The sequence below is a fragment of the Actinoalloteichus caeruleus genome (assembly GCF_049311605.1).
Classification (GTDB): domain Bacteria; phylum Actinomycetota; class Actinomycetes; order Mycobacteriales; family Pseudonocardiaceae; genus Actinoalloteichus_B; species Actinoalloteichus_B caeruleus.
This window is the reverse complement of record NZ_CP186005.1, coordinates 4,546,672-4,659,795: the sequence shown is the minus strand read 5'-3', so window position 1 is coordinate 4,659,795 and position 113,124 is coordinate 4,546,672. Positions and strand designations below refer to the sequence as shown.

General features: G+C 71.5%; 108 protein-coding genes, 1 tRNA gene and 3 pseudogenes (2 of these 112 cut by a window edge). 57 read left to right on the top strand and 55 right to left on the bottom strand.

Features of this window, described 5'->3' with window-relative positions:
• From fdh to ACOJVX_RS18865, 6 genes are all read right to left on the bottom strand, one after another.
• Positions 1–218, bottom strand: partial view of a formate dehydrogenase gene (gene fdh / locus ACOJVX_RS18890; protein ID WP_422646965.1) — the 5' end (the start) only. Its footprint begins 3,028 nt before the window's first position; 218 of the gene's 3,246 nt are visible here — the first part of the coding sequence; the start codon lies at positions 216–218; its stop codon lies beyond the left edge, outside the window.
• 79 nt (positions 219–297) lie between these two features.
• Positions 298–591 carry a hypothetical protein gene (locus tag ACOJVX_RS18885; RefSeq protein ID WP_026419868.1) on the bottom strand — a complete coding sequence of 98 codons (294 nt, stop codon included), beginning with the start codon at positions 589–591 and terminating at the stop codon, positions 298–300.
• An 803-nt stretch (positions 592–1,394) separates the two neighbouring features.
• Positions 1,395–2,678 carry a WXG100 family type VII secretion target gene (locus ACOJVX_RS18880; RefSeq protein ID WP_026419869.1) on the bottom strand — a complete coding sequence of 428 codons (1,284 nt, stop codon included), beginning with the start codon at positions 2,676–2,678 and terminating at the stop codon, positions 1,395–1,397.
• Positions 2,675–2,983 (bottom strand): hypothetical protein, encoded by a 309-nt coding sequence (locus ACOJVX_RS18875; protein WP_418153697.1) that lies wholly within the window; start codon positions 2,981–2,983, stop codon positions 2,675–2,677. Before ACOJVX_RS18875 ends, ACOJVX_RS18880 begins: the two co-directional genes overlap by 4 nt.
• A gap of 331 nt (positions 2,984–3,314) precedes the next feature.
• The gene (locus ACOJVX_RS18870; protein WP_422646964.1) at positions 3,315–5,816 is read right to left on the bottom strand and encodes an ABC transporter permease; all 2,502 of its coding nucleotides are present in this window, start codon (positions 5,814–5,816) and stop codon (positions 3,315–3,317) included.
• Between the two features lie 3 nt (positions 5,817–5,819).
• The gene (locus tag ACOJVX_RS18865) at positions 5,820–6,566 is read right to left on the bottom strand and encodes an ABC transporter ATP-binding protein (RefSeq protein ID WP_026419872.1); all 747 of its coding nucleotides are present in this window, start codon (positions 6,564–6,566) and stop codon (positions 5,820–5,822) included.
• A 447-nt stretch (positions 6,567–7,013) separates the two neighbouring features.
• Between ACOJVX_RS18865 and ACOJVX_RS18860 the strand changes: the two genes are divergently transcribed.
• The gene (locus ACOJVX_RS18860; RefSeq protein WP_418153699.1) at positions 7,014–8,576 is read left to right on the top strand and encodes a multicopper oxidase family protein; all 1,563 of its coding nucleotides are present in this window, start codon (positions 7,014–7,016) and stop codon (positions 8,574–8,576) included.
• Between the two features lie 188 nt (positions 8,577–8,764).
• On the opposite strand, the pseudogene erm reads toward ACOJVX_RS18860, so the two are convergent.
• The 4 genes and pseudogenes from erm to ACOJVX_RS18840 all read right to left on the bottom strand — a co-directional run.
• Positions 8,765–9,538, bottom strand: a pseudogene (erm, locus tag ACOJVX_RS18855) (23S ribosomal RNA methyltransferase Erm); the annotation flags it as partial.
• A gap of 393 nt (positions 9,539–9,931) precedes the next feature.
• The gene (locus ACOJVX_RS18850) at positions 9,932–12,019 is read right to left on the bottom strand and encodes an AIPR family protein (RefSeq protein ID WP_422646963.1); all 2,088 of its coding nucleotides are present in this window, start codon (positions 12,017–12,019) and stop codon (positions 9,932–9,934) included.
• 336 nt (positions 12,020–12,355) lie between these two features.
• Positions 12,356–13,015: a response regulator transcription factor gene (locus ACOJVX_RS18845; RefSeq protein ID WP_026419873.1), complete on the bottom strand. Its 660-nt coding sequence runs from the start codon at positions 13,013–13,015 to the stop codon at positions 12,356–12,358.
• Complete coding sequence (locus ACOJVX_RS18840; protein ID WP_248783807.1) at positions 13,012–14,316, bottom strand: sensor histidine kinase; 1,305 nt, start codon at positions 14,314–14,316, stop codon at positions 13,012–13,014. The genes ACOJVX_RS18845 and ACOJVX_RS18840 overlap by 4 nt, the downstream gene beginning before the upstream one ends.
• 181 nt (positions 14,317–14,497) lie before the next feature.
• On the opposite strand from ACOJVX_RS18840, the gene ACOJVX_RS18835 reads away from it, so the two are divergent.
• The 3 genes from ACOJVX_RS18835 to ACOJVX_RS18825 all read left to right on the top strand — a co-directional run bounded on the left by ACOJVX_RS18835 (position 14,498) and on the right by ACOJVX_RS18825 (position 17,925).
• A complete protein-coding gene (locus ACOJVX_RS18835) occupies positions 14,498–14,713 on the top strand; it encodes a DUF5957 family protein (RefSeq protein ID WP_103056380.1) in 216 nt (71 codons plus the stop codon).
• 113 nt (positions 14,714–14,826) lie between these two features.
• Positions 14,827–16,239 carry a multicopper oxidase family protein gene (locus ACOJVX_RS18830; RefSeq protein ID WP_245588897.1) on the top strand — a complete coding sequence of 471 codons (1,413 nt, stop codon included), beginning with the start codon at positions 14,827–14,829 and terminating at the stop codon, positions 16,237–16,239.
• A gap of 237 nt (positions 16,240–16,476) precedes the next feature.
• Positions 16,477–17,925: a WGR domain-containing protein gene (locus tag ACOJVX_RS18825; RefSeq protein WP_103056381.1), complete on the top strand. Its 1,449-nt coding sequence runs from the start codon at positions 16,477–16,479 to the stop codon at positions 17,923–17,925.
• 295 nt (positions 17,926–18,220) lie between these two features.
• Here ACOJVX_RS18825 and ACOJVX_RS18820 read toward each other — a convergent pair whose 3' ends face one another.
• The gene (locus ACOJVX_RS18820; RefSeq protein WP_418153703.1) at positions 18,221–19,138 is read right to left on the bottom strand and encodes an NADP-dependent oxidoreductase; all 918 of its coding nucleotides are present in this window, start codon (positions 19,136–19,138) and stop codon (positions 18,221–18,223) included.
• A 128-nt stretch (positions 19,139–19,266) separates the two neighbouring features.
• Between ACOJVX_RS18820 and ACOJVX_RS18815 the strand changes: the two genes are divergently transcribed.
• Positions 19,267–19,710, top strand: a complete 444-nt coding sequence (locus ACOJVX_RS18815) for a winged helix-turn-helix transcriptional regulator (RefSeq protein WP_030104924.1) — start codon at positions 19,267–19,269, stop codon at positions 19,708–19,710.
• A gap of 194 nt (positions 19,711–19,904) precedes the next feature.
• Here the strand turns inward: ACOJVX_RS18815 and ACOJVX_RS18810 are convergent, their stop codons facing one another.
• Both ACOJVX_RS18810 and ACOJVX_RS18805 read right to left on the bottom strand, forming a co-directional pair.
• Complete coding sequence (locus tag ACOJVX_RS18810) at positions 19,905–21,368, bottom strand: alanine/glycine:cation symporter family protein (RefSeq protein WP_030104923.1); 1,464 nt, start codon at positions 21,366–21,368, stop codon at positions 19,905–19,907.
• A gap of 366 nt (positions 21,369–21,734) precedes the next feature.
• Positions 21,735–22,466 carry a class I SAM-dependent methyltransferase gene (locus tag ACOJVX_RS18805; RefSeq protein WP_026419880.1) on the bottom strand — a complete coding sequence of 244 codons (732 nt, stop codon included), beginning with the start codon at positions 22,464–22,466 and terminating at the stop codon, positions 21,735–21,737.
• Positions 22,467–22,678: 212 nt separating this feature from the next.
• Here ACOJVX_RS18805 and ACOJVX_RS18800 point away from each other — a divergent pair, with 212 nt between their 5' ends.
• Together ACOJVX_RS18800 and ACOJVX_RS18795 are read left to right on the top strand one after the other, a co-directional pair.
• A complete protein-coding gene (locus ACOJVX_RS18800) occupies positions 22,679–23,197 on the top strand; it encodes a hypothetical protein (protein ID WP_422646962.1) in 519 nt (172 codons plus the stop codon).
• 89 nt (positions 23,198–23,286) lie between these two features.
• Positions 23,287–23,748, top strand: a complete 462-nt coding sequence (locus ACOJVX_RS18795; RefSeq protein WP_026419882.1) for a DUF6314 family protein — start codon at positions 23,287–23,289, stop codon at positions 23,746–23,748.
• 112 nt (positions 23,749–23,860) lie between these two features.
• Here the strand turns inward: ACOJVX_RS18795 and ACOJVX_RS18790 are convergent, their stop codons facing one another.
• Positions 23,861–24,556 (bottom strand): hypothetical protein, encoded by a 696-nt coding sequence (locus ACOJVX_RS18790; RefSeq protein ID WP_418155261.1) that lies wholly within the window; start codon positions 24,554–24,556, stop codon positions 23,861–23,863.
• A gap of 597 nt (positions 24,557–25,153) precedes the next feature.
• Between ACOJVX_RS18790 and ACOJVX_RS18785 the strand changes: the two genes are divergently transcribed.
• Positions 25,154–26,170, top strand: a complete 1,017-nt coding sequence (locus ACOJVX_RS18785) for an endo-1,4-beta-xylanase (protein WP_051314205.1) — start codon at positions 25,154–25,156, stop codon at positions 26,168–26,170.
• A 162-nt stretch (positions 26,171–26,332) separates the two neighbouring features.
• On the opposite strand, the gene ACOJVX_RS18780 is transcribed toward ACOJVX_RS18785, so the two are convergent.
• Positions 26,333–27,595, bottom strand: coding sequence for an NAD(P)/FAD-dependent oxidoreductase (locus ACOJVX_RS18780; RefSeq protein WP_030104918.1), 1,263 nt, complete (start codon positions 27,593–27,595; stop codon positions 26,333–26,335).
• Between the two features lie 136 nt (positions 27,596–27,731).
• Complete coding sequence (locus ACOJVX_RS18775; protein WP_016698792.1) at positions 27,732–28,154, bottom strand: VOC family protein; 423 nt, start codon at positions 28,152–28,154, stop codon at positions 27,732–27,734.
• Positions 28,155–28,192: 38 nt separating this feature from the next.
• On the opposite strand from ACOJVX_RS18775, the gene ACOJVX_RS18770 reads away from it, so the two are divergent.
• Positions 28,193–28,576 carry a MerR family transcriptional regulator gene (locus tag ACOJVX_RS18770; protein ID WP_418155264.1) on the top strand — a complete coding sequence of 128 codons (384 nt, stop codon included), beginning with the start codon at positions 28,193–28,195 and terminating at the stop codon, positions 28,574–28,576.
• 225 nt (positions 28,577–28,801) lie between these two features.
• Here ACOJVX_RS18770 and ACOJVX_RS18765 read toward each other — a convergent pair whose 3' ends face one another.
• Positions 28,802–29,785, bottom strand: a complete 984-nt coding sequence (locus tag ACOJVX_RS18765; protein ID WP_418155265.1) for a helix-turn-helix transcriptional regulator — start codon at positions 29,783–29,785, stop codon at positions 28,802–28,804.
• A 64-nt stretch (positions 29,786–29,849) separates the two neighbouring features.
• Here ACOJVX_RS18765 and ACOJVX_RS18760 point away from each other — a divergent pair, with 64 nt between their 5' ends.
• Positions 29,850–31,124, top strand: a complete 1,275-nt coding sequence (locus ACOJVX_RS18760) for an epoxide hydrolase family protein (RefSeq protein ID WP_103056386.1) — start codon at positions 29,850–29,852, stop codon at positions 31,122–31,124.
• 683 nt (positions 31,125–31,807) lie between these two features.
• On the opposite strand, the gene ACOJVX_RS18755 is transcribed toward ACOJVX_RS18760, so the two are convergent.
• Positions 31,808–32,704, bottom strand: coding sequence for an FAD-dependent monooxygenase (locus tag ACOJVX_RS18755; RefSeq protein ID WP_418155267.1), 897 nt, complete (start codon positions 32,702–32,704; stop codon positions 31,808–31,810).
• A complete protein-coding gene (locus ACOJVX_RS18750) occupies positions 32,691–33,038 on the bottom strand; it encodes an FAD-dependent oxidoreductase (RefSeq protein WP_418155268.1) in 348 nt (115 codons plus the stop codon). The genes ACOJVX_RS18755 and ACOJVX_RS18750 overlap by 14 nt, the downstream gene beginning before the upstream one ends.
• A 97-nt stretch (positions 33,039–33,135) precedes the next feature.
• Between ACOJVX_RS18750 and ACOJVX_RS18745 the strand changes: the two genes are divergently transcribed.
• Positions 33,136–33,735, top strand: a complete 600-nt coding sequence (locus tag ACOJVX_RS18745; protein ID WP_418155269.1) for a TetR family transcriptional regulator — start codon at positions 33,136–33,138, stop codon at positions 33,733–33,735.
• A gap of 323 nt (positions 33,736–34,058) precedes the next feature.
• The gene (locus ACOJVX_RS18740) at positions 34,059–34,970 is read left to right on the top strand and encodes a hypothetical protein (protein WP_418155270.1); all 912 of its coding nucleotides are present in this window, start codon (positions 34,059–34,061) and stop codon (positions 34,968–34,970) included.
• 117 nt (positions 34,971–35,087) lie between these two features.
• Here ACOJVX_RS18740 and ACOJVX_RS18735 read toward each other — a convergent pair whose 3' ends face one another.
• The 4 genes from ACOJVX_RS18735 to ACOJVX_RS18720 form a co-directional block, all read right to left on the bottom strand.
• Positions 35,088–35,915: an ABC transporter permease gene (locus ACOJVX_RS18735; protein ID WP_422646961.1), complete on the bottom strand. Its 828-nt coding sequence runs from the start codon at positions 35,913–35,915 to the stop codon at positions 35,088–35,090.
• Complete coding sequence (locus tag ACOJVX_RS18730) at positions 35,915–36,871, bottom strand: ATP-binding cassette domain-containing protein (protein ID WP_418155272.1); 957 nt, start codon at positions 36,869–36,871, stop codon at positions 35,915–35,917. The genes ACOJVX_RS18735 and ACOJVX_RS18730 overlap by 1 nt, the downstream gene beginning before the upstream one ends.
• Before the next feature lie 31 nt (positions 36,872–36,902).
• Positions 36,903–37,751, bottom strand: a complete 849-nt coding sequence (locus ACOJVX_RS18725) for a DUF4097 family beta strand repeat-containing protein (protein ID WP_422646960.1) — start codon at positions 37,749–37,751, stop codon at positions 36,903–36,905.
• 67 nt (positions 37,752–37,818) lie between these two features.
• Positions 37,819–38,340, bottom strand: a complete 522-nt coding sequence (locus tag ACOJVX_RS18720; RefSeq protein ID WP_103056389.1) for a ribbon-helix-helix protein, CopG family — start codon at positions 38,338–38,340, stop codon at positions 37,819–37,821.
• A gap of 314 nt (positions 38,341–38,654) precedes the next feature.
• On the opposite strand from ACOJVX_RS18720, the gene ACOJVX_RS18715 reads away from it, so the two are divergent.
• Entirely contained in the window at positions 38,655–39,239 is a 585-nt protein-coding gene (locus tag ACOJVX_RS18715) for a GrpB family protein (protein ID WP_418155275.1), read from the top strand.
• A gap of 386 nt (positions 39,240–39,625) precedes the next feature.
• On the opposite strand, the gene ACOJVX_RS18710 is transcribed toward ACOJVX_RS18715, so the two are convergent.
• The 3 genes from ACOJVX_RS18710 to ACOJVX_RS18700 form a co-directional block, all read right to left on the bottom strand.
• Positions 39,626–40,255, bottom strand: a complete 630-nt coding sequence (locus ACOJVX_RS18710; RefSeq protein WP_103056390.1) for a GyrI-like domain-containing protein — start codon at positions 40,253–40,255, stop codon at positions 39,626–39,628.
• Positions 40,173–40,772, bottom strand: a complete 600-nt coding sequence (locus ACOJVX_RS18705) for a PadR family transcriptional regulator (protein ID WP_051314253.1) — start codon at positions 40,770–40,772, stop codon at positions 40,173–40,175. The genes ACOJVX_RS18710 and ACOJVX_RS18705 overlap by 83 nt, the downstream gene beginning before the upstream one ends.
• Positions 40,773–40,899: 127 nt before the next feature.
• Positions 40,900–41,805, bottom strand: coding sequence for a helix-turn-helix transcriptional regulator (locus tag ACOJVX_RS18700; RefSeq protein ID WP_422646959.1), 906 nt, complete (start codon positions 41,803–41,805; stop codon positions 40,900–40,902).
• A 155-nt stretch (positions 41,806–41,960) separates the two neighbouring features.
• On the opposite strand from ACOJVX_RS18700, the gene ACOJVX_RS18695 reads away from it, so the two are divergent.
• Positions 41,961–42,800, top strand: coding sequence for an SDR family NAD(P)-dependent oxidoreductase (locus ACOJVX_RS18695; protein ID WP_418155278.1), 840 nt, complete (start codon positions 41,961–41,963; stop codon positions 42,798–42,800).
• 311 nt (positions 42,801–43,111) lie between these two features.
• Here the strand turns inward: ACOJVX_RS18695 and ACOJVX_RS18690 are convergent, their stop codons facing one another.
• Positions 43,112–44,017 carry a DUF4231 domain-containing protein gene (locus ACOJVX_RS18690; protein ID WP_418155279.1) on the bottom strand — a complete coding sequence of 302 codons (906 nt, stop codon included), beginning with the start codon at positions 44,015–44,017 and terminating at the stop codon, positions 43,112–43,114.
• A gap of 822 nt (positions 44,018–44,839) precedes the next feature.
• On the opposite strand from ACOJVX_RS18690, the gene ACOJVX_RS18685 reads away from it, so the two are divergent.
• The 4 genes from ACOJVX_RS18685 (at position 44,840) to ACOJVX_RS18670 (ending at position 46,243) form a co-directional block, all read left to right on the top strand.
• Positions 44,840–45,325, top strand: coding sequence for a hypothetical protein (locus ACOJVX_RS18685; protein ID WP_422646958.1), 486 nt, complete (start codon positions 44,840–44,842; stop codon positions 45,323–45,325).
• A gap of 114 nt (positions 45,326–45,439) precedes the next feature.
• On the top strand, positions 45,440–45,754 hold the full coding sequence (locus ACOJVX_RS18680) for a hypothetical protein (protein ID WP_157162977.1): 315 nt from the start codon (positions 45,440–45,442) through the stop codon (positions 45,752–45,754).
• Positions 45,747–45,989 carry a hypothetical protein gene (locus tag ACOJVX_RS18675; protein ID WP_418155282.1) on the top strand — a complete coding sequence of 81 codons (243 nt, stop codon included), beginning with the start codon at positions 45,747–45,749 and terminating at the stop codon, positions 45,987–45,989. The genes ACOJVX_RS18680 and ACOJVX_RS18675 overlap by 8 nt, the downstream gene beginning before the upstream one ends.
• Before the next feature lie 65 nt (positions 45,990–46,054).
• Positions 46,055–46,243, top strand: a complete 189-nt coding sequence (locus ACOJVX_RS18670; RefSeq protein WP_418155283.1) for a hypothetical protein — start codon at positions 46,055–46,057, stop codon at positions 46,241–46,243.
• Between the two features lie 142 nt (positions 46,244–46,385).
• Here the strand turns inward: ACOJVX_RS18670 and ACOJVX_RS18665 are convergent, their stop codons facing one another.
• From ACOJVX_RS18665 to ACOJVX_RS18655, 3 genes are read right to left on the bottom strand one after another with little or no spacing between them, the layout of a single operon-like run.
• Entirely contained in the window at positions 46,386–48,368 is a 1,983-nt protein-coding gene (locus ACOJVX_RS18665; RefSeq protein ID WP_422646957.1) for an FtsK/SpoIIIE domain-containing protein, read from the bottom strand.
• A gap of 26 nt (positions 48,369–48,394) precedes the next feature.
• The gene (locus ACOJVX_RS18660) at positions 48,395–48,727 is read right to left on the bottom strand and encodes a hypothetical protein (protein WP_103056212.1); all 333 of its coding nucleotides are present in this window, start codon (positions 48,725–48,727) and stop codon (positions 48,395–48,397) included.
• Complete coding sequence (locus ACOJVX_RS18655; RefSeq protein WP_418155285.1) at positions 48,717–49,073, bottom strand: WhiB family transcriptional regulator; 357 nt, start codon at positions 49,071–49,073, stop codon at positions 48,717–48,719. The genes ACOJVX_RS18660 and ACOJVX_RS18655 overlap by 11 nt, the downstream gene beginning before the upstream one ends.
• Before the next feature lie 420 nt (positions 49,074–49,493).
• On the opposite strand from ACOJVX_RS18655, the gene ACOJVX_RS18650 reads away from it, so the two are divergent.
• Both ACOJVX_RS18650 and ACOJVX_RS18645 read left to right on the top strand, forming a co-directional pair.
• Positions 49,494–49,889: a helix-turn-helix domain-containing protein gene (locus ACOJVX_RS18650; protein WP_418155286.1), complete on the top strand. Its 396-nt coding sequence runs from the start codon at positions 49,494–49,496 to the stop codon at positions 49,887–49,889.
• Between the two features lie 152 nt (positions 49,890–50,041).
• On the top strand, positions 50,042–51,199 hold the full coding sequence (locus ACOJVX_RS18645) for a tetratricopeptide repeat protein (protein WP_422646956.1): 1,158 nt from the start codon (positions 50,042–50,044) through the stop codon (positions 51,197–51,199).
• Here ACOJVX_RS18645 and ACOJVX_RS18640 read toward each other — a convergent pair.
• The 3 genes from ACOJVX_RS18640 to ACOJVX_RS18630 form a co-directional block, all read right to left on the bottom strand.
• Positions 51,176–51,745 (bottom strand): NUDIX hydrolase, encoded by a 570-nt coding sequence (locus ACOJVX_RS18640; protein ID WP_103056216.1) that lies wholly within the window; start codon positions 51,743–51,745, stop codon positions 51,176–51,178. The two genes, ACOJVX_RS18645 and ACOJVX_RS18640, sit on opposite strands and share 24 nt — an antisense overlap.
• A gap of 928 nt (positions 51,746–52,673) precedes the next feature.
• Positions 52,674–52,750, bottom strand: a tRNA-Ile gene (locus ACOJVX_RS18635).
• Between the two features lie 278 nt (positions 52,751–53,028).
• Entirely contained in the window at positions 53,029–53,529 is a 501-nt protein-coding gene (locus ACOJVX_RS18630; RefSeq protein WP_418155290.1) for a PepSY domain-containing protein, read from the bottom strand.
• A 625-nt stretch (positions 53,530–54,154) separates the two neighbouring features.
• Between ACOJVX_RS18630 and ACOJVX_RS18625 the strand changes: the two genes are divergently transcribed.
• A complete protein-coding gene (locus tag ACOJVX_RS18625) occupies positions 54,155–54,745 on the top strand; it encodes an AAA family ATPase (RefSeq protein WP_026419896.1) in 591 nt (196 codons plus the stop codon).
• A 99-nt stretch (positions 54,746–54,844) separates the two neighbouring features.
• Here the strand turns inward: ACOJVX_RS18625 and ACOJVX_RS18620 are convergent, their stop codons facing one another.
• Complete coding sequence (locus ACOJVX_RS18620; RefSeq protein ID WP_026419897.1) at positions 54,845–56,152, bottom strand: sensor histidine kinase; 1,308 nt, start codon at positions 56,150–56,152, stop codon at positions 54,845–54,847.
• A 2-nt stretch (positions 56,153–56,154) separates the two neighbouring features.
• Entirely contained in the window at positions 56,155–56,841 is a 687-nt protein-coding gene (locus ACOJVX_RS18615) for a response regulator transcription factor (RefSeq protein ID WP_103056394.1), read from the bottom strand.
• 101 nt (positions 56,842–56,942) lie between these two features.
• Between ACOJVX_RS18615 and ACOJVX_RS18610 the strand changes: the two genes are divergently transcribed.
• Entirely contained in the window at positions 56,943–57,458 is a 516-nt protein-coding gene (locus ACOJVX_RS18610) for a hypothetical protein (RefSeq protein WP_155886220.1), read from the top strand.
• A gap of 116 nt (positions 57,459–57,574) precedes the next feature.
• On the opposite strand, the gene ACOJVX_RS18605 is transcribed toward ACOJVX_RS18610, so the two are convergent.
• From ACOJVX_RS18605 to ACOJVX_RS18590, 4 genes are all read right to left on the bottom strand, one after another.
• Positions 57,575–59,077: a tetratricopeptide repeat protein gene (locus tag ACOJVX_RS18605; protein WP_422646955.1), complete on the bottom strand. Its 1,503-nt coding sequence runs from the start codon at positions 59,075–59,077 to the stop codon at positions 57,575–57,577.
• A complete protein-coding gene (locus ACOJVX_RS18600; protein ID WP_418155203.1) occupies positions 59,074–60,486 on the bottom strand; it encodes an ATP-binding protein in 1,413 nt (470 codons plus the stop codon). Before ACOJVX_RS18600 ends, ACOJVX_RS18605 begins: the two co-directional genes overlap by 4 nt.
• Before the next feature lie 268 nt (positions 60,487–60,754).
• A complete protein-coding gene (locus tag ACOJVX_RS18595) occupies positions 60,755–61,519 on the bottom strand; it encodes a rhamnogalacturonan acetylesterase (RefSeq protein WP_422646954.1) in 765 nt (254 codons plus the stop codon).
• A gap of 184 nt (positions 61,520–61,703) precedes the next feature.
• The gene (locus ACOJVX_RS18590) at positions 61,704–62,879 is read right to left on the bottom strand and encodes a hypothetical protein (RefSeq protein WP_103056398.1); all 1,176 of its coding nucleotides are present in this window, start codon (positions 62,877–62,879) and stop codon (positions 61,704–61,706) included.
• A 453-nt stretch (positions 62,880–63,332) separates the two neighbouring features.
• On the opposite strand from ACOJVX_RS18590, the gene ACOJVX_RS18585 reads away from it, so the two are divergent.
• Both ACOJVX_RS18585 and ACOJVX_RS18580 read left to right on the top strand, forming a co-directional pair.
• On the top strand, positions 63,333–63,806 hold the full coding sequence (locus ACOJVX_RS18585; RefSeq protein ID WP_418155205.1) for an NUDIX hydrolase: 474 nt from the start codon (positions 63,333–63,335) through the stop codon (positions 63,804–63,806).
• Positions 63,807–63,972: 166 nt separating this feature from the next.
• Entirely contained in the window at positions 63,973–64,923 is a 951-nt protein-coding gene (locus ACOJVX_RS18580; RefSeq protein WP_422646953.1) for an AAA family ATPase, read from the top strand.
• Between the two features lie 34 nt (positions 64,924–64,957).
• On the opposite strand, the gene ACOJVX_RS18575 is transcribed toward ACOJVX_RS18580, so the two are convergent.
• A complete protein-coding gene (locus ACOJVX_RS18575; RefSeq protein WP_422646952.1) occupies positions 64,958–66,637 on the bottom strand; it encodes a transcriptional regulator in 1,680 nt (559 codons plus the stop codon).
• Positions 66,638–67,109: 472 nt separating this feature from the next.
• On the opposite strand from ACOJVX_RS18575, the gene exaC reads away from it, so the two are divergent.
• The 16 genes from exaC (at position 67,110) to ACOJVX_RS18495 (ending at position 81,748) form a co-directional block, all read left to right on the top strand.
• Positions 67,110–68,633: an acetaldehyde dehydrogenase ExaC gene (gene exaC, locus ACOJVX_RS18570; RefSeq protein WP_026419905.1), complete on the top strand. Its 1,524-nt coding sequence runs from the start codon at positions 67,110–67,112 to the stop codon at positions 68,631–68,633.
• A gap of 86 nt (positions 68,634–68,719) precedes the next feature.
• A complete protein-coding gene (locus ACOJVX_RS18565; RefSeq protein WP_155886237.1) occupies positions 68,720–69,124 on the top strand; it encodes a DUF779 domain-containing protein in 405 nt (134 codons plus the stop codon).
• 105 nt (positions 69,125–69,229) lie between these two features.
• Entirely contained in the window at positions 69,230–70,819 is a 1,590-nt protein-coding gene (gene ffh, locus ACOJVX_RS18560; RefSeq protein ID WP_026419907.1) for a signal recognition particle protein, read from the top strand.
• A 4-nt stretch (positions 70,820–70,823) separates the two neighbouring features.
• Complete coding sequence (locus ACOJVX_RS18555) at positions 70,824–71,915, top strand: amidohydrolase family protein (RefSeq protein ID WP_337661829.1); 1,092 nt, start codon at positions 70,824–70,826, stop codon at positions 71,913–71,915.
• 408 nt (positions 71,916–72,323) lie between these two features.
• On the top strand, positions 72,324–73,103 hold the full coding sequence (locus ACOJVX_RS18550) for a CPBP family intramembrane glutamic endopeptidase (protein WP_051314208.1): 780 nt from the start codon (positions 72,324–72,326) through the stop codon (positions 73,101–73,103).
• A gap of 137 nt (positions 73,104–73,240) precedes the next feature.
• Complete coding sequence (locus ACOJVX_RS18545; protein WP_026419910.1) at positions 73,241–74,149, top strand: CPBP family glutamic-type intramembrane protease; 909 nt, start codon at positions 73,241–73,243, stop codon at positions 74,147–74,149.
• A 246-nt stretch (positions 74,150–74,395) separates the two neighbouring features.
• Complete coding sequence (gene rpsP / locus ACOJVX_RS18540; RefSeq protein WP_026419911.1) at positions 74,396–74,848, top strand: 30S ribosomal protein S16; 453 nt, start codon at positions 74,396–74,398, stop codon at positions 74,846–74,848.
• Positions 74,845–75,084, top strand: coding sequence for an RNA-binding protein (locus tag ACOJVX_RS18535; RefSeq protein WP_016696794.1), 240 nt, complete (start codon positions 74,845–74,847; stop codon positions 75,082–75,084). Before rpsP ends, ACOJVX_RS18535 begins: the two co-directional genes overlap by 4 nt.
• A 13-nt stretch (positions 75,085–75,097) precedes the next feature.
• Entirely contained in the window at positions 75,098–75,646 is a 549-nt protein-coding gene (rimM, locus tag ACOJVX_RS18530; RefSeq protein ID WP_081715607.1) for a ribosome maturation factor RimM, read from the top strand.
• A 174-nt stretch (positions 75,647–75,820) separates the two neighbouring features.
• Positions 75,821–76,639, top strand: coding sequence for a tRNA (guanosine(37)-N1)-methyltransferase TrmD (gene trmD / locus ACOJVX_RS18525; RefSeq protein WP_103057112.1), 819 nt, complete (start codon positions 75,821–75,823; stop codon positions 76,637–76,639).
• Positions 76,640–76,802: 163 nt separating this feature from the next.
• Positions 76,803–77,162 carry a 50S ribosomal protein L19 gene (gene rplS, locus ACOJVX_RS18520; protein WP_016696791.1) on the top strand — a complete coding sequence of 120 codons (360 nt, stop codon included), beginning with the start codon at positions 76,803–76,805 and terminating at the stop codon, positions 77,160–77,162.
• A gap of 46 nt (positions 77,163–77,208) precedes the next feature.
• Positions 77,209–78,177 (top strand): signal peptidase I, encoded by a 969-nt coding sequence (gene lepB / locus ACOJVX_RS18515; protein WP_026419914.1) that lies wholly within the window; start codon positions 77,209–77,211, stop codon positions 78,175–78,177.
• Between the two features lie 14 nt (positions 78,178–78,191).
• Positions 78,192–78,926: a ribonuclease HII gene (locus ACOJVX_RS18510; protein ID WP_051314209.1), complete on the top strand. Its 735-nt coding sequence runs from the start codon at positions 78,192–78,194 to the stop codon at positions 78,924–78,926.
• 86 nt (positions 78,927–79,012) lie between these two features.
• On the top strand, positions 79,013–79,339 hold the full coding sequence (locus ACOJVX_RS18505) for a DUF2469 domain-containing protein (RefSeq protein WP_016696788.1): 327 nt from the start codon (positions 79,013–79,015) through the stop codon (positions 79,337–79,339).
• A 500-nt stretch (positions 79,340–79,839) separates the two neighbouring features.
• Positions 79,840–80,784 carry a tyrosine recombinase XerC gene (locus tag ACOJVX_RS18500; RefSeq protein WP_418155216.1) on the top strand — a complete coding sequence of 315 codons (945 nt, stop codon included), beginning with the start codon at positions 79,840–79,842 and terminating at the stop codon, positions 80,782–80,784.
• The gene (locus ACOJVX_RS18495) at positions 80,759–81,748 is read left to right on the top strand and encodes a FliA/WhiG family RNA polymerase sigma factor (RefSeq protein ID WP_026419916.1); all 990 of its coding nucleotides are present in this window, start codon (positions 80,759–80,761) and stop codon (positions 81,746–81,748) included. Before ACOJVX_RS18500 ends, ACOJVX_RS18495 begins: the two co-directional genes overlap by 26 nt.
• A gap of 114 nt (positions 81,749–81,862) precedes the next feature.
• On the opposite strand, the pseudogene ACOJVX_RS18490 reads toward ACOJVX_RS18495, so the two are convergent.
• Positions 81,863–82,444, bottom strand: a pseudogene (locus ACOJVX_RS18490) (M23 family metallopeptidase); the annotation flags it as partial.
• Between the two features lie 348 nt (positions 82,445–82,792).
• On the opposite strand from ACOJVX_RS18490, the gene rpsB reads away from it, so the two are divergent.
• From rpsB to ACOJVX_RS18460, 6 genes are all read left to right on the top strand, one after another.
• Positions 82,793–83,626: a 30S ribosomal protein S2 gene (gene rpsB, locus ACOJVX_RS18485; protein ID WP_026419917.1), complete on the top strand. Its 834-nt coding sequence runs from the start codon at positions 82,793–82,795 to the stop codon at positions 83,624–83,626.
• A 193-nt stretch (positions 83,627–83,819) separates the two neighbouring features.
• Positions 83,820–84,635: a translation elongation factor Ts gene (tsf, locus tag ACOJVX_RS18480; RefSeq protein ID WP_026419918.1), complete on the top strand. Its 816-nt coding sequence runs from the start codon at positions 83,820–83,822 to the stop codon at positions 84,633–84,635.
• 152 nt (positions 84,636–84,787) lie between these two features.
• The gene (gene pyrH / locus ACOJVX_RS18475; RefSeq protein ID WP_051314254.1) at positions 84,788–85,477 is read left to right on the top strand and encodes a UMP kinase; all 690 of its coding nucleotides are present in this window, start codon (positions 84,788–84,790) and stop codon (positions 85,475–85,477) included.
• Between the two features lie 131 nt (positions 85,478–85,608).
• Entirely contained in the window at positions 85,609–86,166 is a 558-nt protein-coding gene (frr, locus tag ACOJVX_RS18470; protein WP_016696781.1) for a ribosome recycling factor, read from the top strand.
• A gap of 8 nt (positions 86,167–86,174) precedes the next feature.
• A complete protein-coding gene (locus ACOJVX_RS18465; RefSeq protein WP_026419920.1) occupies positions 86,175–87,092 on the top strand; it encodes a phosphatidate cytidylyltransferase in 918 nt (305 codons plus the stop codon).
• A gap of 26 nt (positions 87,093–87,118) precedes the next feature.
• Complete coding sequence (locus ACOJVX_RS18460; protein ID WP_081715647.1) at positions 87,119–87,901, top strand: class I SAM-dependent methyltransferase; 783 nt, start codon at positions 87,119–87,121, stop codon at positions 87,899–87,901.
• A 30-nt stretch (positions 87,902–87,931) separates the two neighbouring features.
• Here ACOJVX_RS18460 and ACOJVX_RS18455 read toward each other — a convergent pair whose 3' ends face one another.
• Together ACOJVX_RS18455 and ACOJVX_RS18450 are read right to left on the bottom strand one after the other, a co-directional pair.
• Complete coding sequence (locus ACOJVX_RS18455; RefSeq protein ID WP_422646951.1) at positions 87,932–89,023, bottom strand: helix-turn-helix domain-containing protein; 1,092 nt, start codon at positions 89,021–89,023, stop codon at positions 87,932–87,934.
• 163 nt (positions 89,024–89,186) lie between these two features.
• Positions 89,187–89,897 (bottom strand): hypothetical protein, encoded by a 711-nt coding sequence (locus ACOJVX_RS18450; protein WP_026419922.1) that lies wholly within the window; start codon positions 89,895–89,897, stop codon positions 89,187–89,189.
• 177 nt (positions 89,898–90,074) lie between these two features.
• Here ACOJVX_RS18450 and rlmN point away from each other — a divergent pair, with 177 nt between their 5' ends.
• A complete protein-coding gene (gene rlmN, locus ACOJVX_RS18445; RefSeq protein ID WP_026419923.1) occupies positions 90,075–91,181 on the top strand; it encodes a 23S rRNA (adenine(2503)-C(2))-methyltransferase RlmN in 1,107 nt (368 codons plus the stop codon).
• A 333-nt stretch (positions 91,182–91,514) separates the two neighbouring features.
• Here rlmN and ACOJVX_RS18440 read toward each other — a convergent pair whose 3' ends face one another.
• Together ACOJVX_RS18440 and ACOJVX_RS18435 are read right to left on the bottom strand one after the other, a co-directional pair.
• Complete coding sequence (locus tag ACOJVX_RS18440; RefSeq protein ID WP_026419924.1) at positions 91,515–92,000, bottom strand: beta-class carbonic anhydrase; 486 nt, start codon at positions 91,998–92,000, stop codon at positions 91,515–91,517.
• Positions 92,001–92,247: 247 nt separating this feature from the next.
• Positions 92,248–92,496 (bottom strand): DUF2631 domain-containing protein, encoded by a 249-nt coding sequence (locus tag ACOJVX_RS18435; RefSeq protein ID WP_026419925.1) that lies wholly within the window; start codon positions 92,494–92,496, stop codon positions 92,248–92,250.
• A gap of 320 nt (positions 92,497–92,816) precedes the next feature.
• Between ACOJVX_RS18435 and ACOJVX_RS18430 the strand changes: the two genes are divergently transcribed.
• The 4 genes from ACOJVX_RS18430 to ACOJVX_RS18415 all read left to right on the top strand — a co-directional run bounded on the left by ACOJVX_RS18430 (position 92,817) and on the right by ACOJVX_RS18415 (position 97,162).
• Positions 92,817–94,130 (top strand): ABC transporter ATP-binding protein, encoded by a 1,314-nt coding sequence (locus ACOJVX_RS18430; RefSeq protein WP_422646950.1) that lies wholly within the window; start codon positions 92,817–92,819, stop codon positions 94,128–94,130.
• Positions 94,131–94,212: 82 nt separating this feature from the next.
• Positions 94,213–95,373, top strand: coding sequence for a polyamine ABC transporter substrate-binding protein (locus ACOJVX_RS18425; RefSeq protein WP_026419927.1), 1,161 nt, complete (start codon positions 94,213–94,215; stop codon positions 95,371–95,373).
• 8 nt (positions 95,374–95,381) lie between these two features.
• The gene (locus ACOJVX_RS18420) at positions 95,382–96,335 is read left to right on the top strand and encodes an ABC transporter permease (protein ID WP_245588902.1); all 954 of its coding nucleotides are present in this window, start codon (positions 95,382–95,384) and stop codon (positions 96,333–96,335) included.
• Positions 96,332–97,162, top strand: coding sequence for an ABC transporter permease (locus tag ACOJVX_RS18415; RefSeq protein ID WP_418154269.1), 831 nt, complete (start codon positions 96,332–96,334; stop codon positions 97,160–97,162). Before ACOJVX_RS18420 ends, ACOJVX_RS18415 begins: the two co-directional genes overlap by 4 nt.
• Before the next feature lie 23 nt (positions 97,163–97,185).
• Here ACOJVX_RS18415 and ACOJVX_RS18410 read toward each other — a convergent pair whose 3' ends face one another.
• Positions 97,186–97,452, bottom strand: coding sequence for a GlsB/YeaQ/YmgE family stress response membrane protein (locus ACOJVX_RS18410; RefSeq protein ID WP_026419929.1), 267 nt, complete (start codon positions 97,450–97,452; stop codon positions 97,186–97,188).
• Between the two features lie 243 nt (positions 97,453–97,695).
• Between ACOJVX_RS18410 and dxr the strand changes: the two genes are divergently transcribed.
• From dxr to ACOJVX_RS18385, 5 genes are all read left to right on the top strand, one after another.
• On the top strand, positions 97,696–98,991 hold the full coding sequence (gene dxr, locus ACOJVX_RS18405) for a 1-deoxy-D-xylulose-5-phosphate reductoisomerase (protein WP_418154268.1): 1,296 nt from the start codon (positions 97,696–97,698) through the stop codon (positions 98,989–98,991).
• A gap of 12 nt (positions 98,992–99,003) precedes the next feature.
• Complete coding sequence (locus tag ACOJVX_RS18400; RefSeq protein WP_081715608.1) at positions 99,004–100,215, top strand: M50 family metallopeptidase; 1,212 nt, start codon at positions 99,004–99,006, stop codon at positions 100,213–100,215.
• 188 nt (positions 100,216–100,403) lie between these two features.
• The gene (ispG, locus tag ACOJVX_RS18395) at positions 100,404–101,561 is read left to right on the top strand and encodes a flavodoxin-dependent (E)-4-hydroxy-3-methylbut-2-enyl-diphosphate synthase (protein ID WP_026419932.1); all 1,158 of its coding nucleotides are present in this window, start codon (positions 100,404–100,406) and stop codon (positions 101,559–101,561) included.
• A 128-nt stretch (positions 101,562–101,689) separates the two neighbouring features.
• Positions 101,690–102,526 carry a GNAT family N-acetyltransferase gene (locus tag ACOJVX_RS18390; protein ID WP_026419933.1) on the top strand — a complete coding sequence of 279 codons (837 nt, stop codon included), beginning with the start codon at positions 101,690–101,692 and terminating at the stop codon, positions 102,524–102,526.
• A 126-nt stretch (positions 102,527–102,652) separates the two neighbouring features.
• Positions 102,653–104,545, top strand: coding sequence for a penicillin-binding transpeptidase domain-containing protein (locus ACOJVX_RS18385; protein WP_245588903.1), 1,893 nt, complete (start codon positions 102,653–102,655; stop codon positions 104,543–104,545).
• A 17-nt stretch (positions 104,546–104,562) separates the two neighbouring features.
• On the opposite strand, the gene ACOJVX_RS18380 is transcribed toward ACOJVX_RS18385, so the two are convergent.
• From ACOJVX_RS18380 to ACOJVX_RS18360, 5 genes and pseudogenes are all read right to left on the bottom strand, one after another.
• Positions 104,563–104,769 carry a hypothetical protein gene (locus ACOJVX_RS18380; RefSeq protein ID WP_155886221.1) on the bottom strand — a complete coding sequence of 69 codons (207 nt, stop codon included), beginning with the start codon at positions 104,767–104,769 and terminating at the stop codon, positions 104,563–104,565.
• 5 nt (positions 104,770–104,774) lie between these two features.
• Entirely contained in the window at positions 104,775–105,044 is a 270-nt protein-coding gene (locus ACOJVX_RS18375; protein WP_030104870.1) for a hypothetical protein, read from the bottom strand.
• Entirely contained in the window at positions 105,037–105,312 is a 276-nt protein-coding gene (locus tag ACOJVX_RS18370) for a DUF3263 domain-containing protein (RefSeq protein ID WP_162147327.1), read from the bottom strand. The genes ACOJVX_RS18375 and ACOJVX_RS18370 overlap by 8 nt, the downstream gene beginning before the upstream one ends.
• Before the next feature lie 586 nt (positions 105,313–105,898).
• Positions 105,899–106,255 (bottom strand): annotated as a pseudogene (locus tag ACOJVX_RS18365) (transposase); the annotation flags it as partial.
• Positions 106,256–106,539: 284 nt separating this feature from the next.
• Positions 106,540–107,556: a phosphotransferase enzyme family protein gene (locus ACOJVX_RS18360; RefSeq protein ID WP_418154266.1), complete on the bottom strand. Its 1,017-nt coding sequence runs from the start codon at positions 107,554–107,556 to the stop codon at positions 106,540–106,542.
• A 741-nt stretch (positions 107,557–108,297) separates the two neighbouring features.
• On the opposite strand from ACOJVX_RS18360, the gene ACOJVX_RS18355 reads away from it, so the two are divergent.
• Complete coding sequence (locus tag ACOJVX_RS18355) at positions 108,298–108,687, top strand: hypothetical protein (RefSeq protein WP_418154265.1); 390 nt, start codon at positions 108,298–108,300, stop codon at positions 108,685–108,687.
• Positions 108,688–108,764: 77 nt separating this feature from the next.
• Here ACOJVX_RS18355 and ACOJVX_RS18350 read toward each other — a convergent pair whose 3' ends face one another.
• The 4 genes in view from ACOJVX_RS18350 to ACOJVX_RS18335 are tightly spaced (each overlapping or abutting the next) and all read right to left on the bottom strand, a layout consistent with a single transcriptional unit that may run on beyond the window.
• Positions 108,765–109,766 carry an alpha/beta fold hydrolase gene (locus tag ACOJVX_RS18350; RefSeq protein WP_418154264.1) on the bottom strand — a complete coding sequence of 334 codons (1,002 nt, stop codon included), beginning with the start codon at positions 109,764–109,766 and terminating at the stop codon, positions 108,765–108,767.
• Positions 109,763–110,779, bottom strand: a complete 1,017-nt coding sequence (locus ACOJVX_RS18345) for a beta-ketoacyl synthase N-terminal-like domain-containing protein (RefSeq protein WP_418154263.1) — start codon at positions 110,777–110,779, stop codon at positions 109,763–109,765. The genes ACOJVX_RS18350 and ACOJVX_RS18345 overlap by 4 nt, the downstream gene beginning before the upstream one ends.
• Positions 110,776–111,909: a beta-ketoacyl synthase N-terminal-like domain-containing protein gene (locus tag ACOJVX_RS18340; RefSeq protein ID WP_418154262.1), complete on the bottom strand. Its 1,134-nt coding sequence runs from the start codon at positions 111,907–111,909 to the stop codon at positions 110,776–110,778. Before ACOJVX_RS18340 ends, ACOJVX_RS18345 begins: the two co-directional genes overlap by 4 nt.
• Positions 111,906–113,124, bottom strand: the 3' portion of a protein-coding gene (locus tag ACOJVX_RS18335; protein ID WP_418154261.1) for an AMP-binding protein. Its footprint extends 569 nt past the window's final position; 1,219 of the gene's 1,788 nt are visible here — the last part of the coding sequence; its start codon lies off the right edge, out of view; it ends in the stop codon at positions 111,906–111,908. The genes ACOJVX_RS18340 and ACOJVX_RS18335 overlap by 4 nt, the downstream gene beginning before the upstream one ends.

Sequence of the window (113,124 nt, the reverse complement as noted above, 5' to 3'; positions counted from 1 at the left end):
CCCTCGATATGGGTGACCCGTCCGTCCTGGACGTAGACGTTCTGGCCGCAGCCGACCGCGCAGTAGGGGCAGATCGACTTGGACACCTTGTCGGCCGTCGCCACCCTGGGTCGTAGGGACTCGGTTTCGCGGGACACGGCGGCCACGCCGCGTCCCAGGCGGTCGGGGCCCGTGAGCTGCCGGAACACCGGCCAGTCGAGCCAGCGGGGAGTCGCCACCGGGACCTCCTCGGATACGGCCCCCCGTGGGGCCGTGGGCCTGTCGTCTCCAGCTTCGGCCCGTGGGCCGTTCCCCGCCCTACGAGGCGTGCCGCCGCTGGTCGGGGTCGGACAGGACGCGGTGGGCCGTCCACCAGCGCACCTCGTCGTGGCTGTCGGGCGTGTGCTCCAGCGCGTTCACCAACCGTTGACTACGCGAACGGGTGAGTCCCAGCCGCACCGCGGTGGGGGGCGGTTCGGTGTGGTCGCCGTCGGCTGGTTCCCCGGTGGCGATCAGGTAGGCGAGCCCGGGCGGAACCCGTAGGGCGCGGCCGGCCCGCTCGTAGTCGTGCCCGGCGGCGAGCAGGGCACGGGTCTGCTGCTGTGTGGGCATCTCGCTCCCAGTTGGCGTCGTCGGGGGAGTGTCACCTTGACACCTGCCCTGCCCGGTGCGAAGCGGCGCTAAACACCGCTCCTCGCCATCGGGTGGCGGGACCGGGCCGTGGCGGGCCCCGGTGGGGGAGCGGGAGGGGGAGCGCGAGGGGCGGCGCCGTCCGGCGCGGCGGAGGGCGGTGACCCGGCCGTGACCGGGTGCTCTCCCACCCGGCACGGCTCGCGCCGGCGACGCGGAACACCAGGGCAGCGGCTGCCGGACCGGCGCGGTGGCGGAACCGGATCCGGGAGGGGACATCACCTGACGGGGGCCAGTGGAATGCCGTGGACCGGTTCCCGGCGGGTTGATTTTTCCCTTTCCGCCGGTCTGGGGACATCGACGATGCCCGCGCCACCCACGGTCGGACGCCGCTCCGCGGAACGGTCCTGGTACGGCTGGATACGTGGTCGCCTGGTGGGACCCGTGTGCTCACGGTGGCCAGTGATCGGCGTCATCGCGTGCCCGTTGGTCGTTGTCGGGCTTGTTCCGCCGATCCCGGGAATCGTCCGCGCGAATCGAGGGCAGGCGGACGACAAGGGGCTCGCGGTGGCCGGCGCCGCCCTCTCCGCCGTTCGACCCGCCCCGTGCGTGAGGTGGGTGGTCGCCGTGGACGACGCCGGGGAGCGGGTTCGCGCCCTCTCCTCGTCCGCCCTGGTGCGGCGATCCAGCCCGGAGAGGTCAGGGGCAGCGGGCGGCTCGGACCCGGGTGGTGCCCGGTGGCCAGCCGCGCGGTGCGGCGGCCACCGGATCCCGGTCGCGGGGGCTCAAGCCCAGGGGTTCAGCCCGGAACGGTCCGGTCGCACCCCGTCGGTGTCGGGGACGAACCCGCCCCGGTCGACCTCGGACTCGTCGTAGTCGTCCAGGGTCGTCGTCCCGCCGTGGCCCACCTGGTCGCTGTAGGCCAACCGGCCGTCCTGGCTGATCACCACCATGTCCCCCTGGTCGACCGACTGGCGGACCTGGCTGGCGATCTGTTCGGGACTGGCGTTCGGGTTGGACGTGCCGATCTCCCGGCCGCGTTCGTTGTTGTACAGGTCCATCGCCTCGGGGTACCGACCGTTCTCGGGTTTCCGTTCGTGCGCCGTGGCGAAGGCCTCGGACCACTCGGCCCCGAACTCCTGGGTCATCCTGGCGTTCCAGTAGGCGTGCCGGAAGGCGTCCACGTGGTTGTGCGTGGTGTTGTCCGGGTCGCCGAACTGCTGTTCGCTCACGACGTAGGCCTCCTGCTGGAGGCGGTACCAGGTGTACATCTCGTCCGGCCGCAGCTGGAGGAAGAGGTCCAGTTCCTCCTGGGTCCACTTGCTGCTGGGCACCGAGAACCCCAGCCTCTCCAGGATGGGGTTGATGACGTCGACCAGCTCGGGTGGTGGGAAGTCCACCAGCTCGTACTCGGACGCGGCGACCTGGTAGCGGTTGAGGATGTCCTCCAACGACTCGCGGCCGTCGGGTGTCAGCGCCACCACGTCGTCGCCGCCGAGGGAAATGCTCCGCAGCTCCGCCGCCGCGGCCCGGTTCTCCTGGGCCAGTGCGGTGAGGAGGGTCGCGGCGGCCGTCGCGACGCGCCTGGTGGCGACGGCGAACTCGTGCAGCGCCTCCTCGTCGTCATCGGGAACGTCGGCGGCGCGGGCGGCGAGGTCGGCCACGTTGTCGAGGATCGCGGTGTGGTCCTCCTTCGCCGAGGCCAGGTTGGTGGACAACGAGGAGAGCACCCCGGCGGCGCGGGTGAACAGCTCCGAGTCCTGGAGCAGCGCGGACCGCTGCTTGGTGATGGCGCCCACCGCCGAGGACGCGGCGGAGCCGGTCCACGCGGCCTCCAGCTCGCTCGCCGCCGAGGACAGCCCGTCGGAGGCCGCCGTCTCGGTGGCCTCCGCCGTTCGCGTGCAGCTGATCCGCAGGTCCTCGATGGCCTCCGCGTCACCACCCAGCTCGCCGATCTTGGCCGGCAGGTCCCCGAGCACCGAACGGACGTTGTTCCCGCTGACCGAGCCGGCGATCGAGCCGAGGCTCGCCGCCCGGTCCTCCAGCTCCTCCACCGCCACCTGGCTCACAGCGACACCCCCTTGCCGTCGAAGGCGCGGGCGCGTTCGTCGTCGATGTCGGTGTAGGTCTCCGAGCTCCGCCGGACACCCTCACCGAGCTCGCCGACCCGCTCGGAGTGCCCGAGCACCGTGCCCGCCAGGTTGCGCGCCAGGTCGTCGAAGGCCTCCGCGCAGTCCGAGGTGGTGAACGCGCCACCCCCGCCGCCGGTGCCGGACTTCCACGAGCGGCACACCGCGTCGAGGTCCTCGGACAGGGTCGACAACGAGTCACCCACGGCGGCCAGTTCCTCCTCGGCCACCTCGAAACCGGACATGGTCACCTCTGTCGAGTTCGGTGTCCCAGCCCCCTGAGCGGTCCCGCCGCACAGCGCCCCCTGACGTGGGATGGACCGCCGCTCTGGCACGGAACGAGTAGTTATCACAAGCAGTATCACTGGCCGTGTGCGGCGGCGAGGCCGCACCCCGGCGAAACCGGTCGTTCGGTGAGCCTCCCCGGGGGGAACCGCTCAGTGATACGACCGAGCCGACGGCCCACGGATCAGCCATTCCCGGGAGGTGCCGGCCGGCCCGGTCCCGGCACGGCGAACGGGTGTCGGCGGGACGAACCCGCCGACACCCGCACCGGAGAGGACCGCCGCCGTGGCGTCAGTCGTCCGCGAGCGCCTGCATCGGGGAACTCCTCGCGGCCTTGCGCGCCGGGATCAGCGCGGCCAGCAGCGCCATCGCGATCATCGCGACCAGCACGGCCCCCAACTGGCCCCACGGGATGGCCATCATGGGCACGTCGGAGAGCGCCGAGGCGACCATCGCCGCGTAGGCACTGCCCAGGGTGATCCCGATGACCGTGGCGTACACGCCCAGCAGGGCGCCCTCCCAGGTGAGCATCGACCGCAGTCGGCCGCCACGCAGCCCCAACGCCCGGAGCAGGCCGTATTCCTGGCCGCGCTCCACCACCGACAGCGACAGCGTGGTCGCCACCCCGACCATCGCGACGATGACCGTGATCCCGACCAGGCCCAACGCCACCAACCGCAGGTTGCCGATGATCTCCTCGAACGCCTCCCGCTCCTCGGCCGGGTAGAACAGGCTGAGGTTCGGGTCGATGGGCACGGTCGCCTCCAGCGCCTGCTGGAGCGCGTCGAGTTCGATCGCCTCGTCCGCCGCGATCAGCAGCCGGAACGGGTCGAGGTCGGGCATGAGGGTGCGCAGGTCGTCCGGGTGGATCGAGACGAACCCGAGCGTGCCCCCCTGCCGGTAGATCGCCTGGACCGTCAGCTCCACGGTCCGCCCCTCGGCGCCCACCGTGACCGTGTCACCGACGGACAGGCCGTGGTCGTCGGCCACCCGCTGGTAGAGCGCCACCGAACCCTGGCCCCACTCCGAGAAGTCCCCGGAGGCGATGTTGCGGGTGAGGTTGGGAATCGCGGGGACGTCCACACTGGACACCCACTCCTCCACGACGTCCGTCCCGTAGTCCACGTCCAGCGGGGTCTCCCAGAGGGGCGTGACGGCGCTGACACCGGGCGCGGCGGCCAGGTCGTCCACCAGCTGCTGGTCGAGCAGCCCGTCAACCTCCTCCTGGTTGGAGAAGTCGCTCACCATCGCGTCAGCGGGCATCGACGCCCGCAGCTGCTCGTCCGCGCCGGCCTGCATGCTGCTCAACCCGACGAGCACGGCGCTGACCAGGGTCACGCCGAGGGCGAACACCGAGGCGGTGGTCGCCGAGCGGCGCGGCGCGCGACCGGTGTTGCGGGCCGCCAACCGACCGGCGATCCCGCCCGCCGCCCCGGCCGGCCTCTCGACCAGGCGCGTCATGATGCGCACCAACAGCGGTCCGGCTGCCAGCACGGCGCCGAACAGCAACACCCCGGAGGCCATGACGGCCAGCACGAACAGTTGGCCCTCGTTGGTGCCCATCATCAGCCCCAGGGCGAGCAGACCCAGCGCCCCCAGCAGGAGCAGGACGCCGAGGGTGGTGCGCAACCTGCCCACCCGGGACTCGCTGTCGGCCAGCGGAGCGGAGCTCATGGCCGCCACCGGGGGGATCCTCGCGCCCTTGATCGCGGGGAAGACCGCGGCGACCACGGAGAGCAGCACCGCGGCGAGGACGCAGAGCAGCAGGCTCGGTACCGACACCGTCAGCGGGGGCATGGTGGCGGTGACGAACAGGTCCGCGATGGCCAGCCCGGCCGTGCCCGCGCCGACGGCGGCGAGGGCACCGCTCACCCCGGCGAGGCCACCGGAGATGACCGCCTCCACCAGCAGCGCGCGCACGATCTGCCCGGGATGCGCGCCGATGCAGCGCAACATGGCGGTGCGCTGGCGGCTGCGCGCCAGCAGGATGCGGTAGGTGGAGGCGACGATGATCGCCGCCGCCAGCATCGCGATCACCACGAAGATCGACAACACCAGGAAGATCGAGTCGGCCTGCCGGGCGGCGGACCGCATGTCCTCGTCCCGGACCTGCTGACCGGAGTTCACCAGCACGGAGGTGCCGAGGTCGTCCTGGATGGCGGACACCAGGTCGCCCTCGTCCTGGCTACCGGCCACCAGCAGCTGGTAAAATCCGTCGGTCTCGGACCAGTCGACGAAGGTGTCCTCGCTGGTCATCACGCTGTAGCTGCCCTGAGGGCTGTCCCGCACCAGACCACTGAGGGTGGCCGTGACCGTCTTCTGGTCCGCCTCGGTGTAGAGGACCACCTCGAACTGGTCGCCGATCGCGAAGTCCAGCTCCTCGGCCAGCGAGCGGCTGAGCAGCACCTCGTCGGTACCCGGAGCCGACCCCTCCTCCACCATGTGCATCGCCAACGGGCCCTCGACGGGGGAGGTGCGCAACACGTAGTTGTTGCGCCCGATGGCGATGGAGACCCCGCTACCGGACGGCGCGACCTGGTCGACGCCCGGCATGGCCGCGACCCGTTGGATCTGCTCGTCGGTGAGCACCCACGGTTCCTCGACGGCGTCGACGACCGCGTCGGTCTCCTCGCTCACCGAGACGGTGCTGCGGATGAACTCGTCGCGGAGGGTGTCGGTGAACAGCATGGTGCCCGCCGCGAAGAACGTGGCGATGGCGATGGCGATACCGGTCAGCAGGATCCGCGAGGGCCGCTGTCGGATCTGCGCGAGTGATGCCTTGCCCAGTCCCATCGTTCACCTGCTCAGTTCGTCGAGGGCGGCGAGCACGTCCTGCCGGGACGGCCGGCGCAGCTCCCCCGCGATCCGACCGTCGGCCAACAGCACGACCCGGTCGGCCGCCGCCGCGGCGGAGGGGTCGTGGGTGACCATCACGATGGTCTGGCCGAAGTCCCCGGTCGACCTGCGCAGGAACTCCAGCACCTCCCGGCCCGACGACGAGTCCAGGTTGCCGGTCGGCTCGTCGGCGAACACCACGTCCGGCCTGGTCGCCAGTGCCCGGGCGATCGCCACCCGCTGCTGCTGACCGCCGGAGAGCTGCGACGGGCGGTGCCCCAGCCGGGGGCGGATGCCGAGGATGTCGATGACGGTCCTCAGCCACTCCTGGTCCGGCGAGCGGCCGGCGATGCTGAACGGCAGCAGGATGTTGTCCTCCGCCGTGAGCTCCGAGAGCAGGTTGAACTTCTGGAAGATGAACCCGATGCGGTCCCGCCGCAGGTCGGTGAGCTGCCGTTCCCGCAGGGAGGTGATCTCGGTGCCGCCGACGGTGATCGACCCGCTGGTGGGCCGGTCCAGACCGGCCATGCAGTGCATCAGCGTGGACTTGCCCGAGCCCGAGGGACCCATGACGGCGGTGAACTCGCTCTCGGCGACGCCGAGGCTGACCCCGCGCAACGCGTGCACCTGGGTGTCGGCGCTGCCGTACACCTTCGACACGTCGGTGGCCGCCACGATCGTCCCGGTGGCGGTGGTGGTGGATGACATGGTGTTCCGTCCTTTCGTCCGTGTTCTCCCTTCGTCGAGTCGCCTCAGCCGGTCGGGCGGCTCCCTCCGCGCGCGCGAGGGGCAGCGGACCTGGGGGACCGCCCCGGTGGGGTGCTGGCTCCGTCCGGACCGCGTCCGTGCGATGACGGGCCGTGCCAGGCCCGTGGACCGGTCGCCTCGGGCATCCGGAACGCGGTGGTTCCGGGAACCGGGCCGGTGGTGGTGGCGGAGCGCATCGTCGTCCTTCTCGATCGGAGGGGTCGGTGTGCGTACAGCCTGGCCGTGAACCCCTGTCCCGCAGATCAGCCGAACGGCCAGGCACGGGAGGACCCCTCGGCCGAAAGTCGTAGCCAGGGTTGTCACCGAGCCACCCCAGGACCGGGACCAGGGGCCTGCTCCGGGGCCTTCCCGACGTCGACCAGGCCCTCCGACCGGTTGGCTGAGGGGGTGAGACGAACTCCCCAGTCCCCGCAGTCCCGGCGCCGGTGGCCGCGCCCGCGCACCGTGGTGACCGCGCTCCTGGCGCTCTCCCTCGTGGGGGTGATCCTGCTCGCGGCGGGCTTCGCGATCGGCTACCAGGTCGTGCGGCGCGACAACCTGGGCCAGCTGGACTTCGCGACACCGCTGGTCGTACCACCCCTCCTCGAACCGGAGACCGACGAGGAAGGCCGCCAGGCCTTCGACCTGCGGCTGAGGACAGGGGCCTCCGAGCTGCTGCCCGGCACGCGGACGGTGACCTGGGGGGTGAACGGGGACCACCTCGGCCCGACCCTGCGGATGCGGCGCGGCGACCACGTCGCCGTGCGGGTCACCAACGAGCTCTCCGAGGCGTCCTCGCTGCACTGGCACGGGATGCGGGTCCCGGCCCGCATGGACGGGGGACCCCACCAGGAGGTCCGGCCCGGTGGGGTGTGGATCCCGGAGTGGACGGTGCGCCAACCCGCGGCCACCCTCTGGTACCACCCGCACCCCCACGGCCGGACGGCCGAGCACGTCTACCGGGGTCTCGCCGGCATGATCATCGTCGAGGACGAGCGGACCGACTCGCTGACGTTGCCCTCGGAGTACGGGGTGGACGACGTTCCCCTCATCGTGCAGGACAAGGACTTCGACGACGCCGGCCAGTTCGACCTCAGCGGCGGCGGCGGGGTGGGCATCCTCGGCGACGAGATCCTGGTCAACGGGACCCACGACCCGCACTTCGAGGTGACCGCCAGCCGCACCCGCCTGCGGGTGCTCAACGGGTCGACCGCCCGCGTCTACGACCTCGGCTTCGTCGACGGCCGGCACTTCCAGGTGGTGGCCACCGACACGGGCCTGCTGCCCGCACCCGTGGAGCGGGACCGGGTGCGGCTCTCACCGGGCGAGCGGGCGGAGATCGTGGTCGAGATGGACCCCGGAGAACGGGCGGTCCTGCGGTCCTTCCCCGGCGGCCTGGACGCCGGCTTCTTCCAGGACAGGTTCTCCGGTGGGGACGACACGTTCGACATCATCCAGCTCCGGGCCGCCGACCGGCTGCGGGAGTCACCACCCGTTCCCCGGGAGTTGGGCAGCGAACCTGTCGTCGAGCCGCCGCCGGGCGCCACCGTCCGCGCCTTCGAACTCTCCGGGACCTCCGAGATCAACGGGCGGCCGATGGACATGGGTCGCGTCGACGAGGTGGTGCCGGCGGGCGCCACGGAGATCTGGGAGGTCAGGGGGAGCGGTTCACCCCACAACTTCCACATCCACGACGTCAGCTTCCGCATCCTCGACGTGGACGGCGCCCCGCCCCCGGCGTGGCTGGCCGGACCCAAGGACACCGTCTACCTGCCCCCCGGGGCCCTGGTGCGGCTCGCGGTCGACTTCGGGACCGAGGTGGACGAGGAGGTGCCCTACATGTACCACTGCCACCTCCTCGCCCACGAGGACGCCGGCATGATGGGGCAGTTCCTCGTCGTGCCACCCGAGCGGGTCGACACCGTGGACCGCACCCTGAACCACCCGAGCGGTGGGCACTCCCACCACTGACAGCCCGCACCGGCCGGGGCGGTCCGGGGTCACCCCCGACGTCGACGCCCCCGCCAGCCCGCCCCACTCCCGTCGGAGCCGCCAGGGCGGTGGCGTGGCACCGCACGTCCCGGCCGGCTCGCGCCGCCGGCCGCCCCGCCGGGCTGGGGGGCGGGCGCCCGGTCGGCGGGGCCGTCCCGGAACATCCGGTACAGCTCGGCCCACTGGCGGGAGGTCAACCGCCGGGGCAGGCCGCCCTCGTCGAGCGACTCGGCGCGGAGCCAGTCCCGCAGGCGGGCGGCGGGAACGCGGCCGTTCGTCACCCGCCGCAGGATCGCGGGCAACCCAGCCCCCCTGCTGGTGAAGACCTCCCGCACGAACGCCTGGTACGGACCTCGGTCGTCCTCCGGCAGCAGCGGACCGGGCCGACGCCGGATCCGCAACACACCGGCGTCCACGCTCGGGACCGGCCGGAACGCCCGGGCCGGAACCCGGTCGACGAGGTCGAAGTCGAACCACGGCCAGTGCGCGGCGGTCATCATGGTCGCCCCGCCCACCCCGGCGCGTTTCCTGGCCACCTCCCACTGGAGCACCAGCACCGCCGTGTGCCAGGTCGCCCCGTCGTCGAGCAGGCGCCGCAGCAGCGGAGTGGTCAGGTGGAACGGCACGTTGGCCACCACGACGTGCTCGACGGTGGGAGCCCGGTGCCGGAGGAGGTCGCCCCGGACGACGCGGGCCGAGTCGCCCAGCCGGGCGGCGAGGCGGCGTGCCCGGGACGGGTCGAGTTCGACGGCGGTCACCGGGCGACCCAGGCCGACCAGGGCCGAGGTGATCGCGCCGTCACCGGCGGCCAGCTCCAGGACGGGACCTGGCGCGGCCGACGCCGCCAGCTCGGCGATCAGCCGGACGACGGCACGGTCGACCAGGAAGTTCTGGCCGAGTTCGTGCCGCCCCCCGACGGGACTGTGGGAACGGGAGGACACTGCTGCTCCTGCGAGGACGTTGGTGGGGACGTCCGGCGGCGACGACGGCACGCGCGGACGGGAGAACGTCGGAACAGACGGCGGCGTGGTCCCACTGCCACGGGCCCGCGGCTCGGACCCGGTGGTGGTCAGGCGGAACTGACCACGGTCCGGGTGGAACGCGGGGGCGCGAGCGGTACGAAGGGCGACACCGCCGTCAGGCGGTGCGCAGCCTCACGAAGAAGGAGGCGGAGAAGCAGGACATGGCGCGAACCGTAGGCTCCGCCCCCCGCCGGAGTCAACGCGATTCCCGTCAGAGGACGGCCGCCTGCCCCCCGCTGGTGAAGCCCTTCGGGGCTTTCGCTCGCGTGATCGCGGCGCGGACCACGCCGCGCCGCGCGACAACGTCGACGGCTATGGTGCCTCGGCCTTCATGACCTCCAGTGCCAGTTCCCAGAGGGACCCTTCACCAGGGACGTGCCATCGACTCGGGCCGGGGATCGACTTCGGTTCGCTTCCGGTCGCCAGGAGGATCATGTGCTTGACCAGCCTGGTCGGGGAGTAGGATTTCCCGTCCGCGGCCCAGATCAAGGGCTTTCCTCGGGTGTTGCTCCAGGTGGCCTGCGCCCGACGAGGGTCAGCGGCGAGCCATGCACTGAGCTGGAGTCGTTCCGGCTTAGTGCCAGCACGGAACTCGAGCGCCGTGCCGTCGGCGAGACGACCAGCATCGATCAACGTCGGAACGGAGTTGGCCCGGCGTTCGTTGCTCTCCTTCGTCAGCGGCCGGTAGTCCTCGGGAAGCTCCGGCATGGAAGTTCCCTTGGTGATGCCCTCGAGGACCCTGCTTGCCAACACCCGACACCGTTCGGGTTTGGTGAAGACGGTGAGGACGTGACTGCTGGAGCCGAACGCGGCGTTGACCTCGTAGCTCATCCGCTCGATGACAGCGTCGGTCAGCTCCGGGATCCGCTCCAGTTCGTCGTCCCACCCCCCGTCCGGCTCGTCCATCGCCCGACTCGACAGGAGCTGGAGGACCACGTGCGTGGTCAGCAGGTTCGCCTGCTGCACAATCTGGGCCGCACGGCCTTCCAATGCGGTCTGTCGGGCACGCAGCCTGGCCGAGACCTCTCGCAGGGCCTGCACGGTCCGCCATACCCTGAACGCGGACGGTTTGCCGCCGAACAGTGCTTGGTAGGCCCCTTGCTCCCCACGCTCCCACAGCAGCGAGCTGTCACGCTTCGCCCGTGCCGCCCAGTCCGGGTTGCGGTGGGCGCAGGCCAACGCCCTGGCCGCCTCGACCACGGAACAGCCCGCATCCGGCGCTGGATCGACCTCTCCCCGTTTGACGACGTAGGTCTTGTGCAATGACAGGGCGAACTCGTCACGCAGCCTGGCCTGGTCGGGGTCCAAGGCGACGAAATCCCTCGCCTCGACCCGGTTCTGCGTGTTCGTCGCCTTCGTCACCGCGCTGGCGAAACCCTCAGGACAGTGCTCCAAGGAGATGAAACGGACCCATACGCGGCCACGAGCCAGCGCCTCCGGTGCCTCACGTGTGGCCTCGCTGATGGACTTCACAGTCTGGGCGCCGTTGACGACACTCGCTCCGCTCAGGTGGAACTCCCCCGTCGCGTAGCGGGCCGTTCGCTGCACCGAGTCGCAGAGCACCGTGATCCCGTTGTTGAAGTACCAGAAGTGCTCGGGTTTCTCGCGCAGAGTCCGGATCAGGTCCCGGTTGACCTCGGTGACCCCCAACGAGCGGCGGATGTTCTTGGCGAAAAGCCGTTCTCCGTGCTCGGAATACCAGCGAGCCACCTCGGCGACCGGCATCGTCCCGTAGTAGGCGCGGTAGGGGTCGGCCAACTGGCCCACGTCCTCGATATGAGCCTCGAGTTCGATGGCCGGATCGGCCAGGCCGTCCCGCACGAACCGGTGGAAGTCCGGAAGCGTTCGCACGACGACGTCCAGCATCGGTTCGTCACCGTCGTTCATCCTCGCCTGGATGGTGTCGAGTTCGGCGGTGATCTCGGGTGCCAGTTCGCTCTGGCCCATCAAAGCGATCACAAGGGTGATGCGCACCCCTGGGGTGCCGAGGGCCTCGTCCACTTCGCCCGCGATCTTCTGGAACCGCGAGTTGAAGTGGTCGTACTCGCCGTTGACCAGTTTGGTGAGCCCGCGCTCCAGCTTGAGCACCGCGCTCAGATCCAGGCCGGCTTTGGCGCGGTCGCTCCACTTCGTCTGGACCAACCACACGTGCGGCGCCCCGCCACTGTTGATCGCCACGCCATCGATGCCGTGATCGTCACGGCCGTCGATGACCCCGGCCGCCGCGTCGGCCGTGGTGCAACCGGTGATGTCCTGGATCGCGAACGCGGTCAGGGCCCGGGACAGGTAGACCTGTTCGCGTTCCGGCGCCGACCTCTTCTCCACGTCGGACATATCGATGTGATCGGAGAACTCCCGTAGGAGGGCGTCACGGATGTGGCGGATCTTCAACGCGAGCATAAGTTCCTTTCGAGGTCGATCCGCGATCGGTGGTGTCCACTGGGGACGTCGCCTTCGCATTCCGCATGGCGAGCGGGAACATCACCGGGGCCTCCGGTGCTCTGTGCTCGCGCGGGTCGGCCCCAGACTAGGGCCTGGAATGCTGGGCACCCAGCGACTTCACGAGTTTTCCGCACGTACCTCGCGGTCCCGGCCGGTCCCGTACCACGCAGCGCGAAGTGGTGGGTGCTTCACCCTTCCCCGGTCGGGTAGGGAAATGGGTTACCGAAAGTGGATTCCGATCCTGTTCCTGGGCAGGTGGCCCATGGCTGGAGCTGGCCCAGCCGGACCCGGTGCTCACCGGCCGCCGGGGCGGACCAGGCCGCTCTCGTAGGCGAGGGTGACCAGCTGCGCGCGGTCCCGGGCGTCCAGCTTCGTGAGCAGCCTGCCCACGTAGGTCCGCGCGGTCGCGGGGCTGATGAACAGCGAGGCGCCGATCTCCTGGTTCGACAGCCCCGCCGCGATCTCGACCAGCACCTCCCGTTCCCGGTCCGTCAACGTCGCCACCAACTCCGGCCTCGTCACGGCCCGGTTCGCCGCGACCTCCGCCATCACCCGGCGCGTCACCGACGGGGACAACAACGCCTCGCCCGCCGCGACCAGGCGGACCGCCCTGCGCAGGTCCTCGGCGCCGGTGTTCTTCAGCAGGAACCCGGCCGCGCCCACCCGGATGGCGTCGAAGATGTGCTCGTCGACGTCGAAGGTGGTCAGCACGATGACGCCGACCCCGCGCAGCTCCTCGTCCGCGACGATCCTGCGGGTGGCCTCGATCCCGTCCATCTCCGGCATCCGCACGTCGACCAACACGACGTCCGGTCGTTCCCGCCGCACGACACGCACCCCACCCGAGCCGTCCTCGGCCTCCCCGACCACGGTGATGTCCTCGCCCCGTTCCAGCAGGGCCCGCAACCCGGCCCTGACCAGGGGCTGGTCGTCCACCACGACCACGCGGATCACGCGACCACCTCCCTGGGCAGCCGGGCCGTCACCAGGAACCCTCCCGAAGGCGCGCGCCCCAGCTCGACCGAACCCCCCAGCAGTCCGACCCGTTCGCACATGCCCCGCAGGCCCTGCCCCGCGCCGTCCCGGTGGCCGCCGCCCGGTCCCCGGCCGTCGTCCCCGACCTCCACCCACACCGCCGTCTCCTCGTGCCGGACCACGACCTCGGCGTGCCGCGCGTCGGCGTGCCGCAGGACGTTGGTCAACGCCTCCTGGACGACGCGGAGCGCCGTCGTCTCCACCACCAGCGGCAGCGGGCGCGGAGTCCCCTCGACCCTGGTCCGGACGGTGAGACCACCGTCGGAGACCGACGTGACCACCCGGCCCAACTGGTCGAGCCCCGGCATCGGCGACCGGCCGTCCCCCTCGGCGGGGTCCCGCAGCAGGCCCAGGGTGGCCCGCAGCTCCCGCGAGGCGTCGTCGCTGGCGGATCTGATCGCCCCGAGAGCCGACCGAGCCGAGGCCGGGTCGTCCGCCAGGGCCTCCGCCGCCACGTCGGCCTGGAGCGAGACGACCGCGATCGTGTGGCCGAGCACGTCGTGCAGGTCCCGCGCGATCCGCAGGCGCTCCGCCGCGACCCGGCTCTCCGCCTCCCGCTCCCGTTCCACGGCCGCCGACAGCGCCCGTCGCCGCGACTCCCACCGCCACCGCCGCCGGGCCCGCACCGCGTCCCCCAGGGCGATCGCCGCCGCCATCACCCCCACCGAGCTGGCGAGTTCGTAGCCAAGCAGGTAGCCGACGTCCTCGCCCTCCCGGAGACGGAAGAACGAGCTCACCGCGAGCAAGACCGTCGATGTCACCACCGCGATCCGGGCCCGGCCCGCTTCCGCGGCGGAGAACAACGCGGCGGCCAGCGGGATCGCCAGACCGATCGGGGGGAAGTCGGCGATGTGGTAGGCGACGACCCCGGTCGCCGTCGCGGCCAGCGCCAGCAGGGGGAAGGGGCGGCGGACCACCATCAGCGCACCCAGGCCGGCGGCGAAGAGGTACGCGGTGACGTCCGGGCCCCTGCTCCCACCCAGGTCCGCCGTGATCGCCACCGCCACCACCGCGGTGACGGCGGCTCCGAGCAGGCAGTCCACCGCCAGCGCGCCCCGGGCCGTCCGGCGGCCCGGGGCAGCGATCCACCCCCCGTCGGTCCCCTCCGCCGCCGGTTCCGGTGGCCAGCCCGTGCCGTGGCGGATCCCCGGGTGCGTGGGTCCGGCGGCCACGGGTTCCCGCCCGGAACCCGGTTCGTCACCCGACGCGGAATCGCTCACCTCGCGGAGTGTAGGCAGTGCGCCCGACCGGGACAGTCGTCCAACGTCGCCCGCCGACGACGGGTCCGGTCGACCTCCGGGTACGTCGAGAAGCGACCAGGGGAGGCGTCCTCAGGCCGACGACGCGCGGCCCGGCCCGACCTAGTGTTCCGCGCCGTGATGCCGAGGGAGAGGACGTCGGGTGCGAACCGTGGGGATCGTGGTGCTGGGCCTGTTCGCCGGGTGGATCGCCGGCTTCCTGGTGGGCGAACTGCTGGCCAGGACGGCGCAGGTGACCGGTTACCAGGGCGGGCCGCTGGTGGTGGTCGGGCTGGCTCCCCAGGTGGGGTCGCTGCTGGGCGTGGTGGTCGCGGTGCTCGTCGACTCGCGCCGCCGTCGGGACGGCTCCGGGAGGTGAGCCGGTTCGCGGGTCGGGGGTTCCCTCGCGGCCCCCGTCCGGTCCTGGTCGCCCTTCTCGTGATCGCCGTCGCCTCCGGGTGTTCCAGCCTCGGTTTCGGAGGAGAGGAACCCGTGGACACCGTCGGACAGGTCGACTTCGCACGGCCACTGGCGGTGCCACCACTGGCGGAGTCCCACCTGGACGGCGATGGCCGGCGGGTGTTCGACCTCGTCGCCCAGGATGGCGAGCGTGAGTTCGTCCCCGGGCTCAGCACTCCGACGCGGGGGTTCAACGGCGATCACCTCGGGCCGACGCTGCGGGCACGGCAGGGCGAACGGGTCGCAGTGCGGGTCCGCAACGACCTCGACGAGGTGACCACCGTGCACTGGCACGGGATGCGCCTGCCCGCCGCGATGGACGGCACCCCGCACCAGGCGATCGAACCGGGGGAGACCTGGGAACCGACGTGGACCGTCGACCAGCCCGCGGCGACGCTCTGGTACCACCCGCACCCGCACGGTGAGACGGAGAAGCAGGTCTACCAGGGCCTCGCGGGGCTGTTCCTCGTCGACGACCCCGAGGAAGCCGCCCTGGACCTCCCCCGGGAGTACGGGGTGGACGACATCCCCCTGGTCGTGCGGGACGTCCGGCTTGACGGCCAGGGACGGCTCGACCGCGAGTCCCGCAACCCGATGGGCGTCCTGGGTGACACCGTGCTCGTCAACGGCACCGCCGGCCCCTACCTGGAGGTCGAGGACGAACGGGTCAGGCTGCGCCTGCTGAACGCCTCCACGGCCCGCGTCTACGACTTCGGGTTCGCGGACGACCGCGGGTTCGCGCTGGTGGGCACCGACGGAGGGCTGCTGGCCGCCCCGCACCGCACGACCCGGGTGCGGCTCTCACCCGGGGAACGAGCCGAGATCGTCGTGGACCTGGTGGCGGGCGAGTCCACCGTTCTGCGTTCCACCCCTCCTGACCTGGGCACCGGCGACGCGATGACCGGCCGGGTCGGCGGCCGGGACACCCTCGACATCCTCGAGATCCGGGCCGCTGGTGACCTGCGCCCCGCTCCGCCGCTGCCGGACACCCTCGCCGACATCCCACCACCCGATCCCGCCGAGTCGGTCACCACCCGCGAGTTCGTGTTGAGCGGCAGGCAGATCAACGGCGGGTCGATGGACATGTCCCGGGTGGACGAGGTGGTGGTCCGCGACACCGCCGAGACCTGGGTGGTGCGCAACGACCACAACCAACCCCACAACTTCCACGTCCACGACGTGCGGTTCCGGGTCCTCGACCTCGACGGGGACCCACCACCTCCGCCGCTGTCCGGGTGGAAGGACACCGTGTACGTGCCGCCGGGCGGGGAGGTGCGCCTGCTGATCCGGTTCGGCCCGCACACCGACCCCGAGGTGCCGTACATGTACCACTGCCACCTGCTGCTGCACGAGGACCTGGGCATGATGGGGCAGTTCCTGGTCGTCGAACCGGGGCAGGAGGACACGGTCGGCACGCTGCTGGACGTCGACCACGACCACGGGTGAGGGGCGGTCCGAGCGGTTTCGGGCGGCATTCCTCGAGGCCCGCCGGGAGCCTGCCGCGACCACCGGAACCGCCCCGGCCCCGACCGACCAGCGCGGTCCGACGGGCGTGCCGCCGCGGGATGGCGACACGCGCCGTGACGATCACGTGTCGGTGGCCGCTCCTATGGTTCGGCCCATCAGCTACGGCGAGCCGAGGCCACCGCCCGGCCCCACCCCACGAACCCCACGGAGCACGCGATGGCCAGCAGCGCCGACCAGACCACGTACCTGGAACTGTCCGAAGAGGGCGGCGGCGCCCACAAGTTCTACGAGGTGCGGATCAGCGGGACCGAGGTGACGATCACCTACGGGCGGATCGGCGAACGCGGCCAGGTGCGTTCCAGCGCCCACGCCACCGAGGAGAAGGCGGCGGCCGCGGCGGCGAGGAAGATCGGCGAGAAGGTCCGCAAGGGGTATGCCCCAGCGGTGCGGGGGGTGCGGCAGCGCCGGGCCATCACCCGACGGGAGATCGTGAGCACCCGGTCCACGGCCCGGCAGGCCCCCGTGCTCTGGCGTTTCGCCTCCGGCGCCCCGGCGTTCGGCATCTTCGTCAACGACGAGCAGGCCTGGGTCGGCAACGAGAAGGGTGACGTCTTCACCCTCGCTCATGACGGCACCGTCACTGGCCGCTACGGGTTACCCGACGGCGTCAAGTGCATCGTCGCCGACGACTTCTGGATCTACGCCGGCTGCGACGACGGCCGGGTCTACGACCTCGGCGGCAAGATCCCGCACGTGGCCTACGAGATCGCCGAGGACGTCGACATCTACTGGCTCGACGTCAACGACGGTGTGCTCGGGGTGTCCGACCGCCAGGGTGGCATCACCACCGTCGACCACGAGGACGAGTTCCAGTGGCGGCGCACCAGCTCCGGGAACTACGCCTGGATGGTGCGGTGCGACGACGACGGCGTCTACCACGGGCACTCGGGCGGCGTCACCCGCTACGGCTCCCGGGACGGCCAGCCGGTGTGGCACACCGACACGCGGGGCAGCGTGCTCTTCGGCTGGCAGGAACGCGACGACGTCTACGCCGGAACCTCCTTCGGGTCGGTGTACCGGATCGACAAGGCCAGCGGTGCCGTGCGCAACCACTACCGGTGCGACGCCGCCGTGTTCTCCTGCGCCACCTCCCCGGACGGGCGGTACGTCTTCGCCGGGGACAACCACTCCTCGGTGTACTGCTTCGCCGCCGACGGCACCCGGCTGTGGAAGCTGGGCACCGGCTGCGGTTCCGCCTACTCGATGCAGTACCACGACGACCGGCTCTACGTCGTCACCACCGACGGCTCGCTGGCCTGCATCGACGCCAGTGAGCAGGCGGTCACCGCCGCGAAGGAGGGGCAGCTGCCCCGAACCGAGGACATCAAGGCCACCGGGTGGGAGCGGGTCACCCCGTCGACCCGCCTGGAGACGGTGCGGCGCTCCGCGAGCACCAGCGGCCTCGCCGGCGTGGAGGTCGAGTGCGTCCAGGAGGGGGGCCGGACCCGGGTCCGAGTCCTGACCCCCGGGTTCGACCCGACCTGGCGAGTGCAGTTCCCCAAGGACATCCGCGAGGTGGGAGCCCGCTACCTCGTCGCCGAGGTCCACGAGTCCGGTCGAGGCGGCTTCTACCGCGCGCGGGGCGAGATCAAGCGCCTCCTCTGACCAGCGCGGCGAAGGCACGCTTCCCGGTGTTCCTGTCCCCGGCCCCGGGTACGGGCGCGGGTGGCCGGACGAGGCTGGCGTGCGCGCCGCCGCCTGGCCGCCACTCGGACGGCACCGCGTGAACAGCTCCGGGGTTCCTGGCCGAGGGTCCCGAGGACCTCACCGCTCGAGACGGGCACGAGGGGCGTGGACCAGGTCCCCCGCATTCCCGCTGCTACCCGGACCGCACGCCGTCGTCGACACGGGCGAGTGGCATGGTGGGCCCACACCAGGACCGTCCCGCCGCCCTGGGGGGTCAGGGGTGGATCACGTACCGGCCGCGCACTCCGCCGCCGGCCACGGCGCGGTGCGCGTCCGGGACCTGGTCCAGTGGCACGGCGGCGTGCACCCGAGCGGGCAGCTCCCCGGCCGCCACGCGGCCGAGCAGGTCGTCCAACCGGGTGCTGTCGGGGCCCGCGACGACGGTGCGGACGGTGATCCCGCGCTCGGTGGCGGGCGCGTTGCCCGGTTGGACACCGACCAGGGTGCCGCCGTCGCGGACCAGGGCCAGCGCCCGCTCCTGGAACACCGCGCAGTCGGCGACGGCGTCCCACCCCGGTTCGGCGTGGGTGACGAACGCGGCGCCCAGACCTCGGACGAACTCCTCGTCGGCCGGCCTCGCCAGCCCGGTGACCCGCCAGCCGCGGTCGGCGGCGAGGACGGCCAGGTAACCGCCGACCGCGCCCGCCGCCCCGGTCACCAGCAGCCGGTCGGCACCGGGGGTCGCGTCGCCGAGCAGGTCGAGGATCCCCGCGGCGGCGAGCCCGTTGACCGGCACGGTCGAGGCTGTCGACAGGTCCAGCCCGTCGGGCACGACGGCGAGTTTGGCGACCGGCACGGTGAGCTGCTCGGCGTAGGAGCCGTGGTCGCGGTCGAAGCCGTCCACCAGTCCGGCGACCCGGGTGCCCACGGCCAGGTCCACATCCGGGCCGGTCGCGACGACGGTGCCGGCGAAGTCCCAGCCCAGACCGGTGTGGTCCGGCTGGTGGATCACCCCCCTGGCGTGGAACAGGCCGGCAGCGACCGCGAGATCGACGGGGTTGACGGCCGCCGCGGCGACCGCGACCCGGACCTCACCCCTGCCGGGCTCGCGGACGGGGACGTCGATGATCTCGATCGAGTCGGGGCCGCCGGGGTCGCGGACGACGGCGGCGCGGAAGGTGGACGTGCTCACAACGTGCTCCTCAGGACGGTTGCTGCCCCATGACTGGGTGCCAGCACCACTGTGGGTGAGATACTCCCCAACGGGAAGAAGGCACCTCGAAGTGCGTAAGGCACCCGGTGCTGGAAGGTGGGTGCGTGATGACGACGAGGACGGCGACCGAGCAGCGGGAGCGGGCGCGAGCGAGCTACGACGCCTTCCTGGCGGGCTGCCCCAGCCGTCAACTGCTCGACCGGATCTCCAACAAGTGGACCGCCCTGATCCTGGCCGCGCTCGGCAGCGGCGGCCCGCATCGGTCCGGCGAGGCCTGCGCCGACGGCCCACGACCGATGCGCTACTCGGAGCTGGCCAGGCGGCTCGCCGGGGTCAGTCAGAAGATGCTCACCCAGACGTTGCGCTCCCTCGAACGCGACGGCCTGCTCAGCCGCACGGTCACACCAACCGTGCCGGTCACGGTCACCTACGAGCTGACCGACCTCGGCCTCTCACTGCACCACCTCATGCGTGGCATCAAGGAGTGGGCCGACACCCACATGGACGTCGTGCTCGCCAACGGCGAGGCCTACGACAGCCGCCAGGGGTGACCTCGGGCGCGCCACGGCAGGCGTGGCGGGAGCCGACCACCTCGGGTGGGTCCGCAGCGCCCGAGGTGGCCCCAGGCGTCGTCGCGGCCGGCTGATCGAGTGATCAGCGCGTCCCCCGAGGTCGGACGCCCAAGCCGCCCGTCCCCATCCCGCCCGCTCGGTGCGGCATCCCCGCCCCGTCCTCGCCGGCCGGGTCAGCTCTCGCTGACAGCCTCACGAGTCCGGTCGCCGTCGGGTTCCGGCTCCCAGCAGGCCACGTTCTGGACGTCCGGCAGGCGGTCGCGGGTGAAGACGGGGTCGAGCCCCTGCCGCCGCTGCGCCTCGTAGTCCCGCAGCAGTCGCATCGCCACCGCCCCCAGCGGGGCGATCGCGACCAGGTTGATCACCGCCATCACGCCCATCGTGACGTCCGCGAGGTTCCACACCAGCTCCAGCGAGCTGATGGCGCCGAGGAACAGGACGCCGACCACGACGATCCGGTACCCCAGCATCACGGCGGGACTGGACGTCAGGAAGCTCAGGTTCGACTCGCCGTAGTAGTAGTTGCCCATGACCGAGGTGAAGGCCAGCAGGAAGATGATCAACGTCAGCAGGTGCACCGACCAGGCGCCCAGGCTGGCCGCCAGCGCCTGCTGGGTGAGCTCCGCGCCCCCGAGGTCGCTGCCGTAGGCGGGGTTGGCGAACAGGATGATGAAGGCGGTGATCGAGCAGACGACGAGCGTGTCGAAGTACACGCCGAAGGTCTGGGCGAGGCCCTGCTTCACCGGGTGGCTCACCGACGCAGTCGCGCCCGCGTTCGGGGCGGAACCCATCCCGGCCTCGTTGGAGAACAGCCCCCGCCGGATGCCCATCATCACCGCGGTCCCCAGGCCGGCGGCGCCGACCTCACGCAGCCCGAACGCCGAGGCGACGATGTCGGAGAACACCGCCGGGACCTGCTCGATGTTCATGCCCACCACGACCGCGCCCATCACCAGGTAGATCAGCGCCATGAACGGAACGGCCAGTTGCGCGACCGCCGCGATCCGGCGGACCCCGCCGAAGATGACCACCCCGGCCAACAGCGCGAGCGCGATGCCGACCGCCGGCGCCAACCAACCAGCCGTCTCCGCCCCACCGGACACCGTGTTCACCGAGTTGGAGATCGCCGCCGCGATGCTGTTCGACTGCACCATGTTGAACACGAAGCCGAAGGTGAAGATGATGACGACGGCGAAGAGGACTCCCATCCACCGCTGCCCCAGCCCGTGCCACATGTAGTAGGCGGGGCCCCCTCGGTAGCCGTCCCGGTCGCGCACCTTGAACAACTGCGCCAGCGTGGACTCCACGAACGAGGCGGAGCCGACGACCAGCCCCATGATCCACATCCACATGACCGCGCCCGGCCCACCGAGGCTGATGGCGATGGCGACGCCGGCGATGTTGCCCGTCCCCACCCGGGCCGCCGCGGAGATAGCGAAAGCCTGGAAGGAGGAGACGGCCGGCTTCCCGTCCCGCGCCCGCTCCGGCTTCCCTCCGAGGTTGCGGACCATCTCCCGGACCAGCCGGAACTGCACGCCTCGGGAGCGCACCGTGAAGTAGATGCTGACCACGGCGAGCAGGGGGATGACCAGGTAGGTCCAGAAGTCGTCGTTCAGCGCGACGATCGCGTCGTTCACTGTTCCCCTACCTCGTTCTCCGTCGAGACGTACCGTTCTCGTCCCCTACGGCGGGTCGCGGCCCCGGGAGGAGACGATTTGGAGCGGCGTGATCGCACGCCGTGACCACGTCGGCCTGCGGCACCGTACACACGTTCACTCCACCGTGCACCCCCGGGCGGGGAGGGGGCGCCGGCGAGTCCCCGGTCCGCGCCGCGTCGTGCGGCGTCCTTCCTGGTGAAGGTCCGGTGAAGGGGCACGATCGAACCCGGTGTGATGTGGATCGCGTCAACGGTGGAGGGCTCGGGGGCGCGCCACCAGGGAGGGTGGCGCCGGCGGGGCCGCTCCCCGTCCAGGTGTCCGGTTGAGGGCAGGGGCCGGTCGGGCTCAGCGCCGGCGGCAGGTGTAGGCGGCGTACACGGAGCCGACGAAAGCGCTGTCGACCACCTCAAACCCCGCCCGGTCCACCATCGGTTCGAGCAACCAGCGGAAGGTGCTGAACTCGGTGCGGACGTGTTCCGCCAGGTCGTGCGCGGTGTACCCCCGCGCCGAGTCGTCCACGGCGTGCTGGAACCACCGGGAGAACACGGTCTCCACCTCCCCCGGGTCGGCGTCGTAGACCAGGTCGCGGAGCCGGAGCACGCCGCCCGGCCGGAGCAGACCGGCGATCCGGCGCAACGCGAGCGCTTTCCAGAAGTCCGGCAGCTGGTGCAGCGCGTTGCGGGTGTGGACGACGTCGGCGGGCGCACCGGTGTGCTCGTAGCTGAGGAAGCCCGCCCGCACGCACTCGACGTTCCGCCAGCCCTCGCTGGTGACCCTGGCCGCCAGCACGTCGAGCATCGCGGGGGAGACGTCCACGGCTACGACCCGCCGGACGTGCGGCGCCACCGCCAGCGTGAAACGCCCGGTGCCGGCGCCCAGATCCACCACGGTGGACTCCGAGGTCATCCCCGCGGCCCGCAGCGCGGCGAGGTCCGCCGCGATCTCCCCGTCCTCGTCGCTGGGAGCACCGTCGTCCCGGCGGAACCCGGCCTTGCGTTCGTAGCCGGCCACGAATTCCGGGTCCAGGTGCTCCGGCCCCGCGAAGGCCATCTCGTCCAGCCACCAGTCAGCGGTCATACCGAGATCGTGGCCCCGGGGCACGGGGCAGCGCCACCGAGATTCGCCCCTGTCCCCTCGGCCGGGTTCGGGAGAACCGTGAGGCGCGGCCACTCCGCGTGCGCCGTTCACCGGACGTCCCGTGCGTCGTTCCTCCGTCAGCCGGTGGAGATCCGGTAGCCGGGCTTCCCGGCACCCGAGTTCCCGCCCGGCGTCGCCGATAGCGTGAGCCGGTGCGCATCCTCTTCGTCTGCACCGGTAACACCTGCCGCTCCCCGATGGCGGCCGCCATCACCGAGGCCGTCGCCGCCCGGCGCTCCGTTCCGGTGCGGGTGTCCTCGGCCGGGCTACGCGCCGAGACGCTGATCAGCCCGGACACGACGGCGATGCTCCAGCGGCGGGGCATCGACCCGGGGCCGCGACCGGCCGTCCAGGGCACACCGCACCTCGTCGACCAGGCGGACCTGGTGCTCGGCGCGACCCGCGCCCACCACGACGCCCTCCGCGCCGAGGTTCCCACCGCCGCCGGCCGGATCCACGTCTGGGCCGACTTCGTGGCACGGGCCGCCGCGCTGCCCCCGCAACCGGACCTCGACGAGTTGTGCGCCCGCCTCGCCGAGGGCGAACCCCTGCCGGACACCGACCTCGTCGACCCCGCCGGGCGGGGGCGGGCCGCCTACGAGACCGCGGCCGCCCAGATCGACGAACTCGCCGAGGGGCTCCTGGACGTGCTCGGCGCGTTCGCCAGGTAGTCCCGTCGCCCCGCGCCCACTGGCCGGCCCCGGGGGCCGACCGCCCCACCGACGGTGCCGCCGCTCCGGCTCCAGGACAATGCTGGGCGATGAACGCCGAGAGCGGCCCGCCGCCAGCGCCCACCGCCGACACCGATCTCCGGGGCTACCTGCTCGGGCGGTGGCGCCTGGACCGGGTGATCAGCACGCCCGAGGGAGGCGAACTCGGCACCTTCACCGGGTCGGCCGAGTTCACGGACGTGCGCCCCGCCCTCCTCCGCTACCGGGAGGAGGGCGAACTGCGGTTCGGCACGCACGTCGGACCCGCCTACCGAACCCTCTGGTACCGCACCACGGGCGCCGCCACCGCCGAGGTCACCTTCGACCACGGCGGGTTCTTCCACACCGTCGACCTCCGCGGGCCCCGGTGGAACGCCGAGCACCTCTGCGTGGCCGACCTCTACCGGGTGGAGTACCTGGTCCGGGACGAGAACACATGGGCGCAGCGGTGGCGGGTCACCGGCCCCGCCAAGAACCACGTCATCGCCACCGACTACCACCGCGGCGGTTGAGGACCCGGTTCCTCCCGGCCCCGTGCGAGCGTGCTCGTCCGAGCCGAGCGCCGCGCAGCCGGGCCCGCGTGGGACGCGGGAACTCCGCACGCAGGGGCGGCCGGAGGCCTGGTCAGGGGCTCGGGAGGTGCGCGGCGATGTCGGCGACGGCGTGCAGCAGGGCCGGGTCCGGGCTTCCGGACAGCGGTTCCGCCTCCGCGATCGTCAGCACCCTGCCGTGGGGCTCCGACCCGTAGTACTCGGCGGTGAAGCTGACTGCCGACAGCTCAGGGAACGGGCTCCACGCCGGGTGGAAGTCACCGGAACCGTGCTCATCGAAGACCTGCCGAAGGTCCCAGACCTCCGCCGCGTCGCGCATCCGGACCCAGGCGATCGACACCGCGACGTCGTTGCCGTGCTCGTCCCGCACCGAGAACAGCTGGCGGCGGAGGGACTGACATGGTGTCGTCTGGAAGAAGGTCCGCACCTGGCCGAACGAGTGCCGCGCGCAGTTGGTGTGCCGGCGGCTCCGCTTCTTGTGCCGTTGGGTGACCCGCAGTTCCTTCCACGCCGTCGTCCGCTGCCCGTTCCTCGCCGCTTTCCTGGCGTTGGGCAGTCGGGTCTGGATGACTCGCGCGACGGCCTGGTTTCCCGCTCCGGTCACGACCTGGCCACCACCGAACAGCGTCCCGCCAGTCGTGCCGACGGACGCCGCTCCCATCAGCGTGACGGTGGCCGCCGCGGCAACCACCGGACCCGCCTTCCGGGAACCACGGCTGTCCTCGATGAAGATCTTTCTCCCGTTCTTGGTAATCCACCTACCGGCCATGCGGCTCCTCTGCTCCGGGGAAATCGGCCCATTCCTAGCGGGGGTGGGGGACAATTCTGCTCGCAGCGGCCCTCCGTTCACCCGGTCAGGGGATGGCGAGTGCGCGCGTGTCGCTGTTCGACGGCGTGTCGATCGGAGGTGCGCCGGGTCGGCGAGGCGGTGGGGTTCGCCGAGGAGCGGGTGGTCGCTCGTGCGTCGTGGATGTGTCGAACGCCGCGAAGCTCTCGTCGAAACGGACGCGGAGAATGGGGCCGAATCCGTTCGAGAACTCGGCCACAATGGTGCCGGTATCGTGTCGAAAATTGCACTGTTCGGGTCAGTGTGCTGGCGGGTGGTCGGGTCGATGATATCTTCGTGCGCATTTCGGCCCGGCGGTCGTGATGTGGTGGTGGGCGAGGTGTCCGCCTTCTCCTGGTTCGCGACGCGTCTCGGGGTGGGCGTTCTCCTTTCCCGTCCGAACGGGAGTGTTGGTCGCTCCCGTGCTGTCGGACTTCCCAACGGGAGGGAATTCTCGGTGATTTCCGGGCGCGGTCACCGGGAGGCCCTTCGCCGGGGGTGTGCGCGCGTGTCCGCAACGTCCAGAGAACAGGACAGACAATGCGACTGACAACGAGGTCAGTGCGACAGGCCGTCGTGGCGATCAGCGCGGCGGTGGCCCTGGGAACCGTGATGGCGCCACCCGTCGTGGCGGAGAGCGCTCAGGACACCCTCGGGGCCGCCGCGTCCCAGACCGGCCGGTACTTCGGTGCGGCCGTCGCGGCCCACAAGCTCTCGGAACCCGCCTACGTCTCGATCCTCGACCGCGAGTTCAACATGGTGACGGCCGAGAACGAGATGAAGATGGACGCGACCGAGCCCAACCAGGGCCAGTTCACCTTCGGTAACGCCGATCGGATCGTCAACCACGCCCTCAGCAGGGGCATGCGGGTGCGTGGCCACACCCTGGCCTGGCACTCGCAGCAGCCCGGCTGGATGCAGGGGATGGAGGGGCCGGGGCTGCGGCAGGCCATGCTCAACCACGTCACCCAGGTGGCGGCCCACTTCCGTGGACGGATCCACTCGTGGGACGTGGTCAACGAGGCCTTCGAGGACGGCGGTTCCGGCGCTCGGCGCAACTCCAACCTGCAACGCACCGGTAACGACTGGATCGAGGCGGCCTTCCGCGCGGCCCGCGCGGCCGACCCCGGCGCCAAGCTCTGCTACAACGACTACAACATCGACGACTGGAGCCACGCCAAGACCCAGGCCGTGTACCGCATGGTGCAGGACTTCCGGTCGCGTGGCGTGCCCATCGACTGCGTCGGTCTCCAGTCCCACTTCTTCGGTGTGAACGTCCCGGCGAACTACCAGACGACCATCTCCAGCTTCGCCGCCTTGGGCGTGGAGGTGCAGATCACCGAGCTCGATGTGGGTGGCTCCGGGTGGCAGCAGGCGGACAACTACCGCCGGGTGACCCAGGCCTGCCTCAACGTTCCGCGTTGCACGGGCATCACGGTCTGGGGAATTCGTGACAGCGACTCGTGGCGGGCGTCGCAGACGCCGCTCCTGTTCGACGGGCAGGGGAACAAGAAGGAGGCCTACTACTCCGTGCTCAACACGCTGAACGGCGGTTGATCCGGACAGCGGTGACCACCCCGGTGCCGGGCCGGCCGTCCTGAGGGCGATATCGACGTCTCCGCCGCGGTCCTCGAGGCGAGGACCGGCCAGCACCGGGGTACCAGGGGACGGGCGCTCAGCAGCGCCCGTCCCCGCCCCCGTTCCACGGTGGGCGGGCCGTCACCGCAGCGGGTCGAGTTCCCGCAGCGGGTCGGGTCGCCGGCCGGTGGTGATGAGTTCCGCCAACAGCCGTCCCGTCACCGGGCCCTGGGTGAGGCCCCACATGCCGTGCCCGCCCGCCACGTACACACCGGGTACTCCGACCTCCCCCACGAGCGCGCGGCCGTCCGGGGTGACCGGGCGGGGGCCCACCCACTCGTCGGTGCGCCGATCCCAGTCGACGCCGGTGAGCAACGGTCGTGCCGAGTCGACGATCGCCTCGATCCGGGCCTGGTCGAGGGCCGCGTCCGGGGGCTGGAACTCCATGGTGCCGGCCACGCGCAGCGACCCCCGGTAGGGAGTGCAGGCGACCCGGGCCTCCGGCAGGTAGATCGGTCCCGTCACGGGGTCCGAGGTCGGCACGGTGAAGGAGTAGCCGCGTCCGGCCCGCACCGGCACCCGCACGCCCCACTGGCGGGACAGGCGGTCCAACCAGGCGCCGGTCGCGAGGACCAGGACGTCGGCGGAGATCGTCTCGGCCGAGGAGGAGCGGACGACGGACTGGTCCGCGCTGCGGTGCGTCTCGATGACCTCGAACCCGTCGAGGACCACCCCGCCCCGGTCGCGCACCGAGTCGGCCAGTGACCGGGTGAAGGCCCCCGGGTCCACGTACCGCTGTCCGTCCAACCTGACGGCGGCGGTGATCTGGCCGGATGCCTGCGGGAGCCGCTCCCGCAGGTCGGGTCCTTCCAGGCCCGTGTAGTCGATGTGCTGGCCGACCTCCCGCATCCGGCGCAGTTCCTGGAGGAGGTGGGTCGCGTCGGAACGGTCGCGGAACAGCGCCGTCACCGGGGCACGGTGCGTCTCGGCCCTGACCCCGCTCGCCGCCAGTTCGTCGAAGGCGTCCAGGGCGGCCTGGTTGAGGGGGAGCCCGGCGTGGGCGGCGCGGCGCCACGAGCCCCACGTGCAGTGCGCGGCGAACCGGAGCAGGAAGCGCCACAGGTCCGGGTCGACCGTCACGGGCACGTGCAGCGGTGCCTTCGGATCAGCCAACGACCGCAGCCCGTAGCGCAGCACGCTGGGCTCGTTCAGGGGGATCGCCAGGCCGGGGGAGAGCCACCCGGCGTTGCCGTGCGAGGCTCCCGCCGCCACGCCGGCGCGGTCCACGACCGTGACCTCGACGCCGCGTTCCTGGAGGAACCACGCGGTCGACAGGCCCACCATCCCCGCTCCCACGATGACGGCCGACCGGGGCCCGCCGCTGCCTCGCGATCCGGTTCCCATGACACCTCCAGGTCTGGACTCGACTGCTCTCCCCGAGCATGGCCCAGAATCCGTGACGTGTGTGTGTCGGGAGTGGACCGATCGCCGGAAGGTGATCCTCGACTCGCCCCGCCGGCCGCGCCGGGAACGGCGGGGGTCATCGGCCGGGGCTGTCCAGTTCCTCGAACAACGTCAGCTGGAGGCCCGCCGGGCCGTTGAGGCGGGAGTTCAGCGACCGCCACGGGGTCTGCCGGGGGGAGGCGACGAGTTCGGCGCCACCGGCCACCAGATCGGTGGTGCGTGCCTCCGCGTCGTCGACCTCGAAGGCGACACGCAGCCGAGCGCTGCGCGTCCCCTCCGCCTCGATGCCGTCGATCATCCGCACCTGCGCGGGGTTGGCGAGTTCCAGCGTGGCCGCGCCGGCGTCGAGGATCGCGACCCTGGCGTCCCCGTCGCCTTCGAAGGCCGCCCGCTGCGGGAGGCCGAGTACGTCCCGGTAGAAGGTGAGCGCCGCTTCGAAGTCCTCGGCCTCGACGACGAGGCGCAGCTGCCGGACCGGTGTGGTCGTGGTGTCGGTCATGCTGGTCACGGTAGGAGCTGACACTGATGTGAGGGCAAGTGCGAATCGGTGAACTGTCGCGGCGCACCGGGGCCAGCGTGCGGTCCCTGCGGTACTACGAGGAACGTGGGCTCATCGCCGCCGAACGAGGTCCCAGCGGTCAACGCCACTACGCCGGCCACGTCGTCGAGCGTGTCCTGTTGGTGCGGCGACTGCTCGAGGCGGGCTTGGGCACGCACGCCATCGCCGATGTGCTGCCATGCCTGGCTGACCCGGAGACCCAGACCACGTCCCTGACCTCCCGGCTGGTCGTCGAACGGGACCGCCTCGCCCGTGAGATCGCCGAACGGCGCAGGATGCGCGACGCCCTGGACAGGTTCATCGACCAGGCCCCGCCCCTCGCCGGCGCCGAGGGTTCCCCGGAGCCGGAGCGCGCCGGCTGAGGTGCCGGGCGTGGACGGTGGGGACGGTCGGCCACCGGGTGCGCCCGGGCGGCTGCGCGCCGGCTCACCGGGGTTGCCCGCCCCGAGGCGCGGACCGGTGAGGACGTCGCCGTGCTGACCTCGTGGGGGTGTCCCTCTGTGGTTGTCACGCCGCAGCCGAAGTGGGGTGTGGTCCTCGCCCGCGCGACGCGCACCGCCCGACGGTGCGCACAGGTTCGGCTGCCGTCAGGCGGGCCCGGGCTGGTCGACGTGGTCAAGGGACCGCAGGCACCGCCTCCCGATGGCGCGCAGCGAGGCGACCAGCTCGTCGGGCCCGTCGACGAGGGTGAAGTCGGCGTCCACCGAGGTGATCATCCACGCCAGGTCGCGGGGGCTGTCGGAACCCACCCGCAGCAGGCAGCTGGTGTGGTCGACCGCCTCGAGGACGCCCATGCCCGGCCAGATCCGGTCCGAGACCGCCTCGGCCGGCTCGTGCAGGGTCACCGTCGCCTGGTAGGGCCAGGCCCGTGCGGACAGCTGGTGTGCGACGTAGCTGGCGGGGTCCTCGCCGCCCGGCAACTCCCGGGGAGTGAAACGGGGGCCGTTCGGGACGCGGGGCCGCAGCCGGTCGACCCGGAAGGTGCGCCAGGCGTCCCGGTCGGTGTCGAAGGCGACCAGGTACCAGTGCCGGCCGAAACTGACCAGGCTGTGGGGCTCGGCCGCTCGCGGGCCCTCGCCGCCGTGAGGGCTGGCGTAGTCGAACCGCAGGCCCTCCCGTCGCCGGCACGCCTCGGCGACCGCCATCAGGACGTCGGGGTCCACTACCGGCCCGGGAGCGGTTCCCGCGCGGACGGTCGCGGTGTGCAGGGTGTTCACCCGGTACCGCAGCCGGGAGGGCAGCACCTGTTCCAGCTTGGACAGGGCGCGCAGCGAGGTCTCCTCGACGCCGGCGACCGAGCCGGCGGTGGCGGTGCGCAGGCCCACCACCACCGCGACGGCCTCGTCGTCGTCCAGCAGCAACGGGGGCAACGCCGCTCCCGCGCCGAGGCGGTACCCCGCGCTGCCCTGGGTGGCGCGCACCGGGTATCCGAGCGAGCGCAGCCGCACCACGTCCCGGCGGACCGTGCGGGTGCTCACGTCCAGTCGGTCCGCGAGAGCAGCGGCGGTCCACTCCCGCTGGACCTGGAGCAGGGACAGCAGCCTCAGCAGCCTGGCCGACGTTTCCACCACACCATCAGAGCCTGGCCGCCGCTTAGGACGCAACCTGTCCCAACCGGTTCCTAGCGTCTCCCGCATGACAGGCACCGCCAACGGCATCCGGCCCTTCCGCATCGACGTTCCCCAGACCCAGCTCGACGACCTCCACGACCGGCTCGCCAACACCCGCTGGCCGGACGAGGTCCCGGGGGTGGGCTGGAGCCGGGGAGTGCCCACGTCCTACCTGCGGGAACTCACCGAGTACTGGCGGGAGCACCACGACTGGCGCGCTCGGGAGGCCGAGCTCAACCGGCATCCCCAGTTCACGACGCGCATCGACGGGCAGAACGTGCACTTCCTGCACGTCCGGTCCACCGAGCCGGGTGCCACGCCGCTGCTCCTGCTGCACGGCTGGCCGGGAACCTTCGCCGACTTCCTCGAGGTCATCGCGCCCCTCACCGATCCCCGCGCGCACGGAGGTGACCCGGCCGACGCCTTCCACCTGGTGATCCCGTCCCTGCCCGGGTTCGGCTTCTCCGTGCCGCTGGCCGGGCCGGGCATGAACGCGGCCAGGATGGCGGGGATCCTCGCCCGGCTGATGGCCGAACTCGGCTACGAGCGGTACGGCGTGCAGGGTTACGACACCGGGAGCTGGATCGCTCCCGAGGTGGCCAGGCAGGCGACCGACCACGTGGTGGGCGTCCACGTCAACGCCATGCTCTCCTTCCCGATCGGCGCGCCGGGGGAGATGGACAACCTCACCGAGAAGGAACAGCGCAGCTGGGACGGGATGCGGGACTACAACGACGGCTACCTCCAGTGCAACGCGAAGCGGCCGCGGACCGTCGCCTACGGGCTGCACGACTCCCCGGTCGGCCAGCTCGCGTGGATCGTGGAGAAGTTCAAGGAGCTGTCCGAGCCCGAGGACGGCCTGCCCGAGGAGAGCCTCGACCGGGACTGGATGCTCACCACCGTCGCCCTGTACTGGTTCACCGGAACGGCGGGCTCGGCTGCCCAGATCTACTACGAGGAGATGTCGGCGAACTCCTGGAGCGACGCCGAGGGGGGAGGCGAGTGGGACGCGTCAGGGGAGGCCGCTGCCTCCGGTTCGTGGGGCGGGGATGACCAGCCCGGAGCCGGTGAGGCGGGTGCGGCCGGGGGAACGGGCGAGACGAGCTGGGCTCCCGAGCGGGGCACGACTCCGACGGCGGTCCTGCTCTCCGCCCTCGACGTCACCGTCCGGCCGTGGGCGGAGCGTGACCACAACGTGGTGCGGTGGACCGAGTTGGAGCGGGGCGGGCACTTCCTGTCCCAGGAGGACCCTGGCGCGTTGGTGGCCGACGTCCGGGCGTTCTTCCGCCAGCTCCGCTGAGCGGGCGGCGGGGATACCGCCCCGGTCTCCGGCCCTCCCGCCGCTCCCGCGCGTGTTCGGGCGGCCCAGGGGGTGGGCGGCCGGCGTGCACGGGTCGCGTCCGCGTGCTCCTCGCCTCCGCAGGTGGAGTGCGAGGAGGTGGTGTCCCGCTCGTGGAGCGGTGGCCAGGTCCGTGGCCGCCACCTCGACGGGCAGCGGCCGCGTCGACCGTACTGGTTGAACGGCTCCTCGGGTGGATCCGGCGATGAGGTCGACCACCGGCTGGATCGCCGTGCCGGCGGGAGTGGCCAGGAGTCCGGCGAGCAGCCGTACGGCCCTCGGTACCCGCCCGCCGTCGCCCTGGTGGCTGGACCGGACGAACCCGGCTCGTGGAGGACGTGGCGCACGTGCTCGTCGCCGATCCGGGTGCTGGACCGGCGACCCCGCCGCCGGTCCCGGACGTTCGCGGTCCCGGCGTCGAGGTCCTGCGCGGTGGGAGGTCGCCTTCAGCGGACCGCCTCCCGAGGCGCCTCCGGCACGGTGGTGGCGGGGACCAGCGGGGTGGCCGCGGTCGACAGCGCTCCGTACGGGCTCGGTCCTCCGACACGTCGTGCGCCACGCCGAGGACGAGGTTGGCACTGGCACGGCCCCCTCGTCCTCGACGGTCCCCACGTCCGCGCCACGCCGGGCTGGCCCCGGCCAGCTCACCGCGGCGCGCGGCGCTCCACACCGGACGGCTGCTGGTTCGCCCGCCGGACGGCTCGCTGGACCATGCCCCGGATACCCGGGAGCTGGATGGCCCGCATCGCGAGGTCCCGTGCCCACACGTGCGCCTTCGTGGGCGGGGCGTACTGGCTCGTCCCCTTCCGCGCCAGTGCCTGCCGCTTCCGGACCTCAGCGCGCAGTGACGACTCCCAGTCGCTCAGCGCGGCCGGCAGGTCATCACCGTGGTCGGCGAGGGCGGCGGCGAGCCGGTCGGCGCCGGACAGCGCCAGGCCCGCGCCCTGGCCGGCGAACAGCGTGACGCACCAGGCCGCGTCGCCGAGCAGCACGACCCGCCCCCGGCTCCAGCGGTCCGCCACGATCTGGCTGACCGAGTCGAAGTAGGCGAGGTCCGGGGAGGCGGCGAGTTGGCGGAGGACCTCGGGTACCGGGCCGCCCAGGTCACCGAACACCGAGGTCAGTGAACCCGTCGCCCCGCGCCCCAGTTCGCCCTCGACATCGGCGCAGCGGTAGGTGAGGAAGGCCGAGGACCGGCCCGGCCCCAGGTTGATGACGGCGGCGGTGCGGCCGGGGCCGATGAAGGTCGCGCTGGTCCGCTCCGGGACCTCCGGCGAGACCCGCTCCAGGGGGAGCGCGCCCACGACGTGCCGCAGGTCCACCCGGAAGTCGGCCTCGGGGCCGAACACGAGCTCACGGACCCCCGAGTGCAGGCCGTCGGCGCCGATGAGCAGGTCGGCGTCGACGATGTCACCGTCGCTCAGGGTGGCCTGGACCTGGTTGGTGTCCTGGTGGACGGCGCGGACGGTGGTACCGAAGCGGAACTCGGCGGCGCCCTCGGCCACGTCGTGGAGCGCTGATTCCAGGTCACCCCGGAACACGGTGACCGCCCGGCCGCCGAGGGCCGCCTTGGGCGAGCGCGGTCGGAACGGTGAACTTGTGGCGTCCGTCGGCTCTGATGAGCACCGAGGTGAGGAATCCGAGGTCGCGTGCCCCGAGGGCGGGCAGGATGCCCAGGCGTTCGGCGGCGTCGTAGCCGGGGCCGGTCAGGTTCACCAGGTAGCCGCTGCTCCGCCGGGTGGGGGAGCGTTCCACCACGAGGACGTCCCAACCGCTGTGGCCGAGCCTGGTCGCGGCGGCCAGTCCCGCGATGCCCGCGCCGACGACGACCGCTCGACGCCGCGTCGTCCCGGGCGTGGTGAAGTCGGGTGCCATGCCTGCTCCCTCCATGTATGAGCACGTGTTCAAACTCAAGTATGAACGCGTGCTCATCTTGGGCTGGGTGCGGGTACCCCCACCTAGACTGGGGCCCGTGCCCAGAGGTGTCGCCATCCCGGACATCCGCCAGGAACTGTTCGCGGCCGTCGAACGCGTCATCGGCCGGGACGGGCCCGGCCGGCTCAGCGGACGAGCCGTCACCACCGAGGCCGGAGTCGCCAGCGGCCTGCTCTACGCCCACTTCGCCGACCTCGACGACTTCCTCGCCGCCTACGCGACCGATCGCGCCTTCCTGATCTCCGCCGGCACCTCGGCCCTCGCCGACCGGGCTGGCACCGGCGAGGTCGCCGGCAACCTGTGCGACGCGGTCACCGCCACACCGCTGACCAGCCTGCGGGCCGCCCTCACCCTCCTCGTCGCCAGGCCGGGACTGGTGGAACGGGTTCACGCCGTGCTCGGCCCCGGCAACAGCGGCCTCGACGCCCTCGAAACCGCCACCGCCCGCTACCTCACCGCCGAGCAACGGCTCGGCCGGATCGCCCCGACCGCGGATCCCGCCGCGCTCGCCCTCGCCGTGGTCGGGTCGTTCCACCACCTCGCGCTCACGGCCAACGCCGAGCAGGACGTCCCCGCCCGCCTCCGCCGCAGCGTCGCCGGCCTGCTGGCCCCCGTCACCTCGCCCGCTCCCGCGTGACCCGGCCGGGAGCAGGCGCGCCCGTTCCGACCTCGCCGGGCGGGCAGCCTGCCACCTGAAGGTCCCGGTCCGGCCCCACCACCCGGAGAACCGGCGCGCGCACGCCGAGGCTCCCCGTCACCACCGAGGGTTCGGGAAGCCGGTCGAACGCCCACGGACGTCCCGTCCCAGGGTTCCGGCGGTACGCCGACCTCGGCGTCCCCCGAACGCTCACGACCGTCGGGCCGGCCCCGGGAGCGGGCGGGCGACAACGGGACGGAGGCGGAACTCCCCGGCGTCGGGCGCGCGGACCACGACAGAAGGGAAAATGGCATCCTGACCGCGTGTCCGAGACCACCTACGCCGGATCCGGTCCCTACTGCTACTCCCACTCGATGGCGATGATGATGGGGGCGGCCGCGCCGGACGTGGCGGTCATCGAGACCCTGACCGGAAGCCCGTACGGCATGCAGCTCACCGAGGAAGCGACACCGTACTTCGACCCGGCCGGCTGGACCCCCGAGATCGGCATCGACCACGCCCTCACCGCCCTCGGCTGGTCAACGCACCGGAGCGGCGGAGGCGACGAACACGGAGCCCACGACCGCCTCCTGGGCGCCCTGGAAACCGGCCCCGTCCTGGTCGGCCCCGTCGAGATGGGACACCTGAGCTACCAACCGGGCAGGACCGGTCCCCTCGGGGCCGACCACTACCTCGTCGCGATCGGCCACGAGGGGGGACACCTGGTCCTGCACGACCCCCAGGGGTACCCGTACGCGCGCCTGCCCTGGGCCCAGTTCCGGGACGCGTGGCGCGCGGACACCGTGGACTACGCCACCCCGTTCACCATGCGCACACGGTTCGTCCGCGAACGAGACGTCGCCCCCGCCGACGCCCTCCGCGCCTCCCCACCCCGCGCCCTCCACTGGCTGCGAGGCGACACCGCCCCGCCCGGCGCCCTCGCCAACCACGACGCCGCCCTCGCGCTCGCCGACCTCCTCAGCACACGGCCCGAGGACGTCCAGGAACACCTCATCCACTTCGCGGTGCGCGTGGGAGCGCGGCGACTCGCCGACGCGGCCCACTGCCTCCGCACCGTCGACCTCCCCGAGGCGTCCCGCGTCCTCACCCGGCAGGCCCGGCTCGTCGGTGCCCTGCAACACCCCCTCGTCACCGGGGACACCGCCACCGCCGCGCGCCTCCTGGTCGACCTCGCCCCCACCTACGAGGAACTGCGCGCGAGCATCCAGCTGTGACGCGCACGGACGTCGTCGTCCTCCCGACCGCACGGTCCACACCGGACCCGGCGGCCGCACGGGGGCCACGGGGACCAGTGGGAGGAGACCGGCCGGCGCGGGAGGACCGCCAGACGGTCAGCTCGGGTGCTCCCGACCGAACAGCCTCCGCGACCAGAGATACCCGCCCAGCGCGATGAGCGCGCACCAGCCGAGCGCGACCCAGCCGTGGTGGCCGACGGGCTGGTCCATCAGCAGGCCGCGCAACGTCTCGATGATCGGGGTGAACGGCTGGTACTCGGCGAACCAGCGCAGCCCGGCGGGCATCGAGTCCGTGGGGACGAATCCGCTGCTGAGGAAGGGCAGCAGGATCAACGGCATCGGCAGGTTGCTCGCGGTCTCCACACTCCTGCTGACCTGACCGAGAGCCACCGAGAGCCACACGAGGGCGAAGGTCACCACGGCGAGGAAACCCGTGGTCGCCAGCCAGCCGCCCAGCCCGGCCCCGGGCCGGAAACCGATGAGCAGTGCCACGCCCATCACGATCGCCAGACTGAGGAACGCCTGGATCACGCTCCCGACGACGTGGCCCGTCAGGACCGAGACCCGGGCGATGTGCATGGTGCGGAACCGGTCGATGATCCCCTCGGTCAGGTCCATGGCGATCGAGATGGCGGTGCCCTGCACCGTCGAGGTGATGGTCATCAGGAGGATGGCCGGTACGACGTAGGTGAGGTACTCGGACCGTCCGCCGGGGCCTTCGCTGATCCCGGCGCCCAACGTCCCGCCGAAGACGTACACGAACAGCAGGAGGAACACGATCGGCATCCCGACGAGCACCAGGGTCGTCGAGGGGTACCGGAGCATGTGCCGGAGGTTGCGGCGCGACATCGTCGCCGAATCCCGCAACGGGTGGAACCGGAGGGCGGCGGGCGCCGGGCCGGGGAGGGAAGGTGCGGTGCCCATCAGGTGCTCACCTTCTCGGCGCCGGGCTGGCCGGTCAGGGCAAGGAAGACGTCGTCGAGGTCGGGGGTGCGCACGGACAGCTCCTCGACCTCGATACTCCGGTCGTCCAGCCTGCTGAGCACTGCCCGCAACGACCGGAGACCGCCGTCGCTGGGCACGCGCAGGGCAAGCGTGCCGTTCTCCCGCGAGGACGTGTCGAGCGCGCGTTCGGCGTCCTCGAGGCTGGTCGGGTCCGCGAACCGCAGGAGCACGTGGCCCCCGGGGACGAGCCGTTTCAGCTCCTCCGCCGTGCCCTCCGCGACCAGCCTCCCGTGGTGGAGGACACCGATCCGATCCGCCAGTTCGTCGGCTTCCTCGAGGTACTGGGTGGTGAGGAAGACGGTCACCCCGGTGGACACCAGCTCGCGGACGATCCGCCACATCGCCCGGCGACTCCGGGGATCCAAGCCGGTGGTCGGTTCGTCGAGGAAGATCACCTGGGGGTCGCCGACCAGGGTCATCGCGAGGTCGAGCCGCCGCCGCATACCTCCCGAGTAGGTGGAGGCCGGTCGTCGAGCGGCATCGACCAGGTCGAACCGCCGCAGCAGCTCAGCGACGCGCCGCCGGCCGTCACGTCGGGGCCAGTGGTGCAGGTCCGCCATCAGGAGTAGGTTCTCCTCACCGGTGAGGAGGGAGTCCACCGCCGAGAACTGGCCGGTGACGCCGATCGCCGCGCGCACCGCGTCGGGTTCGGACGCCAGGTCGTGCCCGCGGACCCGCGCGGCGCCGCCGTCGGGGGCGGCCAGGGTGGACAGGATCCTGACGGTGGTGGACTTGCCAGCGCCGTTCGCGCCGAGCAGGGAGTACACCGTCCCGGCGGGGACGGTGAGGTCGAGCCCGTCGAGCACGACGTGCTCGCCGAAGGACTTGCGCAGCCCGGTGACCGAGATCGCCGTCTCAGGGGGTGCGGTCGCCATGGTTGTCCTTCCGTGTTGGGGTGGGCGACGATCAGGCACGGCTGATCGTGATGTCGCCGTGGGAGGTACGGGCACGGACGTCGACGGTCGACTCGGAGCCCTCCGGGCCCGAGGTCTCGTCCAGCAGGTTGCGCACTCGCCCGAACTTGGTGAATACCTCGAGCCAGGCGGCGGTACCGTCGGCGATGCCGACCTCGATCTCGCCGAGCGCGGACTCGAGCGTGACGGAGTCGCGAGTCGCCTCGTCCAGCCGGATGCTCCCGTTGGCGGTCTTCGCGGTTACCCCGGCCTCCGCCCGCCCGACGGAGATGCCCCCGTTCGACGAGCTCAACCGGGCGTGACCCCCGACCGCGCCGAGGTGGATGTCGCCGTTGGAGTTCCTCACGACCGAGGTGCCCTCGACCCGGCCGAGCCTCACCTGCCCGGATCCGGTGTGGATCTCGATGTCCCCCTCGGTTCGGGTCACGGTGACGTGGCCGTGCCCCGTCTCCAGCCGCAGCGGACCGGTGTGTTCGAGGTGGACGTTCCCCATCGAGGTCCTGAACCGGGTCTCCGCGAGCCGGCCGACGCACGTCAGGTCGCCGAGCTGCACCGAGCCGGTCAGGCGGGAACCGGTGGGCAGCTCGACGACCACGTCGACCGACCGGGTCCTCCGGGAGAAGTCGAATACGGGCGCCCTCGGGCCCTGGACGCGCAGTACACCGTCGGCGTACTCGACGCTGACCCGCTGGGCGGCCCGCACGTCGGAGTCGTCGGACTCGTCGGTCGGGCGCACCTCGACCCACGTGTCGGCTCGGTCGCTCGCGATGATCCGCGTTTCGCTGGTGACGCCGAGTTCGATCAGGACGGCGATGGGTTCGGGCGTGTCGAATCTGGGCATGGTCATCCCCCGTGACGTGGTGGTGGGGCGTTCCCGTGGGTCGGGACGTGTGTCGGAGGTGGCGCGGTCAGCGGACCCAGCCGGTGAAGCCCTGCCTGCCGCGTGTGCCACGGCTGGCGTGCTCGGAGCGCGGGTCGCCCTCGGGCTGGCGCAGGGCGGCGGCGGCGGCGCGGACCAGCCAGGAGTTGACCGAGCGGCCCTCCGCGGCGGCGGCCTCCTCCACCGCTGCCTTCAGCGGTTCGGGCAGCCGGACGTTGATGCGCGTCGTCGGCCCGTCCTCGGGAATCGGCGGAATCTTTTCCGTCGTCGTGGTCCCACCAGCGGCCGAGTCGGCGAGGGGGTCGCTGGGCGGTGGGGTCACGACGAACTCCGGGTCGCGTCCGCGCAGGCGCACTTCCACCGACCCTGGGGCCAGCTCCCGGGTGATCTCGTCCGAGGCGGCGGAAAGGGTGTCCAGCAGGGTCATGCGGATCGCCGACTCGAGCGGGCCGGTCAGGCGCTCGACCAGCGCACGTGACTCCTCACCGCCGGCGTCGGCGAGTGCCGCCAACTCGCGGCCCAACTGGCCCACGTACGTGGTCAAGTCCATGATGCCATCATGGCACCACTTTGGCTCAGTGCCAAGGTTCTTGGCTCAGATCGATCTCGCGAGTGCCTTCGCGCGAACCTTCCCGAGGAACACCCGCTGGTCGCAGGACGGCCGCTCGCCGAGGTGAGGCGCGACGGACGACGAGCTCACGTGATCGCTCGCCCGCCGTGAGGACCGACCCACTCGCCGTCCTGGGAGTGCCGGTCGCAGGCACCGGCGTCCATCTCGCCCCCGCGAACCCCCGCGTTCCAGAAGTCGTTCGCGAGCAACGCGGCGCGGCGAGGATCCTGTCCGTATCCGAGGAGTGGGGGCGCATGTCGAGTGGAGGCGAGGAACGCCTGGCCGAGATGACCGTCGGGGCGGTCCGGCCGCACAACGCGAGCATCGAGATCGTCGACCCCGACCCGCGGTGGGCCCGGCTGTTCCACCAGGAGGCCACCAGGATCCGGGAGGCACTGGGGGACCGGGCGCTGGCGGTCGAGCACGTCGGATCGACCGCCGTCCCCTCACTCGCCGCGAAGCCGATCATCGACATCGTCCTCGCCGTCGCGGACTCCACCGCGGAGTCCCACTACGTGCCCGACCCGGAAGCGGCCGGGTACGTACTGCGCATCCGAGAACCCGACTGGTTCCAACACCGCCTGCTGAAGGGAACGGCCCCCGACGTCAACCTGCACGTCCTCACCGCCGGTTGCTCTGAGATCGACCGCATGACCGCGTTCCGCGACCACCTCCGCGCGAACGCCGACGACAGGCGGAGGTACGAAGCCGTCAAACGTGAGCTCGCGCGACGGACCTGGCGACACGTCCAGGACTACGCCGACGCCAAGGGGGACATCGTCCAGGAGATCCACCGGGCCATCGACAGGGGAGGGAAGCCGAGCGGGCCAGGGGGCTGACCGCCGCCGCTCGGAGCGCCCGATCCTCGGGCGTGGGGGGGGCAAGGAATGGCGCGGTAGGCCTGTCCGTCAACCGGGAACGCCCTGCCGTGACCTGGCCGTTCTCGGCCTGCTCGCGTTCACGCCAGGAGGCCCGAGGAGTTCGGCCTCCCACAGGCCCTCGCGGCGCCAGTCCCGCGCCGGCGCTGTCCGCGTGGGACGCGACCCCGGACCCAGCAGTGCGGAGATCGCTCGACACGAACCGAGCGGCCCACGTCATCACCCGTCCCGCCTGGCCGTCCTTCCGTTCCGGGCGAGGACAGCAGTGCTCCCGCCGGCCGCCCCAAGGCCCGCGTGCGCACGGGTACTCCACGACGCGCCGTGGGGCGACCTGGAACGCTCCCCGCTCAGCCCTCGGCGACGGGTAGGACCGGCTGGCGGAGGATGGTGCGCAGTTTCGCCGGCGCCACCTTCCGGAAGTCACTGAGGTAGATCTCGTGGTGCTTGCCCACCATGCGGAGTTGGTTGTCGGGTACGAACTCGTGGTGCAACCGGTTGAGCACCGCCGTCTCGTCGTCGAAGGACCCGACGTGCAGGGTCTGGACGCACCGGCCCTCGGACAGTGGTTCCAACCGGACTCCGTCGAGGCGAGCCGGCGGCTTCCTCGCCCCGACCTGCCGCACGGCCGTGGTGAACATGTCCTGGTCGATCCAGTCCGGAACCATGATCATCATCGTCCAGTCCCACCGGGACTTGTCCCGTGAGGACGTGAAGGAGTCGAGGTCCTCCGCCCACCACAGGCCTTCCAGCGGCATGACGACGTAGTCCTGCCCGAGGTCCCGCTTGCTCGCCATCTTCAGCTTGTAGGCGACCGGGTAAAGGGCCTCGACCGCCTCCGAGAACGCCGGCGAGGTGTTCGGGTCCCCGTGGCCGTCGACCATCAGGTACCGCAGATCAGGTACGTCGATGATCCGGAACTGGTCCTGCTTCGCCTGGTAGGCGTCGAGGCTCTTCTTGAAGTCGGTCTTGTTCGTCATCGGTCACCCGGACTCGCTCGGCGAGCCACGACCTTTCCGCCTCGAGGAGGCTTAGTGAGTACGAGAAGACCTCCCGCGCCGGGCGCGGGAGGGGGACTGGGGCGCCCTGGGCGGCGCGGATGCCGACGAGGCGCGCCTCCACCTGGGTCAGGCGGCTCCGGAGGGCCCGCGTGTACTCCTCGTCGGAGAGCAGGGGCAGGTTCGCCACTCCGACCAGCAGCGGGTTCGTCGCGGACCGCAGCTCGGTGACCAGGGCGAGCGCGGTATCCCGCGCGGCCTGGTGGCCCTCACTGGTGGCGTGGAAGACCCGTCGGGACTTCGCGGCCGCGGGGGCGTCCGGCACGTGGACGAGCCCGCGTCTCTCCAGCCTGGTGAGCAGGTAGTAGATCGAGGAGAAGCCGATGTCGGTCCACTGGCGGATGCCGCGCTGCTCGATGACCCGTTCCAGGTCGTAGCCGTGCTGGGGCCGTTCGATGACCAGGCCCAGCACCGTCAGTTCCGCCGGCGTCAGCTCCATGAGCGTATTCTAGTACTAGAATACCAGCCAATGTCCAAGAGGTCTCATGGCGAACGTGTGCGCACGACGGGACCCAGCAGGCGGAGTGAGATCAGCGAGACGGTGTGCGCCCTGAGGCAGGCGGTCGTCAGCGGTGGCGCTTGGCGGGCGCCGTCGAGTGTCGTTCGTTCCTCGGGAGATCCGGGGAACCCGTCGGGGCCGTGCCGGCGAGGAGCCGTAGTGCGTGCGCCGAGCTGGACCCGGGCTCCGTGCCGTAGACCAGCAGGGTCTGGTCCGGGTCGTCGCCAGGGGTGAACGCCTGGTAAGTGATCGTGAGGTCTCCGACGACCGGGTGGTGGTACTGCTTCGCGCCGGTGCCTCGCTCGTGCACCCGGTTACGGGCCCAGAGGCTCCTGAACTCCGGGCTGTGAATCGACAGGTGACCGACGAGCTGCCCCAGCTCGGGGTCCTCGGGATACCTCCCGGCATCCATCCGGAGCATGGCCGCCGTGTCGGCGGCAACCCGGGGCCAGTCCACGTAGAGCTCCCGGGCGTGCGGATCGAGGAACACGAAACGTGCCTGGTTCCGCTCGGGAGCGGGCATCTCGGCGAAGTCCGCGACGAGGAGCGCGGCGAGCCGGTTCTGCCCGAGGACGTCCAGTCGACGTCCCAGGACGAAGGCCGGTCGGAGCACCGCCTCCAGGTCGTCCAGTAGTGCCCGCGTCGCGGGGTGCAACCGCTGCCTCCGCGAGGCAGGCCGGCGGCGCGCCGGCCCCGGTCGCGCGATGGTGTGCAGATGCGCGCGCTCGGCCTCGTCGAGGCACAGGGCATCGGCGAGGGCATCGAGCACTTGCGGCGAGGCGCTCCTGCTCCGGCCCTGCTCCAGACGCGTGTAGTAGTCGACGCTGACGCCGGCCAGCATCGCGAGCTCCTCGCGTCGCAGCCCCTCGACCCGCCGCCGGCCCGCACCTCGGATACCGGCCTGTTCCGGTGAGAGCCGAGCGCGCGCCGCGCGCAGGTAGTCGGCTAGGCGCGGCTCGAGGTGATGGGGCACAGCTCGAGTGTCCCAAGCCCGCCGCCGGCCGCAAGGGAGGAAGGGGGCCCAGTCCGTCCCAGGACACGGCGGGCCTTCGCCGAGCTCGCCGCCGCACCGACCATGAACCAGTAGCGGCCGCGCGGCGCGGAACCCCGTCGAAAGGAAGCACTGACATGTCTGTTTGGTTGATCACCGGCGCTGGCCGGGGCCTCGGTCTCGAGATCGCTCGGGTCGCCCTTGCCTCCGACGAGCACGTCGCGCTGGCCGCGCGCCGCCCCGAGTACCTGCCCGAGGATGTCCGCCACCACCCGAACGCGCTGCCGGTACGACTCGACGTGACCGACAGGACGCGGATCAGTGCTGCCGTTGCCGAGGTCATCGAGCGGTTCGGCTCGGTCGACGTGCTCGTCAACAACGCCGGCCGGGGCCTGCTCGGTGCGCTCGAGGAGATCACCGACGCGGAGGCACGCGCGCTGTTCGACGTGAACGTCTTCGGCCTCATCAACACCACCCGTGCCGTCCTGCCGAGCATGCGTGCGGCAGGCAAGGGCAAGCTCGTCCACATCGGGTCCCGGTCCGGCTTCGAGGGCGAGCCGGGCGTCAGCATCTACTCCGCCTCCAAGTTTGCGGTCGCCGGGATCAGCGAAGCCCTCGCGGCCGAGCTTGCGCCCTTCGGTATCCAAAGCATGGTCGTCGAGCCCGGCGTGTTCCGCACCGACTTCCTCGATGCTTCCTCGGTACAGCTGCCCGGAAGCCGCATCGCCGACTACGACGACACCCCGGCCCACGTCACCCTCGACTGGGCGGAGGAGGCGAACCACAAGCAGCTCGGGGACCCGGTCAAGGGTGCCGCTTTCATCTACCGGGTTGCCTCCGGCGACAAGCTCCCCCTGCACCTGCCCGTTGGCCAGGACGCACTGGACCGCCGCTCCGCCATGACCGAACGCATCGAACGCGAGACCGCTCCCTGGCGCGAAGCCTCGGCTGCCACCGCGCACACCGACAACGGCTGACCCCACGTGGGGCCCCCGGCGGAGTCGATGGGAAAGAGGGCGGTCCATGCGAAGGATTTATACATGGGGAAGGTGTTGGAGTCGTGGAGCTTCTCCCGTGTCCGTCGCACGGCAGTGGCGGTGGCTGAGGTGAGAGTCGAGCTTCTTATAAATGAGAATGAGTGTGTAGCAGACCTTCGCTGGGTGCGAGTATCGAGTGACAACAGGGTAGCGTGCGAGTGGCAGCCGGGAGAGTGGAAGCTTGCGCCGTACTGGCCTGACTCCTTCCTTGAACGTCGTGAAGTCGGGAATCTATAGTCTGTTCGCGTAAGTTAGCTGTTGTCGCGCCTGACCTCAACTGGTTGGTCTAGTTGTTGTTGTCGCTTGTTCTGCTCATCGCGGATAGATTCAACGGTGGCAGCAAACAAAGAAAATGCTTCTTCTTCGTTTTGGTTGCGATATTTGCCAACCCGGAGTTGAACGGATTCGTATTCGCGTTCTATTGCGTCAGCCGTCTGCTGTAGGTTGAAGCTTCTTTCGCGGTACTTGAAATAACCGGTGAATCCCGCCGCGAGGCCAACGATGGCGCTCACCGCCACTGCGAACCACCTGACTTGCTCGTACGACACCGACGCGGTAGTAATTGCTGATGTCGTCACGGATCCAATGATGATAACGCTTTGGAACCTGTTGTGTGTCTTCCGATACTTGTTTGCTTCTTCGCGATACTGCGTGATAAGATCGGGAAGGTCCTCGCGGTACTGCTGCTGAAAAGGTAAAGCGCCCGCAGGGGACTTATCGTGATCTGGGTAGTCTTTTTCTGTATTTCTTCTGAGTACTATGTGGAGCTTTCGAAGACGTTTTTTGCTTCGCCGAATTCGCTTGTGTTGACGGTAGGTGAAAATGAGGGACAGTGCCACGGATGCGATCGAAGCGTACAACAGCGTGTTGAAATGTTGGCTGATGGAGGTGACATAACCTGTCGATGCAAGATAAGTCGACGCCATCAGGAGTGAATTTCCCAACAGTGTCCATAATAATATTATCTTGCGCCAGAGATCGCGTAGATGAATTTCCTCCTCCATGTCAATCATCTTACTTTTAAGATGATCTTTATTGTAAATAGAATTCTCTTCTTCCTTTAAAAGGTTCAACACCTCTTTGTCCTTGCGCCTCTCCCTTGTTTTGGCCCGATGGGAATTTATCCAATCGACGAAGTCGGAAATAATGTAGCGCACATTCTGAAATTACTAGAACTCGGCGGTGTTTATCAATCGTCCAACTGGGTGATGTGCGCTTAGAGGTACTTTCTGCTGGTGAGTTCAGGGTCCCGGCGGTGGGAAATTTGAGAACCTCGCATCTTGCAGGCGCCGGCGTTGGCGTGCTGATCCGACCTGTCGAACAAGGGGCTCTGCATCCTTCAGCTGTTGCTCGGCAAGGTCATGGTTTCCTCGGGACCGGTATGACTTCGCGAGGTCGAGCCGCAGTCCGGCGTGGGCTCTGGTGAAAGTTGGACAAAGTGACTTGCCCGCGCTAATGAGGACATTGACTGCGCCCGGGTCGTAAAGCTTCGCGAGTGACGATCCGAGCCAACGAGCTAGGTGCACACGGTCAAAGACGAGGAACGGTGGTTCTGCCTCAGGCGCAGCGTCAGGCAAGGTTTGGTCGGCGTTGTCGAACGCTCTTCTAGCAGCGGCGGAGTCCCCTGTCGCTGCCAAAGCCTCACCGTGGGCTGCTGCCAGCCACGCAGCTAGGAGCGGCGGCGCTTCGGACCGCGCCACCGCTTGCGTGGTGCGAGTAAGCTGTGCCGCATCGGTGGCTGACTCAAGGTCAAGAAGAACCGCTGCCTGGCTAGCACTGGCGTACGCTTCTAGCGCTGGACTGGCCGCCTCTCTGGCCGCCGCACGTGCTCGAGCGTAGTGACTCCACGATTCGTGCAACTGTCCTCGGTCCAAGGATTGCCAACCGGCTAACGTCGAGGCGTCGACAAGTATTGCGGCGAGTTCCGTTCGTATGCGTCCGTCCAGGACATCGACCATGAGAGTCTCGAGCAGGTCAATTTGACTCCGCAACTCCTCCAGCAGTCCCTTCGCCCCAAACTGTCGGTCAAGGCGACGGGTGCAGTCGAGACGTTGTCGCAACAGAGTCAATGTGGTTCTGTCCAGGCTTCGGGCGCGGGCGAGGCGCGCTCGGAGTTCCTCGGCGGCTTCCTCGTGGTTCGCCTCGTGTCGCACCGGCTCGTGCGCTGGGCTGAGGAGTTCGTCCACGGATCGTTCGAAGAGTGCCTCCAGCAGGCGACGGGTGGAGGGGCGGAGCGGTCCCAGGGGGCTTCCGTCGGCCCTGCGTCCACTGGACAGGCGCTGGACGTGGCGGACGCTCAGTGTGGCGTTGATGCCGTGTTCCCGGGCGAAGCGTTCGGCTTCCTCGCTGAACTCCTCCGCGGTCTGCCCGCGCTGGCGGATCAGCTCACCCATGACGGTTCGACCCGTGCCGGTGATTCGGTCCATCGCGCTGCCTGCCTTTCCGGGTCAGGGGATCAGCGCTGAACAGCATAGGTCGTCAGAGGGCGCGAAAGGTCGCAACCAGGTCGTTTCCTGTCGAAGTAGTGTGATCAACGCTGACTTCTGCTGTTGCTCGTACTTGTGACAGGAGGAGTCGGGGTGTCAGGAGACGAGACCGCTGCCCGCAGAGTGGAGCGGTTGTGGACAACATGGGTGACTTGCCTCTCGGACGGTCTGGACCACGCCGTCACCGACCAGGAGTACGCCCAGGGGCGGCAGGCCGGGAGCTACACGGCCGTCTGCGGGGTCACGCTGCTTGCCGCCCCTCTGATCAGCCCACCGCTGCCGTTGTGCGGCCGGTGCCTGAACACCGTCCGAGCCGCCCGGTCTGCGGCTCGACCGCCGAGTCCTCCGCGACGGGGGCCGCTCGGCTGGCTGCGGGGCTGGACGCGGGGCGGCGGTCGCCGTGGCTGACCCGATCCTGCTCATCGTTCGGCTGCTACCAGGTCTGGTGGGGGAAACACGCCGAACCTGTCATCTGATCCCCATCTACCGGCATGTCCCACTACCCCGGGCACTGACCGCCTACTGCGGGCACCGGTTCGACGTGGACACGGTGGAGCCCTTGTGGCGGATCATCGGGATGCCGTGCAACGCCTGCCTGGCCCGCAGCCCTGGACCGAACCTCGAACTGGGTGGCTCGCGGTGATCCGGCGGTGGTTGCGGTGGCTCCGGCGGGCGGGCCGGCATCGGGGTGATCGTAGGTCGGTCAGCGTGCCGGAACTCGTCTCGCGGGCGACCGCGTCCGGGGCGGCGGTCCGGTTGGCGTGGAAGGCCGAGGAGGTGGACAGCGCGGGGTTGGTGCGGCCCTACGCGCAGAACCAGATCGCCACCGCGATCCTGCCCGTGGTGACGGGTGTGACGGACTCCGAACACGGCACTCACCCTTGGCGGAAGGACTGAGAACGCGCGATCAGACAGACGTCCGTTGGACCCGTCACACCCGTCACAGCGTGGGGAGATGCTGGTCAGCGCGGTGGGCGGCCCGTCACACCCTGTCTCGGTGTGACGGGCCGCCCTGTGACGGCGTGACACCTCCCAGGTGTCATCCCGTCCCCTGTCCCGTGGCGGAGGACGGGGTGGTTCGGGCTGTGGCGGCGGCCGCTCGGATGTCGCTGATCCGGTAGCCGCGCACCTGCCGGTTCCCGTGGGCGGTGGCCACCCGGTACCGGGTGGGGCGGCAGCCCGAGTCCCGCAACTGCTGGGCGAAGCGGACGGGGTCGACGCGCAGCGCGTCGACGAGTTCGGCGGTGGCGACGAACTCCCGGTCCTCCGGAGAGTTGTCGAGGTAGGCCAGCACGGCGGACAACGGTTCCGGAGGAGCCGTTGAGCCTGTGTCCCCAGACTGTGCGGGCGTTCCTGCGGGAGCGGTGGTCGGGCGTGCGCCGGTGGCGTGTCCCGTCAAGGTGCCGAGCTTCTCCCGCACGACCCGGCCCCGCCGACAGAGCATCCGCCAGTCCTCGTCAGCGAGGTAGTAGGTTCGCACGGTCGTCGCGACAGCCTCGCCGCTCCCGGTCTCCTCCGCGTCGGGGCGGAGAATGCCCACCCCCTTGTGCCCGGGCAACAGCCGGCTGCTGTCGTAGCCCCGGGAGTGCATCTGGTCTCCCAGCACGATGTTGCTGTCCCGCCAGTCCATGACCCGCAGCGCGAAGCGCGAACCCAACACCGCGCGCAGGCCGGAGGGGATGGTGCGGGTGTCCGGACGCTGGGTCGTCAGCACCAGCACGACGCCGGCCGCCGGCCCCTTCCTCGCCAGCCAGGTCAGCAGCTCGGCCACGTGCTCCCCGGTGGTGGTGGCGCGGTCCCGCACCGCGAGCGGTTCCCGGTGTTCGAGGGGCACGTGCACCTCGTCGATCAGGACGACGCTCACCGGCATCGCCAGTGCAGGGTCTCGGCTCAGTTCCCGGGTCACCTTCGACTCCGGACACCGGTCGTCGGGAAGCTGCCGCATCCGCCGGTAGCGGTCCTGGACATCACGCACGAGTTCCTCAAGCCAGCCGATCAGGTCGTGGACGTCGCTGTGGTCGTCACCGGAGAGGAACCGGTGAGCCAGGGTCGCGGCGGCATCCCAGTCCTTGCCCGCCTTGAAGTCGGCGACGTAGAGGCGGGCGTGCGGATCGAGGATCGCGCCGGACACCGCGACTCGCGCCGCGAAGGTCTTCCCCTGTCGAGGGAGCGCACCGATCAGCAGCGAGGTCCACACCAACGGGAGATCCACCTGCCGCTGGCGCGCGTCCACCCCGAAGGGCACCGGGTGCCACACGTCCCACTGGGCCACCGCGAGAACGGGCGTCCCGGTGGCTGGCCCTGCGTAGGGGTCGCGATCGGCCACCCACAGCGCCACTCGGCCGGCGTGCCCACCCTCGCCCCGAACGCGTTCGACCACGAGTTGGGTCTCGTCCACGGCCAGCGCGGACGCCAACGCCTCCCGGTGGTGCAGCACGTCGGTGGCCTTGCGGGTGGCGGGAAGGTCGATGGTCACCGCCCACCCGGCGCCGCTGCGCCGCATCCGGTGCACCACCTGGAGCATCTCGTCTCGGCCGAGGAGCTTGGCGTCCCGAAACGCCGCCGCCAGCGGCCCGGGGTCCCAGGTCCACGCCAAGCCCCGCCGGCCAGCCAACACCGTCGCGCGCCCCGGCTGTCCCTCGCGACGTCGCCCCCACCACGCCAGGGTCGCCGCGCACCCCACCGCGGCCACCCACGAACCGGTGGCTCCCCACAGCAGGTCCACGACCACGGCGGCGGCGGGGAGCAGTGCCAGGACGGTGAGGGTGATCCGCCAGCGCAGCAGCGACAGTTCCCGGATGTCGCGGTACTTCTCCGCCAACTTGTCCGCCTGTTCGGCCGCACGGCGGTAGTCGCGGACATCAACCCAGGATCGCCAGGCCCGCACTCCGGCCAGCGCTCCCCGCCCCACCGCGCGGAGGAACCGCAGGGGTAGGGACACCAGCACGCCCAGGAGGTCGACGACGACCCGGCCGGCTCTCGGTGGGGTGGGGGTGGCGGGTGGCCGCCGTGTGGCGACCACCCGTGCTCCCCATCGGGATCGGTTCCTCATCGGTGCCGACCGTCCTTCCGGCGGTCGAGGTCGTTGCTGGTGACGGTCAGCGCGCGGGTCAGGGTGTAACCGGCGAACAGCGCCGGGACTCCCAGGACGACCAGCAGCACCGAGGTGTCCACCCGCGCTGCCACCACCGTCCACTGGGTCAGGACGATGAGCGCGGCGCTGACCACGACCCGGCCGGTCAGGGACAGCAGGCGAACCCGCCCGTGCGCGCGTTCGGCGACGGCCTTCCCCCGGCGGGTGCCGGCGCGCCACAGCATCACGGCGGCCAGTCCCACCCCTGCCCCGGCCAGGAGGTGCAGCGTGCTCAGCTCAGCCAGCATCTCCGTTTCCTTCCCGGTTCTCCCGCCAGTGCGGGTACACCTCGCGGCGGTCGTGTTCGGACAGCGCGCCCCACACGCCGGTCGTGGTCCCCCCGGCAGTGCGGAGTTCGACTTCCAGGCACGGAAGGCGCACCGGGCAACCGGCGCAGATCGCGGCCGCCAGGGCGCGGTCGGCGTCCGGCTCGCCGGTGAAGGTCGACCACGCTGGTTCGTCGCCGTGCGGGTCCATGCACGCGCCCTGGTCGGTGACTGCCCGCCACAGCACCTCGTGCGGCACGGTGGCGTAGGCGGTGAGCTGCTCGATGACGTCGTGGAGGGGCTGGGGCTCGTGTGCCGGCTCGTTCACCACGCGGCACCCCCGGCCCGGTGGAAGTCGCGGGCATCGCGTCGGTTGGCGGCCACCTGGGACACGTCGACCACGCCGCCCGAGTCGACAGCGCGCCGTACGAGGTCCTCCACCGCCCGGACCGGCACCACGTAGCGGGTTCGGATGCGGAATGACCGTGGCCATAACCCTCCGTTGCCCACTGGGTGGCGGATGGTGAACACATCGGCTCGCGGCGCCGATACGCTTACAGAGACCGAGTGGCACGGCAGGCAAAGCGTCCCCGAACTGCTACTCGAAGTATTCACGTCACTACTCCTTGCTAATCCGCTGACCTCAGCTGTTATTCCACCTTCTTGGCCGCTGATTGACGTTCGCAATTGCACCCATAGCACCCTGGGTCGCTAACGTCAGCGCTGAAAATCACGCACGGAGGCTGAAGTGGCGGAGGATTGGGTCGCGGTCGCTTACGCGGTGAACGCCCGCGCTCGGGAGCTTTCTCTCAAGCAAAAGGAAATCGCCGACAAATCGGGAGTGTCGTTGGCGATTGTGCGGGAGATTCAGCAGGCTCGTATTGAGCGACGACGGAACCCTAGGACGCTGGAAGCGCTTTCGTTGGCTTTGGATTGGCATCCCCGTCATCTGACGGCGATTCTTCATGGGGAGACGCCTCCCCCTTGCAACCCTTCGGCCAAGCCGGCGCAGGATCCTCTGATTCCCCTGCTGCAAATGGTGATCCGGGAGTTGCGAGGGTTGCGAGCTCAAGTCGGGTTGCTGACTTCCCGGCTGACTGATGTCGAGAAGAAGCGCGATTCCTCGACTGGCAAGGGTGATTAGTCGAGTGCGGCCTGGGCTCGGGTCCGTCGTGCTCTGCATGGCACAAGAAGACCATTCCAAAAGGGGTTCACATCAGTGTCGGAACGTAACCCGACGCGAGTTACGTCGAGTTAACTCCGCAGGTCAGAACGCGTAAACCCACCGGAGGGTTCATGCCGGGACGACACCACGCCCGCCCGCCCAGCAAGCTGCGCGCCGTCCGCCGGGAACAGGGGCGCACCCAGGAGAGCGTCATCCGCCTGCTCACCGGCCGCGCCCACCGGCTCAACATCGTGGTCGCCTCGGAGAGCGCGCTACGGGTGATGCTCTCCCGCTGGGAAAACGGGCACGACCAGGTGACCAACCCGGACTACCAACGGCTTTTCCGTGAGATCTACGGTCGCAGCAACGAGGAACTCGGGTTTCCCGCCGCGCCGGTGAACGAGGCCACCGAGGAGCTCCGCGAACGGCTCAGCCTCGCCCGCAACCTCGACACCTCCACTCTGGAGCTGTTCCAACGCCAGATCAACGACCTTCGCAGCGCGGACCTGAAATTCGGTGCCCTCACCGTCCTGGACCAACTGGATGCCCAGGTGCGGCAGATGGAGAAGCTGCGCGGGTTCAGCGTGAGCAGCGAGCACCGGCGCCGGCTCTCAGCGATCCTCACCGACGCCCGCACCCTCGCGGGGTGGACCGCGCTGGACCGGGGCTCAGCGCTGCGGGCCTGGAGCTACCACGAGGACGCCAAGGTCACCGCCCGCGAAGCCGAAGCACCGCACCTGCTCGCACACGCCGCCGCCCAGCAGGCCGTGATCCTCATCGACCTGGGAGAGATCGGCCAGGCGGTGGAGCTGATGGCCTACGCCCGGGATGTCGCGGCCGGAAACGTCGCGCCACTGTTGTCGAGTTGGCTGGCCGCCGCCCACGGGGAGGGCCTGGCCGCCGCCGGTCGTCGTGACGACGCGCTCCGAGCCTTCGACCAGGCGGCGGAGTTGCTGCCAGCCGACCCCGTGGACCCCCAGTTGCCGTTCCTGCTGCTCAACAGCGGCCACCTCGCCCGGTGGCGGGGCAGTGCCCTGCTGCGCCTTGGGGATCAGGACACGATCAACCACCTGGAAAGCGCGGTACGCGAGCTGGACACCGGCAGCAGGACCGTGCGCGGGCACACCGGGATGCTGGTCGACCTCGCCTACGCCTACGCTGCCGCCGGTGATCGCGAGTCGGCGCTACGCCACGCGCGGGAGGCCAAGCACCTAGCCTCCCAGATCGGGTCGGACCGGCAACGGCAGCGCCTCGCCGCGCTCGAACTACCCAGCGGCGGGCGGGACTGACCCGCCGGGCCGGGAGGCGGCGTAGTAGAGCAACGCCACGATGGCACCCGAGCCCAGCACCTCGCCTCGCCCGACCAGGTCCACCAGTCGGTCCAACGGAATCCACTCGATCCGCGCTGCTTCCTCCGCGTCCGTGGGCTCACCGACCTTCTCCACGCCCCGGATCACGAACACGTCCACCGGGGAGTCGACCATCCCGGGGAGGGGTTGGAAGGAGACCAGGTGCTCCGGCGCCGATGTGGGTCGGTAGCCGGTCTCCTCCTCCACCTCCCGTGCGGCGGTGGTGGCCAGGTCCTCCCCCTGCTCCACCAGGCCGCCGACCACCTCGTAGCCCCACTGGTCCACGGCGAAGCGGTAGCGCCACAGGGTCAACACCTCGTCGCGCTCGTTCACCACCAGGGCAACCACGACGTGGTTCAGCCGCACCACGTGGTGCTCGAAGCGCCGTCCGTCCGGCGGCTCGACCTCGACTAGATCCAGCTTCACCCACCGGTTGTCGTAGACCGTGCGCTGTCCGTGAGTCTTCCAGTCCAGGCGCCTCGTCATGCTCGGCAGCTTACGGGTCCGCAAGCACGGCGGGGAGCTGGCGGAAAGAAGGGAAAGGCGGCGGTTCTCACACGCTTACCGGGTGGAAGAACAAGCGGTGCCACCTGCCGAACTCCCCGGCGGCGTGGTTGCTGCGTGTACCCGCACGTCGGCCCTGCTATTCGGACGAGGGCAATGACGTGCGTTTGGGCAGGCGGCTGCCCAGAATCTCGGCTGCCTTGCGGTCGGCTCCGGCAACCCAGGCGGCGTAGACGCGGAGTGTGTTCGCTCCACCACCTCCATGCCCCAGGCGTCCGGCGACAGTGCGCAGATCCACTCCCGCTGAGAGCAGCTCGGTTGCGGAGTAGTAGCGAAGGGCATGTATGGGGGTTGGGTTGGCCAGTGCTGAGCCGTTCGTTCGTCGCGGTGTGCAATCGCGGCGGGGGAGTAGGGGTGAGACGAGGCTGCGTCGCGTAATTATTGCTGAACTCGTTGCCAGGTTTCTCGCAGCGTCGCACAGCCCGATTCCGGGTGTCCCAGGAGCGATACGGTTACTGAATCGAGTGCCAGTCGGCGGTCTAGTGGGCCTTGGCGGTCTTCTCCCTGGCCGCTCTTTCGCTCGTCCCGAAGCTGGTGCGGACTTCCAGCATTCCGTGTCCGTTTTGATCGGGAGCAGCAGTCGGGTGAGTATCCGGTCCGCCCCCGCGTTGTGCTGTTCGGCCAGCACCCCGCACGGGCCGGGGAGGGGAACAGCGGTCTCTGCCCGTCACCGGATCCGCTCCGGGGAAGGACGCACCGGCGAGGAGCCGTCGCGCTGTTGGATGCTGCCGCGTGCTCGTCCTGTCCTGGTCGTCGCCAGGTGACGACGGTAGGCAGGAGTTCCGGGCGAAGGTCATGGACGCCGACGACCCATATGATCTTGACCTGGATCGTTCTCCCTGGTCACGGGTGGTGGGGCAGGTGGGGCTCGAACCCACGGCCAAGGGATTATGAGTCCCCTGCTCTGACCAACTGAGCTACTGCCCCCAGTCTCCCGTGATCGCTCCTCGGCCGCCGGGACGGGCGGGAGCGAACGCGGCCCGATCCTAGCGGAGCGCGTACGGGCATTCACAAGCCCGCCGACCATGGTGATCCCGGCTCGGTGGTCCACAGTGGGACGTCCACCCGCTGGCCGGCCAGGGCTTCACCTGCTGCTCAGCCACGCACACGTGCGGAAGGCCGGTGCCCAGCGGCACCGGCCTTCCTCGGTGAGCGACTCGAAGCGGCCTGTTCGGGCCTGGCTGCCGGATCTACCCGGCTGCTGCTCAGTCGTCGTAGTCGTCGTCGTCCCGGTCCTCCTCGTAGCCGATGATGTCGCCGCTGGCGGCGTCGATGTCGATGTCGTACTCCATCCGGTCCTTGCGGAGTTCGATCTCCCACTCCCACCGGCCGTCGTCCTCGTCGAGTTCGACCTCGGTCACCCGGGCGCCGGGGACGCGCTCCAGGGCGATCCGCTCGGCCTCCTCGCGGCTGATCTTCGGTCCGCCCTCCCGTGCCTCGGCGCTGGTGGCCTCCACGGTCTCCACGGACCTCGGGTCCCAGTCGTCCCGGTCGTCGTGGCGGTCGTCCCGGTCATCGCGGTCGTCCCAGTCGTCGTCCCGCTCGACGTTGTTCACGGCGGCGTTGCCGGGGTTCTCCCAGTGCTGCGCGCTCGCCGCCGGCTTGGTCTCGTTGTTCCCGCCGTCGTTGAGCGCCACGGCCGTGCCACCGATGGCGAGCAGGCCCACAGCTCCGACAACCGCGGCGACCATCTTCGGGTTCTTCATGGTGGTTCCCTTCCTTCTCCTGGTGGGTCCCGAGTCGCTGTCCGGCTCTCCCGGCCTGGTCTCGGGGGTGTTCCCCTCGGTGTGGGACCAAGATTGCCGTTCCCGGTGATAGGGCCGCGCTGTCTGACTCCTAAGGGGAGGTAAAGATCGGCGGAGGCGGTCGTGCGACCGGTGCGTGAACCACGCTCCAGTGCTGTGACCTGCTGGTTTGCCTGGTCCGCCCGGTGTGGTGGCGACATTGGCTCGCGGGCTCGTGGCGTCCTCGCGGGCTTGGCGGAACAGGACGCGGCCTTCGGGGTGCACGGCCCGAGGAGGAGCGGGGCGTGCGTCGCGGAGCCCGCGAAGCCGATGGGCTCGCTCGGCCGTCCGAGGCCGTGCTCGGCAGCCCGGCAGTCCGGCAGCCCGGCGGCCCGGCGGCCCGGCGGCCCGGCGGCCCGGCGGCCCGGCGGCCCCGCGGCCCGGCGGCCCGGTGGCTCGCGTCGCCTGTGGTGCCGCGTCGGACCGGATGTCGGGGTGGCGCGGGCGTTCGAGGGCGAATGGCGGCGGCGCGGAGGAGAAGCGCGCTGCGGGTGATGGCGCTGGGTGTTCGTCCGATCGCACCACGTGGGCGGTAGTCTGCGCGTTCATGCTGATCTGGATCAACGGGCCGTTCGGCGTCGGGAAGACGCAGGTGGCCCACGAACTGGAGCACCGCCTGCCCGGGAGTTTCGTCTGCGATCCCGAGCAGCTCGGTTTCGCGTTGCGGCGAATGACTCCTCCCACCCGGCGGGGTGACTTCCAGGACCTGCCGCTGTGGCGGCGTGGCGTCCGGGAGTTCCTCTCCGGCCTGGTCGAGGACCACGACGGGCACGTGATCGTGCCCATGACGCTGATCAACCCGGACTACCACGACGAGATCGTCGGCGGGCTCCGGCGGAACCACCCGAACCTGCGGCACGTCACGCTGCTCACCTCGGAGCAGTCGCTGCTGCGCCGCATCCGGTATCGGGGTGAGGGGAGGGCGAGTTTCGCGGCGGGGCAGGCCCGGCGCTGCCTGGACGTGCTGAGCACCCCCCAGTTCGACGTCCACGTCGACACCGAGCACCAGACGATCGCCGAGGTGGCCGAGGACATCGCGGAGCACTGCGGTCTGCGGTTGTCCGACAGCGCCGAGCACCCGGTGCGGCGGGCCGTGCGCAGGGTGGGGGTCCAGCTGCGGCACGTGCGTTTCGACTAGGCGTGGCCCGCCGTCCTCAACCCCCGCCGTCCCCGACGTGGGCCGGTCCTGCCGGTTGGCTGTCCGGGGCGGCGTCGGCGGGGTGCGGGTGGGGCGGGGTCAGTCGGGGTCGGGTGGGCCGAGCCGGACGGTGATCTGGGCTCCACCCCAGCCGGAGGCGCCCAGGGACATCCCGCCGCCGGAGGCCTCCGCGGTCCTGCGGGCGATGTCGAGGCCCAGCCCGGTCGACCCGCCTTTGCTGTTGCCCCGGTCCAGCACGTGCCGCCCGGTGTTGACGCCACCGAACCCGGTGCCGGCGTCGGCGACGACGAGGACGGCTCCGCCTTCAGGCGCGGGGCGGAGCCGGACCGCGAAGGAGGTGCCCTCCTCGGTGTGCGCGAAGACGTTGCCGAGCAGGGAGTCGACGGCGGCGACCAGGTCGCCGGGGGAGACGCGGACGAGCAGTGGCCCCGGGGCGAGGTCGAGTTCGACGTGGCGTTCGGTGTCCTCGGCGAGCACCGACCAGAAGCGCACCCGCTCGGACACGACCTGTGCGGCGTCGCAGGCCACTCGGGCCGCGGTCTGCCCGTCGCCGCCGCTGCGCCCCCTGGCGTCCTGGATGACCTCGCTGACGGCGCGTTCCAGTTCCTCGACCAGCCCCTCCACCCGGCGGGCCTCCTCCGGCGACCGCAGGCCCTCCGCCTCCAGTTTGAGGGCGGTCAGCGGGGTGCGGAGCCGGTGCGAGATGTCGGCGACCGTTTCCCGTTCCTGTTGGAGCAGGGTTTCGATCTGACCCGCCAGGTGGTTGAGGGCCAGTCCGACGTCCCGCAGTTCCTTGGGGCCGGCCGGGTCAGCCCTGGCCTGGAGCTCTCCCCGGGCCAGCCGGTGGGAGACGGCGGCCAGCTGGGTGGTGGGTCGCACCAGGGAGGTGGCCAGCCGGTCCGCGACGAGCGCGCTGACCGCGAGCAGCACCACGGCCAGCAGGACGAGGATCAGCACGGCCCGGTCCACGCCCCGGTGCAGGACCTCGGCGGGCACGTGGGCGCGCACCGCCGCCTGCTCCCCGGTGGAGTCCTGGGCGTTGACCAGCAGCTCCATCCCACCGTCGACGTCAGCGGTGAAGGTGTGGCCGCGGAGGGCGAGGTCCACCGACTCGGTGCGCTCGGCCGGCTCGCCGACCGTGGTCCCGTCGGGGAGGAAGATCGTCAACTGGTGGTCGTCGGACAGGTTGACCCGCTCGACGGCGAGGCGGATGACCTCGGGGTCGGCGGTGGCCAGCAGGGAGCTGAAGGACTGCGCGTCGACGTTGGCCGCGTGCAGCGCGCGGTCCTCGGCGACGGTGCGGACCAACAGGGCCAGCGGCACGAGGAACGCGACCAGGATGAGGGAGGTGGTGGCGGCGACGAGCAGGGCAAGGCGTCCTCGCATGGTCACGCCCCGCCCGGTGCGGCCAGTTTGACGCCGACGCCTCGGATGGTGTGCAGGTATCGGGCCTGTTGGGCGGTCTCGCCCAGTTTGCGGCGGAGCCAGGACAGGTGGACGTCGACGGTCTTGTCCGCCCCGCCGTAGGGCACCTGCCACACCTCGATGAGCAGTTCCCGTTTGCTGACCACGGCGCCGGCACGGGCGGCCAGGTAGTGCAGCAGGTCGAACTCGCGGGGGGTGAGGTCGAGTGGCCGCCCGTCGAGGCTGGCTTCCCTGGAGCGGGCGTCCACCCGCAAGCCGCCCACGGTCAGCGCCTGGGCGGGGGCTTCCTCCCCGCCTCGGCGGAGCACGGCGCGGATGCGGGCGTCGAGCTGGCCGGCGCTGAAGGGCTTGGTGACGTAGTCGTCGGCTCCGGCGTCGAGGACCGAGATGATCTCGGTCTCCTCGTCGCGGGCCGTGGCGACGATGACGGGGACGGTGCTCACCGCCCGCAGCATCCGCAGCAGTTCCCGGCCGTCCATGTCGGGGAGCCCGAGGTCGAGCACGACCAGGTCGGGTCCTTCGGACACGGCCAGCCGCAGGCCGTCCATCGCGGTGTGCGCGGAGGCGACGGCGTGGCCTCGTTCCCCGAGTGCCCTGGTCAGTGCGGTACGGATCGTCGGGTCGTCCTCGACGAGCAGAAGGTGCGCCACCCCCGCACGCTATCGGAGGGCCGAGGCGGCCGGTACGCCTCTCACCGAGGGCTAGGATCGTCTTATCCCGGCGTTAACCCGGCCCGCGCGAGAGTGTGATGGTGAGAAAAGGCCTTTCGAATCGGACCAGGTTCGCCCTGGGTGCCGCTGGCTGGGCCGCCGGCGCCACCGCCGCGACGGCGGTGGGCATCGCCGCGGTCGGCGCGATCGGCGCCGGGATCGTCGACGACGCTCCCCGCGTGTTGGACCAGCAGGCGATCAGCTCCCGGTTGACCTCGCAGACGGCGAACCAGCCCGCGCCCTCCACCGCGCCGGCCGTGCCCAGCACCTCGGCGGAATCGGGGCCGGGGGAGGATTCCGAGCCCGTGGACACCGGGCCGCCTCCACAGCGGAAGGTGATCGGGACCCCCGGCGGTTCGCTGGCGGTGGAGTGCGTCGGTGACCAGGCCCGGTTGGTCAGTTGGACCCCGGACCAGGGTTTCCACGTGGACGCCGACGACGTGGAGCGAGGCCCGGCCAGGGAGGTGTCCCTGGAGTTCGAGTCGGAGGACGTCGACATCGAGGTGGACGTGGTGTGCCAGGGCGGGGTACCGGCCGCCTACTTCGAGGAGGACTGACCCTGACCCGGGGTCCTGGCTGTCCGCGCCCGGCCCCCGGGTGTCCGGGTGTCGTGACCTGCCGGAAGTCCTGCCGTCCCGGTCTCCCGTCCCCGGGTCGTGGGCCGCGCGGCGCCTCAGCGCTGGCGGCGGCCGGACAGGCGCTGGAGGGTGACGATGACCCCGGCGAGGAACAGCCGTAGGACCCGGCAGTAGGTGACGACGATGAGCAGGCCCAGGCCCACGAACATCAGCGCCGGGTCCAGCGCCGGGTAGGCGAGGGACGCCAGCACCCAGAGCGGTCCGGTCAGCGCCCCGCACAGCAGGGTGACGGCCACCAGCACGTGGCCCAGGTAGGAGCGCCGGTCGGCTCCGGCCCGGGCGGCCAGGTGGGCCCGGACCACGCGGGGGTGGCGAGCGCGGACCACGGCCAGCAGCGGCACCACCGACAGCGCGACGCCCAGCGGCGGGTACCACCATGTTTCGGACTGTTCGCCCAGCGCGGTCAGCAACACCAGCGGGGGGAGCGCGAGCAGCGTCGTCAGCCACGACTGGCGCCACAACCGGACGGGTTGGGCGTCGTAGATCCGTTCGTCGCGTTGCCGGCGGATGGCCAGGACCGCCACGGCGGTCGATCCGAGGGCGATCGCCAGGATGACCCGGAGCAGGGGGGTGACGTCCCCGCCCTGGATCAGCGAGCCGATCCACCACCCCGTGAGCAGCAGCGTGTTCAGGCAGGTCACTCCGACGAGACCGGCCAGCACCCGGCGGGTGCGCAGCAGGATGCGCAGGTATCCGCCGAGGCCCCGCTGGTAGCGCTGGTGCTCGCTCCACAGGTGCAGGCCGAGCAGGGCTGGTAGCGGGGTGGCGCCCAACGCCACCCACCGGCCGGCGTGGTCGGGGAGCAGCAGCGCGAGGACGAGCAGCAGGAGGGTCGCGGCGGCGGTCACCATCGGCGCCAGCCGGGCGGTGAGCCAGCCCAGCCGCGCCAGTTCGGCCTCCGTGGCCCGCTGCCCCGGCGCCACGGTCAGCAGCGCCCGGAAGGTGGCCATCGCCTGGCCGACCCGCGCCCGGTCGGACTGCACCTGGCCGAGCAGGAACAGGGCCTGGTCGTTGTGCGGGTCGATCGCCAGCGCCGCCCGCAGCGCCTCCTCGGCCTGGTCACGTCGGCGGTTGAGGAGGGCGAGCCGGGCGAGCAGCAGGTGCGGTCCGGCCTCGGTGGGGCCGAGCCGGACGCACTCCTCGGCGGCGGCCACGGCCTCGGGGAGCCGTTTCCGCTGCAGGGCCAGCACCTCGGCGAGCCGCGAGTGGGTCTGCCAGACGTGGGGGTTGTGGCGGACGGCCTCCCGGGCGGCGACCTCGGCGTCGGCGAGCCGGCCGAGGCCGACGAGGGCCCCGCTGCGGAGCCGGTGCCCCCAGTCGTCCTCGGGGGCGCCGCGGACGGCGTTGTCCGCGGCGACGAGGGCGCGCTGGAACTCGCCGTTGCCGACCAGCGCCTTCGCCAACTGCCCCCAGAGGACACCGTCGGAGGGCCATGCGGCGAGCCCGGCCTCCAGCACGGTGATCGCCTCGGAGGTGCGGCCCAGGTCCAGCAGCGCCTCGGAGTGGGTGAACAGCGTGGTGGGGTCGGCGGCCGTCATGCCATCTTTCTCTGCTTGAGGTAGGCCAGCAGGTCGTCGTACTCGCCGTTGGCGTTGGCGAACAGCGCGACGTTGCGGGCCGACTCCAGCCAGGGGCCGATGGACGGCTTGACCTGGCGCAGCGCCACCTTCATGTCCTTCATCGTGATGGGCCGCGCCCGGCCGAGGCGCATCGAGTCGGCCAGGGCGAGTTCGGCGGCGGACTCGACCAGGTGGCCGAGGTCGGCGCCGGAGAAGTCCTCGGTGCGCTTGACCAGCAGGTCGAGGTCGAGGCCGTCGACGGGACGGTCCCGCAGCTTGCCCTGGAGGATCGCGGCCCTGGCCGGGCCGTCCGGCGGCAGCACGAGGACGGTGCGGTCCAACCGGCCGGGGCGGCGCAACGCGGGGTCCACGTCCCACGGGTGGTTGGTCGCGGCGAGGATGAACACGCCCGTGTTGTCCTCGGTCGCGGAGTCCATCTCGGTGAGGATCTGGTTGACGGCTGATCGCAGTCCGCTCCAGCCGGAACCGATGCCGGACCGGCGGTGGCCGATGGCGTCGACCTCGTCGAAGAACAGCAGGCAGGGGCTGTTGCGGCGGGCCGCCCTGAAGATCTGTTCGATGTTGCGTTCGGTCTCGCCGAGGCGGGATCCGAGGATGTCGGCGAGGCTGACGGTGCTGAAGCTGGCGCCGAGTTCACCGGCGACCGCCCGGGCGATGAAGGTCTTGCCGCAGCCGGGGGGCCCGTAGAGCATCAGGCCGCCGCGCAGGCTCTTGCCGAAGGCCCTGGCCAGTTCGGGGTTGCGCATCGGCCCGAGGAAGGCCATGTCCAAGCGTGCCTTGACCTGCTCCAGGCCTCCGACGTCGGCCAGGGTGATCTGGCTGGTCTCCAGGTCGAGCGCCGGTTCCGGGGGTTCCTCGTCGTCGCCGACGACGTGGAGGCGGGGCGGGCTGGTGGGTGCGGGCCGTTCGGTCGCCGAGTCGAACCTGGTCGTCGTGGGGCGCAGGGGTACGACGGGCCGCTCGCCGGACGGCTCGGCTCCGCCGGGGCCGCCCCGCGTGGCGTCCTGACCGCTGGCCGGCGAGGTGGGGGTCGCCCCGGGCGGGGGAGGGGGCGCGGTCGGTGGCGGGGCGACGGCTGGTGTCGCGTCGGGCGGTGGCGTCACGGGCGGGGCGGCCGGCGGGGTGGCCGGGGGCGGCGGTGTCGGGGCGGCCGCGGCGCCGGTGAGCGCGGCGGACGCTCGTCCCAACAGGCTGAGCGCCTGCGCGTTGCCGGGATCGGTCTGCAGCACCACGGTGCAGTGGCTGAGCGCGCCCGTGGCGTCGTTCCTGTCCAGCAGGAGCTCGGCCACGTGCAGCCGCAGCGGGACGTCCTGGGGGGCGGCGGAGACCGCGGCGAGAAGACTCGTCAACAGCGGGTCATCGGACACTCGCGAGATCGTACGCCGAACGGGTGTGATGGCTGTGGTGTGTTGACGAATACTCACCCTTCGTCATGGGATCAGGTGTGGATGGCTCGATGTGGGCACGCGCGCGACCAGCCGGTCTCCTGGCCGGCGCTCGGGGCCCGAGGACGTGGGGCTCCCACGGCTCCGGCCGCTGAACCCGCGCGGGGTCGCGCCGCCGTCCGGCCGTGCCGCCCAACCCCAGCACCGTTCCGCCGACACCAGGACGGTCGAGATGCGACACCGGGGACCGTCAGCCCGCCCCGAGCGCGGCCGCCGGTCGCACCTCGGGCCACCCGACTTCCCCGGCCTCCACCTCCCGGTCCAGGCCCCGGACGTCCTCCTCGGACAGCACCCCCAGCCGGCGCAGGGCGGAGACCAGCATCCGCGCGACGACCACCGCCCCCGCCCCGGTGAAGTGCGTGTCGTCACGGACGCCCTCCGGGTGGTTCGGGCTCTCGCCGGGCGCCAACCAGAGGAACACCTCCCGCGCGGTGCGCTCGGGGCCCAGCCGGTCCCAGCGGGCCCGGCTGATCCGGGCCAGGTCCACCGCGCTGGCCCCCGTGGCGGCCGCGACCTCCATCATCGCCGCCGGGTAGGGCCCGTGCGAGGTCCCGGCCCGGCCCCGCTCGTCGAACACCCGCCGCTCCACGGAGGTCACCAGCACGGGCCGGGCTCCCCGCCGCTGGGCGCCGTCGACCAACAGGCGCAGGTTGTGCCGGTAATCGGTGTCCGCCGGGGCGTACCTCGCCGGGTCGAACGCCTTGTGGTCGTTGTGACCGAAGGAGACCAGCAGCAGGTCCGAGGGGCGGAGCAGGTCCAGGGCTGCCGCGCCGCGTCCACTGTCGAGGAAGCTCTTGGTGCTGGCCCCGGGCCAGGCGGTGTTGCGCACCGTCAGGTGCGGTCGGAGGAAGGCGGGCAGGGCCTGCCCCCAACCCGCCTGCGGGGCCTCGTCGGCGGCGTAGGTGGCGGCCGTCGAGTCCCCGACGACGACGAGGGACCGTGGCTGTCCGGTCATGCGACCTCCCGAGGACGCGGCGGCGGCGAGGGGTGCCGATCATCCTCTTTGTACTGACACCCCCTGACCGCCGGCGCCGGTTCGTGGGACTCGTGGCCCGTGACGGCCACCCGCCGGACCGCGCGCACCGCCGGCCCTGCCCACCGCTGGGCCCCTTCGTGGCCCGCCCTCGGGGTCGGCGGTCTCAGTCGGCCAGCAGCGGCCACACCGCGCCGCTGAGCCGGGAGGCGCGGCCGCACAGCTCGTCGAACCCGGACCCGCCGTAGACGCCCAGGGTCAGGGCCTCGCGGTGCGGGCCGGGGACGGTGGCGTGCGCGGGGTGGAACTCGCCGCCCTCCGCGCCGAGGACACATCCTCGGTAGCCGGGGCGGATCGTGACCCGCTGCTCCCGGGTGGGGCGCCCGTGCAGGGTCCTGGTGGCTCCTCGCAGGGCGTGGTTGCTGGTCAGGGACAGGGCGACGGCGGGTTCGCCGGCGGTGAGGTCGTCGGCTCCCCACACGCAGCCCCGGCCCATCGGGTCGACGTCGTGCCACTCACCCGAGGTGCGGGCGACGGCGCGGACCCGGTCGACCGGCAGCAGGCCGCACATCCGGCGGGCGATCAGGCTGTCCGACCCCACCGGCAGGTGTCGTGCCGTGCCGTCGGCCACCCGGTCGACCGCGGCGTTGAGCAGGACGTGGGTGAGGCGGCAGGTGTCGTCGCGGTCGGAGGACACGGGAACACCGTCCGAGGGCAGGGTCGTCACCCGGACGACGAGCCCGTCGGGGAACACCCCCTCCCGCAGGCACATGCCGGTCGCCGCGCTCCAGTACTCGACCACCGAGGCCGAGCCGCGGGCCCCGACCGCGAGCAGTGCCGCACCGGTCGGGTCGGCGTCGTGGTCGACCTGGACCTGGGCGGTCACCTCCTCGTCCGCTGGCAGGGTCACCGTCAGCAGGCAGTGCGTCAGCCGGGGTTCGACGGTCACCAGCTCGGGCTGCTGGAAGTCGAGGTCCTCGACGGCGACCAGACCGCACGGGTCCAGGGTGGACAAGCTGCCCAGCCCCCGCGTGGTGGCGTCCCGGGGCACGGGGACCTCGTCGGCGTGGGGGCCGGCGTCGTCCTCGGTGCGGGTGGTGGAGGAGTCGGAGGAGGTGGTGGGCGCGGCGGAGGGAGCCGGCGACTCCTCGGGATCCGTCAGGGGTTCGGCGGAGGGAGTGGTCGCCGGAGGTGTCGCGGACGGGGTCGGAGCGGCCTCGCCGACACCCGCGTCCGAAGCCGGGGGGCCGGCGGTGGAACATCCCGTGAGGACGACCGCGACCACCGCCAGGCCCGCCGCCGCGCGCCGGTGCCGGTCGAGGAGCGTGAACCAGCGGGACATCGGTTTTCCCCTGTCCGGTCGGGGCACCGGCCTGGTCGGCGGGGCACGCGAAGACGGTACGACACCATTCGAGCCAGCGGGCGGGTGTCGGGGTACCGCCGCCCGCCCGCTCGGACGTCAGCCGTTCGGCGGCTGCCGCTGCGGCGGCCGGCGGTGTCTACTGGACTGGGGTGGTGCGCGTGCACCCGGATCCCGGGGTGCCGTGCGCCGGCCGCCGGGCATCCCGTCGTGGCCCGAGCGCGCCAAGAACGGCCCGGAGCGTGTCCGAAGCGGACCCCCCGGGCCGTCCCCGTCCCCATCCCCGGAGTGCGTGTCTGTGAGCACTTCTTCGGGCTCCACCGCGCGGAACTGAAGTGGCCCCAGGCGTGAGAATTTGCTCCAGCTCCACCCTGCGCTCATGGCGTCTCATCGATCTTGGACGTCGGGATAGGGTCCGGTGGGAGGTGCGGGGGAATGAGTTTCCGGCTGGCGGCGTACGCCGTGTGCATCGAGGGCGGGCGGGTGCTGCTCGCCCGTCACGTGCCGCCGAAGGGCGAGAGCAACTGGACCCTTCCGGGTGGCAGGGTTGAGCACGCGGAGGATCCGTTCGACGCGGTGATCCGGGAGGTCGCAGAGGAGACCGGCTGCGATGCGGTGGTCGAACGGCTGCTGGGCGTGGACTCCCGGGTGATCCCCGCGGCCGAACGTGCCATCCCCGGTGGACCGGAGCATCACAACGTCGGCGTCTTTTACCAGGTCCGTATCACCGGCGGCGAGCTGCGGCCGGAGCCGAACGGCGAAATCGCTGAGTGGGTCTGGACTCCGATCCCCGATGTCACTCGCCTGCGCCGGTCATCGCTGGTCGATGTCGGCCTCGCCCTGGCTCAGACGCTTCCGGCGACTGGCCACGTCGCTGCCGTCCCGGTCGGCGGCCTGATCCAGCACTGAGGCGCGATCAACATCCGAACTGGCTGCTCCGCGGGCGGTGCCATCGCCAGTGGATCGGCAGGCAGGTCCGCGACGTGCCCTCTTCGGACTGAATGCACTGGTCCGTCCACCCGACCGCTGCCGAGGAGGCTCTCCCCCCACCGCCGAGCGGTCTACCGTGGCTCCGGTGCGCCGTGGCCAGACAGGAGGGTTCGACGAGGTGACCGCGCTGATCGCCACCCGTGGCCTCCCCGGGTCGGGAAAGACCACCTGGGCGAAGCGGTACGTCGCGAAGTCCGGTGATCGAGCCGTGCGAGTCAACCGGGACGACCTGCGCGTGATGCTGCACGGCGCCGCGTCGCACCGGGGTGCGACCGAGCGGCAGGTGACCGCCGCGCAGCACGCGCTGATCCGCGCCCAGCTCGACCTCGGGGTGACCGTCGTCGTCGACGACACCAACCTCCGCGCCCGCTACCTGCGGGAACTGCGGGACCTCGCCCGGCGGTCGGGCGCCGACTTCGAGGTGCGGGACTTCACCTCGGTGCCCTTGGAGGACTGCGTGGCGCGGGACGCCGCCCGGGAGGAACCGGTCGGGGAAGGGGTGATCCGCGATCTGTGGCGGCGCTACCTCGCTGGCCGCGAGCTGCCGTTGCCGGTGCCCCCGGCGTCCGAACCGGAGCGCGGGCAGGAGACGACAGGCAGGCCCTACCACCCCCGCCGCGACCGGCCCGCCGCCGTGATGTGCGACCTCGACGGCACGGTGGCCCTGGTGGGCGACCGTTCCCCCTACGACGAGTCACGGGTGGAGTCCGACCAGCCCAACCCGGCCGTCATCGCCGCCCTGCGGGGCATGCACGCCACCGGGCACCGCGTCCTGTTCTGCTCCGGGCGGACCAGCGGGAGCCGGGGGGCCACCGAACGGTGGCTGGCCCGGCACGTGGACGTCCCCCACGACCTGCTGCTGATGCGGGAACCCGGTGACCGGCGGAAGGACGCCGTGGTGAAGCTGGAGATGTTCGACCGGGAGATCAGGGACCACTACCGGGTCGTCTTCGTGCTCGACGACCGCGACCAGGTGGTGCGGCTGTGGCGCGGCCTCGGCCTGACCGTCATGCAGGTGGCCGAGGGCGACTTCTGAGGGGCATCCGCCGGCCCCGCCCCCATCTCGGCGGTCACCCGGTGCGCAGCGTGGCCTCGGCCAGCGCGCGCCGTGGGTCCTGGGCGGGCAGCACCTCCACGAGGCGTTCCAGCACGGTCGAGTCGGGCACGGCGCACCGTCGGTGGAACCGCAGCAGCACCGCCGGGTCGCCGTCCCGCAGCACCCCCGCCCGCACCGAGGCGTGCAGCACCTCCCGCTCCGCCCGCACCAGGGGTGCCTCCGAGGCGACCAGCAGTTCACCGGTGTAGGCGGCGACGGCGTCGCCGGTCCGGCCGTCGTCGAGCGCGGACCGCACCGCCTCGACGTCCGAGCGGACCGCCGGGGACAACCGGTAGGGACGGGCGGTGAGCACCTGCGGGGTCAGCCGCCGTCGAAGCCGGTGCAGTTCGGCCCGGACCGTCACCGGGCTGCCGTGCTCGCCATGCACGTGCAGCGCCAGTTCGCTGGCGGTCAGGCCGCCCCGGTGCAGGATGAGGGCGAGCAGCAGCTCGCAGTGCCGGACCGAGAGCCGGACCTCCCGGCCGTCGACCACCGCCGAGGGTGTCGTGCCGAGCAGCCGCAGCAGGGAGACCCCGCGCGGTGGGGAGGCGGACCCGCCAGGGCCGGGGGGACCCGGCGGCAGCGGGCTGGTGGCCGGCACCGCGGGTTCCTCCTCCGCCCCGCCGCCGACGGCCAGGCTCCGGTCGCGGCCGGCGGGACGGGCCGGCCGTGCGCCCCGGGCCGGCCTCGCGGAGCGACCGCGCTGGTGGGGGCGCGTGCTCAGCCGGAGCAGGTGGCAGCCGTCGTCCAGCGGTTCCCACGACGCCGCCCCCGGCCCGAGGCCCGGCACGGTGCCGTCGTCGATCCGCCAGCCACACCGCCGCCCGGCGCCGTCCACCACCGGGACCACCCTGGCCGGTACCCAGCCCGGCAGCCCGTCACCCACCACCCGGCCGGTCGGGGTGACCACCGCCCGCAACTCGCCGGGGCGGCACCGCAACACCGAACCGTGGCGGTGACGGAGCCAGGAGTCCCGCTCGCGCATCCGCTCCGCCAGCCGTGCCTGGGCCAGTTCCACGGCGGCCCTGACGAGCGCGGCCGTCGCCGGGTGCGCGGAGGACAGCGGCCCCGTGACATCGACGCTCCCGACGATCGCGCCGCTGTCCGGGTCGCGGACCGGGCTCGCCGCGCAGGTCCACGGGTGGTAGGTGCGCACCAGGTGTTCGGCGGAGTGGATGCGCACCGCGCGCCGGACGGCCAGCGCGGTGCCCATCGCGTTGGTGCCCATCGCGTCCTCGCTCCAGCAGGTGCCCTCCCGCAGTCCGACCCGGTCCGCGCGGTGGCACAGGTCCCGATGCCCCTCCCGCCAGAGGATGTGGCCCTCCGCGTCGGTGACGATCATCAGGTGCACGGCCTCGTCGGCGATCCCGACCAGCAGCTCCCGCAGTTCCGGGAGCACCGCGGCCAGCGGGTGGGCGGATCGGCGCGCGGCCAGCTCAGCCCGGTCGAACCCGATCTCGGGAACAGGGGAGTCGGGGCGCACCTCGGCGGCCAGCGACCGCTGCCAGGACTCCCAGACCAGCGGGCGTGGCCGGCGTGCGAGGTCCCCGCCCAACACGGCCTCATGGGTGGCGCGCAGCTGGTGCTCGGACCGTTCCTCGGCGGGGGCGGCGACCGGCCGCCACGGCGCGGACCGTGGGAACTCCGCTGCCATCTGACCTCCGGGGGCGACGTGCTCGGGGGAGGAGACGCGCGACCCGCACCGCGCCAACCCCGGCGCGCCCGCACCGGAATCCTCGGTCCCCTGGGCCGCGCACCACAATCGGCTTCACCTGATCGGGGGATGTGGTCGGCGCGCGGGGCGCGGGCCCCAGCTCACCGCGAGCCCACCGCGCGCCACCCCTGCACCGCGCGGGCCCGGCCCGTCGAGCGCGCTGACCAGGCAGGACGGCGCACCCACGCCCGGCCTGGACGAACCCGGCCGTCCACCTCGGCGAACCGACCAGCCCCTGTCGCCGGGGCCCGCCGCCGAGCCGGCGCAACGTCGACGCAACCCCGCCCGACCTACGGTGCACGCCCGAACCCGGCCGGGGCCCACCGCCGCACCACGGGCGCTCCCCGAGGTGCCTCGCCCGGCGGCGCGCCCCGGGAGTCGTGGGACACCACCGCACCAACGGAGGTAGGTCATGACCCAGTACGCGGCACCGGGAAGCCCCGGCGCCATCGTCGAGTACCGCTCCCGTTACGACCACTTCATCGGGGGCGAGTACGTCCCGCCCGCCGGCGGCGAGTACTTCGAGAACCCCACGCCGGTCACCGGCCAGGTGTTCACCGAGATCGCCAGGGGCACCGCGGCCGACGTCGAACGTGCCCTCGACGCCGCGTGGGCCGCCGCGCCCGCCTGGGGGAGGACCTCCGTGGCGGAACGCTCCGGGGTCCTGCTGGCGATCGCCGACCGGATCGAGCGGAACCTGGAACGGCTGGCCGTCGCCGAGAGCTGGGAGAACGGCAAACCCGTCCGGGAGACCCTCGCCGCGGACCTCCCGTTGGCCGTCGACCACTTCCGCTACTTCGCCGGCGCGCTGCGCGCCCAGGAGGGCGGTATCTCCCAGCTCGACGAGGACACCGTCGCCTACCACTTCCACGAACCGCTCGGCGTCGTCGGTCAGATCATCCCGTGGAACTTCCCCCTGTTGATGGCCACCTGGAAGGTGGCGCCCGCGCTGGCGGCGGGCAACGCGGTGGTGCTCAAACCCGCCGAGCAGACCCCGGCCTCGATCCACCTGCTCGTGGAACTCATCGCGGACCTGGTGCCACCCGGGGTGCTCAACGTGGTCAACGGGTTCGGGGTGGAGGCGGGCAAGCCGTTGGCCTCCAACAGCCGCATCCGCAAGATCGCCTTCACCGGGGAGACCACCACCGGCCGGCTCATCCTCCAGTACGCGAGCGAGAACATCATCCCCGCCACCGTGGAACTGGGAGGGAAGAGCCCGAACATCTTCTTCGCCGACGTCGCGGCGGCCAGGGACTCCTACTACGACAAGGCGTTGGAGGGCTTCACCATGTTCGCCCTCAACCAGGGCGAGGTGTGCACGTGCCCGTCACGTGCCCTGGTCCAGGAGGACATCTACGAGGAGTTCGTGGCCGACGGGCTGGCCAGGGCCCGGGGTCTGCGGCAGGGGCACCCGCTGGACACCACGACCCAGGTCGGGGCCCAGGCCAGCAACGACCAGCTGGAGAAGATCCTCTCCTACGTCGACATCGGCCGGCAGGAGGGCGCGGAGGTCCTCCTGGGCGGCGACCGCGTCGACCTCGGCGGCGAACTCTCCGGCGGCTACTACGTCCAGCCCACGGTGTTCGCCGGGCACAACCGGCAGCGCATCTTCCAGGAGGAGATCTTCGGTCCCGTCCTGTCGGTCACCCGGTTCGCCGACTACCAGGAGGCGATCTCGGTGGCCAACGACACCCTCTACGGGCTGGGAGCGGGTGTCTGGGCGCGCAACGGGACCACCGCCTACCGGGCGGGTCGGGACATCCAGGCCGGCCGGGTGTGGGTCAACAACTACCACGCCTACCCCGCCCACGCCGCGTTCGGCGGTTACAAGCAGTCCGGGATCGGACGCGAGACCCACAAGGTCCAGCTGGAGCACTACCAGCAGACCAAGAACCTGCTGGTCAGCTACGGTGAACATCCGCAGGGGCTGTTCTGATGGTGGAGCCGGACCCCGCTTGCGAGCGGGACGCCGCCCCGGAGCGGGACGGCGTTCCCGGGGCGGACCGGGCCCCGGCGTCGCGGGTGGCGGCCACGCCCGCCGCCGCCGACCTGCTCGCCCGGCTCCGCACCCGGCACGGGCCGCTGATGTTCCACCAGTCCGGCGGCTGCTGCGACGGGAGCTCGCCCATGTGCTACCCCGACGGCGAGTTCCGGGTGGGCGCCTCCGACCGCCACCTCGGTGACCTCGACATCCCCGGAGTGGCCGAACCGGTACCGGTGTGGATGTCCGGCGCCCAGTTCGAGTACTGGCGGCACACCCACCTCACCATCGACGTCGTCGCCGGGCGGGGCAGCGGGTTCTCCCTGGAAGCCCCCGACGGAGTGCGCTTCCTGCTCCGGTCCCGGCTGCTGAGCGACGCCGAGCTCCACGAACTGGAACTCCGGGAACGGGAGGAGGGGGAGGGGCCGACACCACCCCACCCGTGACGCGCCTCGTCAGGAGCGGGTAGCCGCGCCCACCCCGGGCGCGGCTACCCTCGCACGTGCAAGGCCACACCGTTGGCCCCCGACGAGTCCTGGAGACGCCACCCCGTGTTCGACACACTCTCCGATCGGCTCACCTCGGTCCTGAAGAACCTTCGAGGCAAGGGCCGGTTGTCCGACGCCGACATCGACGCCACCTGCCGCGAGATCAGGATCGCGCTGCTCGAGGCGGACGTCGCGCTCCCGGTCGTCCGGACCTTCATCGCCAAGGTGAAGGAGCGCGCGAAGGGCGCGGAGGTCTCCCAGGCGCTCAACCCCGCCCAGCAGGTCATCAAGATCGTCAACGAGGAACTCGTCGGCATCCTGGGCGGTGAGACGCGCCGGATCCACCTCGCGAAGAACCCGCCCACCGTCATCCTGCTCGCCGGCCTCCAGGGTGCGGGCAAGACGACGCTGGCCGGCAAGCTCGCCAAGTGGCTCCGAGGCCAGGGGCACACCCCACTGCTGGTGGCCTGCGACCTCCAACGCCCCAACGCCGTCACCCAGCTCCAGGTCGTCGGGGAACGGGCCGGCGTCACCGTGTTCGCCCCCGAGCCGGGCAACGGGGTCGGCGATCCCGTCGAGGTCGCCAGGCGGAGCATCACCGAGGCCCAGCGGGCCCAACACGACGTCGTCCTCGTGGACACCGCTGGCCGCCTCGGCGTGGACGAGGAGCTGATGCGGCAGGCCGCCGACATCCGGGACGCGGTGAAACCCGACGAGATCCTCTTCGTCCTCGACGCCATGATCGGCCAGGACGCGGTCACCACCGCCCAGGCGTTCCGCGACGGCGTCGGTTTCACCGGTGTGGTCCTCACCAAGCTCGACGGCGACGCCCGGGGTGGCGCGGCCCTGTCCGTCCGGGAGGTGACCGGGCAGCCGATCCTCTTCGCCTCCAACGGCGAGAAGCTGGAGGACTTCGACGTCTTCCACCCGGACCGGATGGCCAGCCGCATCCTGGGCATGGGCGACATGCTCAGCCTGATCGAGCAGGCCGAGCAGGCCTTCGACGCCGAGCAGGCCGAACAGGCCGCGCACAAGATCGGCGCCGGGGACCTCACCCTGGAGGACTTCCTCGAGCAGATGCTGGCCGTCCGCAAGATGGGCCCGCTGGCGAACCTGCTCGGCATGCTGCCCGGCGCCGGGCAGATGAAGGACCAGCTCGCGCAGTTCGACGAGAAGCAGCTGGACCGCGTCCAGGCGATCATCCGGGGCATGACGCCGGACGAGCGGGCCGACCCCAAGATCATCAACGGCTCGCGGCGCGCCAGGATCGCCAAGGGGTCCGGAGTCGCGGTCAGCGACGTCAACGACCTCGTCACCCGCTTCTTCGACGCCCGCAAGATGATGCAGCAGATGGCCGGTCGCTTCGGGATGCCCGGTGCCGGCGGGGGCAACCGCAAGGGCAAGAAGGGGAAGAAGGGCAAGAAGGGCAAGGGCCGCGGCCCCACCCCGCCCCGGATGCCCGCCGGGATGCCCGGATTCCCCGGCCTCCCGCCCGGAGGAATGCCCGGCGGTATGCCCGGCGGTCCCGGAGCCTTCGGCGGTGGCGGTCAGGTGCCGCCCGGCCTCGCCGGCATGGACCAGCTGCCCGCCGACTTCGACCCCAACCGCCTGACCTTCGGCGGAACCAAGAGCGGCAAGAAAAAGAAGAAGTGATCCAGTGGGGACCGCGCTGCACCTGAGCGGAGTGGTGCTGCCCGAGGGCGAGCACCGCGATCTGTGGATCGTCGACGGCCGGGTGAGCACCGCACCCGTGCCCGGCGCCGAGACCATCGCCAGCGGGGCCTACGTGGTCCCCGGCCTGGTCGACGCCCACTGCCACGTCGGGATCGGCCTCGGGGCCCGTCCGGCCGACCCCGACGAGGCCGTCGACCAGGCGCGCGCCGAGCGTGACGCCGGCGTCCTGCTGATCCGCGACTGCGGGGTGCCGATCGACACCGGTCACCTGCGCGGGCGGGAGGACCTCCCCCGCATCCTCCGCGCCGGCCGGCACATCGGCCGGCCCAAGCGGTACCTGCCGGGGCTGGGAGTCGACCTCGACGACCCGTCCCTGCTGCCGAAGGCCGTCGCCGAACAGGTCGAGGCCGGCGACGGCTGGGTGAAGCTGGTCGGGGACTGGATCGACCGTTCGGCCGGCGGGGCCGCCGCCGACCTGGCGCCCCTGTGGCCCGACGACGTCCTCACCGAGGCGATCGCCGTGGCCCACGACGCGGGCGCCCGGGTCACCGCCCACGTGTTCGGGGAGGACGCCCTGCCCGGGCTGCTCAACGCGGGGATCGACTGCGTCGAGCACGGCACCGGCCTGACCGACGACACGATCGACCTGATGGCCCGCCGCGGGGTCGCCCTCGTGCCCACCCTGATCAACATCGAGAACTTCCCCTCCATCGCCGACACGGCGGTGCGCTACCCGCGGTACGCGGCGCACATGCGCGACCTCCACGCCCGGGTGGACGCCACCATCGGCGCGGCCGTCGAGGCCGGGGTCCCGGTCTACGCGGGTACCGACGCCGGCGGCGGCATCGTCCACGGCCGGATCGTCGACGAGATCGAGTCGCTGCACCGGGTGGGCATGAGCCGGGAGCGGGCGCTGTCCGCCGCGTGCTGGCGGGCCCGCGAGTGGCTGGGCCACCCCAACCTGGAGGACGGGGCTCCGGCGGACCTCGTCGTGTACCGGAACGACCCTCGCCGCGATCTGACGGCGCTGCGCGACCCGGCCCGCATAGTGTTGCGGGGGCGCGTCGTGCGGTGAGCCGCCGAACCGGCTGCCCGCCACGTCGCCCGCACCAGGAGCATGCCCGCGTCGGGGCGCCGTCGAGACGTCGAAGGGAAACACGTGGAAGAGCGGGAGCCGGGGTCGGCCACACCGGACGAGCCAGCGCACCGGCCTCCGGACCGGTCCGGGGACGCGGAGCGGACGCCGCCGACCGGCCTGCCCCAGCCCGGCACCGGTGCCCCCGGCAGCCGGCCGCCCGCGCCCCCGCACTCCGCCGGGGCCTCTCCCAGCGCTCCCGTCCCACCCGGGCCGGGGACCCACCCGGGCCAGCCGGCCGGGTCCCCGCCCGCACCGAACCCGTGGCAGGGCCCACCGGCCGCCCCGCCGGGTCCCCCCGGGCCCGGCGCGTCCCCCACCGGGGGGTTCCTGAACCAGTACCAGCCGATGGGGTCGGTGCAGGACGGCCGCGATCCCGGCCTGCACGACCGCTACTGGGAGGCGCAGCTGGAGGCGGGCGCCCGGAACAGCCTCCACTGGGGATTCCTGGCGTTCTTCGTCGGCTGGGCCGCCTACTACCTGGTGGCCGGGTTGATCGGGGCCATCCTCGCCGGGCAGTTCCAGGAGTTCGACCCGCTGGCCCCGCCACCGATGGGGCCGCTGCTGCTCGTCTCGCTCATCCCCAACCTCTTCCTCGGGCTCGGCCCGGCCGTGCTGTCCTGGTGGAAGGGCCAGGGGCTGCGTCGCGACTTCGGCATCGTGCCCAAACGCCGCGACTGGAAGGTCGGGCTGCTCTCCGGGGGCATCGGTCTGGTCGCCGCCTTCGTGATGGCGATCCTGCTGATGTCGGGATCGCTGGACGAGAACGGCGAGTCCTCCGGGATCAACAGCCTCGGCCAGCTCGCCCAGGGGCAGGCGATCTGGATCCTGCTGTTCTCGCTGTTCGTCTTCATCGGCGCGCCGCTCACGGAGGAACTGCTCGTGCGCGGCGCGTTGTGGGGCGCCTTGGAGCAGTACCGGGTACCCCGGTACGCCATCCTGCTGCTCACGACCTTCGTGTTCGCGTTGATCCACGAGGAACCGGAGCGCACCCCGGTGCTGCTCGTCGGTGGGCTGGCCATCGGCATCGCGCGGATGATCACCGGCCGGGTCGCGGCCGCGATCATCGCGCACGCCACCTACAACCTGCTGCCGGCCGTCGTCTTCTACGCGCAGTTCAGCGGCTGAGGACCCGCCGGCACTACCCAGCGTGGCTGGCGTGATCACACCACGAGACCACGGCCCCGCCCTGTTCGGCGTGCCGCGATCACGACGAGTGCGGCTAATCTCGGTGGGACGGGGAAGCGGAGTGGGGAGATCACAACGTGAACCAGGTCGACGGTGGCGAGGAACCTCGCCGCGCAACGCCCGGCCCGCCCGGGCACGGGACGGCTGAGCCCGACGAGACCGTGACCGACATCCCCGGCGAGGAACGGGCGACCAGGACCGCCGGCCCGGGGGCCGAGGCCCGGCGGGACGGGGGACCGCCCACCGCCGAACCCCGGCCCGACCCCGGCGCCGACGGGGCGCCGGTCCGCACCCACCGCTGGGGACTGGGTGTGTTCTTCCTCGCCCAACTGGTGTTCCTCCTCTCCTCGGTCTTCCTGGTCGCCCCGTTGGGACCGATGGACCCGGACTCCTCCCTCCGGGAGACGGTGCTCATCGTGGGGCTGGTCCTGCCCACCCTGCTCGCGGCCGGGGTGGTGCTGGCCGCGACCCGTCTGCGGGGCAACGGCCCCCGGCGCGACCTCGGGCTCGAGTGGTCGTGGGCGGACGTCCGCACCGGCCTCAAGTACGGGGCGTTGTGCATGGGGCTGGCCTACGTGGGGGCGATGTTCTGGTCCCAGTGGGTGGGGGAGGAGAACGCGAACTCCGCGGTGGGATCGCTGGTCGAGGGGCTCCAGCTGTCCCCCGGCCTGGCGGTCCTGCTGTTCCTCCACGTCTTCCTCATCGCACCGACCTGCGAGGAACTGATCTTCCGAGGCGCGCTGTGGGGAGCCATGGAGCGGCTCAGGTGGAGCAGGTGGACCGTGTTCGTCTCCAGCACGGCGATCTTCGCGGTGGCCCACCTCGAGCCGGAGCGCACCCCGCTGCTGCTGCTCATCGGCATCCCGATCGCGCTCGCCCGCCTGTACACGGGACGACTGCTGGCCAGCATCGTCGCCCACCAGATGAACAACCTGCTCGGCGCGGTGGGGCTGCTGCTGATGGCCCTCGGGGTGATCCCCCCGTGACGCACCGCGCGGACGTGGCTCCCCCGGGGCGGTCGGCGGCGCTCCGGCACGACCCCGTCCCGGTGGCTTCCGAGGTCAGTTCGGCTCGCGGGGGACCATCTGGCAGAATGGCTCGCTGTCCGTCGCTGTCGGGCCCTCTCACCGTGCAGCGGCTACCCATGACGTCCGAGCGCTCGGACCCGTCGCCCCACTCGGGCCACGGGCGCTCATCCATGAGCAGACGAGAGCTTGAGGAGCAACTCACCCGTGGCCGTCAAGATCAAGTTGATGCGGCTCGGCAAGATCCGCGCCCCGCACTACCGGATCGTCGTCGCCGACGCCAGGACCCGCCGTGATGGCAAGGCCATCGAGACGATCGGCAAGTACCACCCCACCCGCGAGCCCAGCTTCATCGAGGTGGACTCCGAGCGTGCCCAGTACTGGCTGGGTGTCGGCGCGCAGCCGACGGAGCCCGTGCAGCGGCTCCTGGAGCTGACCGGCGACTGGCAGAAGTTCAAGGGCCTCCCCGTCCCGGAGGGCGCCCTGAAGCAGGCTGAGCCCAAGCCGGACAAGCAGGCGCTGTTCAACGCCGCGCTGGCCGCCGCCGGTGAGGAGCCGGTGACCGAGGCCACGACGCCGAAGAAGAAGTCGACGAAGAAGAGCGACAAGGCCGACGCGTCCGAGGCCGAGGGCGAGAAGAACGAGGGCGGCCAGGAGTGAGTGTCCTGGCGGACGCCCTGGAGCATCTCGTCAGGGGCATCGTGGCGAACCCGGACGATGTCCGGGTCCAGCTCATCACCACCCGGCGGGGACGCACCCTCGAGGTGCACGTGCATCCCGACGACCTGGGCAAGGTCATCGGCCGTGGTGGTCGCACCGCGACCGCCCTGCGGACCGTGATGGCCGGTATCGGTGGCCGCGGTCTGCGGGTCGACGTGGTCGACACCGACAGGTGAGCGTGGTGTGGCAGTGGTGAACACCGCCAGGCCAGGGGAGTCCGCCCTCCTCGTTGGCCGGGTCGTCCGCCCGCACGGTGTCCGTGGGGAGCTGGTCGTCGAGGTCCGGACCGACTCCCCCGAGGAGCGGTTCGCCGTCGGCACCACGCTCGACGGTCGCCTGCGGGACGGCAGCACCCGGACCTTCACGGTGACAGCCGCCCGGAACCATTCCGGGCGGCTGCTGCTCACCCTCGACGGTGTCGTGGGACGGGACGCGGCGGAGGAGCTGCGCGGCACCCTGCTCACCGTGGACCGCGCGGCGCTGCCCCCGACCGGCGATCCGGACGAGTACTACGACCACCAGTTGGAGGGTCTGCGGGCCGAGCTCCCCGACGGCAGCGAGATCGGCCAGGTCGTCGAGGTGGTCCACGGCGCCGGCGCCGACCTCCTCTCGATCCGAGCCCCGGAGCGGGCCGACCGCGTCCTCGTCCCCTTCGTGCGGGCGATCGTGCCCGAGGTCCACCTCGACGAGGGGCGGTTGGTCGTCGACCCGCCCGAGGGGCTGCTCGACGAGACCTGAGGGCCCGCCGTGCCGCGAGCCGTGGCCGCCGCCGTGCCGGGGGTGGGTGCGCGTCCTCGCGGTTCGGCGTCCGATCCTCGCGGTTCGGCTCCGAGGCGCCGCTCCTCCCGGTCGCCCGGGTCGATCCCGTCCCCGATGACCGCATCCACCCCCGTGAACGTTCAGGGAGCGCCGTTGCGCATCGACGTGATCACCATCTTCCCCGAGTACCTGGCGCCACTGCGCGCGGCACTGCTCGGCAAGGCCGTCGACCGCGGCCTGGTGGAGATCGGCGTGCACGACCTCAGGTCCTGGACGCACGACGTGCACCGCACCGTGGACGACAGCCCGTACGGTGGCGGGCCGGGCATGGTGATGAAGCCCGACGTGTGGGGCGAGGCCCTTGACGCGGTCTGCCCGGCCCCGGACCCCGAGGACGCCGGGGGCAGGGCTCCTGTCCTGGTGGTCCCCACCCCGGCGGGACGCCGGTTCGACCAGGCCCTCGCCCGCGAGCTGGCCGAGGAACCGAGGCTGGTCTTCGCCTGCGGGCGGTACGAGGGGATCGACCAGCGGGTGGTCGACGAGGCCGAGGGGCGGATGCGCGTCCTGGAGGTCTCCATCGGTGACTACGTGCTGGTGGGCGGGGAGGTCGCCACCCTGGTCATGGTCGAGGCGGTGGCACGGCTGATCCCCGGCGTGCTGGGCAACCCCGTCTCGGCGTCGGAGGACTCCTTCTCGGACGGCCTGCTGGAGGGCCCCTGCTACACCCGTCCCGAGGTGTGGCGGGGCAGGGCGGTGCCCGACGTCCTGCGCTCCGGCAACCACGCGGCGGTGGACCGGTGGCGGCGGGACCGGGCGCTGGAGCGCACCCTCCGTCGTCGACCGGACCTGCTCGACGCCCTGCCGCCGGAGGAGCTCTCCCGTGCCGACCGCGCGTTCCTCGCCGGGCTGGAGGAAGAGTCTCCGCAGGTCGGGGCCGATGGTGGCGGCGCGGGAGCCGGCCCGATTTCCTGAGACGATCCCGCCCGTGGCACACTGGGTGGGTTGCTGCAACCGGCAGACCAGCCGGCGCGCACCACAGACCACTCCGACGGCGAGCCCAGGCTGTGCCGACAGCGCGCGGCCGCGCCCCGCGGAGAGACGAAAGACCCGAGTGAATGGTGAGGACGGACCACCGATGAACACCCTGGACGCTCTGGACGCTCAGTCGCTGCGTTCCGACATTCCCGCCTTCCGGCCGGGCGACACGCTGAAGGTTCACGTCCGCGTCATCGAGGGCTCTCGGGAGCGCGTGCAGGTGTTCCAGGGCGCCGTCATCCGGCGTCAGGGCGGCGGCATCCGCGAGACCTTCACCGTGCGTAAGGTCTCCTTCGGCGTCGGCGTCGAGCGGACCTTCCCGGTGCACTCCCCGAACATCGCCAAGATCGAGGTGGCGACCAGGGGTGACGTGCGGCGCGCCAAGCTGTACTACCTGCGTGAACTCCGCGGCAAGGCCGCCAAGATCAAGGAGAAGCGCGAAACGCCGACGGCCTCCTGAGTCCCTTGTGGATCACGTAGCGTAGTCTGAGGCGGTGGCGGACTTCGTGCCCTCGAACACACCCCAGGGCGATCCAGACCAGCCCAAGCCCGACCCAGCGCCTCGGCCCGGCTCCGAGCAGGGCCCGCCGTCCGACGGTGGGCGACATAGCTCGGAGCCGGTGAGCGACGAGGCCACCGCTGGCGAGGGCGCGGGCGGTGCGGGTGAGAAGGAGCAGAAGAAGGGCTCCTTCTGGCGCGAACTGGTCGTCCTGGTGGGCATCGCCGTGGTGCTGACCATCGTCATCCAGGCCTTCATCGCCCGGGTCTACGTGATCCCCTCGCAGTCGATGGAGGAGACCCTCCACGGCTGCAACGGCTGCACCAACGACCGGGTGCTGGTGGACAAGATGACCTACCGGTTCACCGACCCGAGCCCTGGCGACGTGGTGGTGTTCCGGGGGCCGGCGACGTGGACCGAGAACGAGATCCCTCCGCAGCGGTCCGACAACCCGGTGGTGAGCTTCTTCCAGTCCATCGGTGGGCTGGTGGGCATGGCGCCGCCGGACAACCGCGAGTTCGTCAAGCGGGTGATCGCGACCGGCGGGCAGACCGTCGAGTGCTGCGACGAGGAGAACCGCGTACTCGTCGACGGGGAACCGCTGGACGAGACCTACGTCTACTGGCAGCCGAACCGGGGTAACACCCAGGAGGCCTTCGGCCCGGTCACCGTGCCCGCCGACCACCTCTGGATGATGGGCGACAACCGCAACAACTCCCTGGACTCCCGAGTGCAGGGCGGCGGTGGTGAGCGGGGCTCGGTGCCCGTGGACGACGTGATCGGCAAAGCCCGGTTCATCGTGCTCCCCCCGCAGCGCTGGCAGGGCATCGGTGACGATGATCCGCAGCGGACGGGGCAGGCGCTGAGCGCGCCGGCCTGGCACGGCGCCATCCCCGCCGGGATCGGTCTCGCGGCCGCCTTCCCGACGTTGTGGATCGGACGGCGGCTGCTCTCGCTGCGTCGGCGGGACGACTGACGGCTGGGACTGGCATGGTGGACGCCGAACCAGGGTTACCGCGGCCGCCGAGGGCCGTGGTCCGGCGGAGTCTCGGCAACTGGGCGTTGCAGTCCGCGCTCGACCGGCGCGGGCTGGGCCCGGTGGCCGGGGTGGACGAGGCCGGTCGCGGGGCCTGCGCCGGCCCGCTGGTGATCGCGGCCTGCGTCCTCCGGCCCAGGGACTCGGAACGCCTGCCCGGGCTGACCGACTCCAAGCTCCTCACCGCCCTGGCCCGGGAACGGCTCTACGACCAGGTGGTCGACCGCGCGGTCGCGTTCTCGGTGGTGTCGGTGCCGGCGGAGCGGGTCGACGCGCTGGGGGTGCATGTCGCCAACCTCGAGGGCATGCGCCGGGCGGTGGCACGGCTTCCGGTGCATCCCGGGTACGTGCTCACCGACGGGTTCCGGGTGCCCGGCCTGACGGCGCCGAACCTCGCGGTGGTCAAGGGCGACCTGGTCGCCGCGTGCGTGGCGGCGGCCTCCGTGCTGGCCAAGGTGACCCGGGACCGGGCGATGGCCCGGATGGACCAGCGGTACCCCGGGTACGGTTTCGCCGTGCACAAGGGGTACTGCACGGCGGACCACGCCGAGGCCCTGAGGGAGTACGGTCCGTGCGCGGAGCACCGCTTCTCCTACTCCAACGTTCGGGAGGCTGCCGGTCACAGGGTGACGAGCAGTCGAACGTCGCCGGTCGGAGGGGGTGCGCCAGAGCCCGTGGCGATCAGCTGATGGTCGCCGCTCGTGTTGAGGAAGAGTGTCGTGGACAATGAGGCCCGCATCACCGGTGCTTCGGCGGTAGGGAGGGTTCGGACTCGATGAGTTCCGAGGATCTCGAGAAGTACGAGACCGAAATGGAGCTGCAGCTCTACCGGGAGTACCGCGACATCGTCGGTCAGTTCTCGTACGTGGTGGAGACGGAGCGGCGGTTCTACCTGGCCAACGCCGTGGACGTCCAGGTGCGCAACTCGGAGGGCGAGGTCTACTTCGAGGTGCGGATGTCCGACGCCTGGGTGTGGGACATGTACCGACCAGCCCGTTTCGTGAAGAACGTCCGGGTCATCACCTTCAAGGACGTCAACGTCGAGGAACTCGACAAGCCCGAGTTGCGGCTACCCGAGAACGGCCCCTTCTCCTCCGGCTGACGCGGCGCGTCGCCCGGTCGCGGCGTGGCGGGGCCCTGATCCCGGTTCGTCCGGACCGGACTGGGACGGCCAACGGGACTCGGGTCGCCCCGGCCGAGGCGCGCGGGGACGCGAACGGAACCCCGTCCCACCGCCAGGCTGACGCCTCTGGTGAGGCCGGGGAGGGGAGCCGGTCCCCCGACCGGGACGCCCGGCCCGTCCCCTCCGGGGAGGAGCGGCCGGGGGAGGGGAGGCCGCGAGGCCACCCCCCGAGGCACCGGCGGCCAGGACGGGTGGCGCCCGTCGATCCCTCCCCGGCGACCGCGCGGGTCGGCTGGTCAGACCTCGGCCGACTTGGGAGGGTGGACCAGGTGCACCCCCACGATCCCCCGAGGTCCCCGTCGAGCCCAGCACCCGACGGGGCGGAAGCGCCACGACGGCCCGCCTCGGACCGGGGCGAGCGCGCTCCCCTTCCCCGCGGCGACGGTGGGGCGACCGCCCAGGCCGCACCCCGCCCAGCCGTGACCGGACAGGCGGAGGCCGTCTCCTCGACGACCGCCGAGCAACTGCTGGCCGACTACCGACGGCACCTGAGCGCCGAACGGAACCTGTCGGCCCACACGGTCCGCGCCTACCTGGGCGACCTGCGCGAGCTCCTCGCCCAGCTCCCCGGAGCCCCCGACGCCGTACCGCTCGACCCGCTCCCGCTCGACATCACCCTGCTGCGGGCCTGGCTGGCCACACGCCACGCCGAGGGGGCCAGCAGGAGCACCCTCGCGCGCCGCGCCGCCGCCGCCCGAGCCTTCACCGCCTGGGCCACCCGGCGAGGCCTCCTCCCCTCTGACCCCGGGCCTCGGTTGCGTGCTCCCCGCGTGCGGCGCGCGCTGCCCTCCGTCCTGCGCCCCGACCAGGCGGCGACGGCGCTTCGCGCGGCGGAGCGGGCCACCGCCGATGGCGACCCGGTGGCGCTGCGTGACCACGCCGTGGTCGAACTCCTGTACGCGACCGGGGTCCGGGTGGCCGAACTCTGCGCGCTGGACGTGGACGACGTGCGGCGTGCGGACCGCCTCCTGGTGGTGCGGGGCAAGGGCGACCGGGAACGCGCCGTGCCGTTCGGTGTTCCCGCCGAACGTGCGCTGGCGGCGTGGCTCGAACGAGGACGACCCAGCTTGACCAGGTCGGATTCGCCCCCAGCCGTCTTCCTCGGGGTGCGCGGCGGTCGACTCGGCGTCCGGGCGGCACGCACGATCGCGCACCAGACCGCCGCGGCGGCTCCCGGCGCTCCGGACGTGGGACCGCACGGATTCCGGCACTCGGCGGCTACCCACCTCCTCGAGGGCGGGGCTGACCTCCGCAGCGTACAGGAGTTGCTCGGTCACGCTACGCTCGCAACAACCCAGTTCTACACACACGTCACCGTCGAACGGCTAAAGGCAATCCATGACCGAACCCACCCCCGTTCCTGACGATGTTGGGGGAGGTTCCCGTACGGCCATCGCGCGTCACCAGCAGGAGCATGGCGCCACGGTCGGTGGCGACCGCGCCATCCGCTCAGCTCGGTCGGGGACTGCTCCAGCGACACCCTCACAGCCAGCCCAGCCCACCGCCGGGTCGTACCGCTCCCGCGTCACTCGGCGTGACGCCCCGTCCTCCGGTGATCCGCGCAGCGCCGACGACGTGGAAGCCGGCATCGTCGCGCTCTGGCGCTCCTACGGCGCGGCGCGGCAGCAGGCGCTCCGGGACAGACTGGTCCTGCACTACGCGCCCCTCGTGAAGTACGTCGCCGGCCGGGTCGGCACCGGACTGCCAGCCCACGTCGACGTCGCCGACCTGGTGCAGTCCGGGATCTTCGGCCTGGTCGACGCCATCGAGAAGTTCGAACCCGAACGTGGCCTGAAGTTCGAGACCTACGCGATGCAACGCATCCGGGGAGCCATCCTGGACGACCTGCGCGCCCAGGACTGGGTGCCCCGGTCGGTCCGCAGCAGGGCGAGGGACCTGGAACGAGCACAGGAACGCCTGGAGGCCCGGTTGCAACGCACCGCCTCCGACGGCGAACTGGCCCATGAGCTGGGTATCGGCGTCTCCGAGTTGCGGGACCTCTTCGCGCAGGTCCAGCTCACCAGCGTCGTCGCCCTCGACGAACTCATCGCCGCCGGGCGGGGGAGTGCCTCCCTTGCCGAGACCCTCCCCGACGAACGCGCCGAGGACCCGGTCGCGAACCTGATCGACGGGGACAGCCGCCGCCAGCTCGCGTCGGCCATCGCGCAGCTCACCGAGCGGGACCGGATCGTGGTCACCCTGTACTACTTCGAGAACCTCACCCTCGCCGAGATCGGACGGGTCCTGGGTGTCACCGAGTCCCGGGTCTGCCAACTGCACACCCGGGCCGTGCTGCGGCTGCGCACGAGGTTGACCGGCCAGTCCTGACCCCACTGTCGGGTGGGCGGTCCCGACCGGGCCGCCCACCACGGTCGGGGAGGACGCCTCCCAGGGCAGCAGCCGGGCACGTCGGCCGGGCAACAGGGTGAGCGGGTCGAGGTACTCCCCGTCGACGAGCGCTCCCCAGTGCAGGCAGGCCGCCGAGCAACCGGGGTGGGCGCCGTCGAGCCAGCCCAGCAGCGCGCCGCCCACGACGGGCTGTCCCACCCGGACGGCCGCGCGCACCGGTTCGTAGGTGGTGCGGAACCCACCGGCGTGGTCGACGGAGACCACGGGGCGGCCACCTACCGGGCCCGCGAAGAGCACCACACCGTCGGCGGCGGCCAGCACCGGTCCACCGGGGGGAGCGGCGAGGTCGACCCCTCGGTGGCCTGGCCCGTAGGGGGTCAGCGGCCTGCTGAACAGGCGGACCACCTCTGCTCCACCGACAGGCGAGTGGGTCACCCCCGGCGGGGTGATGCTCGCCCGGTCGGGCGGAGGGCCCGGTGCCCGGTGGGGGCCGGAGCCGGGCGACGCCGGTGTGGGTGGCCGCTCCCACCGCCACCCTGCCGGGGACGCCGTCGCGGGCTCCGCGGCCCAGCCGCGCGGCGTGGGCGTGGGCACCGACGCGGACACCGCCAGCGCGGGGACGGTGAGCAGGGCCAGGGCGCGGGTGAGGCCGGTGGGCCGACGGGTGCGGGTCATGTCCGGATCGTGCGCCGCCGGTGCCCCGGGCGACCAGCCACGCACCCGCGGGGTGTGGACAACTCGGCGCTGGGGATCGCCGAGGTTCCCAGCGCATCCCAGCCACCGGGGATCTTGCCGCAGGTCGTACACTGAGTGGTGCGGGCTGACACTGTGCGGTCCGACTTCGCGTGATCGCGCGCGTCGGCCGGGTTCTCCGGGCGGCACGGCATCCGGTGGTCCCGACCTCACCCTACGGGGTGGTCGGGCTCCGATGGCGGCGCGACACCAGGACAGCGGGCCAACCACCCGCTGTGACAACCACCAGCGCGCCTCGGCGCGCCCGAGAACACGAGGTGCTAACCGGCCATGGCCGTCGTCACCATGAAGCAGCTGCTCGACAGCGGCGTGCACTTCGGGCACCAGACCCGTCGTTGGAACCCGAAGATGAAGCGCTACATCTTCACCGAGCGCAACGGCATCTACATCATCGACCTCCAGCAGACGCTGACCTACATCGACCGGGCCTTCGAGTTCATCAGGGAGACCGTCGCCCACGGCGGCACCATCCTGTTCGTCGGCACGAAGAAGCAGGCGCAGGAGGCCATCTCCGAGCAGGCCCTCCGCGTGGGGATGCCCTACGTCAACCAGCGCTGGCTGGGCGGCATGCTCACCAACTTCTCCACGGTGCACAAGCGCCTCCAGCGGCTCAAGGAGCTGGAGTCCATGGAGCAGACCGGGGGCTTCGAGGGTCGCACCAAGAAGGAGATCCTCATGCTGACCCGGGAGAAGGACAAGCTGGAGCGGACCCTCGGCGGTATCCGCGACATGGCCAAGGTCCCGAGCGCGGTGTGGATCGTCGACACCAAGAAGGAGCACATCGCCGTCGGTGAGGCCCGGAAGCTGGGCATCCCGGTGGTGGCGGTGCTCGACACCAACTGCGACCCCGACGAGGTCGACTACCCGATCCCGGGCAACGACGACGCCATCCGGTCCGCGGCGCTGCTGACCAGGGTCGTGGCCGACGGTGTCGCGCAGGGCCTGATGGCCCGCTCCGGCCGAGGCAACGCCCCGGAGGGCCAGGAGAAGCCGGAGCCGGGCGTCGCCAACGACGAGCCGCTGGCCGAGTGGGAGCAGGAGCTGCTCGCCGGTGCCGCCAGCGAGGGCGAGAAGCAGGGCAGCGAGCAGCCCGCCCAGGCCTGATCGCAGCCGAACCGCCGACGCCGCCCGGGCGGCGTCACGCGTCGGACGAGAGCGGTTCCACCGCTCCGCCACCGTCAGCACGGGGCACCCGCGACCACGCGGGTGCCCCGTTCCCCGGGGTCACCAGACACTCACCCGCGCCGCGCGGTGCCGGCCAGCGGGTACGCAACGACGAGAAGGACTGACGACGCACATGGCGAACTACACCGCCGCCGACGTCAAGCGGCTTCGTGAGCTCACCGGCTCCGGCATGATGGACTGCAAGAAGGCGCTGGAGGAGTCCGCCGGCGACCTGGAGAAGGCCGTCGAGCTGCTCCGCATCAAGGGCGCCAAGGACGTGGGCAAGCGTGCCGAGCGCACCACCGCGAACGGCCTGGTCGCCGCCGACGGCGGCGTGCTGGTCGAGCTGAACTCCGAGACGGACTTCGTCGCGAAGAACGCCGAGTTCCAGGAGCTGGCCGCGAAGGTCGTCCAGGCCGCGAAGGAGACCCGGCCGGCCGACGTCGCCGCGCTGAACGCCGCCTCCGTGGGCGACAAGACCGTCGCCGACGCCGTGCGGGAGCTCTCCGCCAAGATCGGCGAGAAGCTCGAGGTCTCCAAGGTCGCGGTGTTCGACGGCCAGGTGGCCGTCTACCTGCACCGTCGGGCCGCCGACCTGCCGCCGGCCGTGGGTGTGCTGGTCGAGTACACCGGGTCGAACGAGGACGCGGCCAAGGCGGCGGCCATGCAGGTCGCGGCGATGCGCGCCAAGTACCTCACCAGGGACGAGGTGCCCGCCGACATCGTCGCCAACGAGCGGCGCATCGCCGAGGAGACCGCCCGCGAGGAGGGCAAGCCGGAGCAGGCGCTGCCCAAGATCATCGAGGGTCGGGTCAACGGCTTCTACAAGGACGTCGTCCTGCTGGAGCAGTCCTCGGTCCAGGAGTCCAAGAAGACGGTGAAGGCGGTGCTCGACGAGGCCGGCGTGACGATCACCCGTTTCGCCCGCTTCGAGGTCGGCGCTTCCTGACCCGCACCACCCTGGGCACGGAACTCCGGAGAACCCGGGGTTCCGTGCTCAGCTCTGCCAGGCCCTGGTAACACCCCGTCCAGCCCGTGAGGAGAGTAGGTCCGGTGTCCGACCCGCAGATCGACGACGACCACCCCGGTTACCGCCGCGTGATGCTCAAGCTCGGCGGTGAGATGTTCGGCGGTGGCGCGGTGGGCGTCGACCCCGACGTGGTCCAGACGGTGGCACGGCAGATCACCGAGGTCGTCCGCACCGGTGTCCAGGTCAGCGTCGTGATCGGCGGCGGCAACTTCTTCCGGGGCGCGGAGCTCCAGCAGCGGGGGATGGACCGCGACCGGGCCGACTACATGGCGATGCTGGGCACCGTGATGAACTGCCTCGCCCTCCAGGACTTCCTGGAGAAGCAGGGCATCGACACGCGGGTGCAGACGGCCATCACCATGGGGCAGGTCGCCGAGGCCTACATCCCCCGTCGCGCCGAGCGCCACCTGGAGAAGGGTCGGGTGGTGATCTTCGCCGCCGGCGTCGGGATGCCGTACTTCTCCACCGACACCGCCGCCGCCCAGCGCGCGTTGGAGATCGGCTGCGAGGTGGTGCTGATGGCCAAGGCCGTCGACGGCGTCTACACGGCGGACCCGAAGAAGGACCCGACCGCCACCATGTACCACCACATCACCCACCGTGAGGTGCTGGAGCGTGGTCTGAAGGTCGCGGACGCCACCGCGTTCAGCCTGTGCATGGACAACAACATGCCGATCCTGGTGTTCAACCTCCTCACGGAGGGCAACATCGCCAGGGCAGTGCGTGGTGAGAAGATCGGCACGCTGGTCTCCACCCCCTGACGAGCGCGTCCCCTCGGGGGCGTGCTGAGATCTACGAAGAGGCTGTCCCCGAGCCCTGTGCGGTCGGGCAGTGGTTGTGAGACAGGGCTCTGACCAGCATCAGCCAACCGGCGGCAAGCGAAGGAGCAGTCGTGATCGACGAGGCCCTCCTCGATGGCGAGGAGAAGATGGAGAAGGCGGTGTCCGTCGCCAAGGACGAGCTCGCCACCATTCGCACGGGTCGCGCGACCCCGGTGATGTTCAACGGCATCAGCGTCGACTACTACGGTGCGATGACGCCGATCAACCAGGTCGCCAGCATCAGCATCCCCGAGGCGCGTCTCGCGGTGATCAAGCCCTACGACCCCAGCCAGCTGCGCGTCGTGGAGAAGGCCATCCGGGACTCCGACCTGGGCGTGAACCCCAGCAACGACGGCACCATCATCCGCGTGGTCATCCCCCAGCTCTCCGAGGAGCGCCGGCGGGACCTGGTGAAGGTCGCCAAGCAGAAGGGTGAGGACGCCCGCGTCACCATCCGCAACATCCGGCGGAAGGTCAAGGACGAGATCGACCGGATCGTCAAGGACGGCGAGGCCGGCGAGGACGAGGGCTCCCGCGCGGAGAAGGAACTCCAGAACCTGACCGACAAGTACGTCGCCAGCGTGGATGACCTCGTCAAGCACAAGGAAACCGAGCTGCTGGAGGTATAGGGCTCTCCATGATGGCGGCCGGTGACCACGACGCACCTGGTGTTGACGGGGAAACCGGTCACCACCAGCACACATCCACCCCTCCGGGAACGGCGGTGACCGGGGGGACCGCCTCCCGCGCGGGGAGGAACCTCCCGGCCGCCATCGCGGTCGGGCTGGGACTCGGGGCGTTGCTGCTGGCCGCCCTGCTCTTCTGGCGGCACCTGTTCGTGGCCATCGTGGCCGCGGCGGTGGCCGTCTCCACGATGGAGCTGCACCGGACCCTGGGTCGCGCGGCCGGGGTCCGGCTGGCCCTGGCCCCGCTGCTGGTGGGTGGCCAGGCGATGATCTGGCTCTCCTGGCCGTTCGGCACGGTCGGGGTGCTCGCCTCCTTCGCCTTGACGGTCGTCGCGTGCCTGCTCTGGCGGTTCCGGGGCGGCGCCGACGGGTACCTCCGGGACACCTCGGCGTCGGTGTTCGTGGCCGCCTACGTCCCGCTCTTCGCCTCCTTCGCGGCGTTGCTGGTGCTCTCGCCGGACGGCGCGGCCCGCACCATCGCGTTCCTGCTCGCCGTCGTGTGCTCGGACACCGGTGGGTACGTCGCGGGCGTCCTCTTCGGCCGCCACCCGATGGCCCCGTCGATCAGCCCGAAGAAGTCCTGGGAGGGTTTCGCCGGCTCCCTGCTGGCCGGGGTGGCCGCCGGCGTGGGCAGCTTCGTGTTCCTGCTGGACGGCGCTTGGTGGCAGGGGGCGATCTTCGGGGCGGCCCTCGTGGTGACCGCGACCACGGGTGACCTGATCGAATCACTGGTCAAACGGGACGTCGGGGTCAAGGACATGGGCTCCCTGCTCCCCGGGCACGGGGGGATCATGGACCGCATGGACTCCCTGCTGCCCTCCGCTGTCGTCTCCTGGCTGTTGCTCACCGTCTTCCTGCCGCTCGCGTGACCGGTCCCGGGCGGCGGCTGCCGGCCCTGTTCCAGGCGGTCACGGGCCTGGCGGGCCGGCGGGAACGGCGGGGAGGCGGTGTCCTGCCCAGCCCCAACATCTGGAACTGGCCGGATCTCTACGAGGTGGAGAACAGGGCGCAGGACCCCGACGGAGTCCTGTGGGATGCTCTGCGCGCCGCCAGGGACTGGTCGGGCGCGGACGTGGTGGACGTGGGTTGCGGGGCCGGGTTCCACCTCCCGGTGTTCGCCCGCTCGGCCGCCCGGGTGGTGGGGGTCGAACCGCACCCCCCGTTGGCCGCCGCGGCCAGGCAGCGGGTGCGCGACCTCCCCGCGGTGACCGTGCACGAGGCCGGTGCCCAGCGGCTGCCGCTGCCCGACGCGGCCGTCGACCTGGTGCACGCGAGGACCGCCTACTTCTTCGGGCCGGGCTGCGAGCCAGGTCTGGTCGAGGCCGACCGGGTGCTCCGGCCCGGCGGAACCCTGGCCGTCGTCGATCTGGACGCCACCCGGCACTCCTACGGCCGGTGGATGCGCGCGGACCTGCCCCGCTACGACCCGCTCGCGGCCGAACGGTTCTTCGTGGAGCGCGGCTTCTCCTGCCAGCGGTTCGACGTGGACTGGCGCTTCGACGATCGGCGGAGCCTGGAGTCGGTGCTGGGCATCGAGTTCTCCCCCGAGATCGCGGCGCGGGCCGCCGCGGAGGTGCCGGGACTGTCGTTCCGCGTCGGGTACCGGGTGCACGTGCGGCACAAGCCCAGGGGCCCGGTGCTGCCGAACGGGGCCACCGCCCGGGACGACCCGCGCTGAGCTCAGGCCCCCGGGTGGCCGTCCTCCCGGTCAGGGCGAGGTGACCAGCCGCAGGTGGGGCCGTGGGTCGGGGATCCCCAGCAGCCGCCGGATGATCGCTGGGGTGACCTCGATCCGCGCGGCCAGCTCCGCCAGCCCCACCCCCTGGTCCGCCGCCATCTCGGTGGCCGTCCGGAGCAGTGTCGGCTCCTCCCCGGGGAAGACCTCGCTGACCGGTTCGTCGGTGCGGAGGCCGAGACGGGACAGCTCGACCATCACCTCGCGGTAGGTCGTGTCGGAGTAGAAACCCAGGGTGCGCCCCCGCACGGCGAGTGCCGCCATCGACACCCCGTACCGGTGGCCGAGGTCGCGGAGCGACGCTGGTTCCGGTTCCACCGGCAGGAGGTCACCGATCTCCGTCGCCGGCATCAACAACTCCGCGGCGAAGGCGTTCGCCTCCGCCTCGTGCCGGGGGTTGCCGGGTGCCGGTTCGGGGTGCAGCAGCAGGTGGCCCAGTTCGTGCGCCACGGAGAACCGCTGGCGCAGCGGGTTCCCCCGATCGGTGAGCGCGATGATCGGGCGTCCACCCTTCGCCGAGGAGAACGCGTCGATGTTCTTGTTGTCGGGAATGACCAGCCGGGCGACGGCGACGCCCCGGGCCTCCAGGGTGCGCACCAGGTGCGGGACGGGCCCCGAGGGGACGTCCCAGCCTCGGCGCACCGCCCGGGCGGCCCGGGCCGGGTCACTCCCGGTGGCGGCCGGCGCCAGGTCCACCACCGGCAGTTCGATGAGGTCCTCCAACCTGGACAGGACCTCCCACAGCAGTTCCACCTGCGCGAGGGCCTGGAGGCGCTGGGTGGCCGTGGTGGCCCGCAACGAGCGGAAGTGCGCGTTGGTGGTGTCCAGCCTCAGCTGGGGACGACCGGCCGCGAAGAACCCGACGGGCAGCTCCATCACCTGGGCGCAGCGGGAGAGCACGGTCACGTCGGGTCGTGACTGGCCGAGTTCGAACCGGGAGAGCAGCGCGGCCGGCCGGCCTATCCACTCCGCCAGCTCGCGCTTGCTCAACCCGAGAAGCCGCCTGGCCATCGTCAACCTGGCCGGGTCGAAGGCCCGCGCGGCCGCGAACGCACCCGTGGTCACTGCGATCTCCTGGTTCGTCGGCCTGCCACTGCCGTGGTCGGTACCTGGTCGGCGCGCGAGCGCCCCGCGAGGGGTGACGCCGCCGACGGGCACCTGAGAATCTTGCCGACAGACATTCTTTCCCCACCGGCCGGGTGGGGCCACCGGAGATCACCCGGGGTGGTCAGGTACCGGAGGTGCCCTCCTGGGGGCGCGCCCGGTGCCGCAGGGGCAGTTCGGGCAGGTCGTGCGGATTCCAACCGGTGGTCCCGGTGGGTGCCGGCCGCGCGGTCAGCGGGCCCCCGAGGCCGGCGGTCCGCGCGTAGCCCCTGGTGAACGACGTCAGCGGCCACAGCCAACTCCACCGGATCCGGTAGTCGCGGTCCGCGCTGCCCTGGCCGACCCACGCGCCGGACAGCCCCGCCGCCTCGCTGCCGGTCCACGGGAGGAACAGGAGATCGCGGCCGCCGGTGATCGCGTGGTTGGCGGGGAACAGCCCCGGCGGTTCCTCCGGCGGCCGCACGAGCCGACGTTGGAGTTCGGTGTCGTCGAGGACCGAGGTCAGCGGCGAACCGGTCTTCGCCCGGTACTGGTAGAGGGCGCAGTTCCCGATGCCGATCGTCATGGACTGGAAAGCGGGGTTGACACGGGCGTCGGGCAGCCCGCTCGCGGTGGCGAGCAGGTACTGGTACCGGTCGGTGCCGAAGCTCCAGCCGTTGGCCCACGAGCCCCGCGCGGACCTGCGCCGGACGCGTTGGAGCTCGGCCGCGGCGCTGTGCGCCAGGGCCAACCAGTCCAGCAGGTGGCCTGCCACCGCCGCGGACCGCGTCTCGCCGACGAGGCGGTCGAAGTGGGGGTCACCGATCGGTTCGAACCTGTCGTCCTCGGGAAGCACCGCTGCTCCTCACCGCCCAGGGGCTGTTCGTCCTGCGGTGACCTTGCTACCGCCAGGCACCGACAGTGACGCGTACCGACCGCGCGGCCGACGGGGACACCGGTGGTGACGCCGAGGGCGCCAACAGGAGGGACGCCGCACGGGGCCGGCAGGAGGCCGTGGGACACTGGTCGCGCCATGACTGCACTTCCCCTGGTGTTCGACGCCCCCCGCCGTGGGCTTCCGCCCCGCCACCTCGCCGACCTCTCCCCTGAGGATCGCCGGTCGGCGGTCGCCGAGCTCGGCGAGAAGGCGTTCCGCGCCACACAGCTGTCCCACCACTACTTCGGCCGGCTCAGCGTGGATCCCGAGTCGATGACCGACATCCCCTCGGCGACGAGGGACCGGCTCGTGGAATCCCTCCTGCCGACGCTGTTCACGCAGGTCAGGGAGGTGACCACCGACAACGGCACGACGAGGAAGACCTTGTGGCGGGCGCACGACGGCACCCTCGTGGAGAGCGTGCTGATGCGCTACGACGACCGGGCCACCGTCTGCGTGTCCAGCCAGGCCGGGTGCGGGATGGCCTGCCCGTTCTGCGCCACCGGCCAGGGTGGGCTCCAGCGGAACATGTCCACGGCCGAGATCGTCGACCAGGTGCGGTCGGCCGCCGCCGCCATGCGCGACGGCCTGCTCCCCGGCGGAGCGGGCCGGTTGTCCAACGTCGTGTTCATGGGCATGGGCGAGCCGTTGGCGAACTACAAGCGGGTGGTGGCCGCCGTCCGCCGGCTCTGCGAGCCGGCGCCCGCCGGTCTCGGGCTCTCGCAGCGTTCGATCACCGTGTCGACGGTCGGGCTGGCTCCCGCCATCCGGAAGCTGGCGGACGAGGACCTCCAGGTCACGCTCGCGGTGTCCCTGCACACCCCGGACGACGAGCTGCGGGACACCCTCGTGCCGGTCAACACGCGCTGGAGCGTGGACGAGGTGCTGCGGGCGGCCCGGTACTACGCCGACCGGACCGGTCGCCGCGTGTCGATCGAGTACGCGCTCATCCGGGACGTCAACGACCACCCGTGGCGGGCCGACCTGCTGGGCAGGCTGTTGCGCCAGCACCTGGGCCATCTGGCCCACGTCAACCTGATCCCCCTGAACCCGACGCCGGGCAGCGAGTGGGACGCCAGCCCCAAACCGGTGGAGCGCGAGTTCGTCCGGCGGGTGCGCGAGGCCGGGGTGAGCTGCACGGTGCGCGACACCAGGGGGCAGGAGATCGCCGCCGCCTGCGGCCAACTCGCGGCCCAGGAGTAGCCACCCCACCCACCGGTGAGGCGAGGCGATCCGCCCGCCGGGCGCGAGCCGTGGCCACAGGGGTGAGGGGCGCCGCCCTCCGGGTGCGCCCGCGCCGCGATCGCCGGGCGTGGGCGCCAGCCCACCCCGTCGGCCGTCGTGGATGGTGGTCGGGCGGGCCAGGCCCTCCCCGGCATCGGTTGTCTCCGCTCGGCCCGAGGGCGGGACCGGGCCGGAGGACCCGGCCGCCGCGCGAACGAGGCTTCTCCGCGCGCGGTACCCCGGAGGGACCCCTGGGGACACCCGCCGGTCATGCCGGATGGCACCAGGCCCGGATCCGCCGGCGGCTCGGGCTCAGTCCACCTCGTGCAGGAGACCGGTGTCCACGTCGACGACGAAGCCTCGGATCGAGTGGGCGTGCCGGATGAAGGGGCTGCGCTTGATGCGTTCCTTGCTCTCGTGCACGTCGACCGACTCGTCCTCGAAGCACTCCACCGACCATTCGGGGGTGACGCCGACCTCCTGCCGCATCTGGGCCTTGAACTCGGCGTCGGTGAAGGTCCGCAGCCCGCAGCGGGTGTGGTGCAGCAGGATGATGTGCTCGGTGCCCAGCCGCCACTGGCTGATCGCGAGGGACCGGATCACGTCGTCGGTGATGACGCCCCCGGCGTTGCGGATGATGTGCGCCTCGCCGACGCGCAGCCCGAGCAGTTGGAAGACGTCCATCCGCGAGTCCATGCACGCCACCACCGCCAGCTTGCTGGCGGGTTCGGTGGGCAGGTCGGCGCACGAGATGGGGTGAGCGGCGTTGTGGTGCACCAGCCGCTGCGTGATGGACATGGACATGGGAACCCCCGGCCTGGTGTCTGCTCGACCGTCGGAACGGCCGGCGCGATGTCGGGAAGACCGGCGTCCGCGATGATCACCGGTGACAGGTCTGGCGCGGCGCCGCCCGGTACCGGGGTGCCGCACTGGAGGCAGTGAATCGGGTGTCACCGCGTTGAGGCAAGGAACATCACTGGGAAGTGTGACAACGGTGCGTCGGTGTGACAGGGAGATGGACCCCGGGGCGAACCCCGGGGACCCCTCAGTTACGCCACGGTGTCCGGCGGCGCGTCTGGTCCCAGATCAGGAACCCGATCATGCCGAGCCCGATCCCGATCAGCCAGATGGTCTCGACGTGACCTTCGTGGTTGCCGATCAGCATCAGGAACATGATGGCCGCGACGGCCCAGCCGGCGACGCGGCGGCCGCGCGGCCACTCGCCGTGCCAGCCCCACTCCGCCGACGGCTCGTCCCGGGGATCCACCACGTCACCGCCGGAATACCTGTCCACAGCGGCGTTGGTCCTCGACGGCTGCTCAGCGGACACGATCCCTCCAGCACGGGCTCATCACGTAGCTTGCCGACCTATCCTCGCACACGGTCCCCCGTCGGTGCCCTGGCGGCCGCGCCGGACCACCGGGTGCGCGAAGCGGCACCCTCGCCCGTCGACCTCGGTCGTGGGGGCCGCACCCAGGCGGCACCGCCCTCCCGGCGCCGCGCCCCGCCGACTCGGGTCCGGCCACCCGTGCGGGGGATCACCGCCTAGGCTGTCCGCCGCGGCGCGGCCCGCGTCAACCCCATCCACCCCAGACGCCCTCCCGGAGGTGAGCCATGTCCGAGGACCCGCGAGAGACACCGGCACTCGACCACCGCGTCCCCGACGCCTCGGGCCCGCCCGCCGTCGAGCTGCGCGGGGTGACCAGGACCTACACCGACCAGGTCGCCGTCCGTGACCTGAGCCTGCGGGTGGGGGAGGGCGAGTTCTTCTCCGTGCTCGGCCCGTCCGGGAGCGGGAAGACGACGCTGCTGCGGATGGTCGCCGGGTTCGAGGACCCCGACGGGGGAGCGATCCTGCTGGGGGGCCGCGACGTGGTGGGGGTACCCGCCCACCGGCGGGACGTCAACACCGTCTTCCAGTCCTACGCGCTCTTCCCCCACCTCTCGGTCTGGGACAACGTGGCCTACGGGCTGCGCCGGCTGGGACTGCGCCGCGCGGAGCTGCGTGCCAGGGTCGGCGACTACCTGGACCTCGTCCAGCTCGCCGGCTACGGGCGCCGTCGGCCGCACCAGCTCTCCGGCGGGCAGCAACAGCGGGTGGCCATCGCCAGGGCGCTCGCCCGCCGCCCCCGCGTCCTGCTGTTGGACGAGCCCCTGGCGGCGCTCGACGCCCAGCTCCGGGCGCAGCTGCGGGTCGAGCTGACCAGGATCCAGCGCGAGGTCGGCACCACCTTCCTCTACGTCACCCACGACCAGGAGGAGGCGCTGGTGCTCTCGCACCGGCTCGCGGTCCTGCGGGCCGGCCGGGTCGAACAGGTGGGCACTCCCGCCGACGTCTACGAACGGCCGGTGAGCCGGTTCGTCGCCGAGTTCATCCGCTCCTCCACCACGGGTGGCTCGAACGTGCTGGAGGGGACCGTGCGGACCGTGACCGGCGCCGGGAACGCGGCGCTGGTGGAGGTGTCGGTGGGGGAGGGGGCCGTCCTGGCCGAACTCCCACCGGGCCGGGCGCTGCGACGGGGACAACCGGTGGCGGTGGCGGTGCGCCCGGAGAAGGCCCGGCTCTACTCCGCGGAGGACGACGGACCACCACCAGGGTGGTCCCGGGTGCCCGTCCGGCCGCGAGACACCGTGTACACCGGCGCCGCCACCGAACACCTCGTCGAGGTCGTGGGGGACCCCGGAGCCACGCCGCTGACCGTGTTCACCCAGAACACCCGGCGGGCGGGCGAGACCGGGCCCGGTGGCGGTCCGGTGCTGGTGGGCTGGGAACCGCAGTTCAGCGTCCTGCTGGCCGATGAGCCGGGCCGTGGGGACGGCGGCGCGGAGCCGGGCGGACGCGCTCGTCCCACGGCGGCGGACGGCGATCCCACCCCGGGTTCGGCACCGACTCCGGTCGGCGCCACCTCCCGGGCGGACGTCTCGTAGCGCCCGCTGAGCACACCAGCCGGACACACCCCGGACGGCCCGCCAGCTGGCGCTGCCCGGGGGAGGGGAGGACCACTCGCACATGGCGGACAGGGACGCGGTACGGATCGCGCGGTTGTGGGACGGTCGGGAGCGGCCGGTCACCCGACGCGCGATGCTCCGGTCGACCGCATTCTTCGCGTTGGCGGCGCACGGGGCCGCGGGCTGCGCGATCTCGGAGCCGGTCGAGCCACGTCGTACCGACCCGAGGGCGACCCGGGCCGTCAACGAGGTCGAGGAACCGGTCCTGAACTTCTTCAACTGGACCGACTACGTCGACGAGGACACCATCCCGGGCTTCGAGGACGAGACCGGCATCTCCGTCACCTACGACAACTTCAGCTCCAACGACGAGCTGGAGGCGAAACTCGCCGCCGGAGGCAGCGGCTACGACCTGATCGTGCCCAGCGACAACTTCCTGCGGCGGTTCCTCCGCTCCGACCTCCTGAACCCGCTCGACCACGACCTGATCCCCAACCTGGACAACCTGGACCGGCGGTTCCGGGAGGCGGAGTACGACCCGGACAACCGGTACTCGGTGCCCTGGGCCTGGGGCACCACCGGGCTCGCCTTCTCGCGGCAGGCCCTCGGCGGGGCCGACGTCACCTCGCTGGACGCGTTCCGGCTGGCCGCCGCCCGGGGGCGGAGCGCCCTGCTCGACGAGGCCAGGGACGCGATGGCCCTGGGGCTCCTGGGCGCGGGTCACGACCCCAACACGACCGACCCCGGGGAGTTGGAGGACGCCGTCGAGTACCTGCTCGACCTGAAGGGCGTGCTCGGTCAGATCACCTCGGACGTGATCGAACCGCTCGCCTCCGGGCAGGCCCCTCTCGCGCAGGCGTGGTCGGGGGACGTGTTCCAGGCGATGGAGACGAACCCGGAACTGGACTTCGTCATCCCCGAGGAGGGCGGCCTGTCCTGGGTGGATCTCCTCTGCGTCCCCCGGTCGGCGCCGCACGCCGCCAACGCCCACCGCTTCATCGACCACATCCTGCGGCCCGAGGTCGGGGGGAGGTTGGCCAACGCCATCCAGTACGGCAGTCCGAACGCGGCCGCGCGCCCTTTCGTGGACGCCGAACTCCTCGCCGACGAGCGCATCTACCCCTCCCCGGAGGCGCTAGCCCGGGTCCCCTTCACCCGCGATCTGGGACCGGAGGTCGAGGGCCGGTACGCGGACGCCTGGACGAGGGTGAAGACGGGCTGATGGATGGCGTGACGAGAGCCTCGGGCGGGCCGCGGCGCCCCCGGCCCGAGCCCACCAGCGGCGCCGGCCGCCCCGGTGGCGCGGCCCGACCAGCCCGCTCCCGGGGGCGAGGACGTGCCCGCGCGCACGGCCGTTCCCTGGCCGGCTGGGCGGCCCTCGCCCCGGCGGGCCTGTGGCTGGGCGCGTTCTTCGTGGTCCCGGTGGCCCTGGTCGCGCAGTACAGCTTCGCGACCAGGGACCTCGGCATCGCCCGCGTGGTGCTCCCCTGGACGCTCGACGCCTATCGGCTCGCCGTCGACCCCGCTGTGCTGCCGATCTTCTGGCGCACCGCCGCCTACTCCCTGTCCGCCACGCTGGCGTGCCTGGTGATCGGGTTGCCGCTGGCCTGGTTCGTCGCCCGGCACGCAGGGAGGTGGCGGCTCGTGCTGCTGGGAGCGGTGCTCGTGCCGTTCTGGGCGAGCCACCTCGCGCGGATCTACGCCTGGAAGGCGCTGTTGGCCGAGGACGGGCCGGTGAACCGGGTGCTGGGCCTGGTGGGGCTGGACCGGCCGGGTGGGCTGTTGCTGACCGACGTCGCCGTCGTGGTGGGGCTGACCTACGGCTACCTGCCCTTCATGGTGCTCCCGCTGTACGTCGTCTGCCGGCGTTTCGACCCGAGGCTGCTGGAGGCGTCCCAGGACCTGGGGCACGGGCGGCTCGGCACCTTCGTCCGGGTGGTGCTGCCCGGGCTGGCCCCGGGGGTGGTGGCCGGGTCGTTGTTGGTGCTGGTGCCCTCGGTGGGCGACTTCGTGACACCGGCCCTGCTGGGCGGGGTCAACCAGTTGACGTTCGGCAGTGTCATCGACGACCAGTTCCGGGGTGGGAACAACTGGCCGCTCGGCTCGGCGCTGGCGGTGCTGCTCCTCGCCGCGGTGGCGGTGTTGTGGGTGGCGCGCGGCCGACGGGCGCGGGAGGTGCTGTGACCGTGGAACACGCGGGACGGGGACGTCGTGCGGCCCGGGGTCGCCGGCCCTGGGTGCTGCTGGCCGCCGTGGTGGGCGCCTACGCCTTCCTGTACGCGCCGATCCTGTGGCTGGCCCTGCTGTCGTTCAACGACTCCCGTTCGGTCAGCACGTTCACCGGGTTCTCGCTGCGCTGGTACGCGGAGCTGCTCACCGACGGGCAGGTGCTGGACGCCCTGTGGTTGACCGTCCGGTTGGCGGCCAGCACGGCCGTGGTGGCCGCGGTGTTGGGCACGCTGGCGGCCTGGGCCCTGCGTCGGCCGTTCCGAGGGCGGGGGCTGTGGTCGACGGTGCTCGCGATGCCCCTGGTGGTCCCCGAGGTGGTGCTCGGGGTGAGCCTGCTGGCCTTCTGCGTGAAGCTGGCGGGCATCCCGCTGGGGTTCGGCGCCCTGTTGGCCGCGCACGTCACGTTCTCCCTGAGTTTCGTCGTCATCGTGGTGCGGGCCAGGCTCGCCGGGCTCGATCCGAGGCTGGAGGAGGCGGCGGCCGACCTCGGCGCCGGCCCCCTGACCCGGTGGCGCACCGTGACGCTGCCGGGGCTGTGGCCGGCGATCGGGGCGGGGGCCGCGTTCGCCTTCGTGCTCTCCTTCGACGACGTGGTGACCTCGAGCTACCTCTCGGGGGTGGGAGGTACCCCGTTGCCGGTCCTGGTCTACGGGCAGGCCAGTCGGCGCGGTGTCTCACCGGAGATCGTCGCGCTGTCCACCAGCATGGTGGTGCTGAGCACCGTGCTGCTCGTGCTGGCCGTCCTGGTCGTCGCACGGCGAGCGCGCCACCTCGACCGGTGACGCGCTCGCCGCTGGTACTCGGGTCAGGCGTGTGCTCGCCGCCCCGTGACCAGGCGGTAGATGGCGAGCAGGATGATCGAACCGAGAATCGCCAACAGCCATGTCCGGATCTCGAAGAACGAGCCGAGGTCGGTGTTGAAGATCGCGCGGCCGATGAAGCCGCCCACGAAGGCCCCGATCACGCCGAGTACGAGAGTGATGATGATCCCGCCAGGATCGCGGCCGGGCATGATGGCCTTGGCGATGAGGCCGGCCAGCAGACCGAGGACGATCCAACCGAGAATACCCATCGAAACCTCCTAGGAGTTCGCCGCCACCGGGCGGCGTGGGGCTGGGAGAAACCCCAGCTCCACGGTCCTTCGGCGGTGTTCATGACCTGACTCTGGAATAACCACGTCCGGTGAGGGCCATGCGTCCGTTATCGTTCCGTTATCAACGGCGGGTGGTGGCCGGCCGCTCCCCCGTCGCCCTCCGTGGCCGTCGACCCCGCCCCGGGGCGGGCGGCCGAGCCGGCTCCGCGACAATGTCGGGCCATGAGCTCGCTGTCCCCCACCTCGACCGCCGCCGAGCCGGGTCCCCGCCCCGTGCCCGCCGAGGCCCCCTCATCGGCGCGCCGCGTCCTGCTCCTCGGATCCACCGGGTCCGTCGGAACGCAGACCCTGGACGTGGCCAGGCGGAACCCGGACGCCGTGCGCGTCGTCGGGCTCGCGGCGGGCGGTGCGAACCTGGACGCGCTGGCCGCCCAGGCCCACGACTTCCAGGTGGAGGCGATCGCCGTCCCCCGCGTCGGGGTCGAGCGAGACCTGGTCGCGGCCTGGCGCGCCGAGGCCGAGCGGCGTGGAGTCCCGGCCGGTACGGCCCCGCCTCGGGTGCACACCGGCGTCCGCGCCCTGCCGGACCTGATCGAGTCCACCCCCTCGGACATCGTGCTGAACGCCGTCACCGGCTCGCGGGGCCTGGAACCGACGCTGGCCGCCCTGGCCACCGGCGCGACGCTGGCCCTGGCCAACAAGGAGTCCCTGATCGCCGGCGGCCCGCTGGTGCTGGCGGCCGCCGCTCCCGGCCAGATCGTCCCGGTGGACTCCGAGCACTCCGCCCTGGCCCAGTGCCTGCGGGGCGGCCGGGCCGACGAGGTGGACCGCCTGGTCCTCACCGCCTCCGGCGGCCCCTTCTACTCCCGGACGAGGGAGGACCTCGAGGCGGTGACCGTCGAGGAGGCCCTGGCGCACCCGACCTGGTCGATGGGCAGGGTCATCTCCGTGAACTCCGCCACGCTGGTCAACAAGGGGCTCGAGCTCATCGAGGCGCACCTGCTGTTCGGCGTCCCCTACGACCGGATCGACGTCGTCGTGCACCGCACCTCGGTCGTGCACTCGATGGTCACCTTCGTGGACGGATCGACCCTGGTCCAGGCCAGTCCGCCCGACATGCGACTGCCGATCGGCGTCGCCCTCGGCTGGCCGCGCCGCCTGCGCGACGTCTCCTCGCCGTGCCGCTTCGACACCACGACCACGTGGACCTTCGAGCCGGTGGACAACCTCAGCTTCCCCGCCGTGGAGCTGGCCAGGGCCGCCGGGCGCGCGGGCGGGTCGGTCCCTGCCGTGTACAACGCGGCCAACGAGGAGGCCGTGGAGGCCTTCCTCGAAGGTCGCACGAAATTCACACGGATCCTGGAGACTGTGGAGCGGGTGCTGGCTGAGGCCGACGAGTGGCGTCGGGACCCCTCCGGTGTCGACGACGTTCTCGCAGCCGAGGACTGGGCGCGAGCCCGGTCGCGGCGGCTGCTCGGTGTGACGGGCCACGCTGCGGGCTCGGTGGGAAAGGACTGACGCGTGGCCTTTGTGATCGGGGTCATCCTGTTCGCCATCGGCATCGGGGTGTCCATCGCGTTGCACGAACTCGGCCACCTGGCCGCCGCCAAGGCGTTCCGGATGAAGGTCACCGAGTACTTCGTCGGCATGGGGCCGAAGATCTTCTCGTTCCGGCGGGGCGAGACCGAGTACGGCCTGCGAGCCCTGCCCGTGGGCGGCTACTGCCGGATCACGGGCATGACCTCCCTCGACGAGGTCGACCCGGTGGACGCGCCCAGGGCGATGAACCGCAAGCCGGTGTGGCAGCGCGTCGTGGTGCTGTGCGCCGGCTCGGCGACCCACTTCATGCTCGCCTTCGTGATCCTGCTCACGATGGCGGTGACGATGGGCCTGCCCAACATCAGCGGCCGGGCGGTCGTCGCCGAGGCCAGTTCCTGCGTCCCGCCGGACCAGGACCTGGAGACCTACGAGTACGCCGAGTGCACGCCCGGCCAGGACCCGGCACCGGCCAGGGACGCCGGCGTGCTGCCCGGTGACGAGATCGTCGCGGTCAACGGCGAGGCGACCGGCAACTACACCGAGGTGCAGGCGGCCCTGGTCGAGCAGAGCGGGGACAGCGCGACCATCACGGTCCTGCGGGACGGCTCCGAGCAGGAGCTGACCATCCCGATCGTCCCCGTGCAACGGGTGATGGTGAACCCGGAGACCGGTGAGGCCGAGAAGGTCGAGACCAACGCGCTCGGTGTGAGCTTCCCCAACTACCTGCACTTCACGGCCGCCCAGGCGTTGCCGGGCACGCTCACCTTCACCGGTGAGATGTTCGTGCACACCTGGGAACGCCTGCTCGAACTGCCCAGCCGCGTGCCCGCCGTCATCGACGCCATCCTGGGTGCCGAGCGCGACCCCAACACCCCGGTCAGCATGGTGGGAGCGAGCATCATCGGCGGCGACGCCGTCGCCGGCGGCTACTGGGAGCTGTTCCTGTTCCTCCTGGCCACCCTCAACCTCTTCATCGGCGTGTTCAACCTGCTGCCGCTGCTGCCCCTGGACGGCGGTCACGTCGCCGTCAACCTCTACGAGAAGGCGCGGGACACCATTCGGGGGTGGCGCGGCAAGGCCAAGGGGGCGCCCGTCGACTACACCAAACTGCTGCCCATCACCTATGCGGCGGTGTTCATCGGCGGTGCGTTCATGCTCCTCACCCTGACCGCGGACATCGTTAACCCGATCCGGTTGCGTTAGCCCCGACTGGCCACGGGGCGTGCGAGCAGGGCGTTCACCTCGTGGCCACGCTCCCTCCCCCGGGGCGGCCACCCGGCGGCCCGGGTGAAGGACTGCTAGTACGCTGGTGACGGCCCGGTGGTCGGGCTGTCACCCTGTCGGCCCTTGCGCGGGCCACGACATCGGACATCTGGTCGCGGAGAGGACCGATGAGCGTCGAGCTAGGAATGCCAACCATCCCGCCGCCGGTGCTGGCGCCCCGCCGCACGACCCGCCAGCTGCGGGTGGGCGCGGTCGGCGTGGGCAGTGACCACCCCGTCTCGGTCCAGTCGATGACGACGACCGTGACGGCGGACATCAACTCGACCCTGCAACAGATCGCCGAACTCACGGCCTCGGGCTGCGACATCGTCCGGGTGGCCTGCCCCAGCCAGGACGACGCCGACGCCCTGCCGGCGATCGCGAGGAAGTCGCAGATCCCGGTCATCGCCGACATCCACTTCCAGCCCAAGTACGTGTTCGCCGCCATCGAGGCCGGCTGCGCCGCCGTCCGGGTGAACCCCGGCAACATCAAGAAGTTCGACGACAAGGTCAAGGAGATCGCCCAGGCGGCCCGGGACCACGGGACCCCGATCCGCATCGGCGTCAACGCCGGGTCGCTCGACCCACGCCTGCTCGCCAAGCACGGCAAGGCCACCCCGGAAGCGCTGGTGGAGTCGGCGCTGTGGGAGGCCGGCCTGTTCGCCGAGCACGACTTCCACGACATCAAGATCTCGGTCAAGCACAACGACCCCGTCGTGATGGTCCGGGCCTACGAACTGCTGGCCGAGTCCTGCGACTACCCCCTGCACCTGGGCGTCACGGAGGCGGGCCCCGCCTTCCAGGGCACCATCAAGTCCGCGGTCGCCTTCGGCGCGCTGCTGCGGCAGGGCATCGGGGACACCATCCGGGTCTCGCTGTCCGCGCCGCCGGTCGAGGAGATCAAGGTCGGCACGCAGATCCTCCAGTCGCTGAACCTGCGGCCCAGGAAGCTGGAGATCGTCTCCTGCCCGTCGTGCGGCCGTGCCCAGGTCGACGTCTACAAGCTGGCCGACGAGGTCACCGCCGGTCTCGACGGCCTGGAGGTCCCGCTGCGAGTGGCGGTGATGGGCTGCGTGGTCAACGGCCCCGGTGAGGCCAGGGAAGCCGACCTCGGCGTCGCCTCGGGCAACGGCAAGGGGCAGATCTTCGTCAAGGGCAAGGTCATCAAGACCGTTCCCGAGCACAAGATCGTGGAGACCCTCATCGAGGAGGCGATGCGCATCGCCGAGGAGATGGACGGTGACCCCAGCACGCTCGTGGGCGAACCGACGGTCACCGTGAGCTGATCCCCTCGGCTCGTCGGGCGCGGTGCCCCGGGCCGCGAAGGGGCCCGTGGTCGGTCCACTCAGGTGTCGATCCCGACGCCCTCGACGCGCCTACCCACCCTTCCGGTGCTTTCTGGCACTCTGGGACCGTGCTGAAGCTCGCGGGTGCAAGGTTGCTCACGGAGCGTGAGGGTTTGGCGGTCCGATCAGCGTTGGTCGCTGATCCTGTCGTGAGCTGTATGGTCGCCGCCAGGGTGGAGAGCGTGGGCTTGGACCCCTGGCGGCTCGGCGGGGAACTGTGGGGTGTCGGGAGCCGACTCGGTGGGCTCTGCTTCTCCGGGGTGAACCTCATCCCGCTGCGGGGCGGGAGGGCCGCCAGCCGCGCCTTCGCGGAACGAGCCCTCAGCCAACCCCGGCACTGCTCGTCACTGGTCGGCCCCGCCGACCAGGTGTTGGAGATGTGGCAGCAGCTGGAACCCGGGTGGGGGCCGGCACGTGACGTGCGGCCCAACCAGCCGTTGCTGGCGATGTCCGCACCGCCCTCGGTCGCCCCGGACCCGCTGGTCCGCCAGGTGCGCCTCGACGACCTGGAGCGCTACCTGCCGGCCGCCGTGGCCATGTTCACCGAGGAGGTCGGCATCGACCCCCAGGGCGAGGACGGCGGGGCCAGCTACCGGGCGAGGGTCGCCGAACTCATCGTCAACGGACGCGCGTTCGCCCGCTTCGAGGGAGGCGAGGTCGTCTTCAAGGCCGAGGTCGGCGCGCTCTCCGCCAGGGTCGGCCAGATCCAGGGGGTGTGGGTGCACCCGGAACACCGCAACCGGGGTCTCGCCGCCGCCGGCACCGCGGCCGTCGTCGACCGCCTCTCCGGGTGGATGGGCCGCATCGCCAGCCTCTACGTCAACGACTACAACCTCCCGGCCCGCGCGGTCTACCGGAAGGTCGGCTTCTCCGAGGTGGGCCGGTTCGCCACCGTCCTGCTGTGACCCCCTCGTGGGCGGTCCTGATCGCTCCACAGTGGCCCAAGAGTTTCCGGCCTTCGAACAGCGGAAACACGACTCGAGGCGGTCGGGCCCTGTGCCAGGGGACACGAATGCGGGCATACTCCAGTCGTGGTGGTCGTCGTTTCCTCCCGGCCGGGACGCCGAGCCGGAACCGTGCTGCTCGCTGGTGCGCTGTCCCTGACGCTCAGCGGATGTGGGGTGTTCGACTCGGGCCCCGGCCCGGAACAGGCCCTGGCGGACTTCGTGGCCGCGATGGGCGCCCGTGAGCCGGAACGGGCCGCGGCCCTGACCGACAGCCCGGACGGCGCCCTGCCCACGCTGGAGAGCGTCGACCGCGCGCTGGCACCCGAGGGAGCCAGCGCCGAGGTGATCGAGGTGCGGGAGACCGACGGGTCCACGCACGCGGATCTCGACATCACCTGGGAACTGGCGGGGGACCGCACCTGGAACTACCACGGCACGGCCCGGTTGCGCGAGATCGAGGGGGACTGGCGGCTCGAGTGGGCGCCCTCGGTCATCCACCCCGACTTCGGGGAGCAGCAGACGCTCGCCGTCCGGACCGAGGCCGCCCCGTTGCCACCCGTCCTGGACCGTGACGGGCACGTCGTCCTCGATCCCGGCGTGGTCATCTCGGTCCTGCTGGACCCGGCGGCCACCGAGGAGCAGGAGGGCGACGTCACCGAGGTCGCCACGGTGCTGGGCGACACGCTCAACCGCTTCGACGACCGCATCACCCCGGACTCGGTGCTGGAAGGGGTGTCCGACACCGAGGACGGCCACTCCTACCTGGTCGCCACCCTGCGTGAGCCCGACTACCACTCCGTCCGGTCCGACATCCACGAGCTCCCCGGAGTGCGCTTCACCAACCAACCGCGCCTGCTCCCGGTCACCCGGGACTTCGGTTCGCAGATCCTGCCGTCGCTGCGCCGCGGCGTCGAGGAGGCCAACGTCGAGCGGGCCGGGTGGCGCGTGGTCAGCCTCGACGCGACCGGCGCCGAGGTGAACACCCTGCACCACGAGCAGCCCCGCCCGGCGGAGGCCACCCGGCTCACCCTGTCCCGTGCCGCCCAGGCGGCGGCCGAGGACGCCGTCGAGCCCTTCGACGAGCAGGCCATGCTGGTGGCCGTCGAGGCGTCCACCGGTCACGTGCTCGCGGTCGCGCAGAACGCGGCGGCCGACGCCGAGGGCCCGGTCGCGCTCGTCGGCCAGTACCCGCCGGGCTCCACCTTCAAGATCGTCACCGCCGCCGCCGCGCTCGCCTCCGGGCAGGTGACCGCGGACCGGACCGTCGCCTGCCCGGCCACCACCGCCATCGACGGTCGACTCGTGCCGAACAACGACCGCTTCGACCTCGGGGACGTGCCCTTCCACACGGCCTTCGCGCGTTCCTGCAACACCACGTTCGCCACCCTCGCCTCCGACATGGAGCCGGACGAACTGGCCGAGACCGCCCGCCAGTTCGGCCTCGGGCGGGAGTTCGTCATCCCCGGTCTCGCCACCTGGACGGGGCCGGTCCCGGTCACCGACAGCTCCGCCGAGCGGGTGGAGGCCGGTTTCGGGCAGGGCACCGTCCTGGCGAGCCCCTTCGGGATGGCTCTCGTCGCCGCGACGGTCGCCGCTGGCACGACCCCCACCCCGGTCTTCCTCGCCGAGGACGACCGGGAACCCTCGGATGCGGCCGGTGCGGCGGCGGGGGGAACGAGCGCCGAGCCGGACGGCCCGTCCTCGGCGGGCCCCGTCGAGGCGCCCTCAGCCCAGGTGATCGACGCGTTGCGACCGATGATGCGGGAGGTGGTGACCGAGGGCACCGCCACCGAGCTCGCGGGGCTGCCCGAGGTGCACGGGAAGACGGGCACCGCCCAGTTCGGGGACGGCTCCCGGTCCCACGGGTGGTTCGTCGGCTACCAGGGGGACATCGCCTTCGCCGCACTCGTGGTCGACGGCGGCAGCTCGGCCCCGGCCACCAAGCTGGCGGGCGACTTCCTGGGCTCCCTCGGCTGACCCCCGGCGGGAGCGTCTCACGTCCAGCGCCGCCAGGGGGAGTGCCGGTGGTTCCTCGCCCGCTCGACCACCAGTGGAAGGGGAACGGGGGAGGAACCCGTCGACAGGCGTCCCTCCACCTCCTCGCTCAACCCCCGGCAGGTGGGGCAGAGGCTGGTGGCGTCCAGGGGATCCATCCCGGTGCCGTGGCAGTTCGGGCAACCGGACTTCAGGCCGATCAACATGGGCACTACTGTGCCGGAGCCTCGTCCGGGTAGGACCAGCGCTCCACCATCGCGGGTTGGTCACCGTCGACCCGGGGCGCGATCAGGTCGCACAGGTGGGAACCGCTCAGCCGGATCATGTCCTCGCCGCAGGCGATCAGGTCCCCCACGAGCACCGTCGCCGAGAGCAGGCCCCGGTTGTAGTGCACCCGCACCCGGGTGCCCGGCGCCAGGTTCTCCGGGTCCCGCACCAGTGCCCACGCGCCGAAACGGCGCCGCCCGGATGGTTCAACCACAGTCACGGTATCCCCCTCGCCGCCGGGTTCGCGCCACCCGGCGGCGGTCCCGTAACCGGAGCAGTCGGTTGCACTCGTTGGGCAACGCCGCCATCACGTGCCGCTCGGTGATCAGGCTGTTGATGCCCTGCCAGAACCGGGCACCGGTGACGCCGTACCGCTCGCGGGCGGCCTGCTCGAGCGAACCCGGGTACCGCCACCAGGATGTCGCGAACCGCACGGCGGCCACCTGTTCCTCAGGATCGTCAGGAGGCCAGGCGGTAGTCACGATCACCAGCCTACCCGGGAGTATGACGATCTCGGCATGCCCTGGCGGCGCGTCACCAGCGGCGGACCCGTCCCCGCCTGGCTTCGCGGGCACCTCGGTCCACACCGGCCGGAGGGGGCGGCGGCGGGGGCGGCGCGGCCAGCCAGGATGTCGCCGCCGGGTGGTGGGCCGCCCACTTCGCGAGCCCGCCCCTCCCGCTCGGTCCCCGCCGCCGCCCGGGCACCCCGGACCACGGTGACCACCGCCGGTCCACCGGCGCGGCCCGCCGCGTCGTCGTCACGGGTGAGGCCCACCTCGGGCGGTGGGCGCCGGCCGCCGTCCGGCATGAACCGGGGATCGCGGGACGCCGGACGGTGGACCCGGTCCACTCCCACGGGCGCCGGCGTCGGGGGCGCGAAGGGCTCCGGCCGCCGTCGCACGTCGGTGGCCGGCGCCGGGTCCGCCCCGGGGCGACCGCGCGCTCGTCGGCCACCCGGCCGGCACGGCGGTCGCCGGTGCCCTTCGGGACCCCCTGGTCCTGGGGCCCGCCGCGAGTCGCCGCGTGCTTGGGACGACCACGCCCACCGGGGGGTTCCCTCTGTGGTTGTCAAGCCGCAGCCGGGGCGGGAACGGTCTCGGGATGCCGGTAGTAGGTCTTGTTGCGGAGCATGGCGAACACGACGTCGTAGCGGCGTCGGGCCAGGCAGATCAGGGCGGCGTTGTGCTTCTTCCCCTCGTCGCGTTTCCGCTGGTAATAGGCCCTGCTGGTGGGGTCGGACAGTGCTGCGAACGAGGCGAGAAAGAAGGCGCGTTTGAGTTTGCGGTTGCCGGTGCGGGCCGGGTGCTGGCCCTTGATCGAGGAGCCCGAACCGCGGGTGACCGGCGCGATCCCGGCGTAGGAGGCCAGGTGAGCGGAGGATTTGAACGCCGAAGCGTCGCCGACTTCCAGCAGGATCCGGGCTGCGACAGCGGGCCGACGCTGAAGAGGCGACGCCGCCGTACGCCGTGAAGCCAGAATCTCCGTACGCCGGCCGCACTACAGCGGAGTTCTCGCATCCTGATCAGCCTCTGGACGCCGCTCCGGACGCGCCAATGATGTAGAGGTCGAATGGGCGAGAGCCATAGGAGCACGAATTCGCCGAGTGTCTGCGGGCCTGAGTGCCCTGCTGCTACAGCAGGCCGGACAGTCGAGTTCGTTGTCCGGGCCTGCGGCTTGCGTGAGTTACGCCAGCCATGAAGGTCATGAACTCAGCGAAGAGTGTCACGCAAGGCCTCCTCGAAGACAGATAGCCGGTCCAGCAGTATCAGAGCTGCCTCATGCCGTGCCCGCGCGTAGGACTCAAGTGCTGCGTCGACGATGTGCGGTCGTTCCACTGGTGCCGACAACGGAAAGGTCGAGCAGAGCATGGCTGCACAGCCGACACGAAGCGAGGACAAGAGGTCGTCCGGGGGCGCCTTGAGGTTAACGTCCCAATAGGCGAGGGCGAGATCGGTGTATCCCTTAAGCCACCTCTCGACACCGTTGGACAGGAGGCTCTTGGGGTCGCAGCCAAGACGCACGATTTCCCAGGCGAGGTACCCAGGTGTGGGTGATCCGAAGTCCACGATCGCGGCGACATCGTCGTTCTTCAACAGGACGTTGGGACCGGCCAGGTCGCCGTGCATGACCTGGACTGTCAGCTGTGGAAGTGAAGCGAGGATGCGCTCGATGTCCCCCAAGACGGCCTGTCGCTCACGTGCCGCCTGCAGAGCCCATGTCTCGAACTCCCCAAGCATGGGCTTGTGCTGGTACGAGAGAATCAGCCTCTCGAAGCGGTCACGTGCGGCGGCCACGTCGCATACCGCGGCACCAGGTTCCAGGGTGGGTGCGGCGGCGGGGTGAGTGGCGAGTCGGCTGTGGAGACGGCCCATCGCTGCGCCGACCGCTGCCCACCGTGCACCAGTCAGGGTGCCCTCGGCAGTCTCCGTGTGTGGCACGTACGACCATAGGGACATTGGCAGGCGGCCATGGGTCTCGATGAGTTCGTGCTCGCGCGTGCGGATTGCCCGCGCGGTGGCGACACCCCCCTCGGCGGCGTACTCGGACAGTTCGACCGACGCCCGCTCCAGATCCAAGCTATTCCGAGCGCGATAGACCTTGACGAAGTACCGACGGCCCGTCTGGTCCACAATGGCGTAGTTGTCCGTCGCAGTGCCCTCCGGGATTCGCGTTATTTCTGCCGGGTGCAGTCCGTACGCGAGGACCAGCGTGTCGGCGACCGCCATGATCTGCTCCTGCGCGCCGGATGTGGAAGGCGCGGCGACAGGCTTGGTGGGGTTGCCGGGGCCGGGCTGGTGAGATGAGGTGGACATGGTCTCCTCTCGATCAGGACGCAGGCATGAGGTGCTGGTGAGGTGTTCGGCCCGGGGGGCGATGTGCGGGGTGAGCTTTGGGAGAACTGGGGCCGACTCCCGGTCGGCCATGACGTTGGACGTCTGAGGGCCTACTCCTTGACTGCGCCCAGGACTGCCGCCCGCATCCACCACGAGTTCGGCCGCATTCCCGACACGGCGGCTGGCCGGGCCGGGGGTCTGGCCGCGCTCGGCCAGCAGCTGCAGCCAGGGCGTAGAGCGAGCGCCAGCGGATGAACATCTGTCAATGCGGTCATCTGATAGCATTTTTCTCTTTCGGGTGGTGTCAGCTCCCGTGCACGACCCGGCACTGTCACAAGCTGTCTGCAGGGGTCCGCTGACCAAGCCGGCACCGCAGCGCCCTGCCGCGTGAATCGGCTGATCAAGACGGTGGACGCGGTAAGCGACGCTGGCTTTTCGTGGCGAGGGTGAACAGTTCGGCATCGCACTGCCGGGGTGTAGGGCCGACGGTGCGCGACGCGCGGCACCAGCCAGGGATGCTCGTCACATAGAGTGCGGGCGCGTGGGCGTGCATGTGGGCTCGCCATGAGGCGATCTTGGACGCCTTCGTTCTCGTCTCCGCAGGCATCCCTCGGCAGCACACCAGGAGGAACAGTGTCGTCCCCGCAAGTGATCACCCCCGCGGACAAGCTCGCCGAGGCGAAGCAGCAGCTGAACTTCCCGCGTATCGTCGCCATCTGCGGCTCCACCCGTTTCATGGCCGAGATGGCCGAAGCCGATCTGCGGGAGACCAAGGCCGGGAGGATTGTCGTCAAGCCGGGCTGTGACCTGAAGTCTCCGCACGAGCTTTGGTCCAATCCTGTCGAGGCCGAGGCGCTGAAGATTCGACTCGACGAGCTGCACCGGTCGAAGATCCTGCTCGCTGATGAGGTGCTCGTGGTCGGTGACTACATCGGAGACAGCACCCGGTCCGAGATCGCCTACGCTCGGTCGCTGGGCCGGCCCGTGCGGTTCACGCACCCCGAAGTCGACCCCGACGCCTGAGGTCTTGACCACGCGCCCTCCGCGGGCAGCCGGTTGGAGTTGATCGTCTGGCGGGTGGCGTGGTGGTGAGAGCCGGCTCAAGGAGCTGCGGAGCGCATCGCGGCCGTGACGGCGGCGGCGAGCGGCTGCTGGTGATCCGTCAGGTAGAAGTGGTCGCCGTCGTACCTCTCGAGTCCGAGGAAGTTCGTCGTGAGCGCTCGCCAGGAAAGGAGCCGGTCCTCGCCGATCAGCTTGTCGTGGCGGCCCGCGAATACCGACAGCGGAACGGGCAGCGGCTCGGGGCTGCGGGGAGGAGTCCAGGTGTCCAGGAGTTTGAAGTCGCTGCGGAACACCGGGGCGAACTTGTGCCAGACGTCGTCGTTGTCGAGGAGCTGCGGTGGACTGCCGCCGCCGCTGCGCAGCCAGCCGCGCAGTTCGTCGTCGGCCATCAGGTGAGGGCTGCTGTCGGCGCTGGCTTCGCCGTGCGGGGCGCCGTAGGCGGACACCCCCAGCCAGGCGGGGAGCGGGTCCCCCTCGCGGAGAAGTCGGCGGGTGAGCTGGTAGGCGATCAGAGCGCCCATGCTGTGGCCGAAGAACGCGAAGGGCCGGTCGAGCAGGGGTGCGATGGCGGTGTGGAAGTAGTCGACCAGCCGGTCGCAGTCGTCGATCAGCGGCAGGGCCTGGAGGTTTCCTCGGCCGGGGGCCTCCAGGAGGCAGAGTTCCCAGTCCTCGGGGAAGTGCTGCGTCCAGCCCCGGTAGAGCAGGTGTGAGCCGCCGGCGTGGTGGAGCAGGAACAGGCGCGCCGTTGGGTCGCTCACCGGCCTGGGGCGGATGAGCGGGGAAGGCGACGTCCCGCAGGCGAGCTTGGAGGTGAGGAAGGCGTGCAGCATGGCGAGGGTGGTGGTGCCGCTGGCGGCCACGGCGTTCTCCGGGACGCCGTAGGCATTCTCCACGCGGATTGAGATTTCGAGCATCAGCAGCGAGTCGATGTCGAGATCGTGGGAGAAGTGCGCCTCGTCGGTGACTTCCTCGGGCTCGGTCTCCAGTACGCCGGCTATCAGAGCGCGGAGATCCTCGATGTTCACGGTCGCTGTCGTCATGGGTGTTGTCCTCGTTCCTGCGTGGATGGACGCATGGCCGGCCATGGGGTCAGTAGCAGAGCGCCGGTCGCGTCGTGGCGAGGGCCTCCAGCGGTGGCGAGGACCTTTCCGGTGGCGTCGCTCTCCAGATGGGCGGCCGCGGCAGCGCACTGCAGGACGCCGAGCGCCCCGGACAGTGGGCCCAGCTGGGATTCCAGGTCGATCCGGCGCGTGGCTTCGAGCAGCTGACCCGCACCGGCATCCGCCTCGTCCACGAGCCACAGTCCGATGGATTCCTCCTCGGTCACGCCGGCGGAGGCCAGCGCCGCGGCGAGGTTCCGGGCCCGTGCGTAACCGGCGATCGTGGCGCGTGGCCGTGCGCCACGGGAAGCGGCTGCGTCCGCGGGTTCCAGTACGACCGCGACCGCCGCGTCGGTGGACTGCTCGCCGAGGACCTTCGTCACCACGTCGTTGGCTGGTTCGACGCCGACGACGACGGCTGCTTCGGCGCGTCCGGCCACGATGAGGTTCCGGGCCCAGGCGAGGGCGTCCAGACCGCTCGTGACGCCGTTGCAGACGGTGAGGTTGGGGCCGCGCAGCCTGTAGCGGATGGCCACCCAGCCGGCAACGACGTTGCTTGATGTCTGTGGCAGGCCCAAGGGGCTGAGGGCCATGACGCCTGCTGTGGCGATCGTGTCGGTGGCTTCGCAGACGCTGTCCGCGATGCCCAGGTTGGTGCTGACCACCACGGCGGTCGAGTCAGCCGCGCCCGTGAACGTGGCGTCGGCGTCCGTCAGACCGGCGTCGTGGAGGGCGAATCCGGTGGCCCGCAGGGCGAGCCGGGACGCACGGTCCTTGTGGCGCAGCTCGCGTCCGCTGAGTCCGGTGGCCGTGTCGAAGCCGCCGTCACCCGGTAGGGGTCCGAGGAGGTCGCCGTACGTCGCGACTCCGGGCAGCGCCAGCCCGATGCCCGTGACGACGACCGACCGGGCGTTCGGACCCCTCCTCGTGTGCGGGGTGCTCGTCGCGTTCATCGGGCTGCCTCCACGATCGCGACGGCGTTGATCCCTCCGAAGCCGAACGCGTCGATCTGAGCGACGGTCAGGACGCCGGCGGCGGGGGAGCCCTGCACCAGGCCCAGTCCTGCGGCCTCGGGGATCGGATCGGCGAGGCCCAGGACTGGGGGTACCCTCCCGTTCTTCATGGCGAGCACCGCCATCACGAGGCTGAGCAGTCCCGAACCGCCCATGGTGTGGCCGGTCATCGCCTTGATGGCGGTCATCCGCGGACCGGGTCCCGCGCCCTGGAAGATGTGGCGCAGGACGTTCGACTCCGTCTGGTCGTTGCGGGGGGTGCCGCTGCCGTGCAGCATCACCAGGTCAATGTCCTGCGCCCGCACCCCTGCTCTGCTGTAGGCGTCTCGTACGGCGCGGGTGACGCCGTCGGGATCGGGCGCGGTGGCGTGGTGGGCGTCGCAGTTCATGGACACGCCGCGCACCCGGGCGTGCACGGGGCCGTTCCCGGTGCCGGCGCGCTGGACGACGACGGCCGCCGCGCCCTCCCCCATCAGCATGCCTTTGTGGGTGGTGTCGAAGGGGCGCAGCGCGTCGGGGATGTCGTTCTGCACTCGGTCGAGCGTGCCGAAGCCGCTCTCGGTGGCGGCGTCGGTGCCCGCGGCGACGACGGTGTCGGCCAGGCCGAGGTCGATCATGTCGGTGGCCATGCCGAGCGCGTACAGCGAGGCGGAGCAGGCGTTGGCGAAGGTGTACGTGGTGGACGCGCCGAAAGCCGCCGTCAGGGCGGTGCCGAAGTGCAGGTCTTCGAGAGCGACTTCCGCGTCGTGGCGCCAGCGTAGTTCGAGGCTGCGCTGCTCGCGCATGGTCGTGCCAACCAGTACGGGTACTTGGGCCAGGCCCTCGCCCAGGCCCGCGTCGGCGGCCGCCTGGCGGACGACGGTGGTCAGCCAGCGGGTGGCGCGCCGCGGTATGTCGCCACGCTCGGGCCGGTCGTCGATCTCGTAGGCGTAGGCCGCCCGGTACTTGTCCGGGTCGAACGCCTTCAGGGGCTTGCGGCTTTCCTGGCCCGCGCACAGCGCGGCGAAGATCTCCTCGGCGGTGGCGCCGATGTTGGCGACAGCCGCCATGCCCGTGATGTCCCAGGTCACGGTTGGGTAGCCGCCTTCCTCAGCTCGAATGTGGCGACCTTGCCGGTCGACGTGGTCGGCAGCTCGTCCAGGAACTCCAGACGGGCGGGCCGCTTGAAGGCGGCGAGACCGCCACGGATCGCGGTAATCACCGCGCGCCGCACCACGGCCTCGTCAGATCCCGGCCGGGCCACCAGGTACGCCACGGCCTGCTCCAGGCCGTCGGCATCGCGGCCGCCGACCACCACGCAGTCCTGGACCCCGTCGACACCGCGGACGACGCTCTCGATCTCACTGGGCGCGACCTTGTAGCCGCCCAGGTTGAGCACGTCATCGGCGCGGCACAGATGGGTGATCGTGCCGTCCGGCGCACGGCGCACCACATCGCCGGTGTAGGCGCCGCCGTCGGCGAAGGTGACCGCTGCGGCCTCCGGGCGGCCGATGTAGCCGAGGGCGACGGTCGGGCCGGCGATGTGCAGCCGGCCGGCGACCCCGTCGGCGACGGGCGTGCCGTCCGCGGCGCGGACGGTCGCGGTGATCCCGGGCACCGGGACCCCGAGGGTGCTCGGACGCTCTTTCCCCGGCGGCGTGCCGACGACGATGTAGAGGACCTCGGTGGCGCCGAGGCCGTTGAGCAGCTCGGCCTGGAAGGCGGTGCGGATCCGCTCAGCGAGCGGACCGGGCAGGTTCTCGCCCGCCGCCACGCACAGCCGCACGGAGTCGACGCAGTCGGAGGCGAGCGCCGTCCCGGAGGCGTTCAGCAGCGCCGCGTACAGCCGGGGGACGGAGCACAGCACGGTGGGCCGGTGGTGCTGCATCGCGGCGGCGAGGGAGTGTACGTCGACCGTGCCGCGGATGAGCGCGACGCGGGCGCCGGCTGCCAGGGGGCACAGGACAGAACTGCCGAAGCCGTAGCCGAAGGACATCCGGGCGCTGGACAGCACGGTGTCCTCGGGCGTCAGCGCCAGTACCGTGCCGACGCCGTCGGCCATGGCCGCGATCGCGCCCGCCGAGTGCCGCACCCCCTTGGGCATGCCGGTGCTTCCGGAGGTGTATTGCACGAGCGCCTCGCACCCCACGCTCCACGCGGCCGGGGGCCCGGCCTCCTTCGGGCGGTGCGTGGGGCTGGCCTCGGCCGTTGCCAGAGCAGCCCGGACGTCAGCACCGGCGAACCGGTGGGTCGTGGTGAACAGCTCCTCCAGGGCGCGTTGCCGCGCGGGAGCTGCTGCGTCCAGG

What these genes read in the sequence shown, in the direction of transcription:
- ACOJVX_RS18875 (WP_418153697.1), bottom strand. Translation starts at nt 2,983, where the DNA reads ATGTCCGGTTTCGAGGTGGCCGAGGAGGAACTGGCCGCCGTGGGTGAC.
- ACOJVX_RS18440 (WP_026419924.1), bottom strand. Translation starts at nt 92,000, where the DNA reads ATGTCCATCACGCAGCGGCTGGTGCACCACAACGCCGCTCACCCCATC.
- ACOJVX_RS18715 (WP_418155275.1), top strand. Translation starts at nt 38,655, where the DNA reads ATGTCGAGTGGAGGCGAGGAACGCCTGGCCGAGATGACCGTCGGGGCG.
- ACOJVX_RS18865 (WP_026419872.1), bottom strand. Translation starts at nt 6,566, where the DNA reads ATGTCATCCACCACCACCGCCACCGGGACGATCGTGGCGGCCACCGAC.
- ACOJVX_RS18630 (WP_418155290.1), bottom strand. Translation starts at nt 53,529, where the DNA reads ATGAAGAACCCGAAGATGGTCGCCGCGGTTGTCGGAGCTGTGGGCCTG.
- ACOJVX_RS18625 (WP_026419896.1), top strand. Translation starts at nt 54,155, where the DNA reads ATGCTGATCTGGATCAACGGGCCGTTCGGCGTCGGGAAGACGCAGGTG.
- ACOJVX_RS18705 (WP_051314253.1), bottom strand. Translation starts at nt 40,772, where the DNA reads ATGGAGCTGACGCCGGCGGAACTGACGGTGCTGGGCCTGGTCATCGAA.
- ACOJVX_RS18695 (WP_418155278.1), top strand. Translation starts at nt 41,961, where the DNA reads ATGTCTGTTTGGTTGATCACCGGCGCTGGCCGGGGCCTCGGTCTCGAG.
- ACOJVX_RS18510 (WP_051314209.1), top strand. Translation starts at nt 78,192, where the DNA reads ATGGTGGACGCCGAACCAGGGTTACCGCGGCCGCCGAGGGCCGTGGTC.
- ACOJVX_RS18760 (WP_103056386.1), top strand. Translation starts at nt 29,850, where the DNA reads ATGACAGGCACCGCCAACGGCATCCGGCCCTTCCGCATCGACGTTCCC.
- ACOJVX_RS18595 (WP_422646954.1), bottom strand. Translation starts at nt 61,519, where the DNA reads ATGACCGGACAGCCACGGTCCCTCGTCGTCGTCGGGGACTCGACGGCC.
- ACOJVX_RS18425 (WP_026419927.1), top strand. Translation starts at nt 94,213, where the DNA reads ATGGCGGACAGGGACGCGGTACGGATCGCGCGGTTGTGGGACGGTCGG.
- ACOJVX_RS18640 (WP_103056216.1), bottom strand. Translation starts at nt 51,745, where the DNA reads ATGACGAGGCGCCTGGACTGGAAGACTCACGGACAGCGCACGGTCTAC.
- ACOJVX_RS18710 (WP_103056390.1), bottom strand. Translation starts at nt 40,255, where the DNA reads ATGACGAACAAGACCGACTTCAAGAAGAGCCTCGACGCCTACCAGGCG.
- ACOJVX_RS18575 (WP_422646952.1), bottom strand. Translation starts at nt 66,637, where the DNA reads ATGGCAGCGGAGTTCCCACGGTCCGCGCCGTGGCGGCCGGTCGCCGCC.
- ACOJVX_RS18590 (WP_103056398.1), bottom strand. Translation starts at nt 62,879, where the DNA reads ATGTCCCGCTGGTTCACGCTCCTCGACCGGCACCGGCGCGCGGCGGCG.
- ACOJVX_RS18620 (WP_026419897.1), bottom strand. Translation starts at nt 56,152, where the DNA reads ATGCGAGGACGCCTTGCCCTGCTCGTCGCCGCCACCACCTCCCTCATC.
- ACOJVX_RS18660 (WP_103056212.1), bottom strand. Translation starts at nt 48,727, where the DNA reads ATGCTGGCTGAGCTGAGCACGCTGCACCTCCTGGCCGGGGCAGGGGTG.
- dxr (WP_418154268.1), top strand. Translation starts at nt 97,696, where the DNA reads ATGAGCTCGCTGTCCCCCACCTCGACCGCCGCCGAGCCGGGTCCCCGC.
- ACOJVX_RS18410 (WP_026419929.1), bottom strand. Translation starts at nt 97,452, where the DNA reads ATGGGTATTCTCGGTTGGATCGTCCTCGGTCTGCTGGCCGGCCTCATC.
- ACOJVX_RS18750 (WP_418155268.1), bottom strand. Translation starts at nt 33,038, where the DNA reads ATGGCACCCGACTTCACCACGCCCGGGACGACGCGGCGTCGAGCGGTC.
- rlmN (WP_026419923.1), top strand. Translation starts at nt 90,075, where the DNA reads ATGACTGCACTTCCCCTGGTGTTCGACGCCCCCCGCCGTGGGCTTCCG.
- ACOJVX_RS18550 (WP_051314208.1), top strand. Translation starts at nt 72,324, where the DNA reads ATGGGGTCGGTGCAGGACGGCCGCGATCCCGGCCTGCACGACCGCTAC.
- exaC (WP_026419905.1), top strand. Translation starts at nt 67,110, where the DNA reads ATGACCCAGTACGCGGCACCGGGAAGCCCCGGCGCCATCGTCGAGTAC.
- ACOJVX_RS18465 (WP_026419920.1), top strand. Translation starts at nt 86,175, where the DNA reads ATGATGGCGGCCGGTGACCACGACGCACCTGGTGTTGACGGGGAAACC.
- ACOJVX_RS18825 (WP_103056381.1), top strand. Translation starts at nt 16,477, where the DNA reads ATGGCCAGCAGCGCCGACCAGACCACGTACCTGGAACTGTCCGAAGAG.
- ACOJVX_RS18720 (WP_103056389.1), bottom strand. Translation starts at nt 38,340, where the DNA reads ATGGACTTGACCACGTACGTGGGCCAGTTGGGCCGCGAGTTGGCGGCA.
- ACOJVX_RS18815 (WP_030104924.1), top strand. Translation starts at nt 19,267, where the DNA reads ATGACGACGAGGACGGCGACCGAGCAGCGGGAGCGGGCGCGAGCGAGC.
- ACOJVX_RS18645 (WP_422646956.1), top strand. Translation starts at nt 50,042, where the DNA reads ATGCCGGGACGACACCACGCCCGCCCGCCCAGCAAGCTGCGCGCCGTC.
- ACOJVX_RS18730 (WP_418155272.1), bottom strand. Translation starts at nt 36,871, where the DNA reads ATGGCGACCGCACCCCCTGAGACGGCGATCTCGGTCACCGGGCTGCGC.
- ispG (WP_026419932.1), top strand. Translation starts at nt 100,404, where the DNA reads ATGAGCGTCGAGCTAGGAATGCCAACCATCCCGCCGCCGGTGCTGGCG.
- rplS (WP_016696791.1), top strand. Translation starts at nt 76,803, where the DNA reads ATGAACACCCTGGACGCTCTGGACGCTCAGTCGCTGCGTTCCGACATT.
- ACOJVX_RS18380 (WP_155886221.1), bottom strand. Translation starts at nt 104,769, where the DNA reads ATGTTGATCGGCCTGAAGTCCGGTTGCCCGAACTGCCACGGCACCGGG.
- ACOJVX_RS18790 (WP_418155261.1), bottom strand. Translation starts at nt 24,556, where the DNA reads ATGGCCGGTAGGTGGATTACCAAGAACGGGAGAAAGATCTTCATCGAG.
- ACOJVX_RS18870 (WP_422646964.1), bottom strand. Translation starts at nt 5,816, where the DNA reads ATGGGACTGGGCAAGGCATCACTCGCGCAGATCCGACAGCGGCCCTCG.
- ACOJVX_RS18735 (WP_422646961.1), bottom strand. Translation starts at nt 35,915, where the DNA reads ATGGGCACCGCACCTTCCCTCCCCGGCCCGGCGCCCGCCGCCCTCCGG.
- ACOJVX_RS18585 (WP_418155205.1), top strand. Translation starts at nt 63,333, where the DNA reads ATGAGTTTCCGGCTGGCGGCGTACGCCGTGTGCATCGAGGGCGGGCGG.
- ACOJVX_RS18780 (WP_030104918.1), bottom strand. Translation starts at nt 27,595, where the DNA reads ATGGGAACCGGATCGCGAGGCAGCGGCGGGCCCCGGTCGGCCGTCATC.
- ACOJVX_RS18505 (WP_016696788.1), top strand. Translation starts at nt 79,013, where the DNA reads ATGAGTTCCGAGGATCTCGAGAAGTACGAGACCGAAATGGAGCTGCAG.
- tsf (WP_026419918.1), top strand. Translation starts at nt 83,820, where the DNA reads ATGGCGAACTACACCGCCGCCGACGTCAAGCGGCTTCGTGAGCTCACC.
- ACOJVX_RS18345 (WP_418154263.1), bottom strand. Translation starts at nt 110,779, where the DNA reads ATGAACGCGACGAGCACCCCGCACACGAGGAGGGGTCCGAACGCCCGG.
- ACOJVX_RS18775 (WP_016698792.1), bottom strand. Translation starts at nt 28,154, where the DNA reads ATGACCGACACCACGACCACACCGGTCCGGCAGCTGCGCCTCGTCGTC.
- ACOJVX_RS18795 (WP_026419882.1), top strand. Translation starts at nt 23,287, where the DNA reads ATGAACGCCGAGAGCGGCCCGCCGCCAGCGCCCACCGCCGACACCGAT.
- ACOJVX_RS18495 (WP_026419916.1), top strand. Translation starts at nt 80,759, where the DNA reads ATGACCGAACCCACCCCCGTTCCTGACGATGTTGGGGGAGGTTCCCGT.
- ACOJVX_RS18850 (WP_422646963.1), bottom strand. Translation starts at nt 12,019, where the DNA reads ATGCTCGCGTTGAAGATCCGCCACATCCGTGACGCCCTCCTACGGGAG.
- ACOJVX_RS18805 (WP_026419880.1), bottom strand. Translation starts at nt 22,466, where the DNA reads ATGACCGCTGACTGGTGGCTGGACGAGATGGCCTTCGCGGGGCCGGAG.
- ACOJVX_RS18430 (WP_422646950.1), top strand. Translation starts at nt 92,817, where the DNA reads ATGTCCGAGGACCCGCGAGAGACACCGGCACTCGACCACCGCGTCCCC.
- ACOJVX_RS18360 (WP_418154266.1), bottom strand. Translation starts at nt 107,556, where the DNA reads ATGGCGGTCGCCGACACGCTGGTCCTCGCGTACGGACTGCACCCGGCA.
- rpsB (WP_026419917.1), top strand. Translation starts at nt 82,793, where the DNA reads ATGGCCGTCGTCACCATGAAGCAGCTGCTCGACAGCGGCGTGCACTTC.
- ACOJVX_RS18350 (WP_418154264.1), bottom strand. Translation starts at nt 109,766, where the DNA reads ATGACGACAGCGACCGTGAACATCGAGGATCTCCGCGCTCTGATAGCC.
- ACOJVX_RS18605 (WP_422646955.1), bottom strand. Translation starts at nt 59,077, where the DNA reads ATGACGGCCGCCGACCCCACCACGCTGTTCACCCACTCCGAGGCGCTG.
- ACOJVX_RS18725 (WP_422646960.1), bottom strand. Translation starts at nt 37,751, where the DNA reads ATGCCCAGATTCGACACGCCCGAACCCATCGCCGTCCTGATCGAACTC.
- ACOJVX_RS18785 (WP_051314205.1), top strand. Translation starts at nt 25,154, where the DNA reads ATGCGACTGACAACGAGGTCAGTGCGACAGGCCGTCGTGGCGATCAGC.
- pyrH (WP_051314254.1), top strand. Translation starts at nt 84,788, where the DNA reads ATGCTCAAGCTCGGCGGTGAGATGTTCGGCGGTGGCGCGGTGGGCGTC.
- ACOJVX_RS18885 (WP_026419868.1), bottom strand. Translation starts at nt 591, where the DNA reads ATGCCCACACAGCAGCAGACCCGTGCCCTGCTCGCCGCCGGGCACGAC.